Source organism: Oleisolibacter albus (assembly GCF_003336875.1).
Classification (GTDB): domain Bacteria; phylum Pseudomonadota; class Alphaproteobacteria; order Azospirillales; family Azospirillaceae; genus Niveispirillum; species Niveispirillum album.
Window position 1 is genome coordinate 1 of the sequence record NZ_QGNJ01000002.1, and the last position, 113,699, is coordinate 113,699.

Below are 113,699 nucleotides of genomic sequence, written 5' to 3' on the forward strand. Positions count from 1 at the left end.
CCATAGCGAGGGCCATTACACCCGATCCCATCCCGAACTCGGCCGTGAAATCCCTCCGCGCCTATGGTACTGCGTCTCAAGACGTGGGAGAGTCGGTCGCCGCCAGGTCCGCTCAGCGCACTGGAAACCCATCCTCCACACATCCTCACCCCTACCCTCTCCCGCGGGGTGGAGCAGCCCGGTAGCTCGTCAGGCTCATAACCTGAAGGCCGCAGGTTCAAATCCTGCCCCCGCAACCAAATACAAAAGCCCGCATGGCAGCTCTGCCATGCGGGCTTTTTGCTGCCCGCAAAGACCGCCCAAAACAGAACCCAGTGAACTGGCCCCGTTTGGCCGGACAGTAAGGCGCTTCCACGATAGGCCCTCATGAACCCGCGGGGCGGGCGCATTTTAAGGCCGGAATGTGGCCGCGGCCAGGACGGCGATGCCGGTTTCCTGCACCAGGGCGATGCTGTTCGCATGCCCGCTGCAAGGCGATGGCCAGCGCGGTCACGGCCCCGCTGAGCAGGATGACGCCCATGCCCAGACCGGCGGACAGGCCGGCAGGGAACAGCAGGGCGGCGAAGGCGATGCCGGCGCCGAGAGTGTCCAACCCGGCGATCAGCCCGACCAGGGCGGGGGCGAGCAGGCGCTTCATGCCCCGCCACCCCGGTATGCGCCGCGTAGATGCGCCCGGCTCCAGATCCTTGCACGCGAAGGCGGGTGTCCTGTCGATGTCATCGGGCGGGGTCCGGGGGAGGCCGATCAGAGCCGCGGGTGAGAAGCGCCAAGCCATAGCGTCCGCCCGCCCCTCCCGCTCGCCACCGGTGCAATGGGCGGCGGCCTGAACCCGCTGCCCCACGGGCGCTGCTTGTCTTTGTTCTTGACCTGTTCCCATGTGGGGCCGGCTCGGCTAGCATGCGCGCACCTGCCCGTCCCCCGGAGTGTGCCCCGTGGATACCCCCTTCGCTTTCGATCCCGCCTCGCTTCTGCTGGGTGCCGCCCTGGCGGCGGCGCTGGTCTTCGCGGCCATGCGCCAGGCCACCGCCCGCAGCCTGGGCGGGCTGGAGGCCGAGCGGGCCGCCCTGCTGGCGGAAAAGGAGTTCGCGCTGCACCAGCTGGAGGAGGCGCGGGGCGAGATGATCGAGCGCGACCAGCTATTGGCCGACCTCAACCGTCAGCTGGCCGATGCCCGCGCCGGCCGTGCCGCGGCGGAGACCACGGCGGCGCGCGTGCCCGAGCTGGAGCGCCGGCTGGAGTCGCTGCGCACGGCCCTGGCCACCGAGACGGCCCGCGTCGAGCGGCTGAGCGCCGACCAGGACGGGCTGCAGCAGCGGCTGACGGAGAACCGCGCGCTGCTGGCCCAGGCCGAAGCCCGCTTCCGCGAGGCGTTCCAGGCCCTGTCGGCCGATGCCCTGGCCGCCAACAACCGCAGTTTCCTGGCCCTGGCCCAGGCGCAGCTGGAGAAGTTCCAGGAGGCGGCCAAGGGCGATCTGGAGAAGCGGCAGCAGGCCATCGGCGAGATCGTGGCCCCGGTGCGCGACCGGCTGGAGCGCTTCGACCATGCGCTGCAGCAGATGGAGCAGGCCCGCGTCGGCGCCTATGTCGAGCTGAAGACCCAGGTGGCCGGGCTGATGGAGACGCAGAGCCAGCTGCGGGCCGAGACGGGCAATCTGGTCCGCGCCCTGCGCAGCCCCGCCGCCCGTGGCCGCTGGGGCGAGATCCAGCTGCGCCGGGTGGTGGAGATGGCCGGCATGCTGGACCATTGCGATTTCTTCGAGCAGGCCAGCCTGGATGGCGGCGAGCAAGGCCGGCTGCGGCCGGACCTGCTGGTGCGCCTGCCCGGCGGCAAGACCATCATCGTCGATGCCAAGGCGCCGCTGGAGGCCTTCCTTGACGCGGCCAATGCCAGCGACGATGCCGTGCGCCAGACCCAGATGGCCCGCCACGCCCGCCATGTGCGCGACCATATGAAGGGGCTGGGGGAGAAGCGCTATTGGAGCCAGTTCGAACAGGCGCCGGAATTCGTCGTCATGTTCCTGCCCGGCGAGAACTTCTTCTCCGCCGCGCTGGAGCAGGATCCGGCCCTGATCGAGGCCGGTATCGACCAGTCGGTGATCCCGGCCACGCCGACGACGCTGATCGCGCTGCTGCGCGCCGTCTCCTATGGCTGGCGGCAGGAGCGGCTGGCCCGCAACGCCCGTGAGATCAGCGATCTGGGCCGGGATCTGTATGAGCGGCTGGCGGTCATGGCCGACCATATGGCCCGGCTGGGCAAGGGGCTGGGCGGCGCCGTGGAGTGCTACAACCGGGCCGTGGCCAGCCTGGAAAGCCGGGTGCTGGTCACTGCCCGCAAATTCAAGGAGCTGAAGGCCGTGCCGGAGCAGGCCGAACTGGGCGAACTGGCGCCGCTGGAGCAGGTGCCGCGCAGCCTGCAGACGCCGGAGATCCAGCCCTGACGGCCCCTTCCCACCCGGCCCTGCCATGAGTGGCTTGACGCCGGCGCGGGCTGGCTCTATCTGCCAGCTATGATCTCCGGGCGCCGTCCGCCCCGGTCATTCCCCCGTGATTCTGCCGGAAGTCCGCCCGCATGTCGCTGTTGCCGATCCTGACCATCCCCGACACCCGCCTGAAGCAGACCTGTACGCCGCTGACCGGGGTGGATGGCCGCGTGGCGCAGCTGATGGATGACATGCTGGAGACCATGTACAAGGCGCCGGGCATCGGTCTGGCCGCGCCGCAGGTGGGCGTGCTGGAGCGGATCATCGTCGTCGACGTCACCGATCACAAGACCGAGACGCCGGCACCGCTGGCCATGGCCAATCCGGAGCTGGTCTGGAGCGGCGACGAGATGCAGGTGGTGCAGGAAGGCTGCCTGTCGATCCCGGAGATCTATGCCGACGTCACCCGGCCGCGTCAGATCCGCGTGCGCTATGTGGACCGCAACGGCGAGGTGCAGGAGATGGATGCCGAGGGGCTGCTGTCCACCTGCATCCAGCATGAGATCGACCATCTCAACGGCGTGCTGTTCATCGACCACCTGTCCAGCCTCAAGCGCAACATGCTGCTGCGCAAGTACAACAAGCAGCGCAAGGCGGGCTGAGCATGGCCCTGCGTCTGGCCTTCATGGGCACGCCGGACTTCTCGGTGCCCGTCCTGGATGCGCTGGTGGCGGCGGGCCATGACGTGGTCTGCGTCTACAGCCAGCCGCCGCGCCCGGCCGGGCGCGGCCACCAGCTGCAGGCCAGCCCGGTGCAGCGCCGGGCCGAGGCGCTGGGCATCCCCGTCCGTCACCCCAGGGGCCTGCGCAAACCGGAACCGCAGGCGGAGTTCGCTGCCCTCGATCTGGACTGCGCCGTGGTCGCGGCCTATGGGCTGATCCTGCCGAAGCCGATCCTGGAGGCACCGCGGCTGGGCTGCCTCAATGTCCATGCCTCGCTGCTGCCGCGCTGGCGCGGGGCGGCCCCCATCCAGCGGGCCATCCTGGCCGGCGACACCGAAAGCGGCGTCACCATCATGCAGATGGATGAGGGGCTGGACACCGGGGCCATGCTGCTGACCGGCACGGTGCCCATCGGTCCGCGCATGACCGCCAGCGACCTGCACGACGCGCTGTCGGCCCAGGGCGCCGAGCTGATCGTCCGCGCCCTGGCGGGGGTGGCCGCCGGCACGCTGCCCCCGCGGCCGCAGCCGCAGGAGGGCGTCACCTACGCCGCCAAGCTGACCAAGGAGGAGGGGCGGCTGGATTTCGGCCGCCCGGCGGTGGAGCTGGACCGGCAGGTGCGCGGGCTGACACCCTGGCCCGGCTGCTGGTTCGAGACGGCGGCGGGCGAGAAGATCAAGGTGCTGGCGGGCGCGCCGGTGGCGGGCACCGGTGCGCCCGGCACGCTGCTGGATGCGGATCTGACCCTGGGCTGCGGCAGTGGTGCCCTCCGGCTGCTGCGGGTGCAGCGGCCGGGCAAGGGGCCGGTCAGCGGCGCCGACTTCCTGCGCGGCTTCCCCCATACGCTCGGGGCGGCGCTGGCGGTGTAAGGGCCGCGGCCAGGCCGGCACGCGCATCACACCCGTGGTGACCGCGCCCGCAGCGGCGACCGGATACGGGCCTGGGCGCCCTGGTGCCTCACGGCCCGGATCCGCCGCGCAGAAGGGCGTCCGGCGTCAGGCCGGGTGACCCCCGGCCGGCGGCTTCGGCCGCCTTCACCGCGGCATGGACACGACGGTTGACCGGTGCCTCCAGCCCCGCGCGCCCGGCCAGATCCACCACGGCCCCCTGCAGCCAGTCCACCTCGGTCGGGCGGCGGAAATGCAGATCCTCCCACATGGATGAGCGCGCCTCGGGATCGATGCGCAGCATGCGCCCGGCCAGCAGGCGGAACAGCGGATCGGGCAGATCCAGCAGCCGGGGCAGCAGCGATGGGCGCACGGCCCCGATCCGGGCCGGGCGGATGCCGGCCGCCGCCAGGGCCGCCAGGGCTTCCCGCTGTTGCGCCGCCAGCAGCCGGCGCCAGCGCCGGTCGGCCAGTTCCGCGCGCAGGGGCAGGCCGCAGAGCGCATTCAGGGCGTTGTTGAGGTTCAGCAACAGCTTGCCCCACTGCACCGCCGGCATGTCCGCCGCCGCCGCCAGCGGCAGGCCCGGCACGGCCAGGATGTCGGTCAGACGATCCCCGGTCGCTTCCACCAGCACCGGCCCGCCGGTGGCGCGGTGGAACCGCCCCTGGCCGGCCTGGACCACGTTGAAGGGCACGGTGCCGGCCAGCACGCGGCGGCCCGGCAGGGCGCGGGCCAGAATGTCGGCGTTGCCGACGCCGTTCTGCAGGCTGAGGATGGTGGTGCCGGCCGGGCAATGGGCCGCCAGCAGGGCGGCCATGGCGGCGGTATCGCCGCTCTTCACCGTCACCAGCACCAGATCGGCGCCGCCCAGCACCGTGGCCGCGTCGGTGGACAGGGCCAGCGCCTCCGCCGGCAGGCGCCGGTCAGTGCCGTCGAGATCGGTGAGGTGCAGCCCGTGCCGGGTCAGCTCGTCGCACAGCCGTGGCCGCAGCAGGAACCGGACCTCGCGCCCGGCCAGGGCCAGACAGCCGCCGACATAACAGCCGATGCTGCCCGCACCGGCAATGGCGATGCGGCGGGCGGGCGACATCAGGGGGCCGGGCGGGAATGCAGGCGGGATCAGGCGCGGACGCCGCCGATGCCGCCGGCCACCAACCGGTCCACCTCGCCCTCCAGCTGCTTGCGCAGGCCCAGGGCGAAGAACAGTTCCGTGGTCAGGAACAGGGGCGCCACGAAGATCTGGAAGATGTTCTGCAGCAGGGCGGGCTTGTTGCCTTCGAACTTGTGGCCGAGAAGCTGGATGGCCCAGCCGATGACGAAGGCGGCGACACCGATGCCGACGGCCGTTCCCGTCTCCATCTGCGAGACCAGATCGGCCAGCCAGAGGAAGGGCAGGGTCAGCAGACCCACGGTGACGCCGATCAGCGCGTCCAGGCTGATGTAATAGACGGTCATCACGGCGACGAAGGCCATGGCCAGCGTCACAGGCTGGCCGGCCACCTCCATCCGCAGCGCGCTCATCGCCAGCAGCAGGCTGAACACGATGGTGGGGACACCAAAGAAGTGCGTCAGCTTGTTGTGCGGGTGACGGTGATAGGCGGCGTAGAAGGCCATGTGGCCGGCCAGCTTGCTCATGGGCGTTTCCTCGGTTCCCAGACAGATGGGCCTGCTCGGGCTCTGCGGCCCTCTTATAAACAGACCAATCGGTTTGTTTTTAGATTGGCCGGCGAATGATGGCAAGAGGTTTTCGTTTCATGCGGTACGATAGACACCGGCATCGGCCTGCCGAGAGCCGTCCGGGGTGTTCGGCGGCAGGCACCCGCCGGCGGCGCAGCCCAGAGTCGCGCCGGCCGGGTCGATGCGCGGCTTTAACCACGGGCGTCCCGGCTTCATTCTATGGGCATGAGGGGGACGGGGTCCCGCGGGGCGGTTCTGGACAGGGTCGGCCCGCGCGGCTAAGACACTCGGCTGGGATCAGCGGCGTTTCGGTTGTTGCGCCGGCTGCCCCCGTCCGGGCCATCTTCCGTTCCCGATCCGCCGGTTTCCCTGCCAGTTCAGGATGCAGCAATGACGACGCCTTCCGAGCCGTTCCGCCCCTATCCCGCCGCCGAGCCCAATCCGGACTTCCCCCGGATCGAGGAGGAGGTGCAGGAGACCTGGAAGCGCGAGCGGATCTTCGCGGAATCCGTCGACTTCCGCCCGGCGGACGCCCAGGGCCGGAGCAACGAATATGTCTTCTATGACGGCCCGCCCTTCGCCAACGGCCTGCCCCATTACGGGCATCTGGTCACCGGCTTCGTGAAGGATCTGGTGCCGCGCTACCAGACCATGCGTGGCCACAAGGTGCAGCGCCGCTTCGGCTGGGACTGCCATGGCCTGCCGGCCGAGCTGCAGTCGGAGAAGGAACTGGGCGTCAGCGGCCGCCACGACATCCTGGCCTACGGCATCGACAAGTTCAACGAGCACTGCAAGGTCTCGGTCCTGCGCTTCACCCACGAGTGGGAGTACTACGTCACCCGCCAGGGCCGCTGGGTCGATTTCCAGAACGACTACAAGACCATGGACCTCTCCTTCATGGAGAGCGTGATGTGGGCGTTCAAGCAGCTCTGGGACAAGGGGCTGGTCTATGAGGGCTACCGCGTGGTGCCCTACAGCTGGGCCGTGCAGTCGCCGCTGTCGAACTTCGAGACGCGGCTGGACAATTCCTACCGCGAGCGGCAGGACCCGGCGCTGACGGTGAAGTTCCGCCTGGACCCGCGCGACGGCGACCCCGGCCCGGTGGACATGCTGGCCTGGACCACCACGCCCTGGACGCTGCCCAGCAATCTGGCGCTGGCCGTGGGGCCGGAGATCGACTACGCCCTGGTTCGGCTGGGCGACAGCCATCTGATCCTGGCCGAGGCGGCGCTGGGCAAGTACGCCAAGGAGCTGGAGGGCCATGAGGTCGTCCGCACCCTGAAGGGCGCGGAGCTGGCCGGGCGCACCTATCAGCCGCTGTTCCCCTTCTTCGCCGACAAGGCCAAGGAGGGCGCCTTCCGCGTGCTGGCGGCCGATTTCGTCGCCACCGGCGACGGCGTGGGCATCGTCCATATGGCGCCGGGCTTCGGCGAGGACGACCTGAACACCTGCGTCGCCAACGACATCCCCGTGGTGGTGCCGGTGGATGTGGCCGGCAAGTTCACCAGCGAGGTGCCGCCCTATGAAGGCGTCAACGTCATCGAGGCCAATCCCCAGGTCATCAAGGATCTGAAGGCCCGGGGCGTGGTGCTGCGGCACGAGACCATCGTCCACAATTATCCGCATTGCTGGCGCACCGACACGCCGCTGATCTACAAGGCCGTCAACAGCTGGTATGTGGAGGTCAGCCGGTTCAAGGACCGGATGGTCGAGCTGAACAAGCAGATCAACTGGATCCCCGGCCATGTGAAGGACGGGCTGTTCGGCAACTGGCTGGAGAATGCCCGCGACTGGAACATCAGCCGCAACCGCTTCTGGGGTGCCCCCATCCCGGTGTGGAAGAGCGACGACCCGCGCTATCCCCGCCTGGACGTCTATGGCAGCCTGGAGGAGATCGAGCGCGACTTCGGCGTGAAGCCGGCCGATCTGCACCGCCCCGGCATCGACCAGCTGGTACGCCCGAACCCCGACGATCCCACCGGCAAGTCGATGATGCGCCGGGTGGAGGATGTGCTGGACTGCTGGTTCGAAAGCGGCTCCATGCCCTTCGCCCAGCTCCATTACCCCTTCGAGAACAAGGCCCGGTTCGAGCAGAACTTCCCGGCCGACTTCATCGTGGAGTATGTGGCCCAGACCCGCGGCTGGTTCTACACGCTGATGGTGCTGTCCACGGCGCTGTTCGACAGCATCCCGTTCAAGAACGTGATCTGCCACGGCGTGGTGCTGGACGAGCATAAGCAGAAGCTGTCCAAGCGCCTGCGCAACTATCCCGACCCGCAGGAGGTGCTGAACACCCAGGGGGCCGACGCGCTGCGCTGGTATCTGGTGTCGTCGCCGCTGATGGTGGGCGGTGACCTGGCCATGCCCAAGGACGCCCGCGGCATCGCCCAGGCGCTGCGCCAGGGCGTGCTGCCGCTGTGGAACGCCTACAGCTTCTTCACCCTCTACGCCAACATCGACGGCATCCGCGGCCGGATGCGGACCGAGTCCGCCGAGACCGCCTCGACCCGGGATCAGGCCGGCGTTCTGGACCGCTACATCCTGGCCAAGACGCGGGAACTGGTGGAGGGGCTGGCCGAACGGCTGGACGCCTACGACCTGCCCGGTGCCTACGCGCTGGTGCCCGGCTATTACGATGCGCTGAACAACTGGTACATCCGCCTGTGCCGCCCGCGCTTCTGGCGCGGGGCGGAGGGGGACGCCCAGGACAAGCGCAACGCCTATGACACGCTCTATACCTGTCTGGTCACGGTGGCCAAGGCGCTGGCGCCGCTGCTGCCGCATGTGACCGAGCGCATCCATGCGGCGCTGACCGGGGAGAAGAGCGTGCATCTGGCCGACTGGCCCGATGTGTCGGCCCTGCCCAGCGACCATACGCTGGTGGCGGAGATGGATCTGGTGCGCGAGATCTGCGCCGCCGGCCTGTCCATCCGCGAGTCCAAGAAGCTGCGCACCCGCCTGCCGCTGCGCGAGGTGACCATCATTCACCCCGATGCCGGTTTCCTCGACCCCTATCTGGGGCTGATCAAGCAGGAGCTGAACGTCAAGGGTTCGACCCTGACCACCGACATCGCCAAGGCCGGCACCCGCCAGCTGGCGGTCAATGCCGCCATTGTCGGCCCCAAGGTCGGCCCGGCCATGAAGGCGGTCATGGCCGCCTCGAAGCAGGGGCAATGGACCGACCGCGGCGATGGCACGGTGGAGGTGGCCGGCCAGATCCTGGGGCCGGGCGAGTTCGACATCCGCATCCAGACCAGGGAAGGGCTGAGCGCCGCCCGTTTCGCCGCCGGCAAGGGCGTGGTGGTGCTGGACACCCAGGTGGATGCCGAGCTGGAGAAGGAGGGCTGGGCCCGCGACTTCGTCCGCGCCGTGCAGCAGACCCGCAAGGATGCCGGCTTCCAGGTCACCGACCGCATCCGCATCGCCGCCACGGTGCCGGCGGAGGTGGCCGAGGCCCTGGCCGCCCATGCCGAGACGGTGAAGCGCGAGACGCTGGCCGTGGAGCTGGCGGTCAATGATGGCGGCCTGACCGGGGCCTGCACCCAGGTCGACCTGTCCGGCACCAGCATCCAGCTGGCCATCACCAAGGCCTGACGCAACCGGTCACCCGCCGCTCCGCATCCGGGGCGGCGGGGCGCGCCGGCCAAGGGCGCCGCCAGGCGCGGTGCCGGTCGCGGCACGGCCGGATATCCAAGGCCTGAAAAACAAGAAAGCCGGCCCAAAGGGCCGGCTTTTCTTTGCGGCGATCACGTCGGCGGAAGTGATCGGGACGGGATGGTGGGCGCGGGTGGAATCGAACCACCGACCTCTCGCTTATCAGGCGAGTGCTCTAACCCCTGAGCTACGCGCCCGTCCGTGGGGCGCTGAGATAGACAGGCTGGCGCGACCTGTCAAGCGCTTTCGTTGATTTTGTGATGATGCGGTTACAGACGGGGCGCCGGCGGCCGGTTCTTCCGGCCGGTCCGGGCACTCCGCCGCCCGTGTCCGGGCCGCCTTCGCCATTGGGGGAAGCTGGTCCGGCCCCGGCCCGGCCCCATATGCCGGAATGGGAACCATGCACCGGGGGAGGGGATCATGGGTTGGGCACGGGCCGTGGGGATGGCGGCGATGATCGGCGGGCTGTGGCTGGGCGGGTCGTCTGTGGCGTGGGCCGAACCGCAGCGCTTCGATGTCGATCCCGACCATGCCAGCATCGGCTTCCTGGTCAGCCATGCGGGCTTCGCCAGGGTGCTGGGCCAGTTCCTTGAGGTGGAAGGCGGCTTCACCTTCGACGAGCCGTCGGGGACCGTGTCCGATATCCGCATCGCGGTGGAGACCGACAGTGTCTTCACCGGGCACAAGGCCCGCGATGCCCATCTGCGCAAGAAGGACTTCCTCTGGGCCGATGAGCATCCGACCATGATCTTCGTCGGCCGCCGTGCCGAGCGGACCGGGGAGCGCACGGGGCGGATCGAGGGCGACCTGACCCTGCGCGGCGTCACCCGGCCGGTGACCTTGGATGTGACCCTGAACCGCACCGGCCCCTATCCCTTCGGCGATCGCCATTACGCCGTCGGTATCTCCGCCCGCGGCAGCATCCGCCGCAGCGATTTCGGCATGAATTATGGCGTGGCCGACGGTCTGGTGGGCGACGTGGTGGAGATCCTGGTGGAGATGGAAGGAAAGCGGCAGCCCTGACCCGGCAGGTCGGGTTCCTTTCGCCCATGCTCGATTGCGCCAGCGTCTTTCCGGGCAGGGCGTTTGCCACCCTGGCAGGAAGGGGGTATCAAGACACAATGGCGCAATCGGGCGGGTTTCCAGCATGTGTGGCGTAGCGGGCTTTCTGTCGAATCAGACCTGGCGGGATGCCGTGGATCTGTCCTGGCTGACGGCGGCCTGTGCCGCCGTTGAGCAGGTGTCCGCGACCGACCCGGCTGCCATGGCTGCGGCGCTGGACGCGCTGGCCGCCCGCTTCGGCGATCTGATGGCCTTCGGGACCCATGCGGCCCTGCTGGCCGATGCCGGCCTGCGCCAGCAGGTGACGGACGCAGCCACCGGGCTGGAGCGTCTGGAGCAGGCGGTGCGCCAGGGGCCGCAGGCCCGCGAGCCGGCACAGGAGCGTCTGGCCGAGCGGCTGCGCGACTATGCCTGGCAGCTGCGCCACGAGCTGGTGGACAATCTCGGCCGCTGCCAGGCCCTGCTGGCCGCTGTGGACGGCCCGGTGCGGCCGCAGCAGTTCGTGGCCTGGGGCATCGAGCAGGTGCTGGAGAATCTCGACCGGCTGGAGGTGCGGGGCCGCGACAGCGCCGGCATCGCCGTGCAGATCCATCTCGACCGGTTGGATGACACGGATGCCGCGGCCATCGGCGCGTGCATCGCCGCCGGCCGCGGCGGTTTCGACCGCGACGGTTCGGTGGTGCTGCACCGGCTGGCCGATGGCGGCGCCACCGTGCGTTTCGCCTACAAGACGGCCCAGCTGATCGGCCGGCTCGGCGACAATGGCGCCGCGATCCGGGCCCGCATCGCCGGTGACAGGCTGCTGTGGTCGGTTGCGGCCCAGGCGGCGGCGCTGACTGCCCTCGCCCATACGCGCTGGGCCAGCCATGGCGCCATCACCCTGCCCAACTGCCATCCGCTGAACGGGCGTCTGGCCGGCGACAATGCCCCGGCCCTGTCGGGCGATGCCGACACCATGGCCGTGCTCAATGGCGACGTGGACAATTACCGCGGCCTCAAGGAAGCCCTGGTGGAGGCGTCCGGGCAGGCCATCGAGGCCGAGGTGACCACCGACGCCAAGATCATCCCCGTGGTCTTCCGCCTGATCCCCGGCTCCGGCACGGCGGAGCGGGTGCTGTCGACCCTGCGCCGGCTGGAAGGCTCGGTCGCCATCGCCCTGATGCATCCGGAGGAGCCGGGACGCCTGCATCTGGGCCAGAAGGGGTCAGGACAGAGCCTGTTCGTGGCCACTGTGGCTGACGGTCTGATCCTGGCGTCGGAGAATTACGGGCTGGCGCCGCGCGCCCGCGCCTCGGTGCCGCTGGCCAAGGTGGAACAGGGCGGGCTGTCGGTGGTGCTGTCCACCCGTCCCGGCGAACCCGCCCTGTCGGCCCGCACCATCGATGATGGCGCTCCGGCCACGCTGAAGGCGGAGAGCATCGAGATCTTCAGCCGCGACATCTTCCGCGGCGCGTTCGAGCACTTCTTCGAGAAGGAGGTGCATGAAAGCGCCGACAGCGTGCGCAAGACACTGGTGGGCCGCTACCGCCGGCAGGGCCGGCGGGTGGACTTCCAGACGGCGGAGGCCGGCGAGGCGGGGCTGTGGGCCGCGCTGCGCGGCCGGCTGACCGATCCGGGCCGCCCGGCCGTCCGCCGCATCTATGTCACCGGGCAGGGGACGGCGGCCATCGCCGGCACCGGCATCGCCCATCTGCTGCGTCAGGCCCTGGCCGGCACCGCCATCCATGTGGAGGCCGCCAAGGCCTCGGAACTGTCCTCCGATCTGGAGGGGCGGCGCCTGGAGGACACGCTGGTCATCGCCATCAGCCAGTCCGGCACCACCACCGACACCAACCGCACGGTCGATCTGGCCCGCGCCGCCGGCGCCTGGATCCATGCCATCGTCAACCGGCGCAACAGCCCGCTGGTGCGCAAGGCCGACAGCCACCTGTTCACCAGCGACGGCCGCGACATCGAGATGGCCGTGGCCTCGACCAAGGCCTTCTACAGCCAGGTGGCGGCGGGCAAGCTGACGGCGCTGTGCATGGCCGATGTGCTGGGGACCCTGTCACCGGGGCAGATCCAGGAGGAGCTGGTGGCGCTGGAGGGGCTGCCGGCGCGCATCCGCGAGGTGCTGGCGGACGAGGCTTCCATCGCCGCCTGTGCCGAGCGCTACGCCCCGTGCAACCGCTACTGGGCCGTGGTCGGAAACGGCCCCAACAAGATCGCGGCGGAGGAGATCCGCATCAAACTGTCGGAGCTCTGCTACAAGTCGATCCCGGTGGACTATACCGAGGACAAGAAGCACATCGACCTGTCCACCGAGCCGCTGACCCTGGTGGTGGCCAACGACCTGCCGCCCGCCCTGGCCCAGGACACCGCCAAGGAAGTGGCCATCTTCAAGGCCCACGCCGGCAAGCCCATCGTCATCGCCGCCAAGGGCGAGACCTGCTTCGACAGCTATGCCGAGGCGGTGATCCGCGTGCCGTCCGCCGGAGCGGGGCTGGATTTCGTGCTGGCCACCGTGGCCGGTCATCTCTGGGGGTTCCACGCCGCCCGCGCCATCGACCGCCGCTCGGCCCCGTTCAAGGCGATGGGGGTGGCGCTGGAACAGATGCTCGTTGCCGCCGGCAAGGACGGCCCGGTCGATGGGCTGGTGGATTCTGCCGCCTGCGCCGGTCTGGCGGAACAGGTGGAGGCGGAACTGGTCCGCATCGCCGCGGGTGAGCTGGACGCGGCCCTGCCGCCCCGTGCCGTGGCCGGTCTGGCCCGGCTGGGGCAGGCCCTGCGTGGCGGTGGCAGCCTGACCCCGGCCAAGCAGAGGGAGCTGCTGACTGCCGGCCCCGGCCTGCTGCGGACCCTGTTCGAGGAGACCAGCCGCCCCATCGACACCATCCGCCATCAGGCCAAGACGGTGACGGTGGGCATTTCCCGGCCGGGCCGCGAGTTGAGCCCGCTGCTGCTGGCCGTCCTGGCCGATCTGGGGATCGCGCCGGCCGCCCTGGCCGAGCATGACCGGCAGACGCTGCTGGCCCTGTCGCCGGTGCTGACGGCGGTGCCGTCGGGCATGCTCTACCATGTCCGCGGCGATGGGGTGGAGACGTTGCTGCAGGCCGGGCCGCGGTCCGGACAGGCTGTGGGCGTGCCGTCGGGCTATGACCGGGCCAAGCCGGCGGCGGGCAGCAAGCGCCGCGCCCTGCGCCTGGGCCGGGCCGTGCTGTCCAGCGGTCCGCAGGGCCGGGAGAATCTGCTGCTGCTGCCGATCTTCGCCGGGGCCGACTGGACGCTGCAGGGGTTGGCGCTGCTGCATGTGGAGTTGCTGGCCCAGGCCAGCCTGCAGCAGAAGGCCGCCCTGCTGAAGGAGCTGCGGCTCTATGAGGATCTGGTGGACGCCTATAACGAGGCCGTCCATGGCGAGGCACGCGATGTCATGGCCTTCATCGCCGCGCAGTCCCCGCGCGACCTGGTCTTCGCGGCGCCGCAGGAGCTGCTGCGCGGGGTCCTGTGATCTCTCCTGCGTGACAAAACAGGCTGGAACGGCTTGATCGGGCGGGATCGTTAACCAGCCGGAAAGTTCCGGCGCCGCATGCTGTCCCCGGTTCCCGGAGGATGGTCATGCGGTCTGCCGTCATCGCCCTGCTGCTGTTCCTGCTGCCCCAGCCGGGCAGGGCCGATGAGCAGGCCGGTCCGGCGGCGCTGCCGGATCTGCCGTCGGCCAGCCTGACGGCCGGGCAGCAGGGCGACGCGGCGGTCCTGACCATCGATGGCATCATCACGCCGGAGCTGGCCCGGCGGTTCGATGCCGCCATGGCGGCACTGCCGCCGGGCCAGCCGCTGCTGCTGGATCTGTCCAGCCCCGGCGGCTACACCGAGGCCGGCTATGCCATGATCGACCGGCTGCTGGCGGAGCGGACGGCCGGCCGCCAGGTGGCCACCTTCGTGCGCGGCGGCCATGCCTGCGAGAGCATGTGCGTCGGCCTCTATATGGCGGGACAGACCCGCTATGCCGCGCCGGATGCCACTTTCATGGTCCATGCGCCACGCGGTCTGAACAGTGGCACCGTCACGGTGAAATCCACAGGCCGCATGATCGCCCGGCTGCTGGATCTGGGCGCGTCGGCCGCCTGGATCGACCGGGTGAAGCAGGACGGCGGCTTCAGTGGCCGCAAGGACTTCCGCGGCACGGCCGCGATGCTGGTGGCCGACGGCAGCAACGTGGTGACGGTGCTGCTGCCCTGAGCGGCGGCTTGCCGCCAGCCCACAGCCCTGACAGACTGTCATCGTTGTGTCTTTCAGCCTGTGGTGGCGGTGTGGATCTTCTGCTCCTCCAGGCCGGTCTGGATGCCGTATCGGACGGGGTTGCCCTGTTCGATCCCGATGCGCGTCTGGTGCTGGCCAATAGCCGGTTCTGCGCGCTTTTTCCCGGCAGCGCCGCATCCATCATGCCCGGCCAGACCTATGAGGTGCTGCTGCGGCGGGCGGTGGAGGCCGGTGACATCCTCTATCCCGTCGATCTGGACGCCGACGGTTATGTGCGGCAGCAGTTGGCAGGATTCCGCGCGCCGGGGCCACCGTTCGAATTCCGCCTGCGGGACGGCCGCATCATCCGCGGGCTGGACCGGCGCCAGTCCGATGGCAGCACCGTCTGTATCCGCAGCGATCTCAGCGCGCTGCGGCGCTGCGAACAGGGGCTGGCCGATTCCGATGCCCGCCACCGCCAGCTGCTGGAGCTGTCGCCGGGTGGCATCATCATCCATGACCAGCGCGGGATCGGCCGCTTCATCAACCGGGCCGGGCGGCGCATGCTGGGTCTGGACGAGGCGGACAATATCGGCCGCCTGACCCTGCTGCATTTCACCCCGCCGGAAACCCGCCCGCTGGTGGAGGCGTTGCTGCGGCGGGTGCTGACCGGGGAGGTGATCCGGCAGCGCCGGCTGCCCATGCGCCGCCGGGACGGAACCGTCATCACGCTGGAGCTGTCCTTCGTTCCCTTCTTCGCCGAAGGGGAGCGGCAGGTTCTGGTGCTGTTCCTGGACATCACGGCGGAGACGGCGGCCCATCTGCGCCTGCGTGAAAGCGAAGCCAGGGCCCGCAGCATCCTGGACACGGCGCTGGATTGCATCGTCAGCATCGATGCCGACGGGCTGATCCAGGAGTTCAACCCGGCGGCCGAGCGTATTCTAGGGTGGCGCCGGGTCGAGGCCGTGGGCCGGTCCCTGGTGGCCCTGATCGCGCCGCCGGGGCAGGCGGCGGACCATGTGCTGTCGCCGGAGCGGCTGCGGTCCGATGATACGGTCCTGGGCCGCCGGGTCGAGCTGGAGGTGATGCACCGGGACGGTCACCGGCTGCCGGTCGAGCTGGCCGTCACCGCCGTGCCGCTGGGGCCGGGGCGGCGCTACACCGCCTATCTGCGCGATCTCAGCGAGGCCAAGCGCATCCGCCGCGAGGTGGAGGACAAGACGCGCATCCTGGAAGCGATGATGGAGAGCGTCGGCATCGGGATCGAGGTCTATGACGCCGAGGGACAATTGCTGCTGGCCAACCGCCGTCTGGCGGAGCTGCTGGATCTTCCGCCCGACATGCTGCGGCCCGGCATGCGCGACATCGAGGTGCTGCGCTGGCTGGCCGAGCATGGCGAATATCCCGGCGAGACCGTGGAGGAAAGCCTGGCCGACTATGACCGGCTGAAGCGCGCCGGTGTCTGTTTTTCCGAGCGGCGCCGGCCCACCGGCCAATGGCTGCAGGTCCGGCATTTTCCCATGGCCGGGGGCGGCTATGTCGCCCTGTTCGCCGACGTCACCGAGCAGAAGGCGCTGGAGACCCAGTTGCAGCAATCCCAGAAGATGGAGGCGCTGGGGCAGCTGGCCGGGGGCATCGCCCATGATTTCAACAATCTGCTGTCCGTCATCGGCGGGTATGCCGGCATGGCCCGTCAGGCGGCGGGCGGTGACGGGCCGGTCCCCACCTATCTCGGCAAGATCCAGCGGGGGGTGGATCGGGCGGCGGCGCTGACCCGCGAATTGTTGGCCTTCTCGCGCCAGAAGGGGGGGCAGGCCCGGGTCGTCGATCTGGCCGCGGTGGTGCGCGACCAGGAATTCCTGCTGAAGCCGCTGCTGGGGGCCGGTATCCGCCTGACGGTGACCGTGCCCGCGCGGCCGGTCTGGGTGGCGGTCGATCCCGATCTGGCGGCACAGGCGCTGGTCAATCTGGCCATCAACGGCCGCGACGCCATGGCCGGGGATGGACCGCTGGCGGTGCGTCTGGAGATCGTCGGATCGGGGCCGCCGGGGCTGGAGGACCGCACCTGCGCCCTGTTGGCGGTGGAGGATCGCGGCTGCGGCATGGATGAGGTGGTCAAGGCCCGGATCTTCGATCCCTTCTTCACCACCAAACCACCGGGCCAGGGGACCGGGCTGGGGCTGTCCATGGTCTATGGCGTGCTGAAGCAGGCCAACGGTGCCGTGACCGTGGAGAGCGCGCCGGGCACGGGCGCCTGTTTCCGCTTGTGGTTCCCGCTGGCGGCGGAACCGGATGCCGACCCGGCCGGGATCGCGCCGGAATCCGCCGGGATCGATGGCGGCGGTGCCTGCCTTCTGGTGGCCGAGGATGAACCCGATCTGCTGGAGATCATCCGGACCTGCCTGGAAGCGGCCGGATACCGCGTCCGCTGCGCCACCGACGGGGTGGAGGCACTGGAACGGCTGGAGGAGGGCGGGGTCGATCTGCTGCTGAGCGATCTGGTCATGCCCAATCTGGGGGGCTTGCGCCTGACGCAACTGGTTCGGGAGCTCTATCCCGACCTGCCGGTGGTGCTGATGACGGGCTATGCCGGCCGGAGCGGTGGTGGCGGACCGATTGACCTCCCGCAAAACGTGCCGATGATCTATAAACCCTTCGAGCCTTCCCATCTGTCGGAGCTCATCGCCCGGACCCTGGCCGGGCAGACGCCGTGCCGGACGGAGCCGCTTGCATGACCCGCCTTTACATTCCCGAAGATCCGATCCGCAGCCTGCGGGTCCTGGTCGTCGAGGATCAGATGCAGACCCGGGGCTGGATCGTCGACATGCTGCGGGTCATGGGCATCCGCGAGGTGCTGGCCGCGGCCGATGGCGTCGATGCGCTGCGCCTGGTCAAGGAACAGGTGCGCATGATCGATCTCATCATCTGTGACTGGGCCATGCCGCGCATGACGGGCATCGATCTGCTGGCCGCGGTGCGTCAGATCGAGCCGGAGATGCCCTTCATCATGGAAACCGGACATGGCACCCGCGACCATGTCATGGCCGCGCGCCAGCACGGGGTGACCGCCTTCATCGTCAAGCCCTTCTCCGCCGCACAGCTGGAGGCGAAGGTCCGGATGGTGGCCAAGGGCCGCCCGCCGCGGATGATCGCCGGCTCCTACTGACCGGTGCATCTGCCGCAACAGTCCGTCGCCATATCGGCGGATTATCCTGTGCCTGCCCGTGTGGAACAGTGGTCCGTAGCGAAGCCGGCCTGTCAGGGCCGGCCGATCTGCCGAGGACCCGCCCGATGACCGCACTTCCCGCCCTGTTCCTGTCCCATGGTTCGCCGATGCTGGTGGTGGAGGACGGGCCGGCCCACCGTTTTCTTGGTCATCTGGGCGCCGCCTTGCCCCGGCCCCGCGCCATCCTGGCGGTGTCGGCCCATTGGAGCACGGCCCAGCCCGTGCTGTCCGCCGCGGCCCAGCCGGACACCATCCACGATTTCGGCGGCTTTCCGCCGCTGCTCTACCAGATGCGCTACCCGGCCCCGGGCGCACCGGATCTGGCCGTGGCCGTGGCGCAGCGTCTGACCGCCGCCGGGCTGCCGGCGGCCCTGCATGCCGATCGCGGCCTCGACCATGGAGCCTGGGTGCCGTTGACACTCATCTATCCCGGGGCCGACATCCCGGTGCTGCAACTGTCGATCCAGCGGCACCGCGATCCGGCCCATCATCTGGCCCTGGGTGAGGCCTTGCGGCCCCTGCGGGACGAGGGTGTGCTGATCCTGGCGTCCGGCGCCCTGACCCACAATCTGGGCGAGATCACCGGCCGTGGCGCGGTGGCGCCGGCCTGGGTGCAGTCCTTCGCCGACTGGATGGGGACAGCGTTGCTGGAGGGACGGCGGGCCGATCTGCTGGCGTACCGGGCGCGGGCGCCGCATGCCGCCCGCAACCATCCCACCGATGAGCATCTGCTGCCGCTGTTCACCGCGCTGGGCGCGGGAACGCCGGGCGTCCCGCCCCGCGTCCTGCATCGCAGCACCACCTATGGCGTGCTGGCCATGGACGCCTTCGCCTTCGCGTGAGGCCGATGCCGGTCAGTTGCCGGTGGGGACCCAGGGGATGCGGGCCACGGGCACGCCCTCGTCGCGCAGCCGCTCGGCCTCGTCGCTGCTGGTCTCACCATAGATGGCGCGGGCGTCCGTCTCGCCATAATGGATGCGCCGCGCTTCCTCGGCGAAGCGCTCGCCCACATAATCGGCGGACTCCTCGACCTTGCGGCGCAGTTCCCGCAGCTGCGTCAGGATCTCCGCCTGCTGTGCCTTGTCCCCGGCACCATCGCCGCCGCTGCCCGGGATGGCGGCCGCTGCCGGCTCGGGCCGGCCCTTGGCGATGCGCGGCGCCATCGGCGCCTTGTCGATGCCGCTGTCGCCGCAGACCGGGCAGGTGATGGCCTGCGCCGCCGCCTGGGCCTCATAGGCCGCGCCATTGCGGAACCAGCCCTCGAAGCGGTGGCCATGGCTGCATTTCAGTTCAAACAGGATCATCGTCGCGGTCCGCCGCCCGGGTCCTCGGAATCTCGGCAACAGAGGTGTCACATCCACTGCACAATGTGGTAGGGCAAAGCGGTTCAGCAAGCCGCATCCTTGCAGGGAAGCCGTGCCATGACGCCAGCCGTTCCACCCGCGGTCCCGCATCCGCTGGCCGGCCCGCCCGCGGCCTGGGTGGCGCGCTTCGCGCCGCTGCTGCGGCCGGGTGGGACGGTGCTGGACCTGGCCTGCGGCGCCGGGCGGCATCTGCGCCTGTTCCGCGACCGCGGCCATCCCGTCACCGGTGTGGATCGGGATCTGCGGGGCGTGGCGGACCTGCGCGATCAGCCGATGGTCACGCTGGTCGAGGCGGATCTGGAGAACGGCAATCCCTGGCCGCTGACCGGGCGGTTCGCCGGCATCGTGGTGACCAATTACCTGTACCGTCCCCTGTTCCCGGCCCTGCTGGACAGTCTGGAGCCGGGGGGCGTGCTGCTGTACGAGACCTTCGCCCAGGGCAACCAGCGCTTCGGCCGGCCGTCCAGCCCGGCCTTCCTGTTGCGCAGCGGCGAGTTGCTGGACCTGGTCCGTGGCCGGCTCCAGGTCGTGGCCTATGAGCATGGCGAGGTCGCCAGCCCCAAGGCCGCCGTGGTCCAGCGTCTGTGCGCCGTGCAGGACCGGACGGCAGTGCCCGATCTCGGCGGGGATCCCGAACCGCGGCCGCTGCCGGCGGTCTGAGCCTGTCGTTGGATTGTTATAGTCCATATGGTTTGTTCGCCAGAACCATAAGAATGCATATAAACTCCCTGCCCGCCGGATAGGCGCCGGGAGGACAGGGAGACATGGACGCTCTACGCTTCGTCATCGATCCGGCCCCCTTCATGCCGCATGGCATGTGCCTGCTGTGGGACCCGGTGCTGATCTGGCTGCATCTGCTGTCCGACGGTGCCATCGGGCTGGCCTATTTCTCCATTCCGGTGGCACTGGTGGTCTTCGCCCGCCGCCGCCGCGATCTGGCGTACAAATGGATGTTCCTGCTGTTCGGCGCCTTCATCTTCGCCTGCGGCACCACCCATTTCTTCGGGGCCTGGACCCTGTGGAACGCCAATTACGTGGCGGAGGGACTGGTGAAGGGCTTCACCGCCATCGTCTCCATCGCCACGGCCACCCTGCTGTGGCCGCTGATCCCCCGCGCCCTGGCGCTGCCCAGCCCGGCGGCCCTGCGCCAGGCCAATGCCGCCCTGTCGGCCCAGATCGCCGAACGCATCCGGGCCGAGGAGGATGTGCGCCACAGCAATGCCCGGCTGAACGAGGCCATCAAGGCGCTGCGGGCCAGCGAGGCGCGCTACGCCGGCATCGTCAACAATGCGGCCGACGCCATTTTCGTGCTGGCGGTGGAGCCGGACGGCAGTCTGCGCTATGCGGCGGCCAACCCGGTGCTGCTGCGGCTGCTGGAGCGCGGCGAAAGCGGGGTCATCGGGGCGGTCCCAGGCGATATCCTGTCGGCGGAAGCCAGCGCCATGCTGGAGCGGCAGGCCGGCGCCGCCATCCGCACCCGGGCGCCGGTGCAGTTCGAAACACAGGACGAGATATCGGGCCGGCGGCAGGTGTTCCAGACGCTGCTGGCCCCGGTGCTGGAGCCGGAAAGCGGTACCGTGGTGCAGATCATCGGCACCGTCCGCGATCTCACCGCCTATCGGGCGCTGCAGCAGGACCTGGCGCAGGCGGCCAAGCTGGCGACCCTGGGCACCATGGCCGCCGGTGTCGCCCACGAGGTGAGCCAGCCGCTGAACGCCATCCGCATCACCGCCACCGACTGCGTCGAGGTGCTGGCCGAGACGGCGCCCGACCTGGACTATGTCCGCGAGGGGCTGGTCACCATCCGCGACCAGTCGGCGCGCATGGGCGGCATCGTCGATCAGATGCGGCAGTTCGGCCGCCGCGAGACGCGCGAACCGGCCGCTTTCGACCCGGCGGAGCCGGTGCGCCGGGCGGTGTCCCTGCTGGAGCGTTCCTTTGCCAGCGAGGATGTGGCGCTGACGCTGGCCATGCCGGACAGCCTGCCCCCGGTGCAGGGTCAGCCCAACCGGCTGGAACAGGTGGTCATCAATCTGCTGACCAATGCCCGCGACGCCATTGGCGAGCGGCGGCAGGCCGATCCCGCCGCTCCCCCCGGACGCATCCATCTGTCCGCGGCGGCGGAGGGGGCGGCCGTGCGCATCCTGGTGGAAGACAACGGCACCGGACTGTCGCCGGAGGCGGCGGCCCATCTGTTCGATCCCTTTTTCACCACCAAGGATGGCGACAAGGGCATGGGGCTGGGTCTGTCGATCTGCGCCAGCATCATCGGCGGCATGGGGGGCCGGATCGAGGGCCACTCCCGGCCCGGCGGGGCCAGTTTCAGCATCACCCTGCCGCAGCGGCAGGACCCGGGAGGACATCCATGACGGAGGCGGCCATGACCGACACGGCACCCGTCCACCTGCTGCTGGTGGATGACGAAGCCATCAGCGCCCTGGCGCTCGAACGGTTCCTGAAGCGCCGGGGCTTCCGCGTCAGCCTGGCCCATGACGGGCTGCGGGCGCTGGAACTGGCCGAGGCCGATCCGCCGGCCCTGCTGGTCACCGACATGCGCATGCCCCGCCTTGGCGGCGCCGATCTGGTCCGCCGCCTGCGGACGGCCCGGCCCGACCTGCCCGTGGTGGTGGTCACCGGCTACATGTCCAGCGATCCCGAGGCGGAAGGATTGTCGGGACCAGGGACAACGGTCATGACCAAGCCCCTGGACCCCGAGGCGCTGCTGCGCACGGTGCGCGGCCTGCTGGGGATCGGTTGAGACAGTTCCCCCGGTCGGGAGCGCTCACTGTGACCCGGCGGCAAGGCGGTCGCGCATCATCGTTACCCACAGCCGGCGCAGGGCCCGGTGCTCTGTGGCGCTGCCGCCGCCGGTGGCGACCTCCTGGATGGACATGCCGCGCAGCAGATAGACGCTCATGGTCATCAGCTCGCCCAGGCGGGCCGGGGACAGGTCGGTCTGCCCCAGCGAGGCGCCCCAGCTTTCGCCGACGGCGGCGATGAAGGCGCGGAACACGGGGGCCAGCCGGGATTGCAGGTCGGCGTCGGTACGGCAGGCCAGCGCCACCTCGAACAGCACGTCGCGGTGGCGGCCCTGGTAGAAGCGCGACCAGGCCGCCTCCAGCAGCAGGTCCAGCCGGTCCTGGCCGGGGTCCGGCGCCATGGCCGCCACGCTGCGGGCGGCGGCGACGGACTGGAACAGCATGTCCTCCGCTGCCAGGGCCACCAGCTCGCCCTTGCTGGCGAAATGATGGGCCCAGGCCCCGCGGGACACGCCGGCCCGGCCCAGGATGTCGGAGAGGGAGGCCCCGGCATACCCGTTGGCCGACAGGCTGTCGAGGGTGGCCTCCACCAGCCGCCGGCGCATGTCGCGCCGCCGCTGGTCCTGGGATCGCCGCTGCGGCCGCCCGGCGGCCTCCGACGGGGAAGGAGGGGTCTCGACCATTCCTGTTGCTAGGCCGGCCCGGCCCGACGGGTCAAGGCCCGTCCGGCCCTTTCCGCTCACCCCCGGCGGGCGCGGGTCAGCTGGCCGACATCGCGCACCGCCCCGCGGGACGCGGAGGTGGTCAGGGCGGCATAGGCCTGCAGCGCCGCCGACACGTGCCGGTCGCGGCTGGCCGGCCGCCACGCGGCCTCGCCCCTGGCCTCCATGGCGGCGCGGCGCCTGGCCAGTTCCCCGTCATCGACGGCCAGCCGGATGCTGCGGGCGGGAATGTCGATCTCGATGCGGTCGCCCTCCTCCACCAGACCGATGGCGCCCCCCTCCGCCGCTTCGGGCGAGGCATGGCCGATGGACAGGCCGGAGGTGCCGCCGGAAAAGCGCCCGTCGGTGACCAGGGCGCAGGCCTTGCCCAGCCCCTTCGACTTCAGATAGCTGGTGGGATACAGCATCTCCTGCATGCCGGGGCCGCCCCTGGGGCCTTCATAGCGGATCACCACCACGTCGCCGGCCTCGACGCGGTTGCCCAGGATGGCGGAGACGGCATCCTCCTGGCTTTCGAACACGCGGGCGCGGCCGGTGAAGCGCAGGATGGACTGGTCCACCCCGGCCGTCTTCACGATGCAGCCCTCCTCGGCGATGTTGCCGAACAGCACAGCCAGACCGCCATCCTGGCTGAAGGCATGGGCCTTGTCGCGGATGACGCCGCCCGTGCGGTCCAGGTCCAGCTCCGCCCAGCGCGCCGACTGGCTGAACGCCTCCTGCGACGGCACGCCGCCGGGGCCGGCGCGGAAGAACCGGTGCACGTCGGGATCGCGGGTGCGGGCCACGTCCCAGCGGTCCAGCGCCGCGCCCAGGGTGGGGCTGTGGACCGTGCCGACATCGGTGTGCAGCAGCCCGGCCCGGTCCAGCTCGCCCAGGATCGACATGATGCCGCCGGCCCGGTGCACATCCTCGATATGCACATGGGAGACGGCGGGCGCCACCTTGCACAGGTTGGGCACGCGGCGGGACAGCCGGTCGATGTCGGCCATGGTGAAGGGTACGCCCCCCTCCTGCGCCGCGGCCAGCAGATGCAGCACCGTGTTGGTGGAGCCGCCCATGGCGATGTCCAGCGACATGGCGTTCTCGAACGCCTTGAAGCCGGCGATGGAGCGGGGCAGCACGCTTTCGTCGTCCTGCTCGTAATAGCGCCGGGCGATGCGCACGGCGGTGCGCGCCGCCTCCAGGAACAGCTCCCGGCGGTCGGCATGGGTGGCCACCACCGTGCCGTTGCCGGGTAGGGACAGGCCCAGCGCCTCGGTCAGGCAGTTCATGGAATTGGCGGTGAACATGCCGGAGCAGGAGCCGCAGGTGGGGCAGGCCGAGCGTTCGGTCCGCGCCACATCCTCGTCCGACACGCGGTCGTCGGCGGCCATGACCATGGCGTCGATCAGGTCCAGCGCCTTGGTCTGGCCGTCGCCCAGCACCACCTTGCCCGCCTCCATCGGCCCGCCGGAGACGAAGACCGCCGGGATGTTCAGCCGCATGGCCGCCATCAGCATGCCGGGCGTGATCTTGTCGCAATTGGAGATGCAGACCAGCGCATCGGCGCAGTGGGCATTGACCATGTACTCCACCGCATCGGCGATCAGCTCGCGCGAGGGCAGGCTGTACAGCATGCCGGCGTGGCCCATGGCGATGCCGTCATCCACGGCGATGGTGTTGAACTCCTTGGCCACGCCGCCGGCCGCCGCCACCTCCGCCGCCACCAGCTGACCCAGATCCTTCAGATGCACATGGCCGGGCACGAACTGGGTGAAGGAGTTGGCGATGGCGATGATGGGCTTGCCGAAATCGCCATCCTTCATCCCGGTGGCGCGCCAGAGGGCGCGGGCGCCGGCCATGTTGCGGCCATGGGTCGAGGTGCGGGAACGGAGCTGCGGCACGGTACGGGGCCTCGTGTAAGAAATGGCGGAAAAGAATGTGCAACTTGATAAGGATATTACATTTAGGCCGCTGCGGCGGGCATGACAATGCTGCAACGGCGTCCACCGTCCCGGTTCCGCCGCGGCAGACTGCCGCCGCCGGTCCGGGCAGCGTCCCCGCCCGCTGCCGGGCAGGGGTGACCCGCGGGTGTGCGCCCTTTCTCCCGGGCGGCATCCGCGCTACATCGGGGGAACCCGCCGCCCCTTTCCGCCCGACGACCGGAGTCCGCCATGACCGCCATCCCCCCCGCTTCCAGCCCCGCCAGCGCCGGGACCGGCCCGCTGACGCCGGGCGGCCGCGTCTTCGTCGCCCTGGACATGCCCGATGTGGAAGGGGCGCGGGCCATGGCGGCCAGGGTGGCCGGCCATGTCGGCGGGGTGAAGCTGGGGCTGGAGTTCTTCCTGGCCCAGGGGCCGGCCGGCATCCGCGCGGCCATGGCGGGCCTGGACCTGCCGCTGTTCCTGGACCTGAAGCTGCACGACATTCCCAATACCGTGGCCGGGGCCGTGCGTTCGGCCGCAGCGCTGGCCCCCCGCTTCCTGACCGTGCATGCCGCCGGCGGGCCGGCCATGCTGCGGGCGGCGGCCACGGCGGCGCGGGAGGAGGCGGCCCGTCTGGGCAAGCCGCGCATGCGCATCCTGGCCGTCACCGTGCTGACCAGCCTGGGGGACGAGGATCTGGCCGCCGTCGGTCAGGCCGCTCCCGCCGCGGCGCAGGTGCGCCGGCTGGCCCTGCTGGCCCGCGACAGCGGTGTGGACGGCATCGTCTGTTCCCCGGCGGAGGTGGCGGCGCTGCGGCCGGAGCTGGGACCCGACGTCGCCCTGATGGTGCCGGGCATCCGCCCGGCCTGGGCCGCGGCCAACGACCAGAAACGGGTGATGACGCCGCGCCAGGCGGTGGAGGCCGGGGCCGACCATCTGGTCATCGGCCGTCCCATCACCGGCGATGCCGATCCGGCCGCCGCCGCCGCCCGCATCGCCGCGGAGCTGGGGGCATGAGCGTCCAGGTCAAGATCTGCGGCATCACCGAACCGGTGGCCATGGCCGCCGCCGTCGAGGGCGGCGCCCGCTATGTCGGGCTGGTGTTCTATCCGCGCTCGCCCCGCTGCGTGACGGTGCCGACGGCGGCGGAGCTGGCGCGCATGGCCCCCACCGGCATGCGGCTGGTCGGCCTGTTCGTCGATCCCGACGACGCGCTGCTGCGGCAGGTGGTCGGCAGCGTGCCGCTGGACCTGATCCAGCTGCACGGGGAGGAGACGCCGGCGCGGGTCAAGGCCGTCCGCGACTCCTTCGCCATCGAGGTGATGAAGGCGGTCAAGGTGGCCGACGGCGCCGATCTGGACGCGGCCGCCGCCTATGAGGATGTGGCCGACCGGCTGCTGTTCGATGCCAAGCCGCCGAAGAACGTGGCCGCCCTGCCCGGCGGCAACGGCCTGTCCTTCGACTGGTCGCTGCTGGCCGGCCGTTCCTGGCGCCGGCCCTGGATGCTGTCGGGCGGGCTGACGCCGGAAACGGTGGCCGACGCCGTGCGGGCCACCGGCGCCCCGGCCGTGGATGTCTCCTCCGGTGTCGAGGACCGGCCCGGCCACAAGGACCCGGCGCGCATCCTGGCCTTCCTGCGGGCCGCCCGCGGAGCCACGCCCGGCTGAAGCCGCGATCGGCTGAGACCGCGATCGGCCCCCCCCCGGCGGGAACGTGCCCCCGGGCGGGAACGGGTCAGACCAGGATGTCCATGAACATGCCGCGGCGGTAGCGGGCCGGCAGGCGCAGGATGCCGTCCACCATCAGGGCCGCCAGTTCCAGCGGATTGGGCCAGCGGTTGCCGGCGCGGCCGGGGGCCGGCATGCGTCCCGCGGGCCGGGCCGGGGTGGTGCCGCGGCCTTCGCCGCTGCCGATGACGGGGCCGCCGCCGAAGGGGGCGCTGGGGCCGCCCGCCCCGGTCCGCCGTGTCTCAACCATGACCCCGCCTCATCTCTGCCGGTCCGCCGTCCTCTCCCCTTCTACAGCAGATGGCGGCGCGGCGCACGGGGCAAGGGTGGGGAGCGCCCCTGTCCATCCGGATGCAGGCCCAACCGCCGGGGCCGGCGGGGTGGTCCGCTTTTCCAGCGGCAGCGGCGCCGACAGTTCCACCGGGCGCCCGGGGGCGCTATACCGGGCGCCTGATCCCTTTCGCATCTGGTCCGGCCCCATGACCCCGCTCGATCTCGAATCCCGCCTGCTGCACCGTGACGGGCTGATGCTGATCCTGGACAAGCCGGCCGGTGTGGCCGTGCATGCCGGGCCGGGAGGCGGCGACAATCTGGAACGGCATTTCGAGGCGCTGCGCTTCGGCCTGCCACGGCCGCCGGCCCTGGCGCACCGGCTGGACCGCGACACCTCGGGCTGTCTGGTGCTGGGGCGGCATCCCAAGGCCCTGCGCAAGCTGGGCATCCTGTTCCAGGACGGGCGGGTGAAGAAGACCTACTGGGCCGCGGTGCTGGGCGGCCCCGCCGGCGATGGCGGCAGCGTCGATGCGGCCCTGGCCAAGCGCAGCGACGCCAGGCGCGGCTGGCGCATGATCGTGGCCGAGGACGGGCAGAAGGCGGTGACGGAGTGGCGGGTGCTGGGCCGCGCCAGCCTGCCGGGCATCGGTCCCATCGCCTTCCTGGAACTGAACCCGCTGACCGGGCGCACCCATCAGATCCGCGTCCACTGCCAACTGCTGGGCTGCCCGGTGCTGGGTGATCCCGTCTATGGCGGCAAGCCGCAGACGCCCGAAGGGCAGGCGCTGGCCCTGCACCTGCACAGCCGCAGCATCACCGTGCCGATCCAGGCCAGCAAGCCGCCGGTGACGGCGGTGGCCCCGGTGCCGCCGCACATGCGGGCGGCCCTGGCCGCCTGCGGCTGGGCGGGGGAAGCGGTGTCCACGGCCGATGCCCCGGCCGATGCCCCGGTCAGTCCTCCGGCCACGCCGGCCGCATCTCCAGCGCCCGGCGCGTGACGGTGCCGTCGGGCAGGCTGTCCAGCCAGTGTTTCCAGGCCTGGAAGTGCGGGCTGGCGAAATGGGCCTCCAGCGCCGCCGGGTCGCGGAACTCTTCCCACAGATAGAAGATGGCGGGACCGCCGGGCCGCTCCTCCTCGGGCGAGCGGCCGATACGGAACTGCACGCAGCCCGGCTCGGCGCGGCTGCCGGCCACATTGGTCCGTTGCCGGTCCAGGAAGCTCTCCAGAACCGGGGGCTGCACCTCCAGCCGGATCAGGCGGACGAGACGGGACATGGCACTCTCCTCGGGCAGGGGATCAGGGGGCGGCGATGGCCGGCGGGCCGAAATCCACGCGGCCGTCGCCATGGAAGAACACGCGCGTTGTGATCCGGGTCTCGCCCGCGCGCAGCAGCCGCTCGATCTCCGGCGCCTTGTCCTCCGGCAGGTACAGGCGGAAGGTCTGGCCGGGATCGCGCAGCGGATAGGGGCACCGGGCCAGGACCGCCGCGGCGCAGGACGGCAGCCGCCGCGGCAGGGGGCGCAGGGGATCGGCCCCGTCCGGGTCCAGGCAGACGCAGGCCGCGGCGCCGGCCGTGCCGCTGTCGGCCGCGCCACCGTCGCTCCCTTCGATCTCCGGCAGGTCCAGCCGGGCCGTCAGATAATGGCCGCGCAGCAGGTCGCGGGGATCGACGCCGCGCAGGGCGATGTCCAGGAACGGGCGGCTGTCCCGCGTCAGGGCCAGGGTCGCGGCCCAGCCGCCCAGGATCAGGGTCGGCAGCAGAAGCAGCAGGGCCGGCAGCGCGCGGCGCATTGTCTCAGCCCTCCCCGGTCCGGATGCGCTGGCGCCCCCAGGCCATGGCCCGGCGCGCCGCCGCCCCCAGCAGGATCAGCACGGCGCCCGCCAGGATCAGCCCCAGGCCCGTGGTCATCAGCCCCGCGGCGGCGTCCAGAAAGACGATGAAGACGCGCAGCGCCACCAGCGTCACCGCCAGCCGGTACAGGCCGGGCCGCTGTGCGTGCAGCGACAAAGCGGCCACGGTGATCCACAGCAGGCAGAACAGCATGGCCTGCGCCAGCCCGTGGCCCGGCAGCGCGATCAGCCCCGGCAGGGCGGCCAGGGCGGGGCACAGGCCCAGCAGCAGGGCCAGGGGCCAGCGCCGCCGCCGGTCCGCCGATCCCGTCGTCGGTCCCGCCGCCAGCTCCGCCGCCAGCAGCAGGATTCCGGCACCGGCCATGACCAGCAGCCCTTGGCCGGTGCCGTCCGGCAGGTCGTGGGGCGAGAAGCCGTCGGTCAGCAGCAGCAGGCTGGGCAGGGCCAGGGCGGACGCCCGGCCCAGGGCCGCGGCCTGGTCCGCCCAGCCGTGGTCCAGCCGGGCCAGGGGGATCCGGGCGGCCAGGACCACGGCCATGGGCAGCACCAGGGCAGCGCCGAACAGGTGGTGTGCCGCCAGTCGGTCGGCATGGTCCGACAGGGCGGACCCCAGGAACAGCAGCAGCCCCAGGGTCCACAGGCCCCGGTGCAGCCCATGCCGGGCCAGGGCCAGGGTGAAGGGGGTGACCAGCAGCAGCCAGCCGCCCAGAAGCCCGGTCGGGCCGCCCTGCAGATGGAAACTCTGGCCGATATGGCCGATCAGGGCCAGGGTGGAGGCGGACAGCAGCAGCAGCACGGCCTCCAGCCGCAGGCTGCCCTTCTGCTCGGCCCAGATCCAGGCGGCGGCGCCCAGTCCCAGATTGAGCAGCAGATGCGTGCCCAGCTTCAGCCAGACCGGGATGGCGTCCCAGTTCGCCGAAATGATGGCCACCAGCCCCAAGGCCATGGCGAAACTGCCCAGCACGGCCAGCCCGTGCGACAGGCCCGGCCGCGCCTGCCCGGCCTCGAAGGCGCGGATGCGCGCGGCCGTGGCGGCATCGATCAGCCCGGCCTCGGTCCAGGCCGTCAGGCGGCGATCCATTGTTCCGGCAACGTAAGGACGGTTGAGAAGAGCCATTCCCGGTCCTGGCACGCTTCGCGTTCGCGGCATCCTATCATGACGCGGACTATTGCGGAGGTGATGCGGGGCGTCAGGTTCCGCATTCCAGACGGAAGGCCTGGCGCAGATGCTGTTCCGCCTGCCCGGCGCCCAGATGGCCGATGCCGGCCAGCAACAGGCCAGCCAAGCCGTCATGCAGGGCGCCAAGGCGCTGGGCCGTCGCTTCCGCGTCGGGCAGCCGCCAATAACCAGATGTCATGCCCTGGCGCAACAGGGCGGTCAGGCCGGCGTCGAGGTCGGCCTGTGCCTGCGCCACCGCAGCCCGCATGGCGGGATCGCTGGTCGCCAGGTCCACCGCCTCGGTCCACAGCTTCCAATAGATGGCCGCGTCCGGGGCGAAGGCCTTGGCGAAGTACCGCTCCAGCGCGATGTCGGCCTCCGCGTCTGCTGGAAACTGCTCTGCCGTGACGGCGGCGAAGATCGCGGCCCAGGCGGCCGCCCGCAGATCCGGCCAGCGGTAATAATGGTTCAGCAGACCGGTGCCGACACCGGCCCGCTCGGTGACGGCACGGGTGGTCGTGGCCAGCCCCTGTTCCAGCATCAGGTCAATGGTGGCCGCCAGGATGCGGTCGCGCCGGCTGGTGGTTGTCATCTCCGCATCTCCCCGTTCCGGATCGCGCCCGCCCTGCCGCTATGCCGGGCAAGGGCGGCTTGACAATATTGAGCGTTTGCTCAAATGCTGTTTGAGCAAACGCTCAACACGAGTCATACCATGGCCGCCTCACATCGCAATGGCGCTGTTGATACCATCCGTACCCTGTCGCTGATCGGGATCTGTCTGGTGAACATGCCGTTCCTTGGCCTGTCGACGGAACAGGCGATGTCACCGCCACCGGCCCTGCTCGACCGCAGCGCCGCCTTCGCCGTCGAAGCCCTGTTCCAGATGAAGTTCTTCCTGCTGTTCTCCTTTCTGTTCGGCTGGGGCATGCATATCCAGGATCTTGCCGCGCAGAAAGCCGGGGTTGCCTTCGCCGGCCGCTATGGCCGCCGGTTGGCGGGGCTGGCCCTGCTGGGCATCCTGCACGGGGTGCTGGTGTTCACCGGCGACATCCTGCTGCTCTATGCCGTGGCCGGTCTGTTGATCTGGCCCGCACGCGGTCTTCCGCCACGGCGTCTGCTGCAGCTGGCGGCGGCGATGATTCCCCTGGCGGTGGTGCTGACCCTCGCCCTGCTGCTGATCCCGGCGGGGCCGGGCGGTGTGCCGCCGACGGCCGGGTTGGGGGACAGCTATTCCGCGGCCCTCGCCGTTCGCCTGCGGGATTGGCCGCCGACCGTGCTGATGCTGATGCTGCTCCAGGGGCCGCTCGTGTTGGCGGCATTCGCGGCCGGTCTGGCCGCGGCCCGGACGACGTTCCTGACCCCCGGCAGTGCCGGGCGCCAGCGGCTGGCGGCTGCCCAGCCCGTCCTGCTCGCCATCGGCGTACCGTTGAACCTGCTCTATGCCGCCACCACCAGCGGGATGGCGGCGGTGGCGGATGGCTGGCCGGCCCTGCTGGCCGTCACCTCCATCACGCTGGGGGCGCCAGCCCTGGCCGCCGTCTATCTGCACCTGATCCTGCGGCTGTCGGACCGGATGACGCTGCCGCCTCTCCTGGAGCGGGCCGGGCGCAATTCGCTTTCCGCCTATGTGCTTCAGGGCGTGCTGGCCGGCTTTGTCTTCGGGGGCTATGGGCTGGGCCTGTTCGGGCAGGTCGGACAGGCGGGGCTGGCCGTCATTGGCCTGCTGGTGGCGGTGGCCGCCATGCTGATCGTCGGCGTGCTGGCCGGCCGTCTTGGCCGGGGACCGCTGGAGATTCTCCTGCGCCGCATCACCTATGGTGCCGCCGGCTGACAGACATCACCGGCCGGGGGCCTTCTCCCGGGGAGGCCCGGAGCGCAAGGGGGGCCGTGGCCGCGACCGGGGGCAATCGGCACGGTTCCCGGTCCATCGCAACAATCGGGTCGTTCTGCCCGCGCCGATCCCGTATCTGCCCTTCCACCATCACGGAGGATTTTCGACCATGCAGATGACGGGCAAGACAATCATCGTGACCGGCGCCAGCAGCGGAATCGGCGAGGCCACCGCCAGGCTTCTGGCGCAGCAGGGGGCCAATGTGGTGCTGGGCGCGCGCCGCGCCGGGCTGCTCGACCAGCATGTGGCCCGCATCACGGCCGATGGCGGCACGGCTGTCGCCGTTGCCGGGGATGTCGAGCAGGAAGCCTATCACGCGACCCTGGTGCAACAGGCGCTCGACCGGTTCGGACGGCTTGATGGCGCCTTCAACAACGCCGGCATCACCGGGGACCTCGGCCCCATCCCCGAGATGGACAGCGCCACCTGGCACAAGGTGATCGGGGTCAACCTGACATCGGCCTTCTATGCGGCCAAGCATCAGATTCCGGCCATGCTCTCCGCGGGCGGCGGCTCGGTCGTGTTCACGTCCTCCTTCGTGGGCCATACGATCGGCCTGCCGGGCATGGGCGCCTATGCTGCGGCGAAGGCCGGACTCATCGGTCTTGTGCAGGTGCTGGCCGCCGAGCACGGGCCGGCGGGACTGCGCGCCAACGCCCTTCTGCCCGGCGGCACGCTGACGCCGATGGCCGGGGACGATCCCGGTTTCCACGCGGTCGTGCGGGCCATGCATGCCCTGAAGCGCATGGCCGCACCGGAAGAGATCGCCCGTGCCGCCCTGTTCCTGCTGTCCGACGCCGCCTCCTTCATCACGGGCACGGCGCTGCTGGCCGATGGCGGGAACTCGATCACCAAGCTCTAGCTGTGCCAATCAATGGGCCACTATCGGGCATTGCGCGCAGGGTCAGCGCAAGCTGCGGGGCGGAGCGCCGAACCAGCGCCGGACCGCCCGGCTCAGAATCGCCTGGTCGGCATAGCCGAGATGATAGGTGATGGCACCGAGGGACTGCCGTCCGTCCGCCAGAAGCGCCTTTGCCCGCTCCCGTCGCATATCGTCCAAAATCCGGGCGAAGCTCGTGCCTTCCGCAGTCAGCGCCCGCTGCAGGGAGCGTTGGGAAATCCCCAGATGCTTCGCGATCGTCGCCAGCGGCGGCGGTCCGCCCGCCAGATTGGCGTCCAGGACGGCGCGGACCCGGTCGCAGAGGCGGTCGCACGGCGGCAGGGCGGCGACATAGTGCGCGGCGGCACCTTCGAGATGCGAAAGCAGGCGTGTCTCCGGCGCCTTGTGCAGCCCTCGCAATGCCGCAATGGCGAAATGGAGTCCAGGCTGGGCCGCCTCGAAGTCGATCGAGGGGCCGAAGACCGGTTGCAGCATGGTCATGTCCGTGGGCGGACTGCCGGGCAGCGTGGCCCGCTCCGGGAGAACCCCGGTACCGAATAAGCGGCCGGGTAGAAGTGCGAGATGGGCGAGAGACCAGATGATGCCCGCCTCCAGCCCGGCCTGATCTGTGCCGGCCTGCAATCTGCCTTCGTAGGAAAGGCGCAAATGCCCGGCTGTGCGGGTCTGTCCGATGCGCGCACGCTGGTTCAGGAGCCGGCTGAACCGGGCCACCTGATCGAACGCCTCGGCCGGTGTTGCTGCATGGGAAATCACCTCGCCCAGCAGACCGAGTTTGTCGACGGGCACCTGCAGAGCCAGAATCGCCCCGATGTCACTGCCGCCATGACGCAGGGCAAGAAGCGACCAGAGGTGCAGCAGGACGCGCTCGTTGAGGCGGGCCGAAACGGGTTGATCGGCCAGCGCCCCGCTTATCGTCCGGACGTCGCTTCTGGAAACGAGGCCGGCCCGCAGCGCGGCTGCGGAAATGGTATCGAAAAGTTCGCGCGCGGCTGTCACGCCGGGACATAACGTCAGCATGGCGTCGAAAATCAAATGTTTGGCGCGGAAAATCAAATCCTTTGCCAGAAGTGCGCTAGGCTTCTGTCTCCGCAACCCACATCGCAGGAGGCCCGACCATGACGGATCTCGCGACCCCCGCTGCCGTCACCGGCACCCGTCGCCTGTTTGGCGACCAGACCTTTCATTTCCAGGCCTTGCGTGTTCTCAACGATGTCGCGGCCGGCGGGGCGGACGTGAACGAGGTGCTTGAGACCATCGCCCATATTCCCGAAGGGGATGCCGGTGCCTGGTATGATGCGTTCTCCGCCACGGCGCGGCGCAACGAAGACCGCGTGCGTGACAATCGTGATCCGATCAGCAGAGGACTCGGGCTGCAGCGTGCCCATACCTATTGGCGGACGGCCGAATTCCTGCTCCCGCCCGCCGATCCGCGCCGCGAGATTGCCTGGTCCGCCCAGATTGCCACCTTCGATGCCGGACTACAGGCGCTCGGCGTTCCCTTCGAGCGGTTCGAGGTTCCTTATGAAAATGGCCGCCTGCGTGCGATTTTCTATCCGGCCCCGGGTGGCGACCAGCAGCCCCTCATCCTCTTTGTCGGCGGGTATGACAGCACACTGGAAGAACTCTATTTCATGCTGGCGAAGGACGCCAATGACAGGGGCTACAATGTCCTGACCTATGAAGGCCCCGGCCAGGGTGCTGCGCTGCGTCGTCATGGGCTGTCCTTTACCCACGCATGGGAAAAGCCGAACGGCGCCGTTCTCGACCATTTCCTGGCCCACTATGCCAAGCCGCCGGGGATCGTTCTGGTCGGCATGAGCATGGGGGGCTATCTCGCACCGCGCGCGGCGGCGTTCGACGCGCGGATCGACGGTCTGGTCGCCTTTGACGTGCTGTTCGATTTCGGTGCGCTGTGCCAGGCCTATGGCGCACTGGCTGCGGACCCGGTCAAAGGCCGGCTTCCGGGTGTGAAATGGGCCATGGAGAACGGCTGCTGGACCTTCGGGGTCGGCAGCGTTGCGGACTTGCTGGCGGCGAGTTCGGCTTACACGCTGGCGCCCGTTGCCCACAGGATCGGGGCAGATGTTCTGGTTCTGGCCGGCGCCTCGGATCACTTCGTTCCCCTGTCGCAGGTCGATGCCTTCACCTCCGCGCTGAAACAGGCCCGTTCGGTCGAAATACAGGTCTACGATCAAGCCTCCGGCGGAGCCGAGCATTGCCAACTCGGGGCAACGACGCTGTGGCACGCCACGTTCTTCGACTGGATGCGCCGCCGTTTCGGTTCCTAATTGGTGCACGACATATTATGTGCAACAGGACTGACGGTCGGATCCACCCCGGCCCATGTCACGGTGCCGGGGGAGCACAGGTGCTCGCCCTTATGGAGGAGCGTCGCCGCCGCTTCCGTTCACAGGGGGCCGCTGGTTGATGCATGCGGCAGGGTGACCCGGCCGTTCGGGCCGTTCGATTCCGATGGAGACGCCCCACAGCGTCATGACGCCGTCCGGATCAGGTGTCGTCAATCTCCCCGGTCCGGTGCGAAAGTGCGAATCGTCGGTCTGCAATCGCTCCGCGATCACGCCCGCCCCGGTGCGCCGCCTCGCCGGCGTGACGCACCGGGGCGCCACCTGTCGGGGGAGACGGATGCGTGCGCACCGGCATTCGCAGGGAGAGCGGTTCCGCAAGCTGTCCACCGTTTCCGGAGGGAAATCGGCATCACCGCGATGCCCAGCTTGGGATTGAAATGGCGGAGGGGATGAGATTCGAACTCACGATACGGTTTTGCCGTATACCCGCTTTCCAGGCGAGCGCCTTCAACCACTCGGCCACCCCTCCGCTGGAACGGAGGCGGACCCTAATCAAGCCGCTCCGTCCGGTCAAGCGCAGAATTTCCACCCCGTACCCTTTGTGGAACCAGCCCCGGGTCGGCCCGGGAGTCAGCCCTCCGCCGGCTGAGTCTGGCGGGCGCCGAAGATGCTGGTGCCCACGCGCACATGGCTGGCGCCCAGGCGCACCGCCACCTCGTAGTCGCCGCTCATGCCCATGGACAGGCCGGGCACGAAATGGCGCCTGGCCAGATCGGCCAGCAGGGCGAAGTGCAGGGCCGCTTCCTCCTCGGCGGGGGGAATGCACATCAGGCCGCTGACGGGAATGCCGTAGTCGGCCTTGCAGGCCGCCAGGAAGGCGCCGACCTCCGCCGGGGGGATGCCGGCCTTCTGCGGCTCCTCGCCGGTATTGACCTCGACGAAGAATTGCGGCCAGCGGTTCTGCTTGCGGCATTCGGCCGCCAGGGCCTGGGCCAGCTTGGGCCGGTCCACCGTCTGGATCACGTCGAACAGGGCCACCGCCTCCTTGACCTTGTTGGTCTGCAGCGGGCCGATCAGATGCAGCTCGACATCGGGATAGTCGGCCTTGAGATCGGTCCATTTGGCCTTGGCCTCCTGCACCCGGTTCTCCCCGAACACGCGCTGGCCGGCGACCAGGGCGGCCCGCAGCTTTTCCACCGGCTGCACCTTGCTGACGGCCACCAGGGTCACGCCCCGCGGGTCGCGCCCCACCTGCTCCGCCGCCGTGCCGATGCGGGCGCGGACCTCGGCCAGATTGGCGGCGACATCATCGGAGGGGGGAAGGGGGCTGTGCGACATGGCGGGGCTTCCGGATCGGCTGAGGGTGGACAAAGTCGGCCGGGACGGCGACCTTTGCCATGGCCGGCGGCATGGGGGCTTGCCACCACCCCGCCGCCTGTGCCACAGCGCCCACCTAGTCCGTTTTCGCGTTCTCTTCAACTGCCGCCCGCGAGAGCCCATGCGCCGTTCCCCGCTGCCGACGCTTTCCCTGCTGCCGGCCCCCCTGGTTCCGGTCCTGCTGCTGGCCGTCCCGATCCTGATGCCGCGGCCGGCGCTGGCCGCCGAGCAGGACTTCACCTGGCAGGCCGTGGGCCAGCTGGGCGGAGTCTACACCACGGACCCGGCGCGCGGCGGCGACCGCTGGAGCGGCTATGCCGGCTATGGCGTGACCGGCGACTGGTCCATCACCACCGACAGCGGGCTGGTCTACGGCCTGTCGGGCACGCTGGGGTCCGGCGACTATGAGAAGAGCCTGGACCGGCCCGGCACCAATTCGAAATTCACCCTGAGCGAGGGGTATGTCTATGTGACCTCGGCCTGGGGACGGCTGAAGCTGGGTGACGAGGACGGGGCGGCCAAGCGCGCCGTGGACCTGCTGCCGACCCTGGTCGGCGGGGAGATGGACGGGTTCTGGACCCGGATCGCCGGCGCCGCGCCCCCCACCGGCCCACTGGGCCGCGACAGCGACGACGCCACCAAGATCCTGTATGAGACGCCGCGCCTGATGGGCCTGCGCGCCGGATTGTCCTGGTCCGGCGAGCGCAAGAGCCTGGTCGAGGAGATCCGCAAGGCCTCGGACCTGCCGGCGGAGGAGAATCTGTGGGAATTCGGCCTGAACTACCGCGGCGATGTGCGCGCCTGGTCCTATGAGCTGGCCGCCGGCTATGTGCTGGGCGACAGCCAGACGCCGGGGATCGAGGACACGCGCAGCCTGAAGCTGGCCGGTCTCGTCTATTATGGCGGCTTCTCGCTCGGCGCCGTCTGGAGCGATGACGGCGACAGCGCCCGGCTGGACGGGCATGACACCGACGGGCTGACGGTCCAGGGCACCTACGAGAACGGTCCCTATGGCCTGACCCTGTTCTGGAACGACAGCCGGACCCGGCGCGAGCTGGATTACACCGCCTATGGGCTGGGTCTGTCCTGGCGCGTGCGCGAGCATCTGACCCTGGGGGTCGACGGGGTGCGCTACGATGCCGACCGCAAGGATGGCGGTGCCGACGGCAAAAGCTGGGTCGGCAGCCTGGTGGCGGAAGTCCGCTACTGATCCGGCTCCGATCGGGCGCAGCGGGCGGGGGGATGCGGTGGCGGCAGAGCCGTCCCCCGCCGGATACCCGTTGCAACCATGTAAAATTCGCCCATCTCCGGGCCTTGACAATGCGGGGCGGCGGTTCCCAAAGTCCGAACCCCTGTATTCTTCTGCCGTATCGCGAGGAAAACCATCATGTCTTCGGCCGACGTGCCCGTTCTTGACGCCCAGGTTGCCATTACGCTGCCCGACGGCAGTGTGCGCACCGTGGCGCGGGGCACTACCGCGGCCGAGATCGCGGCCTCCATCAGCAAGAGCCTGGCCAAGGCGGCCATCGCCGCCCGGATCGACGGCCAGCTCCGTGATCTGGCCCTGCCCATCGAGCAGGATGCCAGGCTGGAGATCGTCACCGACAAGAACGAGGCGGACGCCCTGGAGCTCATCCGCCACGACGCCGCCCATGTGATGGCCGAGGCGGTGCAGGAGCTGTATCCCGGCACCCAGGTGACCATCGGTCCCGCCATCGCCACCGGCTTCTACTACGACTTCGCGCGGGACACGCCGTTCACGCCCGAGGATCTGGTGAAGATCGAAGAGAAGATGCACGAGATCGTGAACCGTAACACGCCCTTCACCCGCGAGGTGTGGGCGCGCGATGCGGCCATCGATCACTTCAAGTCGATCGGCGAGAACTACAAGGCCGAGATCATCGAGGATCTGCCGGCCGATCAGACCATCACCATCTATCGCCAGGGCAAATGGTACGATCTGTGCCGCGGCCCGCACCTGCCCAGCACGGGCCGGGTCGGCCATGCCTTCAAGCTGATGAAGGTGGCGGGGGCCTATTGGCGCGGCGACAGCCGCAACGCCATGCTCCAGCGCATCTACGGCACCGCCTGGCGCACCGAGAAGGAACTGGCCGAGCATCTGCACCAGATCGAGGAGGCGGAGAAGCGGGACCACCGCAAGCTCGGCCGCGAGATGGGGCTGTTCCACCTGCAGGAGGAAGCGGCCGGCAGCGTGTTCTGGCACCCGAAGGGCTGGGCGCTGTACCGCGCCCTGGAACGCTATATGCGCGCCAAGCTGGACGCCGCCGGCTATGTGGAGGTGCGCACGCCGCAGCTCTACGACAGCAGCCTGTTCCGGGCCTCCGGTCACTGGGACATGTATGGCGACAACATGTTCAAGATCCGGGAGTCGGTGGCCGAGGACGGGACCGAGAAGTATCTGGGCGTGAAGCCCATGAACTGCCCGGCCCATGTGCAGATCTTCCGTCAGGGGCTGAAGAGCTACCGCGACCTGCCGCTGCGCATCGCCGAATTCGGCAATTGCCACCGCAACGAACCCTCGGGCGCGCTGCACGGCATCCTGCGCGTGCGCAACTTCACCCAGGACGACGCCCACATCTTCTGCACCGAGGATCAGATCCCGACGGAGGCGGCGGAGTATTTCAAGCTGCAGCTGGGCGTGTACAAGGATCTGGGCTTCGATAAGATCGACGTGAAGCTGGCCCTGCGGCCGGATGTGCGGGCCGGGGCCGACTCCGTCTGGGACAAGGCGGAGCAGGGGCTGCGTGACGCGCTGCGCGCCAACGGTCTGGCGTTCGAGGAGCTGCCGGGCGAGGGCGCCTTCTATGGCCCCAAGGTGGAATTCCACCTGACCGACGCCATCGGCCGGTCCTGGCAGTGCGGCACCCTGCAGCTGGATTTCGTGCTGCCGGAACGGCTGGACGCCAGCTATGTCGGCCAGGACGGAGCCAAGCACCGGCCGGTGATGCTGCACCGGGCCATCCTGGGCAGCTTCGAGCGCTTCATCGGCATGATGATCGAGCATTATGCCGGCAAGTTCCCGCTGTGGCTGGCCCCGGTGCAGGTCGTGGTGGCCACCATCGTCTCCGACGCCGACGCCTATGCCGAGACGGTGGCGGCGGCTTGCCGCAAGGCAGGCCTGCGCGTCGAGGCCGATACCCGCAACGAGAAGATCAACCTCAAGGTCCGCGAACACAGCCTGTCCAAGGTGCCGGTCATGCTGGTGGTCGGGGCCCGCGAGGCCGAACAGGGCAGCGTGGCCATCCGCCGGCTGGGCTCGCAACAGCAGGAAGTGCTTGCCCTTGCCGACGCCATCGCTAAGTTGACGGCAGAGGCGCAGCCGCCGGCCGTGTCGCCGGTTGACGACTCGACCGATTCCGCGTTTTAGACTATATCAGACTGAGTGAAACTCTTTGCGTGAAACACTGGGCGCGCCGCCGCCCCGGCCAGGCCACGAGGCCCCCGGCGGCCGCCCCCATTCGAAGGAGAATGTTCCATAGCCAGGCCTACCCCTCAGGACCGCGAACCGCAACGCGACGGTCCCCGCATCAATCGTGAAATCAATGTCCGCGCCGTCCGTCTCGTCGATGCCAATGGCGAGATGGTGGGCGTCGTCAGTCTGCGCGATGCGCTCTACGCCGCCGAAGAGGCCGGCCTCGATCTGGTCGAGGTCAGCCCGAACGCGGACCCGCCTGTCTGCAAGATCCTCGACTATGGCAAGTACAAGTACGAGGCACAGAAAAAGGCCAACGAGGCCCGCAAGAAGCAGAAGGTCATCGAGGTCAAGGAAATCAAGCTCCGTCCCGGTATCGACGAGCATGACTACGAGATCAAGATGAAGGCCATGCGCCGCTTCCTGGAGGAGGGCGACAAGGTCAAGGTGACCATGCGCTTCCGCGGCCGCGAGATGGCGCACCAGGACATCGGCATGAATGTGCTGGTCAAGGTCCGCGATGCGCTGGAAGACCTGGGCAAGGTCGAACAGATGCCGCGCCTGGAAGGCAAGCAGATGATTATGGTGCTGGCGCCCCGCTGACGCGCCGCACCGGGCATCCGCACTGCCGCTGCCCTGCCGCCTGTGTTCATGGCGGCTGCAAAATCCCCGCCCGGGCGACCGCGGCGGGGATTTCGCGTTTCCGGCCCTTGCAGGCCGGGGGGACGGCGCCCACCTCAACGGGCCATGATCCGCCGCCGTCTGTTCCATCGCCTGTTCAGCCTGCTGACCGCCCTGGCCCTGCTGGCCGGAACGGCGGTGCCGGTGCTGGCGGCGGTGCATCCGGTCCGCCCGGCTGCCGCGGCGGCGGCCGCTCCGGCGGGTGTGTTCCCCGCCGGTCCCGACTGCCATGGCATGGCCGCTCCCGCGGCCGCATCCGCGGGACGGGATAAGGCCCGCCTGGTCGTCGAACCCGGCCACATGAATCCGGACCAGATGGATGTGGATTGCCTGCGCCTGTGTCTGGGGCAGGTGATCCCGCCTGTTCCAGCCCTGTCTGTGGCTGTGCCCGTTCCCGTCCGCCTGTCCTTCGCCCGTCCGGTCCAGGATCGTGCCGCCGGCCGTGCGCCGCAGCCGGCCCATCGCCCGCCCCGGTGCTCCCTTCGCCGCTGACCGCATCGCCGCCTGCCGTCTTCCTGTTCGCGAAGGTTAACCGGACCATGATGATCCGTTCCCCGATCCTGGCCGCGCCGCTGGCGCTCGTCCTCCTGTCGCTGCCCCTGGCAGCCGCCGCCCAGACCGCGGGCCATGGGCACCACCATCCCACCCCCGCCGCACCGGGCGGCACATCCGCTACCGCAACGGCACCCTATGCCGGCCAATGGGCCGAGGATATGGCCCGCATGCATGCCGACATGGACATCCGCCTGTCCGGACAGGCCGACCTGGATTTCCTGCTGGGCATGATCCCCCATCACCGCGGCGCCATCGCCATGGCGGAGCTGGCCCTGCGCCACGCCCGCGATCCCCAGGTCCGCGCCCTGGCCCAGAACATCCTCTGGGACCAGCAGCGGGAGATCCAGGATATGGAGGGGCTGGTGGTCTCACGCCATCTGGGGAACTGGCCCGGAGCCGCCCAGGCGGCGGCCAAGCCGGCCATGATGCTGCATGGGGGCGACCAGCATCATCACGCGGCCATGGATCACGTGGCCATGGATCATGCGTCGATGGATCATGGGGCCATGGATCAGGCATCCATGGGGCACGGCCCGGGGGTGCCCTATGCCGCGGCCTGGGCCACGGTCATGGCCGACATGCATGCGGGCATGGACGTGCCCCTGACCGGGAATGCGGATATCGACTTTCTGCGCGGCATGATCCCCCATCATGCCGGAGCCCTGGACATGGCCAGGCTGGACCTGGCCTACGGGCGGGATGTCTTCGTGCAGGATCTGGCGCGGGAGATCATCATCGCCCAGCAGGCGGAAATCGCGGCCATGCAGGCCATCCTGGCCCGTCTGGGCGGATGAGGGATCGCAGGCGTTTTACCGGCGGCTTTGACAATGGCTGCCGCCCGTGGCCCGGCGCCGATGACGTCCTGTGTCTCCTGCCCCCTCTCCGCTGCGGGAAAAGCGCGGTACGCGGACAGGATGGGAACCGCCCTATCGCGCGGCTGGGCGGTCGCGGACAAGCGCTTGTCCGCGACCTTTTGTGCCTTCGCCGGAGCGTGGCCGCTTGCCGCCGCCCCGGACCGGACCCGGCCCCGCCGGCGCCGTCATTGTCGGCGCCGGCAGCGGCGGTGCGGCCCCTCTCGTCCCGGACCGGACCGCGCGGCTGCCGGCCGGCCCCCCTCGTTCATCCCGCCTGGCAATCGCGCTTGGAAAGGGGAGGTCGATCATGTTCTTGGCGGTCTTGGCTCATGCGCCGTCTCAGGGGCGAGGCTGTGGATAGCCTGGCCGGTTCGCCAGGTGGCGGTGGTGTCGCTGCCATCATCGCCCGCATGGGAGCCTTGCCGTGGAAGACGGGGTTCGGACCGCTGCGGGCTGCGCGCCGGCCCGGGGCCAGCCCGCTCCGGCCATTCTATCCGGCCATCGGGGTTGACTCGCGCCTTCTCCCCCGTGCCTGTGGATAAGTCTGTGTAAATTCGCGGTCTGTTCCGGTGCGAGTCCAGGATTCTCGCCAGCGGCTACGGCTTGCCCAAATGTTGTGCAGCAGCGAAAGGGGTAGGGATTCCGCCACCGACTCGGGGAACCCGGATGTGGTGGCGGCGTTGCGGCCCTTCACGGCGGCACTGCCGGGAACCGGCGATGGTCAAAGCACCGCTCGGGTGACCTCGGTTCTCAGGCTGCGCAGCGCGGCCGTCACCTGAGTGACGTCACCGAAGCGATGTGTTTCCACCATCAAGGCCCTGGCCAGATGCAGGCACCGGGTCTCGCACAGGGCGCGGCGGTCGGGGTCGGCAATGGACTCCAGGTCCATGTTGTGGGAAATGCCCAGGATGCGGCGGGTGATCTTGGCGCCGGCGAAGCCCAGCGCATCGGCGAAAACCCGGTCGAGATAGGCCTGCCGCTCGGCTTCCAGCGCCTGGGTGCCCGTGCTGTCCACGAACAGGGCGGCGGGATAGGCGTCGCCCGTGCCGCCGCCGCGCCAGCGGGCCAGGAAGCGGGTGCGGAAGCCGGTCCAGATCTCCTCCGCCGCGGTCAGGACGGCCTCCCGGCTGGCGTCGCGGGACGCCCCGGGGCCGGCATGCCCGTCCTGGGCCAGGGCGTTGAGCCAGAGATTGCCCAGCAGGGCGCCGATATCGAAGCCTATGGGGCCGAACAGACAGAATTCCGGGTCTATGACCCGGGTATCCTCCGCCGTGACCATGATCGAGCCGGTGTGCAGGTCGCCATGCAGCAGCGCCTCCGGGCTGGCCAGGAATTTCAGCTTCAGCCGGCTGGCGGCCAGCTTCCAGTCCGTGTCGGCCCGCACGGCGGCGGCCACCCCATCCAGCTGGGGGCTGGTCCAGCGGTTATGCGGATGGACCATGTAGGGCTCGGTGAAGACAACGGTTTCGGTCAGGCCGCACATCTCCCAGTTCCCGGCGAAGAGGCCCAGCAGGTCCTTCTTCTCGCGCGCCGGCAGGGCCAGATCGCTGGTGCCGTACAGCGTCTCGGCCAGGAAGCGGCCCATCTGCGCCGCCAGGGCGGGATAGGTCAGCCCCTCGACCAGCCCGTAGCGCAGGATTCTGTGCGGGGTCAGTGCCTCCATGACGATGGCGAACAGCATCTCGTCATAATGGATCAGGTGCGGCAGCCGGTCGGGGGCGAAGCGCGCCTGTACGCGCAGGGCCATCTGTTCGAACCAGGCCCGCTTCAGGCCCAGCGGCCAGCCCTCGCCGACCACCCGCAGATAGGGCAGGGCCTGCTTGACACAGACCGAGCCGGCGGGGCCATGAACCAGGAACACCTGGTTCATGTTGCCGTCCCCCACCTCCCGCGCCCGCCAATCGTCGGGGCCGCCACCCAGCCGCTCCGCCACGGTGGGAATGCCCGCCAGGAAGGCCGGGACCTGGGCCTCGGTCAGGATGCGGTATCCATCGGGCATGGCGAGCGGCATGGTGGTCTTCCTCTTCGACAGGGCTTTGGCCCTACTCTACCGGCCAGCCGAACAGGAGAGGAAGGCAGGGAACCCGGATCAACCCCGGTTCCCGGTCACATCCGCGTGGGGTCCATCGGAAAGGGGGGGGCGGCAGGCCCTGCCGTTCCGGCGACATTTCCCCCAGGCTTATGCGATTTGAAAGCGAGCGAGGCCCGGCCCGGATGGAACAGGCCAACCGGTCAGTTGTCGACCTGTTCGTCCTTCTGCACGCCCCAGAACTCATCCCGTCGCAGCCAGCCCTGATAGCCCTGAAGCTCGACCAGGCACCAATCGTTGCGGCATTTCAGCAGCTTGCCCATGACCCCGGGTTCCGCCTGGGCCACAGCGGGGCTGCCGGCGGAATTGTCCTGCCGCAGGACGCGCATGGTCCCTGTCACCACCAGGGTGCGCCGACCGCTCAGCATGCTCTGATGCACCCAGCCCTGGGCGCCGTCCACATCGCGGATGCGGCGCCAGGTGTCGAACTCCGCCGTGATCTCCACCGGCATGCCGGGACGGGTGAACTTCCATTCGATGGGATAGGACTTGCCGGGACCGGTGCGGACATTGACCTCGCCCGAACGCAGCGAGACGAAGCGGGGCACGGGCAGGCCGCTGCGGATGATGGCGTCGGGTTTGGGGTCGGCCTCCTGCGGCTCCTCGGCCAGGGCGCCGGTCGCGGCCGAGAGGGCGCCCGCCAGCAGCAACAGGGCCACCCTCACCGTGCGAGCAGATCGAAACCGCTGCATGACCATTGTCGCCCAAGACCTTGTCCGGAAAGCACAGCGGCGCCTCACCCGGCGCCGTTTGTCTTTGTGCCGCCCCCCTGGCGGCCGGTCAAGGGCAGCGGTCCCGGCGGATTGTCCCCTGCGCGGCGGGCCGCCGTCTGGACAAGGCGCGTCCACCCTTGTTACTTCATGCAAAAGTCCCAGGGAGGATCACGGGCATGGCCGAACGCAAGAAGCCGCTGATCATCGTCACGCGCAAGCTGCCGGACATGATCGAGACCCGGATGATGGAGCTGTTCACGGCACGGCTGAACCTGGACGACCATCCCTTGTCACGGGACGAGCTGGTCCAGGCGGTGCAGACGGCCGACGTGCTGGTGCCGACGGTCACCGACCGCATTGACGAGGCGCTGATCCGCGCCGCCGGGCCGCAATTGAAGCTGATCGCCAATTTCGGCAACGGCGTCGACCATATCGACCTCAAGGTCGCGCGCGAACGCGGCATCGCCGTCACCAACACGCCCGGCGTGCTGACCGAGGACACCGCCGACATGACCATGGCCCTGATCCTGGCCACGGCGCGGCGACTGACCGAGGGCGAGCGGCTGGTCCGCTCCGGCCGCTGGACCGGCTGGGGGCCGACCACCATGCTGGGGTCGCGTCTGGGGGGCAAGCGGCTGGGCATCATCGGCATGGGCCGCATCGGTCAGGCCTTGGCGCGGCGGGCCAAGGGCTTCGGCCTGTCGATCCACTATCACAACCGCAAGCAACTGCATCCCGAGATCGAGGCGGAACTGGACGCCACCTATTGGGAAAGTCTGGACCAGATGCTGGCCCGGATGGACGTCATCTCCATCAACTGTCCGCGCACCCCGGCCACCTACCATCTGCTGAATGCCCGCCGGCTGCAGTTGCTGAAGCCCAGCGCCATCATCGTCAACACCAGCCGCGGCGAAGCCATCGACGAGGCCACCCTGGCCCGCATGCTCCAGCGCAAGGAGATCGCGGGGGCCGGGCTGGATGTGTTCGAGCAGGAGCCCTCGGTCGATCCCAAGCTGCTGAAGCTGGAAAACGTGGTCCTATTGCCGCACCTGGGCTCCGCCACCTACGAGAGCCGGGTGGAGATGGGCGAGAAGGTCATCATCAACATCAAAAGCTTCGTCGACGGTCACGCCCCGCCGGACCGCGTGCTGGACCTGCTGTTCTGACGGCGCGCCGGGCGCTTCAGGCTATCCGGGTTCCCCGCCGGAGCGGTGGGGATGGGCACGCCGCCATGACGGTTTGATGATGCGAACATGACAGAGCGTTAAGGAAGCCGCCATCAATCGGTCACGGATGGCGTGGTTGGCTGCCGGCCGATTCCGTTCGTGCCGTCAGGGAGTTCGTCATGCGGCGCCTCGCCCTTCTTCTCGCCCTGTCCTGCCTCGTCGCCCCTGCGGCCCTGGCGGCAGCCCCCACCACCGCCGGGTCCCGGCCCCACAATGTCATCCTGTTCGTGCCCGACGGGCTGCGTGCGGCCATCGTGCGGCCGGACACGGCGCCGGCCCTGGCCGATTTGCGTGACAGGGGCGTGAACCTGGCCAACAGCCACTCGCTCTATCCCACCTTCACCACGCCCAACGCCTCGGCCCTGGCCACCGGCCATTATCTCGGCGACACCGGCGATTTCGGCAACGCCCTCTATACCGGCGTGCCCATCGCTGCGGCCACCGGCAGCGTCACTCCCTTCATCGAGGATGACGCCGTGCTGGAGGAGCTGGACGAGAAGTATGGCGGCAATTTCCTGAACGAGAGCACGCTGCTGCATGCGGCCCGGCAGGCCGGCCTGTCCACCGCCGCCGTCGGCAAGCTGGGGCCGACCAAGATCCAGGATGTCTCCGAGCCGTCCACCGGCCGCACCACCCTGGTCTTCGACGACCAGACCGGCACCGACAAGGGCGTGGCGCTGCCGCCGGACGTGCTGGCGGCGTTGCAGGCAGCCGGGCTGCCGGCCAAGGCGCCGGGCCGGGGCGAGAACGGCAAGACCAATCCCGGAACCCAGGTGGCCAATGTGGAGCAGCAGCGCTGGTTCACCGATGTGGTCACCCAGGTGCTGCTGCCCCGCTTCCGTCAGGCGGACAAGCCCTTCTTCCTGGTCTACTGGTCGCGTGATCCCGACGGGACCCAGCACAATCAGGGTGACAGCCCCGGCAGCCTGACCCCCGGCATCAACGGCCCGACCTCGCTGGCGGCCATCCGCAATGCCGACGACAATCTGGCCCGTCTGCGTCAGGCGCTGAAGGCGCAGGGTCTGGAGGACAGCACCGACATCCTGGTGGCCGCCGACCACGGCTTCTCCACCATCGCCAAGGAGAGCGCCACCAGTCCGGCGGCCAAGGGCAGCTATCCCGATACGCCGGCCGGCCAGCTTCCGTCCGGCTTCCTGGCGCTGGATCTGGCCAAGGCGCTGAATCTGCCGCTGTTCGACCCGGACAAGGGCAATGCGCCGGTGCCGGCCGGCGGACATCCCTCGCGCGGCAACGGGCTGATCGGCCCCGATCCGGCCAAGCCGGTGCTGATCGTCGCCGCCAATGGCGGGTCCGACCTGCTGTATCTGCTGGACGATGCCACGGCCAAGCCGGCGGCCGAGACCGTGGTCACGGCGCTGCTGGCCCAGGACTATGTCAGCGGTGTCTTCGCCGATCAGGCGCGGCTGGGGGCCATCCCCGGCACCCTGCCGATCGAGGCCATCAATCTGGTGGGGTCGGCCAAGCTGCCGCGCCCGGCCCTGGCGGTCAGCTTCCGCAGCTGGAGCACCGGCTGCGACACGCCGGAGCTGTGCGCGGTGGAGATCGCCGACACCGGCCTGCAGCAGGGCCAGGGCATGCATGGCAGCTTCAGCCGGGCCGACACCCACAATTTCCAGGCCGCCATCGGCCCGGACTTCAAGGCCGGCTTCGTCGATGCCGCCCCCAGCAGCAACGCCGATATCGGCCGCACCATCGCCCATCTGCTGAAGCTCAAGATCGAGGACAAGGGGCATCTGGTCGGGCGGGTCCTGACCGAGGCCATGCCCGGCGGTGTGCTGCCGTCGGTGCAGAGCCACCGCATGATGGCCCGCCCCGGTGCTGACGGTCTGGCGACGGAGCTGCGCTGGCAGTCCGTCGGCGACACCCACTATTTCGATGCCGCCGGCTTCAAGGGGCGGACGGTCGGCCTTGAGTAAGGACTGACCGCCCTTTATTCCTGCATGGAAAACCTCCGCACGGGGCGGTGGGGGAAGGGGGCGGATCGGCATGGGCTGGTGGAACCGTTGGGCAATGGCCGGGCTGCTGGTGCCGTTGCTCGCTGCCGCGCCCGTGCGGGCGGATCAGGTCCTGCAGGTGGGCAATGGGGATGAACCGGGGACTCTGGACCCGCAGAAGTCCCTCGACGTTCCCGGCGGGCGCATCCTGTTCTCCCTGTGTGAGGGGCTGGTCGGCATGGATGCCGCCGGCCGCCCCATCCCTGGCGCCGCCGAACACTGGCACATCAGCGCCGATGGCCGCACCTGGGTCTTCACCCTGCGGGCCGGTGCGCGCTGGTCGGACGGGCGGGCCATGTCGGCGGAAGACTGGGTCTGGTCCTGGCGTCGGGCCGTGACGCCCGCAATCCGGGTAGGGCTGCCCGAGGTGCTGGCCCCGATCCGGCATGCCGAGGCCATCATGGCCGGACGCCTGCCTCCCGATATGCTGGGGGTCCGGGCGCTGGATGCGCGGACGCTGGAGGTGGAGCTGGAACGCAACAGCCCGGAATTCCTCTACAACATGTCGGAGCGGGCGGCCATGCCCGTGCCGCGGCATGTCATCGAGGTCAAGGGCGATGCCTGGACCCGGCCCGGAACCATGGTCTGCAACGGCCCCTTCACCCTGACCGAGCAGGTGCCGCATGCCTATGTGCGCGCCGTGCGCAACCCCTATTTCCATGATGCGGCGTCGGTTGCCCTGGACGCGGTGGTCTGGCACGCCAGCGAGGACAATCAGACCGAGCTGAAGCGGTTCCGCACCGGCGAGCTGCATGTGACCGATACGGTTCCCAGCGCACAGCTGGATTGGACGCGCGACCATCTGGCCCAGGCCCTGCGGGTCGCCCCCTATGCCGCCACCGTGTTCCTTGTGCCGAATCTGACGCGGGAACCCTGGGCGTCCAGCCCCGGGCTGCGCCGCGCCCTGGCGCTGGCCATTGATCGGGACATGCTGGTGTCGCGCATCACCCGGGCGGGGGAGCGGCCGGCCTACACGCTTGTGCCGCCGGGCCTGGGGGGGATCGCGGGGGGACCGGACTGGGCGGCATGGCCGCAGGAGCGCCGTGATGCCGAGGCGCGCCGGCTGATGCGGGACGCCGGCTATGGTCCGGAGCGGCCGCTGTCGCTGGAACTGACCTACAATGGCAACGACACCAACGACCGCATCGTCGTGGCCGTGGCTGCCATGTGGCAGGCCAAACTGGGGGTGCAGACCGTTTTCCGTGCCGAGGATCTGAAGCAGCAGGTCGCGCGGATGCGCAGCAGGAACTGGACCGACCTGATCCGCATCAGCTGGGCCTGGAACCGTGCCCGCGGCTATCTGGCTCCCATGCTGCCGGGCGCGTCGAACTGGAACGGCTATGACAGCCCAGCCTTCCGGACGGCCATGCTCCAGGCCGACATGGCCCGGGACGAGAAGGCCTATGCCGCCCTGCTGGGCACGGCCCAGCTGACGGCCCTGGCCGACATGCCGGTAATCCCCCTCTATCATCAGACCAGCCGCCATCTGGTCAGCCCCCGCGTGCGGGGCTGGACCGACAATGTCATCGACCTGCATCTGCCACGCTGGCTGTCGCTGGCCGATCAGTAGCGCCGCCCCGCAGGGCGTGCAGACCCCGCCTGTCACGGCAGCCTTTGACTCCGCGCCCATTCTGCCCCATCTAGCGGGCCATGGGTGCAGAACATCACAGCAAAGCCTTCGCGCCGGCGCCGCGGGCGGACGGGCGTATCAATCTGGTCGGTCTTTCCCGCGAGGAGCTGGAGGCCACGCTGACGGCTGCCGGGCTGGAGAAATTCCGGGCGCGGCAGGTCTGGCACTGGATCTATTACCGCGGCGTGACCGACTTCGCCGCCATGACCACGCTGGCCAAGCCGGCGCGGGAGAAGCTGGCCGAGCATTTCGTCGTCGACCGGCCTGTGGCGGTGAAGGATCTGCAGTCGGAGGACGGCACGCGCAAATGGCTGTGCCGCTTCCATGACGGGCAGGAGGTGGAGGCCGTCCATATCCCCGAGGAGGACCGCGGCACGCTCTGCGTCTCCTCGCAGGTGGGCTGCACCCTGACCTGCCGCTTCTGCCACACAGGAACCCAGCTGCTGGTGCGCAACCTGCGGGCCGACGAGATCGTCTCCCAGGTCATGCTGGCGCGCGATGCGCTGGGCGAATGGCCCAGCCCGCCCGAGGGGCGCATGCTGTCGAACATCGTGATGATGGGCATGGGCGAGCCGCTGTTCAATTACGACAATGTGGCCAAGGCTCTGAAGATCGTCATGGATGGCGAGGGCATCGCCATCTCCAAGCGGCGCATCACGCTGTCCACCTCGGGCGTGGTGCCGATGATGAAGCGCTGCGGCGCCGAGCTGGGTGTCAATCTGGCCGTGTCGCTGCATGCGGTGAACGACGAGCTGCGCAGCCGCATCGTCCCCATCAACCGCAAATACCCGCTGGCCGAACTGATGGAGGCCGTGCGCACCTATCCCGGCCTCAACAACGCCCGCCGCGTGACCTGGGAATATGTCATGCTGAAGGGCGTCAACGACAGCCTGGCCGATGCGCGCGAGCTGGTGCGGCTGATCCGCGGCATCCCGTCGAAGATCAACCTGATCCCGTTCAATCCCTGGCCCGGCGCCCCGTTCGAGTGCAGCGACTGGTCCCAGATCCAGCGCTTCTCCGACTTCGTCAACGAGGCCGGCTATGCCAGCCCGATCCGCACCCCGCGCGGCAAGGACATCCTGGCCGCCTGCGGCCAGCTGAAGAGCGAAAGCCAGCGGCCCACGGCGTCGCAGCGCGCCGCCCAGATGGAGGTCCACAAGGCCCTGGCCGCCGAATACGCCGCCCGCGTGGCCGAAAAGGAAGCGGCCCTGTCACTGGGATAGGCCAGGGGTCGGGCGACGTCCGTCGCCCTGATGCGCGCCGGCATGGGACGGCGTGCCGACAGGAGGCCGAAAAGACGGAAGGCGCAGGGTCACCCCTGCGCCTTCGTCCTATCCGTGGGAGGCGTGCGTGCTCAGAAGGCGGCCAGGAACACCTGTTCCAGATCCTCCTGGGTGGCGCGGCGCGGGTTGGTCAGGCCGCAGACATCCTTCATGGCGTTGGCGGCCAGGGTGGGGACGTCCTCCTTCTTGGCGCCCAGATCGCTCAGCCCGGCGGGGATGTTGACATCCTTGGCCAGGGCGCGGATGGCGGCGATGCAGGCTTCGGCGCCGGCGGCGTCATCCTTTCCGGTCACATCCAGACCCATGGCAGCCGCCACGTCCCGCAGGCGGGCGGCGGCGACCGGGGCGTTGAAGCTCTGCACATGCGGCAGCAGCACCGCGTTGCAGACACCGTGCGGCAGGTCGTAGAAACCGCCCAGCTGGTGCGCCATGGCATGGACATAGCCCAGCGAGGCGTTGTTGAAGGCCATGCCGGCCAGGAACTGCGCATAGGCCATGGCCTCGCGCGCGGCCACGTTCTTGCCGTCCTTCACCGCGGTGCGCAGGTTGCTGACGATCAGCGTCACCGCCTTCAGGGCGCAGGCATCGGTGATCGGGGTGGCGGCGGTGGAGACATAGGCCTCCACGGCGTGGGTCAGGGCGTCCATGCCGGTGGCGGCGGTCAGGGCCGGCGGCATGCCCAGCATCAGCTCGGGGTCGTTGACCGACAGCATCGGGGTGACATGGCGATCGACGATGGCCATCTTCACATGCCGCGCCTCGTCGGTGATGATGCTGAAGCGCGTCATCTCGCTGGCGGTGCCGGCCGTGGTGTTGATGGAGATCAGCGGCAGCTGCGGCTTGGCCGAGCGGTCCAGACCTTCGTAATCGCTGATATGGCCGCCATTGGTGGCGCAGAGCGCGATGCCCTTGGCGCAGTCGTGGGGCGAGCCGCCGCCCAGCGAGATCACGCAGTCGCAGCCGGCTTCGCGCAGCTTGGCCAGACCGGCTTCCACATTGCCGACGGTCGGGTTCGGCTTGGCCCCGTCATAGAGGGTGACCATGATGCCGCCCTCGTTCATCAGATCGATCACCTTCTGCGCCAGGCCGGATTTCGCCAGTCCGGCGTCGGTGACCAGCAGGGCATTGTTCAGCCCGCGGTCAGCGATGGCCTTGACCGCCTCGGACAGGCAGCCCGCGCCCATGATGTTGATGGCGGGGATAAAGAAGGTGCTGCTCATGGTACTCTCCCTTGGCGGAAGCGCGGCTTGCGGTGCCGCGACGTTTCAGTCGATCCGCACGCTAGGGCGTCATCTCCATCGGGACCTTGATCTGTGTCAGGCCTATCCGTTGGGATGGGCAATAGCTTCGGGCCGACGCTGTTCCATCGGCGTGGGACCGGCCGGCGTGGGGTCGGCCGGCAAGGGATTGGCCCGGCGGGGTGCGCCCGGCCCGCTGCGCCTCAATGCGCCTCGGCCCAGCTGCGGCCGGTGCCGGCCTCGGCCACCAGGGGGACGCCCAGGCTGGCAGACCCCTCCATGACCCGGCGGACCAGGGCCGCCGTCTCTTCGGCTTGATCCGCAGGCACTTCGAACAGCAGTTCGTCATGCACCTGCAGCAGCATGCGGGCGTCGAGCTTGGCCGCCGTCAGCGCGCCGGGCAGGCGGGCCATAGCGCGCTTGATGATGTCGGCGGCCGTGCCCTGCACGGGCGCGTTGATGGCCTGGCGCTCGGCATAGGCACGGCGGGCGGCGTTCTTCTCCTGGATGCCGGGGATCCAGCATTTGCGGCCCCACAGTGTCCGCACATAGCCGTGCGCGCGGGCGAAGGCCTTGGTCGTTTCCATGAAGCTCTGCAGCTCGGGGAAGCGCTCGAAATAGGCCTTGATGAAGGCGCCGGCCTCGCCGGGCATGATGCCCAGCTGGCGCGACAGGCCGAAGCTGCTGATGCCGTAGATGATGCCGAAATTGATGGCCTTGGCCCGGCGACGGATCTCCGGCGTCATCGCGGCCAGCGGCACGCCGAACACCTGGCTCGCCGTCATGGCGTGAATGTCGATGCCCTCGTTGAAGGCCTGCTTCAGGGCGGGGATGTCCGCCATCTCCGCCACCAGCCGCAGCTCGATCTGGCTGTAGTCCACCGACAGCAGCACATGGCCCGGCGCCGCCACGAAGGCGCGGCGGATCTTGCGCCCCTCCTCGGTGCGGATGGGGATGTTCTGCAGATTGGGGTCGGTGGAGGACAGCCGGCCGGTGGAGGTGATGGCCATGGCGAAGCTGGTATGGACCCGGCCGGTGCCGGCGTCGATCTGCTCGGCCAAGGCGTCGGTATAAGTGGATTTCAGCTTGGCGAACTGACGCCAGTCCAGCACCTTCTGGGCGATTTCCACCCCGCGCTCGGCCAGGTCCTCCAGCACGGCGCTGTCGGTGGACCAGGCCCCGGTCTTGCTGCTCTTCTTGCCGCCGGGCAGTGTCATCTCCTCGAACAGGATCTCGCCCAGCTGCTTGGGGCTGCCCACGTTGAAGCTGCGGCCGGCGGCGGCCTGGATCTCGGCCTCCATCACCGCCATGCGCTCGGCGAAGTCGCCGGACAGCTGGCGCAGCACGGCCCGGTCCACCAGCACACCGGCCATTTCCATATCGGCCACCACCCCGACCAGGGGCCGTTCGATGGTCTCATAGACCGTGACCATGCGGTCGGCCAGCAGGTCGTGCTTCAGCACATGCCACAGCCGCAGGGTGATATCGGCATCCTCCGCGGCATAGGCCGTGGCCTTGTCCAGCGGCACCCGGTCGAAGGTGATGCGGGCCTTGCCGGTGCCGGTGACGGCATCATAGCTGATGCAGCTGTGTCCCAGATGCAGCAGCGCCAGCTCGTCCATGCCGTGGCCGTGCTTGCCGCCGGCCAGCACATAGGACATCAGCATGGTGTCGTCGATGGGGGCGACGCGGATGCCGGCCTTGGCGAACATCTGCGCGTCGAACTTGATGTTGTGCCCGATCTTCAGCACGCCGGGATGTTCCAGCAGCGGCTTCAGCAGGGCCAGGGCCTGATCCACCGGGATCTGTGCCGGCGGCGGCGGCGCGGTGCCGAAATCCAGGCCGCCGGACGGCTCCTTGGGCGAGGCCGGGTCCACATGGCGCAGCGGGATGTAGCAGGCCCGGCCGGGGCGGGTGGCCAGCGAGATGCCGACCAGATTGGCCCGCACCGGGGTCAGCCCGTCGGTTTCCGTGTCGACGGCCACGGCGCCGGCCTCCAGCGCCTCCTCGATCCAGGCGGCGAGGTCCTCCGCCGAGGTCACACAGGCATAGTCCACGGTCTCCGGCCGCGGGATATGGGCATCGCCGCGCGCCATCGCGGCTTCCGCCGGGGCCTGTGGGGCATAGCTGCGGCTGTCCAGCCGTGTCCGTGTCTCGGCCCCCGCCGGCTCCCGCGCCGGGGCGTCGGGGCCGTCGATCAGCCGGCCGTCGCCGGCCATCTCGGCCTCCACCTTGTGGATGATGGAGCGGAAGCCCTGCTGCTTCAGCCAGCCGATCAGCTTGGCATGGTCGGGCTCGCGGACCTGTAGATCCTCCACCGGCACCGGCACCGGCACCTGCGGGTCCAGCGTCACCAGCCGCTTGGAGATGCGGGCCAGCTCGGCATTCTCCAGCAGCTTCTGCCGGCGGCCGGCCTGCTTGATCTCGCCGGCCCGCTCCAGCAGCGCCTCCAGCGAACCGTATTCGGTGATGAGCTGGGCCGCCGTCTTGACGCCGATGCCGGGCACGCCCGGCACATTGTCGACGCTGTCGCCGGCCAGCGCCTGGACATCCACCACCTTCTCCGGCGGGACGCCGAACTTCTCCGCCACCTCCTCCGGCCCGATCAGCTTGCCCTTCATCGGGTCCATCAGCCGCACGCCGTCCTGCACCAGTTGCATCAGATCCTTGTCGGAGCTGACGATGGTCACCGGGCGGCCCCGTTCCCGCGCCTGGCGGGCATAGGTGGCGATCAGGTCGTCGGCCTCGTACCCCTCCAGCTCCAGGCAGGGCAGGCAGAAGGCCTCCACCGCCTCGCGGATCAGGGCGAACTGCGGGCGCAGATCCTCCGGCGGCTCGGGCCGGTGGGCCTTGTAGTCCGGATAGAACTCGTTGCGGAAATTCAGGCGCTTGGCATCGAAGATGACGGCCACCGCCTCCGCTTTCAGCTCGGCCAGCAGCTTCATCAGCATGTTGGTGAAGCCCAGCACGGCGTTGACGGGGGTGCCGTCCGGCCGGTTCAGCGGCGGCAGGGCATGATAGGCCCGGAAGATGAAACCCGACCCGTCCACCAGATAGAGCGGGCTGCCCGCGGCGCCGGCCGGATCGGCGGCGGCAGGGGCGGGGGCGTCAGTGCTGGTGTCGCTGGTCATCGGGCGTGTCCGCTGTTCCGGAAGCGTTCGTGGCGGCGAACATGGCCCAGGACGGCGCGGGAGTCGAGGGGCTGCCCGGAGAACACAGGTCCCGTGCCGCCGGCCATAGTGCGCCGTGGCTGGCGGCCCGGCCTCGGTCGCGCCTATACTTCGCCTGTCCCTGTTCCCGCGCCCGGACGTCCCGTGACCGTCATCCCGTCCCGCTTCCGCCAACTGGGGACCGCCCTTCTGGGGCTTCTCCTGCTGCTGACCGCGCCGCCCCTGGCCGCCCCGGTCCTGGCCGCCGAAGGGGGGACGCTGCCCATGACCCTGCTGTTCGTCGCCCGCACCGGCGATCCCGAGGGGTGGGAGGGACAGGGCGGTCTGGCGCGCCTGGCCACGCTGCTGGCGCGGGAACGCTCCGGCAGCCGGCCCACCCTGCTGCTGCATGGCGGGGACGTGCTCAGTCAGGGGCCCCTGTCCGCCTTCGACCAGGGTGCGCACCAGATCGACCTGCTGAACCGGCTGCGTGTCGATGTCATGGGGGTGCAGGCGCTGGACTTCAACCATGGCGAGGACATCATCAGCCGCCGGGCGCAGGAGGCCGTGTTCGCCGTCGTCGCCAGCAATGTGCAGGATGCGCGCAGCAACCGGCCGCTGGACGGGCTGGAGCGGTCGGTGCTGCTGAAGGCCGGCGGCGTGGCCGTGGGCGTGGTGTCACTGCTGGGGCCGGAGGATCTGTCGCGGACCACGGCCCGGGACAGCCGGGTTCTGGACCCGCTGGAGGCGCTGCGGGTCCAGGCGGCGGCCCTGCGCGGCCGTGGCGCGCGGCTGGTGGTGGCGCTGACCAGCGACCGCGGTGATCTCGACCATGCCGTGGCCGCCAGCGGCCTGGCCGATATCGTCGCCACGGTCCAGCGCGCCAGCGAAAAACCGGGCAGCCGCCAGGACGGTGCCGTGCTGACCGTGGTTCCGGGGACGGCGGGCACCAGCGTCATCGCCGTCGATCTGGAGTTTCGCGCCGGGGATGCGGGGCCGGCACGCTCTGCCGTGCGCGTGCTGAGTACCGCCGGTCTGCCGCCCGATCCGGCCATGGCTGCGCTGGTCGATGCGTATGTCCAGCGCCTGGCACCCCGCCGCGCGGCGCCGGTGCTGGCCCTGACCGCCGCCGCCGATACCCGCGTCGGCCCCATCCGTCAGGCCGAGAACGGTCTGGGCAATCTGGTGGCGGATACGGTGCGGCGGACCGTGCGGGCCGATGTGGCCCTGATCAATGGCGGGTCCTTCCGCAGCTTCCGGACCTATGAGGCCGGCACGGTCCTGACCCGGCAGGACATCATGGAGCTGCTGCCCTTCCGCAACCGCATCCTGCTGCTGCGGGTCAGCGGTCAGCAGCTGCGCGCCGCGCTGGAGAACGGCGTCTCCACCCTGGGCCTCGCCGATCCGCCGGACGGACGCTTTCCCCATGTGTCCAATCTGCGGCTGCGGATTGACGCCACGCGCCCGCCGGGACAGCGTGTCCTGGCCGTCAGCATCGGCGGCGAAGCGCTGGAGAATGACCGCCTGTACCGTCTGGCCGTGCCCGATTTCCTGGCCGACGGTGGCGACGGCTACCGCATGCTGGCCGATGCGCCCCGGCTGCTGGGGCCGGCGGAAGCCGATCTGCTGTCCACCATCCTGATGGCGGAGTGGGGCAATCTCGGTCATGCCGCGCCCGAGATCGATGGCCGGCTGCAACTGGAACATGCTGTGCCGTGACCCTGGGCCGCCGATCATGCTAGTCTGAAAGGATGGTGGGCCGGTGCGGCCCCAGGATGACGTCCGGACAGCAGCATGCCCGCGGCAGCGCCGCCCCCTGATCCACGCTTCCCTCACCGACGCGTCTCCGGCCAACGCGTCTCCGGCCAACGCGTCTCCGGCCAACGCGTCCCCGGCCCGCGCCGCGCCTGTGCCGGGGCACGGATGGAGAGGCGGCGCTGATGGTCCGGAAGCCGCAGCGTCCGTCCGATGCCCGTGTCCCGCCGCCCCCCGGCATGCTGCCGCGTCCGCGGGCGGGGATCACGTCCCGGGTCACGGCGGCCCTGCTGATCATGGGCACCTTCGTGACGCTGACCGGCCTGTTCACCCTGGCCGTGCTGAACCGGTTCGACCGGGACCTGGGCCATCTGACCGGGGAGACCCTGCCCGGCGTCACCGCCAGCGCCGAGCTGGGCGGCGCCATCCGGGAAATGCTGATGCTGGTGCCGGCGCTGTCCTCGGCGCACAGCCAGGCGGAACGCCGCATCGCCCTGGCCGCCCTGGTCCGCCAGCAGGCGGCGGTGCAGAAGCGCTATGTCGTGTTGGCCGGGCGGCTGGAGCGCCGGCCCGACACCAGTGCCCGGCTGTTGGCCGAGGTGCGGGAGACGCTGGAGGGCATCAACGCCACGCTGGAGGAGCTGGACCGCGCGGTGGAGCGCCGGATCGAGGCGGAGACCCTCAGCGCCGCTGCCCTGGCCCGGGTCACGGATGTCCTGGCGTCCCGCTCATCCCATCCCCTGCCCGCCGCATCGCCTGCGGCCCTGGCCGCCCTGACCGACTGGGACCGGGAGGCCAGCCGGCTGCTGGCCCAGGTGGTCGATCTGGCGCTGGCCACCCGGCTGAACGCCGTCACGGCCAACCGGCAGGCGGCCGAGACCACCCTGGCCTCGCTGCGGACCGTGGCCGGACAGCTGCCGTCACCGCTGCGCCAGGAACCGTCTCAGGTGCTGCTGGTCATCGATGCCGCCCTGACCGGACCCGACGGGCTGTTCACGACGGTGCCCGAGCGGCTGCAGGCCGATGCCCAGGCCAGCGCCCTGCGCAATCAGGCCGGCGTTCTGGTCGAGGGCATGGACTACGCCACGCGCGAGCTGTTCACCCATGCCAACGAGTCGGCGGTCACCGCCTCCACCGCCATCAGCCAACTGCTGACCGATGGTGGCCGCGGCGTCCTGCTGGTGTTGCTGGTCACCCTGATGCTGGTGGTGGTGGTCCATGTCTATTTCCGCCGCATCATCACCTCGCGCCTGCGCGCCCTCAGCGATGCCGTGCTGGACCGGTTGCAGGGCCGCTCCACCCCGGTGCCGGCGGACGGCAGGGACGAGATCGCCGGCATCGGCGCGGCGCTGGGCTATCTGCTGACCGCCATCTCCCAGCGGGAGGAAGCGCTCCGGCAGAGCGAAGGGCGGTTCCGCGATCTGGTGGAGGGCGCCCGCGTCGGCATCTACATCCACCGGGATTTCCAGCTGCTGCTGTGCAACGACACCATCGGCCGGCTGCTGGGCCATGCATCGGGCGAAGCCATGCTGGCCATGGGGTCGCTGCTGCCCCATATCCCCGCCGATCAGCGCGAGCGGGCGCGCCAGCGCTGCCGCGCCCTTTTGGCCGGCGGCGCCAGCGGCGGCGGGCGCAACCGTGTCCGTGCCCTGCGCCTCGATGGCGGCAGCGCCTGGTTCGATCTGACCGAACAGGTCGTGGACTGGATGGGGGAGCCGGCCATCCAGTCCACCGTGATGGATGTGACGCGCGAAGTGCAGGCCGAGCGCGCCCTGGCCGAAACCTCGGCCCAGCTGACATCGGCCCTGGCAGCCATGCCGGCCGGCATCCTGGTGCTGGACCGGGATCTGACATTGCGGCTGGTCAACGACCGCTGCCGCGAACTGTGGGACGGACCGCCCGGTCTGCTGCAGGTGGGGCGCAACATCCTGGAGCTGGCGGCAGAGGATGCGCGCCGCGGCGGCGATCCGGAAGCGTTGGTGGCGCGGCGGATGCGGGCGCTGGTCAATCCGGCCGACCCGCATCCCCAGGTCAGTTTCGAGCGCAAGCTGGCCGGTAACCGCACCCTGCTGGTCCAGGGGCGGCGCGTTCCCTCCGGCGGGGCCGTGCTGGCGCTGACCGACGTGACGCCGCTGAAGCGAATCGAGGCTGAACTGCGTCAGGCGAAGGATCAGGCCGAGGCGGCGACGCGGGCCAAATCGCTGTTCCTGGCCACCATGAGCCACGAGATCCGCACGCCGATGAATGGCGTCGTCGCCATGGCGCAGCTGCTGGAACAGTCCAGCCTCAGCGCCGACCAGCGCACCATGGTGCGGGTTGTGCGCGACAGTGCCGAGTCGCTGCTGACCATCATCAACGACATCCTCGACTTCTCCAAGATCGAGGCGGAGCGCATGGATCTGGAGGCCGTGCCCGTCGATCTGGCCGATCTGGTCGACAGTGTCGGTGGCCTGATGGCGCAGAAGGCGGTGGAGAAGGGGCTGGCCCTCGATCTGTTCATCGATCCGGCCCTGCCCGACCGTGTCACAGCCGATCCGGTGCGGCTGCGGCAGGTGCTGATCAATCTGGTCGGCAACGCGGTGAAATTCACCGAGAGCGGGCGGGTGGACGTGACGGTGGAGCCGGAGCCGGATGGCCGGGCCCGGTTCAGCGTGCGCGATACCGGCCCCGGCCTGACCGTGGAGGAGTGCGACCGGCTGTTCCTGCCCTTCGTCCAGGCCGATACCAGCACGTCGCGCCGGTTCGGCGGCACCGGCCTGGGGCTGGCCATCAGCCGCCGGCTGGTCCGGCTGATGGGGGGGGACCTGGCGGTGGAGAGCACGCTCGGCGCCGGAGCCTGCTTCCATTTCAGCATCCCGTTGCCGGCCGTCGCCGCCCCGGAGCGTCCCGTTCCCGCCCTGGTCGGCCATCGCATCGGGCTGGCCCTGCCCGACGGGCCGCTGCGGCGCATCGCCAGCCGCTATCTGGCGGCGACCGGTGCCACGGTCCTGCCCGTATCCGCCGTGGACGCGATGCCGGCCGGACTGGATCTGCTCCTCAGGCCCGCCAGTCTGGCCCTGCCATCGGCGCAACCCGATCACCCGCCGGTCCTGCTGCTGGCCGATCAGCCGGTGCCGGAGGATCAGGCGGCACTGGGCCTGCCGCTGCGGCGCTCCGCCCTGTGGCGGGCGGCCGCGGTGGCCTTGGGTCTGCGCCCGCCGCCCATGCCGGAGGAACGGGCCTTGCCCGATTACCAGCCGCCGGACCGCGACACGGCCATCGCCGCCGGGACCCTGATCCTGGTGGCGGAGGACAATCCGACCAACCGGCTGGTCATCCACCGCCAGCTGCAACGGCTGGGGCACCTGGCCGACCTTGTGGACAATGGCGCCGAGGCCCTGGCCGCGCTGGAGGCCACACCCTACGGGCTGCTGCTGACCGACTGCCACATGCCGGTCATGGATGGCTATGAACTGGTGACGCGGCTGCGCGCGCGCGAGACGCTGCGCGGTCAGGGGCGCCTGCCGGTGCTGGCATTGACCGCGGATGCGGTGGCGGGGACCCGCCGCCGCTGCCTGGAGGCCGGCATGGACGAATGCCTGGTCAAGCCGGTCGACATTGCCGAGCTGGAGACTGCCCTGCGCCGCTGGCTGCCCCAGGCGGAGTCATTGCGCCTGCCGCTGCTGCCCGGCGGCCTGCCGCCGCTCTCCCCGGCGGAGCCAGCGGCCCCGGCCCCGGTGCTGGATCTGGCCTTGCTGCTGGATCTGTTCGGCGGCATGGACGGGCAGGTCGAGACCATGCTGGAGCTGTTCCGCACCTCGACCCTGGCCTATATCGCCGAGATCGATTCCGGGCTGGCCGGCGGCGATGCCACCCGGGTGCGCCGGGCCGCCCATTCGGCCAAGGGCGGGGCCCAGGGCATCGGTGCCGGCGAGACGGGCGGCCTGTTTGCCGCCATCGAACAGGCTGCGGCGGCGGAGGATCTGACCACCGCGGCCCGCTACCGGGCCGCGTTGACGGAAGCCTGGGTCCGTGTCGATGCCGCCATCCGGTCGGCCGTACCGGCAGGGGAACCGGCTTCCGCCGTGGCTTGAGCAGGGCCTGCCGTCCTGCGGACGAGGGTCTCCGGCTCTCTTCTGATGCGGCCGGATCAGCCCGTGCTTTGCCGCTCCACAAGGGTGAACCCGATATCGACGACCCGTTCGGGGGAGGGGGTGCCGCCCAGTTCCGCCAGGATGAGGTCGGCTGCAAGCTCGCCGATTTTCCGCCGGTCGAAGCTGATGGTGGACAGGGACGGGTGGATGTGGGGGCTGAACGAGAAATTGCCGAAGCCCATGACCGCCAGATCTCCCGGGACGTCCAGCCCGCGCACCTGTGCCTCGATAATGGCCCCCTGGGCCAGAGGATCGACCGTGCAGAACACGGAGTCCGGCTGAACCCCGCCGTTCAGCAGATCCGCGAGCGCCTCCCGACCGCGCTCCAGACTGCCGGGGGTCTCCGTCAGCCGCAGCGCAACGTCGGTTCTTCCCGTCTCGGCCAGATGTTTCAGGAACCCGTCGCGCCGCTGGAGCGCCCGCTTGTCGGAGGCCGAGATGACGGCGATGCGGTCGTACCCTTTTTCCAGAAAATGCTTCGCGGCGGCACGGCCGGCATTCTCATGGGAAAAGCCGATCGCGATATCGATGGGATTGGGCGTCAGGTCCCAGCTTTCGACAACGGGGATGCCGGCGGCCAGCAGCTGCTGGCGTGCGCGTGCCGAATGGTCGATGCCGGTAAGGAAGATCGCATCCGGTTTCCGGCTCAACACCGCCGACAGAATTCGGTCCTCACGCGATTGGGCAAAGCCGGACAGTCCGAGGAGAACCTCATATCCGGCGTCGCTCAGACGGTCCGTCAGCGCTTCGACGGCCTCGGCGAACATGGATGTTCCGATGCTGGGAACGATGGCCGCCACGAGCCGGCTTTGGCTCGACTTCAGGCCGCCGGCCAGCAGGTTCGGCACATAGCCCAGCTGCTCGATCGCCTTGCGGACAGAGGTCAAGGTCTCCTCTGAGACGACATCCGGCTGATTGATGGCGCGCGACACCGTGATGGCGGAAACACCTGCGAGGCGGGCGACATCCTTGAGCGTAACGGCACTGGCGTCCTTGCCGCGTTTTCGCCGCTGGTGCTGGGGGGGCGGGAGTATCTGGGGAGCCATCTGTCCATCCATGGGCCGACACTCTTCATCCCATCGCCCGTGTTGAATGAGCAAGCACCAAAAGCGACGGCTTGTCGCCCTTTGTCCGTTGAGGTCCGCACCTCCGCGATCACGAAATCTGCCGCGCCGCCGGCGACGGAGCACCGGTGCTGTCGGCTGGCCCCGCTGATTGTGGAATGGCCGCCACCCCCGCATCGGCTTCGGATGTAAATGGTATCGATACCATCATGGAGGGGTATGGGAGCGAATATGGGAAGTGTGTCTGGCAAAGGTCCGAATTCTCTGCATGTTTTCCAGCGGGTTACCGGAAAACGGACATGAATGTCGCATGGGGTCTCGCTGCGGAAATCGGCCTTGATAGCGCTATATGTTATCGATAACATATCCCCATCGGAGCCGCGGTGGATGCACCTGCCGCGGCCTGCGCAAGCGAAGGGGCTGTCGGCCGCGCGGGCAAGTTCCCCCGGCGTGGTTAACCGTCGGTCCAGTCTGTGAGGCGTTGCGGGCGTCGTGTCCGCCACCGTTCGCGGGCTGACCTGCTCTCGATTGAAGCGTCCTGACGCTTTTGCCAAACGGCGCGCCTCCGCGCCGTGAGGGGGAAGATCTGTCCGGCCTCCGCCATGGCCACCAACGCAAGATGCATCTGCACCGTATGCAGGGGCTGAGAAAGAAGCGGTTAACATAATAGTAAGAGGAGGAGCCCCAATGGCTCAAGCAAATGCCGTCATGGAGCGAACGCACGCGCGCTATGTAGTTCTGGCATTGATCTTCATTGTCACGACATTCAATTACGTGGACAGGGCAACGCTGTCCATTGCTGCGCCAGCAATGCGCAGTGAACTCGGATTTGATACAGTGACGATGGGTCTCGCCTTCTCCGCTTTCGGATGGGCCTATACGGCCATGCAGCTGCCGGGCGGCTGGGTGCTGGACAAATACGGCGCGCGCTTGATCTACGGCCTTGGGCTGATCCTGTGGTCGATCTTCACCTTCATGCAGGGTTTCGTCGGCTACTTCGCCTCGGCCTTCGCCGTGCTGTTCGCGCTCCGCTTTCTCATGGGCATCGCGGAATCACCGGCTTTTCCAGCCAACAGCCGGCTGACGGTGATGTGGTTCCCGAACCACGAACGCGGCTTCGCCACGGCCATCTTCCAGTCGGCGCAGTATTTCGCCCTGGCCGCCTTCACGCCGCTGATGACGTGGATTCTGCACGCCCATAGCTGGCATTACATCTTCTTCTGGACCGGCGGCATCGGCGTGGTTCTGGGGATCTTCTGGCTGCTGTATGTGCGTGAACCGCGCCAGCATCCCGGCGTCAACCAGGCGGAACTCGACTATATCGAGGCGGGTGGCGGGCTGCCGAACATGGGCGCCGAAAAGGCCGCGGTCGCATGGTCCGACGTCAAGGCGCTGGTGTCCAACCGCATGCTGGTCGGCATCTATATCGGCCAGTTCTGCCTCACCACGATCACCTGGTTCTTTCTCACCTGGTTCCCGACATACCTGCTTGAAGCCAAGGGCATGTCGATCCTCAAGGTCGGCTTCGTTGCCGCCATCCCGGCGCTCGCCGGTTTCGTCGGCGGCATGGTGGGTGGTCTGTGGTCCGACTGGCTGATCAAGCGTGGTCACAGCCTGACCATGGCGCGCAAGCTGCCGATCGTCACCGGGCTTCTGTTCTCCAGCACGATCATTCTGGCCAACTATTTCCAGTCGGATGTTCTCGTCATCGCCGTCATGAGCATCGCCTTTTTCGCCAAGGGCGTCGGCAATCTCGGCTGGTGCATCGTCGGTGACGTGTCGCCCAAGCAGATCATGGGCATCAGCGGCGGCATCTTCAATTTCTGCGGCAACATTGCCGGCATCGTCACCCCGATCGCCATCGGCATCATCGTCAAGGAAATGGGGGCGTTCGACCTGGCGCTCGTCTATGTCGGTTCGCTCGCCCTGCTGGGGGCTTTCTCCTACCTGGTGATCGTTGGCCCGCTGAAGCGCCTGGAACTTGGCGGGAGCCGGACCCGCGCGAACTGACCGCCGGTCTCTGCCGCATCCGATACACCATCGCTGCCAATCAAGGACTGACACCATGTCTTCCCAGAAAGAAACCATCAGCTGGATCAAGCTGCAGTCGACCTTCCTGCCTCTGAAGAACCCGATCAGCGATGCCAAAGTCCTGACCGGCAGGCAGAAGCCGATGACGGAAATCGCCATCCTGTTCTGCGAGGTCGAAACCACCGAAGGGCACCGCGGCCTGGGGTTCAGCTACTCCAAGCGCGCCGGCGGTCCGGGACAGTTTGCCCATGCCAAGGAGATCGCGCCGGCGCTGCTGGGGGAGGATCCGAACGACATCGCCAAGGCTTGGGACAAGCTGTGCTGGGCCGGTGCATCGGTCGGGCGCACCGGTCTGGCCGCGCAGGCCATCGGCGCCTTCGACGTCGCGCTGTGGGATCTCAAGGCCAAGCGCGCCGGCCTGTCCCTTGCCAAGCTCCTGGGCGCCCAGCGCGATTCCGTGCGCTGCTACAACACGTCGGGCGGCTTCCTCCACACGCCGCTGGAGGAGTTGCTGGTCAATACCGACATCTCGCGCGAGAAGGGCATCGGCGGCATCAAGCTCAAGGTGGGGCAGCCGAACTGGGCGCTGGATATCGAGCGCGTCTCCAAGGTTCGGGCGCATCTTGGTGATGCCTTCCCGCTGATGGTCGATGCGAACCAGCAGTGGGACCGGCCGACCGCCATGCGCATGGGGCGCATCTTCGAGCAGTTCAACCTGATCTGGATCGAGGAGCCGCTGGATTGCTACGATGCGGCCGGCCATGCCGCCCTGGCGGCACAGCTCGACACGCCGATCGCCACCGGCGAGATGCTGACGAGCGTGCTGGAACACTGGGATTTCATCCGGCAGTCCGGCGCCGACTTCCTGATGCCCGATGGTCCCCGCGTGGGCGGTATCACCCCGTTCATGAAGGTGGCGACCCTGGCGGAGTTCGCCGGTCTCCAGATCGCGCCGCACTTCTCGATGGAGTTGCATATCCATCTGGCGGCGGCCATGCAGCGAGAGCCCTGGGTGGAACATTTCGAGTGGCTGGAGCCGCTGTTCAATGAGCGCCTGGAGGTGAAGGACGGTCGCATGATCGTTCCGACCCGCCCCGGTCTCGGTGTGAGCCTCAGCGACAATGTCGCCGCCTGGACGCGCGAAACAGCCGAATTCGGCAAACGGGCCTGACGCGAGGGACTGGGCCCGTCTTGGGGGGTCTGTCTGGTTTTCGCAAGAAAATCAGACAGATCTCAAGACCTTCCGCCGGGGGGCATCCCATATCGGCGGCCCGGGGGCAGCCCTCATGCCGCGGGTTGTCAGGTGCCGCTGGCGGCTTTCTCGATGCTGTTGATATGGTCCAGGCCCGGCTGGATCTCGCTGCGGATGAACTCCACCCGCTTCTGCGGGCCGCCGCCGCCGCGGGGGAAGCGCTCGCGCCACAGGGACATCTTCACCGCCAGTCCGCACAGCACGCCGCCGATGGTGACATGGTGCGCCTCGATCTGCTGGCGCACGGCGCGGAAACTGTCGGCGCTGATATCGTTCCAGAAATCCTTGCTGCGCCGGTCGAAGGCCTCGAACCGGCCGGTGATGGAGGTGGTGATGGAGGTCAGCTTGGCCTCGACATCGTTCAGCATCTTCACGAGATTGCGGTCGCGGCTGATCATCTCGCTGTCGGCCGCATCCTTGCCCCACTTCATGAAGGTCTGGACGTCGGGCACGATCTCGTCCAGACAGCTGCGGAAATAGGCCAGCGACAGGAAGACATCGCCGTAATCCTCCAGGAAGTCCGGGATGTCTTGCAACTTCACCTTCAGCTTGTCGGACAGGAGCTTGAGGTTGCGCAGGGCCTCCTCCTTGTCGGGATTGGCCAGCATGGCCAGGATTTCCGACACGTCGGTAATCTTGCGCTCCTCCCCGCCATAGACCTGCTGCAGCAGCGGCCGGGTGAAGTCGGTCATGTAGCCGGTCAGCTCGCCGCGCTTCTGGTTGGACAGCTTCAGATGCCGGGTGTCGTTGACGTCGATGCCCACCCGCCGCAGTTCCTTGCGCAGGCTGTAGACATCGAAGCTGTTGATGCGGACCAGCTTCTGGATCTGCGCCATGTCCGCCCGCAGTTCCTTGCCGTGGGACGGGAACATGCTGCCGAGATGGTCGGGGTTGACCTGGCCGCTGCCGGTCTGGCGGTCGTGGAACACCTCCACCACCGTCTCCAGCCGGGCGTTCTTGATCAACCGGGCCCGGCGCAGGCCCGGCGTGTTGATCGGCAGCATCCCCAGCGGCAGGATGTGCAGGGCATCGCGGGAGGCGTCGTCGAACAGCAGGACGTCGTCCTCGACGGCGGCCTCGGCTGCGGGATTGTCTTCGATCTTGGTTTCAGCAGACATGACGGGCACAACCTAGCACGACCAGCCGCCTGTGGTAGCACGCATCGGGTTAGGACGCAGGGGGTGGTGGTTGCGGCCTTTCCGGCGCCGCGGCTCCGGGCGGCAGAGCCGGGGTGCCGGCCGTGTCGAAGGCGTCCAGCGGCAGCGACAGGATAACGCGGGTGCCGTTGCCGCCATCGATCGCCAGCGTGCCCCGCAGCTGCGATGTCAGGGCCTGGACCAGACGCATGCCCAGACCGTTGCGGCCGGGGCCGGACTGGCCGACGCCGTCATCGCCCACTTCCAGCCGCACATGGTCTGTTCTCTGGTGCAGCCCGACCCGGATATGGCCTTTGCGGCCCGGCGGAAAGGCATGCTCCATGCTGTTGCTGATCAGCTCGTTGACGATCAGCCCGATGGGGATGGCGGTCTCCAGATCGCAGGTCAGGCGGTCCGCGGTCACGGTGATGCTCACATCCTGATGCGCGTGCAGGTCGGTCAGCGTCGTGCCCAGGCTGCGGATATGCTGGCCGATATCGACCCGGGCCAGATTGTCGGCCCCATAGAGCTGCTGGTGGATCTGGCCCAGCACGCTGATGCGCCGAGCCACCGTTTCCATGCGTTCGCGCACGGCGGGATCGGGGATGTCATGGGCTTCCAGCCGGATCAGGCTCCAGATGACCTGGAGGTTGTTCTTCACCCGGTGATGCACCTCGCGCAACAGGATCTCCTTCTCGTGCAGCAGCGACTGCGCCTCGTGCAGCGCCTGGGTCAGGGCCTGCTGCTGCCGGTCGCGCTCGCTGAGATCCTGGACCAGCGCGTGATAGAGACGCTGGCCCCGGCCCTGGTGCAACTGCAAGGTCACCGCGACGGGATAGGTGCTGCCGTCGCGGCGCTGCTGCACCGTTTCATAGGTGACCTGGGGGACAAGACCCAATGTCAGCGGGCGGCTCAGCCCGTCGAAATGCGACCGCTGGATCTGCGGCTGCAGGTCCAGCAGCGACAGGCGGACCAACTCCTCCGCAGGGCGGTCCAGGTTGGCCGCGGCCCCGCGGTTGGCCTGCACCACCCGCAGGTCGTCGGCATCCAGCACATACATCTCGGTCGAGGCCTCGTCGATCAGCCGGCCGAGCCGGGCATTCTGTGCTTCCGCCCGGCGCAGGCCGAAGCCACTCCGCAGGGCGGCGAACCCCAGCAGGCTGAACAGCGTCCCCACGGCCAGGAACCCTCCGGGCAGCCAGCGCTCCGGGCCATCATCCATTCCCGGCAAGGCGGAGAATTCCGCCGTCCAGACCTGCCCCGGCAGGGCCGTCCGGACGAGCGCATGCAGGTCCAGATGGGCCGGGGCCGGCCAGGGCAAGCCGGCATGGCTGTCGTACAGCAGGGAATCCGGGTCGGCACGGTCGCCGCTGTACAGGCGCAGCCGCATGGCGCGCAGCACCGTCGTCTGGATCGGAACCATGAAGTCGTTGATGCGGAACGGGGCATAGACGAAGCCGTGCAGGGCCGCCCGCCGCTCCTCCATGTCTGTGGGGATGCGGGTGCCATAATGGGGCAGATACATCAGGAACCCCGCCTGGACGTCCTGGCTGTCCTCCTGCACCAGCCGCACCCGGCCGGTGATGGCGGCCGTCCCGCTGTCGCGGGCCCGGGCCATGGCGGCCCGCCGCACCTCTTCCGACCACATGTCATAGCCGATGGCCCGCCGGTTCCGGCTGTCCTCGGGCTCCAGGAACACGATCGTGGTGTAATCGGTGCGCATCCCCTGCGGCCAGACCGTGAAGTCGGGAAAACCCGTCCGACGGAGGTTCGCCTCGACCCGCGGAACGTCCGCCGGCCGCAGCCACAGCGCATAGCCCACCCCCTGGATGCCGGGGTAGCTCTGCCGCAGATTCAGGCTGTCCACATAGGTCCGCCATTCCGTGCGGGTGACCTGGGTCGAGGCATTCAGCAGACCCAGCGCGCCCTGCAGTGTCTGCTGATAGGCGGCCAGGCGGTCGCGCAGGGCATGCAGCACCTCCGTCTGGCGGAAGGCGAAGCGCTGCTGCATCGCTTCCCGTTGCAGGTCGCGGGCGATCCAGAAGGCTCCGGCGACCAGCGCCAGGGCCAGTCCCAGGGCCACCCAGGCGAGGAGATGACCCGAGTCCCCCTCCGATGCGGAGCCGGAACGGCTCCGTTTCCAGATGCCCATGGTCCAGACTGTGTGATGGGGCAGAACGACGCTGCATCGTTAGCGCTTCCGGACGGGCCGGGAAAACCCGGCAGACGGGGTAAAAATCCGGAGACCGGAACGAACAGGCTAATCCCGATGATGCCGCGCCTGGCCGATGGGACAGCGGCACGGGCCGCCATGTGCTCCCGGCCGCTTCGGCCCGCTGGGTGGCCGGGCCATCCTCTTGCCATCATACCGGTCCGTGGATGCCCCGGGCGATTGTTGTGGCGACAGTTCCTGCCCCCTTGGCGGTACCTCCATTTTTGACCTAGAGTGCCGTCCTGGTCGTGGCGGCGTTGGCAAGGGTAGGAACTGAATGCGGACGGCGCTGCTGGGCGCATTGATGCTGCTGGCGGCACTGCCGGTGGTGCGGACGGCCATGAATGTGGAGGCCGCCTGGCAGGATTACCGCCGCGCCGGTCAGTCCGTGACCCTAAAGCAGCGGGAAAAGCTGCTGTTGGAGGCGGCCCGCGACATGGTCCTGGATCAGGGGCTGTCGGCGTTGGCCCTGGCGCGGCCCGCGCTGGCTTCCCCCGGCCTCCTGGATCAGCTGAAGCGTCATCGTAGTCAGGCGGCCGACAATCTGGCCGCGGCCCTGGCCGGTCCGGCGCCAGAGGGGACGGCGGCGGCCATCGCCTCGGTGCAGGCCAGCAATGCCGCCCTCGTCGCCCTGCATCCACTGATGGATTCCCTGTTTTCCGGCTCGCCGCCGGCTCCCGATCTGCCCGACCGCTGGGATCGCGCGGGGGAGCGGCGTCTGGCCGATGTGATCGGCCTGTCGCGGGATCTGGTGCGGGTGGCGCTGGTCGAGGGCCACAGCGATCCGGCGGCCGAACTGCTGCTGCTGTCCGTGCTTGATCTGCGCCAGCAGGCCGGAAGCGGGATCGATATCCTGCCGGACGGACGCGGCGATCTGGAGTCGATGCGCCAGCGGGTCCAGCTGCTGGAACGCCGCATGGAGGTGGCCTGGGATATCGTGCGGGACCGCGCCGCATCCCTGCCCGAGGCGACATCGGCGCTGCGCAATGCCGAGGCGGCCTGGTTCCAGCGTTTCCTGCCGATCCAGGCGGCCTGGTTGCAGGCCGATGCGGGGGAGGTGCCGTCATCGGAATCGCTGCGCTCCGGCCTCAGCGCCCTGATGGCCATCCAGGATCTGGCCGGCGTCGCCATCCAGTCCGGTCTGGCAATGACCGAGCGGCAGGAAGGGGAGGCCCGCTCCGCACTGGCCTGGACCGTGGTCCGCTTCATTCTGGCGGCGGTGCTGGCCACCACGCTGATCCTGCTGGTCCGGCATCGCCTGCTGCTGCCGCTGGAATCCCTGACCCGGGCCATGGCGGCCCTGGCACAGGGCGATCTGCGCACGCCGCTCGCCATGCCGCGCAATACGCCGGAATTTGCCGACGCCTGGCAGGCGTTGCAGACCTTCAAGGCCACGGCCGAACGTCTGGCCGCGGAGCTGGATGACCGCCACCGGGTCGAACATCAGCTGACCATCGAGCGTGGCGTGCTGGAAATGGCGGCCTCCCAGATGGAACTGGGGCCGGTTCTGGAGGCGCTGTGCCGCGGTGTCGAGGCGATGGTGCCGGACAGCCGCTGCTCCATCCTGCTGCTGGACGATGACGGGGTGCATATGCGCATCGGCGCCGCCCCGAATCTGCCGCCCGACTACAGCGTCATGCTCGATGGTCTGGCCATCGGGCCGGAGGTGGGGGCGTGCGGCTCGGCCCTGTACCGCAAGATGCCGGTGATTTCCGCCGATATTGCCAGCGACCGCCGTTGGACCCTTTTCCGGGACAGGGTGCTGGCCGTAGGCCTGCGGGCCTGCTGGTCGATGCCGGTTCTGGGAGGGGACGGCACCCCGCTGGGAGCGTTCGCCGTTTACCGGACCTATGCCTGCGAGCCTGCCCCGGCCGAGATGGATCTGCTGCACCGCGTCTCGCATCTGGCGTCGCTGGTGATCGCCAGCAGCCGGGCCGCGGATCAGCTGCGGCTGGCCAAGGCCGAGGCCGAGATGGGCAGCCGCACCAAGTCGGAGTTCCTGGCCAATATGAGCCATGAGCTGCGGACGCCGCTGAACGCCATCATCGGTTTCGCCGAGGTGCTGGAGGCGGAGCTGACCCAGGCCGCCAATGGTGCCTCCGCCGCCTATGCCGGGGATATCATCGCCTCCGGGCGGCATCTGCTGACCCTGATCAACGACATTCTCGATGTGTCGAAGATGGAAGCCGGGCGGGTGGAGCTGCGCGAGCGCATCTGCGGCATTGCCGATCTGTTGCATGGCTGCGAGCGTATCGTCCGTGCCCGTGCACTGGAGCGCCGGCTGCTGCTGAGCGTGGACATCCCCGAAGGTCTGCCGCCGCTGCTGGTGGATGACGTCAAGTTCAAGCAGATCATCCTCAACCTGCTGTCCAACGCCATCAAGTTCACGGCTCCCGGCGGCAGTGTGCGGGTGTCCGCCACGCTGGACCCGGCCCGCGGCCTGTCGGTGGCTGTCACTGACACCGGCGTCGGCATCCGGCCCGAGGATATCCCGCAGGTCTTCATTCCCTTCCACCAGGTGGACAATGTCTATGCCCGGACCAATCCGGGCACCGGGTTGGGGCTGACCCTGGCCAAGGGCATGGCCGAGCTGCATGGTGGCCGGCTGACATTGGAAAGCGAGTTCGGCGTCGGCACCACGGCCACGCTGCATATCCCGGTTTCGAGGGTGCTGTGGGTGGAATCGGGTGGCCTGTCCTTCCCGGAAGCCCGGCCCTGAGAGGTCCGGCCGCGGAGGCCGGCCCACGCCCCGGACGATGACACCTGTGACATCCCCTCGCATTTCCCGTGCAAATCAGTAGGATGTGTGGCGCGGGCCGCATCCTGGCCCGAGTCACTGCTCCGGACCGATGGTCTATCTCGAACTTGGTGCCGTCCTTCTCCTGATCCTGCTGAACGGCTTTTTCGCCATGTCCGAGCTTGCGATGGTATCCGCCCGCAAGCTGCGGCTGCAGCAATTGGCCGAGGACGGCAAGCGCGGCGCCCGCATCGCCCTGGAGATGCAGGAGGACCCGTCGCGGTTCCTGTCCAGCGTCCAGATCGGCATCACCCTGATCGGCATCATCAACGGTGCCGTCGGCGGCGCCACCATCGCCGGGCGCCTGGGGGTCTGGCTGGAGACATTCCCGGTCCTGGCCGCCTATGGCAGCACCATCGCCATCGCCGTGGTCGTGGTCGCCATCACCTATCTGTCGCTGATCGTCGGGGAGCTGGTGCCCAAGCGCGTGGCGCTGAACAACGCCGAGCGCATCGCCGTCTTCGCCGCCCCCATCATGCGCGGCCTGTCCAAGGCCACCGCCCCCTTCGTCTGGCTGCTGGGCGCCTCGACCGAGGCCATGCTGCGGCTTCTGCGCGTGCCGGAGAAGGCCGAGCATGTGGTCACGGAAGAGGAGGTGAAGAACATGATCGCCGAGGGCACGGCCTCGGGCGTGTTCGAGCCGGAGGAGAAGCGGCTGATCGAGGGCGTCATGCGCCTGGCCGACCGCACCGTGCGTTCGGTCATGACCCCGCGGCTGGAGGTGATGTGGCTCGACATCGATGATGATGCCGAAACCATCAAGCGCGAGATCCGCGAGAGCGGCCATTCCCGCCTGCCGGTGTGCCGCGGCGAATTCGACGATGTCATCGGCATCGTTCACACCAAACAGCTGCTGCACGGGCTGATGCAGGGCGAGCCGTTCGATCTGCGGCCGGCGGTCAAGGATGCGCTGGTGGTGCATGACGGGGCTGAGGTGCTGCGCCTGCTGGAGCTGTTCAAGCAGTCGGGCGAGCAGATGGCCGTGGTGGTGGACGAGTACGGCACGGTGGAGGGCATCGTCACCCTGACCGATGTGCTGGAGGCCATCGCCGGCGAACTGCCCGAGGCCGGGGAGGACGGGGATGCCGATGTGGTGCGCCGTCCCGACGGGTCCTTCCTCATCGACGGCATGCTGGCGGTGGAGGAGGTGGAGGCGCTGCTGGGGCTGAAGAGCCTGCGTGACGAGGATAGCGGCTACCACACCCTGGCCGGCTTCCTGCTGTTCAAGTTCGGCCACATCCCCACGGCCGGGGAGTGGGTCGAGCACGACGGCTACCGCTTCGAGGTCGTCGATATGGACGGCCGCCGTATCGACAAGGTGCTGGTCAGTCTGGTGACCCCGACGGAACCCTGAACCGGGGGCTTAGGGCGCCAGGGGCTTGCGGCTGACCCGCTGCGCGTCGATGCGCTCGGCATAGGGGGACAGGCGTTCGAGCATGACCCGGATCATGGGCGTGTTCTCGCCATTGGTCTCATAGACGGCCAGATGGTCGGGGCCATAGGCGGCCGCCTGCAGCCGTACCACCTCCCACAGGCCGCGGATCAGCCAGCCGGCCCGGCGCAGGCTCGGCAGCACATAGCCCAGCGTGTAGTGGATGCCGTCGAAATCCTGACCCGGCTCGCCCAGCACCCAGCCGGCGACCGCCCCGTGGCGGCGGATCAGGATCGATACGCGCGGGTCGGCCGGCCGCACCAGCCAGTCCGCCGGACGGAGGCGCGGCTCCACCCGGTCGCTGGCGCACAGGGCCTGGACGGCCGCCTCGTCCGCGGGCGTCCGTTCGGCATAGAGGGAATGGGAATAGCCCTGCGCTTCCACACGGCGCAGGAAGGGCCGCCAGTCCGGCTCGGCCCGGGCGGGGAAGGACGCCCGGCCGAACAGCCGGACCTCGTGGGTCTGCGGCGGCGACCAGGCGGCGGCGGCCAGAAGGGCTTCCAGGGCCGGACGGCCCTTCAGGCCGTCATTGTAATAGGCCGTCAGCAGGTCCAGGCCGCGATGGGCGGCGGCGGTTTCGATGGCGGCCAGCAGCCGCCGGCCCAGCCCCTGCCGGCGCCAGGGCGCGGCCACCAGGATCGACAGCAGCCGCCCCTCCCGCGGGGCGGTCCGTGCCGCCAGGGCCAGCCCCAGCGGTCGGCCCTGCCCGTCCGCCGCGGTGACGGCGAAACAGGCATCCGCCTGGGGCAGGGTGTGGTCCGGAACGGTCCCGGGACCCAGCAAGGGCCGGTAACGGGGATAGGTGAAGGCGGCATAGGCCGCCAGCCCGTCCAGGGCGGCCGGTACGGCCAGCACGGCCGCCGGGGCGGGTGCTCTGGTCATGACGCCCCGGCTGCCCTGTCCGCGCCCATGCCGGATCAGCGTCCGTAGGTCACGCTGTTATCCGGCGTGTGGGTCGGCATCTTGCTCTCGACCCGCGGCGGGAAGCCGGCGGCCACCTTCTCCAGGTCGGCGTCGTCCAGCTCGTCATTGGCCGGGAAGGGCAGGCTGTAGGCGTCCAGTGCCGTGGCGATCTGGGCCGGGTCCAGCCCCAGCCCTGCGGCCTTGGCCTCGGCGGCGATCAGGGTCACCACCTCTGCCCGGTCGGTGGCCCGGCCCAGTCTGGCCACCAGGTCGGGGTTCTGGCGGATGGCGGTCTCCAGCTGCTGCAACTGGGCCTGAGTGGCGGCATCGGTCATGGAAATATCTCCCGTCTTCATCGTGTGGGGAACGGATGATCCCACCCTAGGGAGCCTGTGCCGCCGCGGCCAGCGCTCCGGTCTATGCGGCGTGGTGCCCGCACTATGCCGCGGCCGTGGCCGGAAGCGCCCCCCCGGCGCCGCGATGCCGCCGCTTTCTTCCGGAACGTTTTCCGCTGCCGTCGGGGGTGGCAGGCGCCGGGGTCGGAGGGCATAGTCCTGACGGGTGTTCGGGGCAGCCCCCGTCCGCCGTCGCTTCCCCCCGCCCGGTGCCAGCCTTATGGTGGCCCCGTCGTCGGCATCGCCCGTCTGTTCATTCCCGGTCCGTCTGTTGAGCACCCTCCGCGCCCCGCCCCGTGCCCCGACATCGGGCAATCCGCCTCCCCGCCGCCGGCCGCCCTCGGACCAGCCGCCGCGCCCGCGCCTGCGCATCGGTCGCCTGCGCATCGGCCGCCTGCTGGGCCAGTCGCTGGCGCTGTTGATGATCTGGGGCGGTCTGGCCCTGCTGTTCGTGCTGGCCTGGTACGGGCATGACCTGCCCGACGTGGACAAGGCCGTGCAGGTGGAGCGCCGGCCGGCGGTGACGCTGGTGGCCGCCGATGGCACGCCCTTCCATCGTTTCGGTGATCTTCGCGGTGCCACGGTACGGGTGGAGGATCTGCCGCCGCATCTGGTCAATGCCCTGATCGCCACCGAGGACAGCCGCTTCTATTATCATTTCGGGATCGATCCGATCGGCATCGCCCGTGCGATGTACATCAATTGGCGGGCCGGGCGCTATGTGCAGGGCGGCTCCACCCTGACACAGCAGCTGGTGAAGAACCTGTTCCTGACGCCGGAACAGACGCTGAAGCGCAAGATCCAGGAGGCCATGCTGGCGGTCTGGCTGGAGCGGCGCTACAGCAAGAACCAGATCCTCACCGCCTATCTCAACCGGGTCTATCTCGGCGCCGGCACCTTCGGCGTCGATGCCGCCGCCCGCACCTATTTCGACAAGCCGGCCACCGCGCTGAACCTGCGGGAATCCGCCATCATCGTCGGTCTGCTGAAGGCACCGTCGCGCTATGCGCCCACGGCCAGCGAGGACCGGGCCATGCAGCGTGCCGCCGTGGTGCTGTCGGAGATGCTGGAGCAGGGCTACATCACCCAGGCCGAGGCCCGGGCGGCGCTGCAGGCCCCCCCGGCGCGGGAGAAGTCCGGCAGCGAGGGCGACGGGCGCTATTTCGCCGCCTGGGTCGCCGACCAGGTGGCGTCCTTCATCGGCCCGGACCATGGCGATCTGGTCGTCTACACCACCTTCGACCGCGCCACGCAGCAGGCGGCGGAGACCCGGATCAAGGAGATGCTGGCCGCCAACGGCGAGAAATCCCATGTCAGCCAGGCGGCGGCCGTGCTGATGAGCCCGGACGGGGCGGTCAAGGCCCTGGTCGGCGGCCGCGATTACGACAGCAGCCAGTTCAACCGGGCCACCCAGGCCCTGCGCCAGCCCGGGTCGTCCTTCAAGCCGATCCTTTATCTGGCGGCGCTGGAGGCGGGCTGGACCGCGGACAGCCATATCCTCGACGCGCCCTACCGCAAGGGCAAATGGGAGCCGGGCAATTACGAGGGGCGCTACCGCGGCGAGGTCACGCTGCGCGACGCCCTGGCCTTCTCCATCAACACGGCGGCGGTCCGCCTGCTGGAGAGCATCGGTGTGGACCGGGCCCGCGGCATGGCCAAGCGGCTGGGCATCACCTCGCCCATGCGCCGCGACCTGTCGCTGGCGCTGGGCACCAGCGAGGCGACGCTGCTGGAGATGACGGGGGCCTATGCCACCCTGGCCAATGCCGGGCGCTCGGTCATTCCCTATGCCATCCTGGAAATCCGCGATGCCAACGGGCAGCCGCTGTACCAGCGCCGCGGCTCGGCCGCCGGCTATGCCGTGTCGGGGCCGGATGTGCAGGCCATGACCCGGCTGCTGCTGGGGCCTGTGACCTATGGCAGCGGCAAGGCGGCCCAGCTGGACCGCATGGTGGCCGGCAAGACCGGCACCACCCAGGACTACAAGGATGCCTGGTTCATCGGCTTCACCGCCGATCTGGTCGGCGGCGTCTGGATGGGCAATGACGACAACAGCCCGATGAAGAAGGTCACCGGCGGCGGCCTGCCGGCCCATCTGTGGCACGACATCATGGCCGACGCCCATCAGGGGCTGCCGCCGCGCGACCTGCCCGGCCTGTCCAGCCAGCCCGACCAGGTGCCGATGGTGGCCCAGAACAGCACCCAGCCGGCCACGCCGACACAGGAGCCGGTCCCCACCCAGGAGGGCGACCCCATCGCCGACCTGCTGCGCAAGCTGCAGGCCGGCGGCGAATAGTCCGGTAAGGGCGTCAGCCCCGGGCCACGGCCCGGTCGCCGCAGAAGGGATTGCCCTGCCGCTCCTGGCCGAAGGTGGAGGGATTGCCATGTCCCGGCAGGAAGGCGACGTCGTCACCCAGGGGAAACAGCTTTTCGCGGATGCTGCGGATCAGCGTGGCATGGTTGCCGCCGGGGAAGTCGGTGCGGCCGATGGAGCCCTGGAAAATCACGTCGCCGACCACGGCGAACCGGCTTTCCGGGTGGAAGAACACCACATGGCCCGGCGAGTGGCCGGGGCAGTGCAGCACCTCCAGTGTCAGCGTACCCACCTGCACCCGGTCCCCGTCCTCCAGCCAGCGGTCGGGCGTGAAGGCCTTGGCATAGGCCATGCCATAGTCGCGCCCGCGGGCCGGCAGGTCGGCCAGCCAGAAATCGTCGCCCCGGTGCGGTCCTTCCACCGGCACCGGCAGTTCCGCTTTCAGATCCACCACGCCGGCGGCGTGGTCCACATGGCCGTGGGTGATGAGGATGCGCTCGGCCGTCAGCCCGTGCTGCGCCAGCGCCGCCGTGATCTGCGCGACACCGCCGCCCGGATCGATGATGGCGGCCCGTTTCGTCGCCGTACACCACAGGATCGAACAGTTCTGCTGGAACGGGGTGACCGGGATGATCAGCGCCTGCAGGGGCGGCGGTGGGGTGGGCGGCATCGGGTCTGCGGCGGGCATGCTGGCTCCGGCTGTCTCTGTCGGGAATTGCGCGCACGATAGCCGGGGCCGCCCGCAGGGCCAAGGCTTCACAGGAACGGCCCCGGGACCGGCGGCGCTGCCGGCAGCCGGGGGACAGCCGGAGGCGGGGCGTCGGGGCCTCCGGCGGACGCCGGGCAGCCAGACGCCGATTCCGCTTCCCTGCCGGCGAAAACAGGACTATATACGCCACCAGGAAATCCCATACGGACCGGCCAGCAAGCCTCGCTGGCGCGGCTGGTCTGCTTTGCGGGTGGGCCTTTGGCCCGCCTTTTTGTTTATCTGGGCCTGTCTTTCCCGCGTCTTTCCCGCGATGAGGGGCGGGTCGGCCGCCGGGGGTGTGCTCCGGGGGCGGGGCGGGCGTCAGAGGAGTTGAAGCCGCATGGACATTCTGGAACGCGTCAGTCAGATCGTCGGACCTTCGGTCGAGGCCATGGGCTACGAGCTGGTGCGCGTGCAGGTTTCCGGCGGCATGCGTCCGACATTGCAGCTGATGGCCGAGCGCGCCGACGGCGCCGCCATGACCGTGGACGATTGCGCCGACATCAGCCGGGCCGTTTCGGCCCTGCTGGATGTGGAGGATCCCATCGCCTCGGCCTATGTGCTGGAGGTCAGCTCCCCCGGCATCGACCGCCCGCTGACCCGGCTGAAGGATTTCGAGCGCTTCAAGGGCTTCGAGGCCCGGATCGAGACCACGGTCGTGCTGGAGGGGCGCAAGCGCTTCAAGGGCGTGCTCTACGGTGTCGAGGGCGAGAATGTCCTGGTCGTGCTGGAGCAGCCGTCCAAGGCGGCCAAGCCGGCGAAGAAGGGCAAGGCCGCACCGGCCCCTGCGCCTGTCGATCCGGATATGGTCGCCTCCGGCCTGGTCGAGGTGGCGGAGATCCCCTTCGCCCTGGTGCAGAAGGCCAAGCTGGAACTGACCGACGCCCTGCTGGCGGCGGCTGCCGCCGGTGAGGCCGCCAGCGCCGGGACCGAGGGCGGCGCCATGGATGTGGACGAGGATGCCAAGCCCGTCCGCGGCCATGCGAAGGCTGCCTGGGCACCGAAGCCCAAGGCGGAGAAGAAGAAGGGCCCCGGCCGGTTCGCCAAGACCCGGGCGGAGGATGAGACCGAAACCACCGATGATCCCTCCCGCACCGAGTCGGCTCCGGCCGGCGCGGCGCAGGATTGATCCAGAGACAGAGCAGACAAGGCAGGGTTCGCCAGGATGGAACTGCTTCAGGTAGCCGACGCGGTCGCCCGCGAGAAGAACATCGACAAGGAGCACGTCCTTGAGGCCATGGAAGAGGCCATCAAGAAGGCGGGGCGCTCCAAGTACGGGCATGAGCACGACATCCGCGCCCGGATCGACCGCAAGACCGGCGAGATCCTGCTGACCCGCTATATGGAAGTGGTCGAGGAGGTCGAGAACGAGGCGACCCAGATCGATCTGGCCAAGGCCAAGCGCAAGAACCCGGCGGCCAAAGTCGGCGACTTCCTGGTCGATCCGCTGCCGCCCATCGATTTCGGCCGCATCGCCGCCCAGACGGCCAAGCAGGTCATCGTGCAGAAGGTGCGCGAGGCCGAGCGCGAGCGCCAGTTCAACGAGTACAAGGACCGCAAGGGCGAGATCGTCAACGGTCTGGTCAAGCGCGTCGAGTATGGCAACGTTACCGTGGATCTCGGCCGGGCCGAGGCCATCCTGCGCCGTGACGAGTGCCTGCCGCGCGAGCATTTCAAGACCGGCGACCGCGTGCGCGCCCTGATCATGGATGTGCGCAGCGAGCCCCGCGGTCCGCAGATCTTCCTGTCGCGCACCCATGGCGACTTCATGAAGGGTCTGTTCCGCCAGGAAGTGCCGGAGATCTATGATGGCATCATCGAGATCATGGCCGTGGCCCGTGACCCGGGTTCGCGCGCCAAGATCGCGGTCATCAGCAAGGACAGCGGCATCGATCCGGTCGGCGCCTGCGTCGGCATGCGCGGCAGCCGTGTCCAGGCCGTGGTTGGCGAACTGCAGGGCGAGAAGATCGACATCATCCCCTGGAACCGCGACCCGGCCACCTTCGTCGTCAATGCCCTTGCCCCCGCCGAGGTGGCCAAGGTGGTGCTGGACGAGGATGCCAACCGCATCGACGTGGTGGTGCCCGACGACCAGCTGAGCCTGGCCATCGGTCGCCGCGGCCAGAATGTGCGTCTGGCCTCGATGCTGACCGGCTGGACCATCGACATCATGACCGAGGCCGAGGAGCGCGAGCGGCGGCAGGCGGATTTCGCCACCCGGTCGCAGCTGTTCATGGAAGCCCTGGACGTGGACGACATGATCGCCCATCTGCTGGTCAATGAGGGCTTCACCTCGGTGGAGGAGATCGCCTTCGTCGACCTCAACGAGCTGACGGCGATCGAGGCCTTCGACGAGGATGTGGCGGCGGAGTTGCAGGCCCGCGCCGCCGCGTTCCTGGAGGAACAGAACGCCAAACTGGAAGAGAAGCGCAAGGGGATGGGTGTCACCGACGAGGTGGCCGCCATCGATGCGCTGACTCCGGCCATGCTGGTGAAGCTGGGTGACAAGGGCGTGAAGACGCTCGACGATCTGGCCGATCTGGCGGGTGATGAACTGATCGAGATCGTCGGCAAGGATGCCATGACGCTGGATGAGGCCAATGAGATCATCATGGCCGCGCGTGCGCACTGGTTTGCCGATGGTGACGAGGCTGGTGCGGGTGCCCAGGCTTAAGGCCGGCGGATCGGAGGCGGTCTGATGCAGCCCGCCACGGAAACGCCGGCCCCGCCCGGGGTGCCGGAGGTTCTGCCTCCGGAGGCCCAGGCGGATGAGCCGGAAGCGGTCGGCGGACGCAAGAGTCCGCTGCGCCGCTGCATCGCCTCCGGGCGGGTGCAGGCGAAGGATCACATGATCCGTTTCGTCCTGGGTCCGGACGGAACGGTGGTGCCCGACCTGGAGGAAACCCTGCCCGGACGTGGGCTGTGGTTGACGGCGGACCCCGCCCTGGTTGAAAAGGCCTTGTCAAAGGGTCTGTTCGCCAAGGCGGCGCGTCGCGCGGTGAAGGTTCAACCGGATTTGCCGGCGCTTGTGCGTCAGCTGGTCCGGCGTCGGGCCCTGGATCTCGTCGGCCTCGCCCGCAAGGGCGGGGGCGCCGTGGCGGGGTTCGAGAAGGTGCAGGCGGCGCTGCGCACCGGCCGGTTTGGTCGTGGCGTGGCGGTCGGTCTGTGGCTGGAGGCACGGGACGGGTCGGATGACGGCCGGTCCAAGCTGCGTCCGCTGGCCCAGGCCCTGTCGGTGCCGCTGGTCGATCTGTTCGACCGGGCGGAACTGGGGGCGGCCCTGGGGCGGGACGAGGCAGTGCATGCGGTGCTGGCGGCGGGTCCGCTGGCGGCGCGGCTGCTGCGTGAGGTCGACCGCGTCAAGGCGCTGGGCGGCTGAAGGTGGCATTCCGGCCCGTGCAAGGGAATTGAGCGCCGGCACGGTTGAGTTTGGGTCCCTTGGCGCAGGACCCGCGCAGAATGATCGGCCCCGAGTGGACCGGACGGACTGCGGGTGGCGGATCAACGACTTACCTGTCGGATTTGGGATGAGCGATACGAACGACCAGAACCGCGACACGAAAGTACAGGGCCCGGGTGCCCGCCCCAAGCTGTCGCTGGGCGGGGGCACGAAGGCGGCCGGCCAGCCCCCCGCCGGGGGTGGGCAGGGCGTCGTGCGTCAACAGTTCTCGCACGGCCGGGGCAAGGATGTGGCGGTCGAGGTCAAGCCGGCCAAGCGCATCATCAATAAGGCCGCCGTGCCCGGCGTGGCCGATGGCGGTGCCGCGGCCCGCCATGCGGCCCAGGGCCTGCGCGGCCAGCCGGGCCGTGGCGGCCTGGCCGGACGGCAGCTGAGCGATGCGGAGCGCGACACCCGTTTGCGCGCCGTCGCCCTGGCCGAGGAGGAGCGCAAGCGCCGCGAAGCCGAGCAGGTCGAGCAGGCCCGTCAGCGCGCCGAGGCCGAGGCCCAGGCGGCACTCGTTGCTGCCTCGGCGCCCGAGCCGGAGCCCGTGGCCGCCGAGCCGCTGGACGACGAGACCATCCGCCGTCGCGAGCTGGAAGAGCTGAAGCGCATCCAGGAGGCCGAAAAGGCCGCCGTGGAGGAGGCCGAGCGCCGCCGCCAGGAAGAGGAAGCCCGCCGGAAGGAGGAGGAGGCCAAGAAGGCCGCCGCCCGCACCGACGAGCGCGGCCCGTCCCGGACCGGTACGGCTGGCGCGGCGACCCGTCCGGCCTCGGCCGATACGGCCCGCCCCGCTCCCGGTGGCGCCTTGGCTCCCCGCGGCCCGGTCACCGGCCGTGCGGAGGAGGAGGACGAGGACAGCCCTCGCCGCAAGGTCGGTGGCAACACCAAGGGGCCGGCTGCCAAGGTTCCTGCCCCGGCTTCCAAGGTCAAGGGCGGCGACAAGCGCCGCTCGGGCAAGCTGACCATCTCCCAGGCGCTGACCGAGGACGAGGGCCAGCGCGGTCGCTCGCTGGCTGCCGCCCGCCGTGCCCGTGAGCGCGAGCGTCTGCGCCAGTTCGGCCGTCAGGAAACCCAGAAAGTGACCCGTGACGTCACCATCCCCGAGGTCATCACGGTCGGCGACCTGGCCAACCGTATGGCCGAGCGCGGCGCCGACGTCATCAAGACGCTGATGCGCATGGGGGTGATGGCCACCATCACCCAGACCATCGATGCCGATACGGCTGAGCTGGTGGTGCAGGAGCTGGGCCATCGTCCCATCCGCGTGTCGGAGGCGGACGTGGAGATCGGCATCGGCGGCGGCCAGGACGAGGCGGCGGATCTGCTGCCCCGCGCGCCGGTCGTCACCGTCATGGGCCATGTCGACCACGGCAAGACCTCGCTGCTGGACGCCCTGCGCAAGACCGACGTGGCGGCCCGTGAGGCCGGCGGCATCACCCAGCATATCGGCGCCTATCAGGTGCAGCTGCAGTCCGGTTCGAAGATCACCTTCATCGACACGCCGGGCCACGCCGCCTTCACCGAGATGCGTGCCCGTGGTGCCAACGTCACCGACGTGGTGGTGCTGGTGGTTGCTGCCGACGACGGCGTCATGCCGCAGACGGCGGAGGCCATCCGTCATGCCAAGGCGGCCAAGGTTCCCATCATCGTCGCCATCAACAAGTGCGACCTGCCGGCGGCCAAGCCGGAGCGGGTGCGCAACGAGTTGCTGCAGCACGAGCTGGTGGTCGAGGCCATGGGCGGCGACGTGCTGGACGTGGAGGTCTCGGCCAAGACCGGGCTGAATCTGGACAAGCTGGAAGAGGCCATCCTGCTTCAGGCGGAAATCCTGGAGCTGAAGGCCAATCCCAACCGCGCCGCCGAGGGCGTGGTGGTCGAGGCCAAGCTGGACAAGGGCCGCGGCCCCGTGGCCACTGTGCTGGTGAAGCGCGGCACGCTGACGGTGGGCGACATCGTCGTCACCGGCAGCGAGTGGGGCCGTGTCCGCGCCCTGGTCAACGACCGCGGCCAGAACGTTGCCGATGCCGGCCCTGCCGCACCGGTGGAGGTTCTGGGTCTCAACGGCGTGCCGCTGGCCGGTGAGGACATGGTGGTGGTGGAGAGCGAGGGCCGTGCCCGCGAGATCACCGAATACCGTGCCCGCAAGAAGCGCGAGGCCGAGGCTGCCAAGTCCGGCCGCGGTTCGCTGGAGCAGATGTTCAAGCAGATCCAGGCCGGCGAGGCCAAGGAACTGCCGATCGTCATCAAGGGCGACGTGCAGGGCTCGGTCGAAGCCATTGCCGGCGCGCTGGAAAAGCTGACGGCCGAGAACACCGAGGTGAAGGTACGCGTGCTGATGTCGGGCGTCGGTGCCATCACCGAGAGCGACATCACCCTGGCCAACGCCTCCAAGGGGCTGGTGGTGGGCTTCAACGTCCGCGCCAACCCGCAGGCGCGCGACATGGCCAAGCGCGATGGCGTGGAGATCCGGTACTACTCGATCATCTACGACATCATCGACGACGTGAAGCAGATGCTGACCGGGATGCTGTCGCCGACGCTGCGGGAGAAGTTCCTGGGCAACGCGCAGATCCTGCAGGTGTTCAACATCACCAAGGTCGGCAAGGTCGCGGGCTGCCGCGTCTCCGAAGGCATCGTCAAGCGCGGCGCCAAGGTCCGCCTGCTGCGCGACAACGTGGTGATCCACGAAGGCACGCTGAAGACCCTGAAGCGCATGAAGGACGAGGTCAAGGAAGTGCGCGAAGGCTTCGAATGCGGTATGGCCTTCGAGAATTACGACGACATCCGCGAAGGCGACATCATCGAAGCCTTCGAGATGGAGGAGATCGCCCGCGCCCTGTAAGCGCCGGCAGTTTCCCCCCGGTTCCAAGGCCGGTGTCCACCCCTCCGGGGGCAGGGCGCCGGCCTTTTTCTTTGCCGCCACACCGGCGGCGGTCTATCGTTCCGTCATGGCCGGTCCTGGTTGGACGCAGGGGGCCGACATGCCGAGGGGCCGCTGACTGAACCGCCCGCCAGGGAGACGCCGACGCCCGGGCATATTGATCGCGACAGGACGTGCGTTGCCCTGCAGGATGCCAACAACCTGCCGGAACTGGTCGCGCGTGCCCGCCGTGGCGAGCAGATCCTGATCCCCGATGGCGGGCAGGTGGTGGCCAGGATCGTGGCCGTGGACCCGTCCCGGGAGGGTGCTGTCCAGGGAGGCGAGGCAATTCCCGAGGGGCTCGCTGCCCGGCGCCGCTCCCTGTTCGGGATGCTGGTGGGGCAGATCGATGTGGATGCCCTGCAGCAACCGTTGCCGGCTGATGTCCTTGACGCCATGCGCGATCCTCAGATCATTCCCGAATGAGCGATAGGGCATGTCCTTGGGCCTGCTGCTGGAGTCCCATGCTGCTCTGTGGCGGATCGCAGCGCCTGACCGCCTGTCAGGCCCGGCGCGGCGCGCTCTTGCCGAGCCGCGAACCCGATTGCATGTCAGTGTGGTGACGGCATGGGAATTGGAAATGAAGGCTGCTCGGGGCAAGCTGCCGCTGCCGCCCACCCTGTGGGGGCGAATGGTCGAAGCGGGGATCACATTCCTTCCGGTTTCAATGGCACACGCCCTGTTGGCCGCCCGCCTGCCTCTTCATCATCGCGATCCCATTGATCGGATGATTGTGGCCCAAGCCATGACGGAAGGGCTGACCCTGGTCACAAAGGATCCGGCCGCTGTGGCCTACGGCCTGCCGGTTCTCTGGTAGGCGGCCATTTTCGCGATTCTTCCCGGTGCGTTCCGCCGGCATTTGTGCTACCTCACCGCCCTTCCAAACGCCGCGTGGCACTGTTCCTGGTGGCGGGGTCCCAGTCCCCGGCCAGGGTGAAGGATATTGGACGATGACGCGCAAACATTCCGGCGGCAGCACCGCCAAAGGCCCGAGCCAGCGGCAGCTGCGCGTGGGCGAGGAGATCCGGCATGCCCTGGCGGACATTTTCCGCCGCGGCGAGTTCCGCGATCCGGCCCTGCAGGATCTGAACATCACCGTGACCGAGGTCCGCATCAGCCCCGACCTGAAGAACGCCACGGCCTTCATCATGCCGCTGGGCGGCGGCCATGCCGAGCTGATCCCGGCCCTGAACCGGGCCTCGGCCTTCCTGCGCAGCCAGGTGGCACAGGAGGTGCGCCTGCCCTATGCGCCGCGCGTCAGCTTCCAGATGGACACCAGTTTCGACTATGCCAGCAAGATCGACCGCATCCTGCACGATCCCCAGGTGGCCCGCGATCTGGATGCCGAAGGCATGGCACTGAACCGGGATGCGCTGCTGCCGGCCGACGATGCCGATGGGGCCGATGCCGATGCGGCCGACGCTGCCGGGGAGGCCGCCGGGGAGGATGAGGGCGACCGGGACGACAGCCGGGACGGGGGCCGTCATGGCGCGTAAGCGCAAGGGCAATCCGCTGCATGGCTGGCTGGTGCTGGACAAGCCGGGCACATTGACCTCGACCCAGGCCATGGCCAAGTGCCGCTGGCTCTGCCAGGGGGAGAAGGCCGGGCATGGCGGCACCCTGGACCCCATTGCCACCGGCGTGCTGCCCATCGCCTTCGGCGAGGCGACCAAGACCGTCCAGTACGCCATGGACGGGACCAAGACCTATCGCTTCCTGCTGAAGTTCGGCGAGGCCACCGACACCGACGACCGTGCCGGCCGTGTCATCGCCAGCAGCGACGTGCGGCCGACGGACGAGGCCATCGAGGCGGCGCTGGAGCGCTTCCACGGCTGGATCGAGCAGATCCCGCCGCAATATTCCGCCATCAAGGTGGAGGGCGAGCGCGCCTATGATCTGGCGCGCGAGGGCGAGACGGTGGCGCTGAAATCCCGGCAGGTGCGGGTGGACAGCTTCCTGCTGACCGGCCGTCCGGACCGCGACCATGCCTGGTTCGAGGTGGAATGCGGCAAGGGCACCTATATGCGCTCGCTGGCCCGCGATCTGGCCATGGCCCTGGGCACGGTCGGCCATATCGGTGAACTGCGCCGCCTGTCGGTGGGGCGCTTCACCCTGGACCATGCCCTGACGCTGGAGCAGCTGGAGCAGGCGGTGGCCGAGGGCGATCCGCAGCGTCTGTTGCTGCCCATCGAAACGGCGCTGGACCAGCTGCCCGAGCTGTCGCTGACCGGGGACGAGGCACAGAAGCTGCGCCAGGGCCAGAGCGTGCTGTTGCTGAAGCGCACCGATCTGACCCGGCTGGATGCGGTGCGTGCCAGCGTGGGCGAGGATGGGGACGCCATGGCCCTGGCCAGCAGCGGCGGGCGCCCCGTGGCCCTTGTCCGGGTCGAGGGGGCGGAGATCAAACCGGTTCGCATCCTGCACGTCTGACGCCGGGGATCGACGGGCCGGCCCGTTGGCTTGGGACCGGCCCTTTCCTTCCTGTCAGCGCGTGGCGGTCTTCACCGGCCGGGTCGCCGTCTCGATCAGCGTGCGGGCCTGGGCGATGGCGTCCGCCGTCTGAACCGTGCCGGCATTGATGCCGTCGGCCAGATCCATCAGCTTCGGCCCGGTGACGGCGCCGTTCTCCGCCTCCTCCTCCACATGGATGCCGCCGTCGCGCGCGGCCACCATGTCCCAGGCCCGGCGCACGGCGGCCCAATAGGTGGCCGTCTTCTCCATATAGGCGTCGGCGGCGGCCACGGGGTACTGGTCGAACTTCGTATAGGTGTTCAGCACCACCTCGTGGACGATGGTGACGGATTTCCCGTCGCGCTCGCCCAGCTTGGCATTGTCCTGTTCGTGCACCCAGCCCGTGGGCGTCAGGGCATGCCGGTTGACGGCAAGATAGCGGTTGTAGGGCGGCTTGCGCACGGCGTCACGCCGGGCCAGGGGGCGCAGCCCCTGACCGCTGGTCCAGCGCGGGACGCCCAGATCATGCTCCCAGCGGCCGACACCGCCATACCGGGGGCTGTCGTCGGTCTGCCAGACGGTCTGGCTCCAGGCGCCGCTGCGGCTGGCGGCGTCCACCGGGGTCAGGCGCCACTGGCCGCCCCGTTCATAGGTCAGCACCGTCTCCGGCTCCCAGGTCCAGTCCTGGCGCCAATGCTTGATCACCACCGGCTTTTCGTCCTCGTCCTCCACCACCAGCAGATGCTGCAGGCGGATGGTGGTGCCGCTGTCCTCGATCACGCGCACGACCTCGTGCCCGCCGCTGCGCTTGGGCTCGATCGGGGTGTAGTCGGCGACGAAGGGAACGGTCTCGCGGAAGTCGAACCGGACCCGGTAGTCGCCCGCCATGGCCAGAATGGCCTGGCGGTCCTGCTGGAAGCTGGCGCAGCGTTGCGGCGCCACGGCGGCGGGGCAGGCGGCGGCGGCCATGCCCTCCGCCGCCAGGGCCGGCAGGGTGGCGCCCAGCAGGGGGGTGGAAAGAAGGGCGGCCCGCAGCCAGGACACCCGCGGCCAGGACAAGCGTGTCATCATCGATCTCCTGTCATCAGGATCGGAACCGCCCGCCGACCGGCCGTGTGGACGGCCTGCGGGCGCGGAGTGCCGGGTGCGCTCAGAACCGGACGGTCAGCGAGACGCTGGCGTTGCGGCCGGGCTGGCTGTAGGCGTCGACGAAGCTGCTGCTGGCGCCCAGGCCGCGCACATCGCTCCACCACCAGTACTTCTCGTCGAACAGGTTGAAGAGACCGGCCCGCAGCGTGACCATCTCGGATACCGTCCAATAGCCGGTCAGATCGACCACGGTGAAGGGGCCGGGGGTGAAGGGAATGGTGGCGCAGCCCGAGCCGCAGGAGGTGCGGGACTGAGCCTTGCCGGCCGAGCGGGTGACGGAGAGCTGGCCGCCGAAGCGGTCCTGCGGGTCCTGATAGGTCAGGCCGGCGACCAGCTTCACCGGATCGATGCTGTCCAGCGCCGTCTTGACCCCGTCCTGCTTGCTGTGGCCCCGGGCATAGGCGGCGGTGGCGATGCCGCCGAAGCCCGATTCCGACCGGTACTGGACCTTGGCCTCGCCGCCGGTGATCTTGACCTTGTTCAGATTGACATACTGGAACACGCCGGGATTGCCGGGTGTCAGATTGCCGGACACCTGCACCTGCTCGATGAAGTCGTCGTACCAGCCGGCGAAGCCGGTGGCGCTGGCGCTCCAGCCATTCCGGCGGAAGCGCAGCCCGCCCTCGATGGTCTCGCTGGTTTCCGGCTTCAGGTCCGGATTGGGCTCGGACCGGTAATTGAAGATGACGTTCTCGAATCCGTTATTGACCTGGGACGGGCTGGGCGCCTTGTAGCCCCAGGCATAGTTGGCGAACAGTCCGACCGCCGGCGTGACCCAGTAGACGCCGCCGATCTTCGGCGACACATGCCAGTCGCTGGCCTTGGCCGTCTCATAGGGGTAGAGCGGATCGTTGTCGTCCGGGTCGAGCCGGTAATAATCCAGCCGGACGGCGGGATAGAGCGACAGCGCCCCGTCCAGGGCGGTGATCTCGTCCTGCAGGTACAGACCGCCCAGCATGTAGTCGGTGTCGGGGAAGGCCTTGGTCGGGAAGCGCTCCCCCACCGGGGCGGTCACGCCGTCGCGCAGGCCCGTCTGGCGGGTCAGCGAGATGTCGCCGCCATAGCTGAGGCGGTGGGTGAGGGTCTTGCCCAGCGTCTGGCTGTTGGCCTCGACCGACAGGCCGCCGACCTTGTTCTTGAACAGGCTGTCGCGGGTGCGGTCGGCGGCGGTGGTGCGGTCCTCGGCCGAGAACTGCCGGACCTTGCCGTCCTGGTAATAGCCGGTCCAGTGCAGCGCCTCCAGCGCCACGGTGCCGGCACTGTAGAGGTGATCCAGGCTGACGCGGCTGCGGCGGGTATCGTCCTTGGCCGTCAGGTTGGCCACGGTGCCGGAACGGCCGCTCAGCACGTCCGTATCGGTGTCATGGTCCAGATAATCCACGGTCAGCCGGAAACGGTGGGCCTCGTTGGCATGGAACACCAGCTTGCCCAGCACGGAGTCCGAATTGATCTCCTGCGGGTTGGCCTTGGTGCGGTTGACAGTGGCGCTGTCGTTGCTGCCCTTGGTCTTCTGCTCTTCGCCGTCGCGGTGAGTGTAGGCCAGCAGCATCTCCCAGCGGCCGGCGCGGGCGGCGCTGAGCGCACCCATGCTCCAGCTGCTGTCGGCACCGGAATAGCCGACCCGCGCCTCGCCGTGCAGGGCCTCGCCGGTCTTCAGATAGTCGGCCGGGTCCTTGGTGACGAAGCTGACGGCGCCGGCCACGCCGTCGCTGCCATACAGGGCGGAGGTCGGGCCGCGCAGGATCTCGACCGATTTCACCAGATCCAGATCGGTGAAATCGCCGCGGCCGGTGGCCTGCGGGCCGAAGCTGAAGGCGTCCGGCGTGCGGATGCCGTCCACCTGGATCAGCACCCGGTTGCCTTCCAGGCCACGGATGGTGAAGCCGCTGTTGCCGTCGCGGCCGGTGGAGGCGCCGGCAGCACTGAAGCGGGCCGGGCTGTTGCGCACCGACACGCCGGGCTCATAGCGGACCAGATCCTTGATGTCGGTGACCAGATTGTCCTGGATTTCCCGCGCGTCGATGACGCTGACCGTGGCTGGTGCCTCGATCACCAGCTTTTCGCTGCGGGTGGCGGTGACTGTCACCTCCTCCAGCGACATCGCCGCCACCTGGGTCGGCGCCGGCGCGCCGGGGGGCGTCTGTTGGGCGGCGGCGGTCAGTCCCGTGACCAGAGGCCCTGTGAACACCAGCGGGAGCGTCGCCCGCAGCAGCTTTGCCTTCATCTCTGTCTACCCATTCTCGTTCCCGGTCCCCTTTCACCGAGGGGCTCAGCCCATTACGCGGAACAGCAAATGAGAGTCAATCTCATTTGCAATTGCAGGTCGGGACCGGTGGACGTCTCCGCCCGTCGGCCGGACCTGGGTCCCGGGTCCGGCCCAGCGGCTCTGCACCGGATGCAGGGGGCGGCTGTTGCGGCGTGAATCCCCTTGACCCGGACCCCGCCATGCCGCATTTGTCCGCCACCGATCGACGTCTGCAACCGTTCGGAACCGTGCTGGACGACATCCCGGCCCGGCCCCGCGGCGTGCGGACGCGTACCCGTTTCGGCCCCTGGTGGGCCGCGGCGCCCGTCGAGGGGGCAATTTCCGCCCGGTCCGCCTGTTGAAACCATCTGAAGACGGAGACATCCGATGTCGATCACGCCGGAGCGCAAGCAGACGCTCATCGAAGAGTACAAGACCAAGGACGGCGACACCGGTTCGCCCGAGGTCCAGGTTGCCATCCTGTCGGAGCGCATCAGCAATCTGACCGAGCACCTGAAGGCGCATGCCAAGGATTTCCACTCCCGCCGCGGTCTGCTGGTCATGGTCGGTCAGCGCCGTCGTCTGCTGGACTATCTCAAGGCCAAGGACCAGGGTCGCTATGACACCCTGATCCAGCGCCTGGGCCTGCGTCGCTGACGCCACACGCCGAAAGGGTGCCATCCTCCGTGACGTTCGACCTGTCCCCTCCCGTCCATACGGCCCCGGCTCCGCCGGGTGGGGACATGTTGTCGCCGGCGGGGCACCCGCGGCGGGCCGGAACCGGCCGGTAGCGGTCATGCGGCCGGACGGCCCGCCGGGACCCCCCCCGGCTGGCCGCTTCGCATTTCAGGAGGGGACTAACAGGCGGGGCGGCCGATCGAGCCCCGGCCCGGCGCCCAATCCGGGGTGTCTCGGGTTTCGGATGGAAGGAACGACGACATGTTCAAGGTTTTCCGCAAGGAGATGATGTGGGGCGGGCGCAAGCTCATCCTGGAGACCGGCAAGGTGGCCCGTCAGGCCGACGGCGCCGTGATCGCCACCTACGGTGACACCGTGGTGCTCTGCACTGCCGTGGCCGCCAAGGCTCCGAAGCCCGGCGTGGATTTCTTCCCGCTGACGGTGAACTACCAGGAGAAGGCCTTCGCCGCGGGCAAGATCCCCGGTGGCTTCTTCAAGCGCGAGGGGCGCCCGACCGAGAAGGAGGTGCTGACCTCCCGCCTTATCGACCGTCCCATCCGTCCGCTGTTCGCCGATGGCTACCGCAACGAGACGCAGGTCGTCTGCACCGTGTTGAGCCATGATCTGGAGAACGATCCCGACATCGTCTCCATGATCGGCACCTCGGCCGCTCTGACCATTTCCGGCGTGCCCTTCCTCGGCCCCATCGGCGCTGCCCGCGTCGGCTACAAGAACGGCCAGTACATCCTCAACCCGACCCTGGAACAGCTCGACGACACCGATCTGGAGCTGGTGGTCGCCGGCACGCAGGAAGGCGTGCTGATGGTGGAGTCCGAGGCGAAGGAGCTGTCCGAAGAGGTCATGCTCGGCGCCGTGATGTTCGGCCACAAGGAATTCCAGCCGGTGATCGACCTGATCATCGACCTGGCTGAGATGTGCGCCAAGGAACCCATGGACGTTCCGCCGCCGGCCTATGACCGCGCCGCGGTCAAGGCCCGCCTGAAGGACGTGGTCGGCGCCGACGTCAAGGCCGCCTACGCCATCACCGTGAAGCAGGAGCGGTACGCCGCCGTCGGCGCCGCCAAGAGCAAGGCTCTGGAGGCGCTGGTGGCCGAGGGCTTCGCCCCCGAGGCGGTCGCCACCGAGTTCAAGGAGTTGGAGAGCGACATCCTGCGCGGCTCGGTGATCGAGACCGGCAAGCGCATCGACGGACGCACCACCGTGGACATCCGCCCGATCGTGGCCGAGGTCGGCGTGCTGCCGCGCAGCCATGGGTCGTCCCTGTTCACCCGCGGCGAGACCCAGGCCCTGGTGGTTGCCACCCTGGGCACCGCCCAGGACGAGCAGATCGTGGACGCGCTGGAAGGCGAGTACCGCGAGAACTTCATGCTGCACTACAACTTCCCCCCGTACTCCGTGGGTGAAGCCGGCCGCATGGGCTCTCCGGGCCGCCGCGAGATCGGCCATGGCAAGCTGGCCTGGCGCGCCATCCATCCGCTGCTGCCGGCCAAGGAGCAGTTCCCCTACACCCTGCGCGTGGTGTCGGAGATCACGGAGTCCAACGGCTCCTCCTCCATGGCCACCGTCTGCGGCACCTCGCTGTCGCTGATGGATGCCGGCGTGCCGCTGCCCCGCCCGGTGGCGGGCATCGCCATGGGCCTGATCAAGGAAGGCGACAAGTTCGCCGTCCTGTCGGACATCCTGGGCGACGAGGATCACCTCGGCGACATGGACTTCAAGGTGGCCGGCACCGAGAAGGGCGTGACCGCGCTGCAGATGGACATCAAGATCACCTCGATCACCGAGGAGATCATGAAGATCGCCCTGGAGCAGGCCGCCAAGGGCCGCATCCACATCCTGGGCGAGATGGCCAAGGGCCTGTCCGGCGCCCGCGAGGCGGTGAACCAGAACGCCCCGCGCATCACCGTGATCAACATCCCCAAGGACAAGATCCGCGACGTGATCGGCTCCGGCGGCAAGGTGATCCGCGAGATCGTGGAGCAGACCGGCGCCAAGATCGACATCGAGGATGACGGCACCGTCAAGGTGGCGGCGGTCGACGGCAAGGCCGCCGAAGCCGCCATCAAGTGGATCAAGGGCATCGTGGCCGAGCCCGAGGTGGGCGAGATCTACGAGGGCAAGGTCGTCAAGGTCATGGACTTCGGCGCCTTCGTGAACTTCCTCGGCTCCCGCGACGGCCTGGTCCACATCTCCGAGCTGAAGAACGAGCGCGTGGCCAAGGTCACCGACGTGGTCAAGCAGGGCGACAGCGTGAAGGTGAAGGTCCTGGGCTTCGACGACCGCGGCAAGGTGAAGCTGTCCATGAAGGTGGTCGATCAGGCCACCGGCGAGGACCTGTCGAAGAAGAAGGACGAGGCGGCCGAGGGCTGATCCCCCGGACCGGATCATCCCGTCGCCGGGGTGATCTGGTCATCGCCGAGCCAACGACCCGCCGGTTGCGACCGGCGGGTTTTTCTTTGGCCGTTGGCCACGGCGCGCGGCCCCATGCGGTCGCGGCATGGCACCTGCGCCTATGCCGACGGATAGGATGTGACGGACTCCACACGGTCCGCCCCTTTTCTGCCCTATATAAGTCACATCCTCATGGCCGGTCGGTTCCCCGCCGGCACCACAACGATCCTCCCCCCATGTCCCCGCGTCTCCTTGCGGCGGCTCTGTCCGCTGTGTTCCTGTCCTTTTCCGCCGTTGCGGCGCCGCAGGACAGCCGTACCCTGCTGATCCTGTCCCGTGACGGGGCCTTCGCCGGCAATCTGGCCGCCCTGGCCGGTCGCCCTGTCCTTGTCGATGGCCGCGACAGCCAGGCCGACGCCTTGCTGCTGCGCCTGACCGAGGCCCATGGCTGGAGCCGGGACGACCGGGCCGGCTGGCGTACCGATGCCGATCTGGCCGCCGCTGCGCGGGCGGTCTGTGACGACAGGGCTGCCGCCCTGGTCGTCCTGGCGCAGCCGGGCGATGACGGGCTGGAGCAGGCCCTGACTACCTGTTCCTTCCGGGTCATCGATCTGGGCGATGCCGTCAGCCGCGGCTTCGTCGATACCAGCCCCGACCTCCGCCCCGCCGCCGTGGCCGATGACAGCTTCGGCACGCTGGTTCTGGGCGCGGCCACGCTGCGGCAGTTGCCGCAGCCCCAGATGGCGGCCCGCCGCGACTGAGCGGTGGCCCGCCCGCCGCGGGACCCTTGCCGTATCCGGCCCGTTGTGTCACCCCGAAGCTCTGATCCAGACGGGAGGGTGCCGATGAGTCTCGCCGCGCATGTCCGGGCCATGGCCCGCAACAACGCCGCCTCCAACCACCGGCTGCTGACCGCCTGCTGCGCCCTTGATCCGGCGGCCGTCGCCGCCCGGCGCACCAGCTTCTTCCCCTCGATCCGCGCCACCCTCAACCATATCCTCACGGTGGACTGGTACTATCTCGATGCGCTCACTGCCGGCGGCCGGGGCCTGTCCTGCTTCGAGCCGGAGGAGCCGTTCGCCGAGGTCGCCGCCCTGGCCGCGGCCCAGCGGGCCAGCGACCGGGACCTGGTGGCGTTCTGTGACAGTCTCACCGATGCCGCGCTGGAACGGCCGGTGCGCCTCGACCGAGGCCGCCGCGGCATCGAGCTGGAAACGGTGGGCACCGTGTTGCCGCATCTGTTCGTGCATCAGATCCATCATCGCGGCCAGGTCCATGCCATGCTGGCCGGGACCGAGGTGCGCCCGCCGCAGTTGGACGAGTTCTTCCTGTCCGCCGATGCCGGGTTGCGGGCCGCCGACTTGGCCGCCCTCGGGCTTGATGCGTGATGGGCTGCCCTTTGGGGGCGGGACGGGTTTCTTCAACCGCCTATTCCATTCATGGCTCGCAGCCGCGTCATGAAAGTGAAACATGACTTCTGTGACGAGCCGCACAGTTCCGCCGGGCCGGGGGGCGTAAGAAGGTTCCTGTCAGCCGGACGATGCCTCGACTTTAAGTCGAACCGACGGACTGACAAATACAGCCGTAGACTACAATCGGCTTTGGGGTGCGCATGTATGCGCCACAGCGTCGTGCACCCTTTAGGGAACCTGATTAGGAGAAACGTTATGTCCCGGATTGCTTCCGCTTTGTTCGGCGCTACGGCTCTGGTCGCCCTCTCTGCGACGCCGTCTCTGGCCGCGAGCGTGTTCGATGGCCCGTATGTCGGCGTTTACACCGGCTACAGCGATGCCGGCCTGGATGCCAAGACCACTGCCGGCAACTCCGACAAGTCCGTTGATGGCTGGGCTTTCGGCGGCTACGCCGGTTACGGCCGTACCTTCGACCGCTTCTACTTCGGCGGTGAGGGCGAGGTCGGCTACAACGACACCAACGGCAAGCTGAACACCGCCGGCATCAATGGCAAGATTGACGGCGATGTGACCTATGGCCTGTCGGCCCGTGCCGGTTACCTGGTGAGCGACACCCTGCTGGCCTATGGCCGCGTGGGCTGGGAGCGCAGCAAGTTCGAGCTGAAGGGCACCGCCGGTGGTGTCACCGGCAAGGACAATGTGGATCTGGACGGCATCCGCTTCGGCGGTGGCGTCGAGGCCGCGGTTCTGCCGAACGTGCTGGTGCGCGCCGAGTACACCTACACCAACTATGAGAACAAGGACTTCACCCTCGGCACCATCGCCGGCGAAGCCAAGCCGGACGAGAGCGCCCTGCGCGTGGGTGTGGCCTACCGCTTCTGATCCAGAGCGGTTCAGCTTTCCCTGCCGGTCCCATCCCCTCCCCGCCGGACCGGCAGGGATCAAAGCCCCGGTGCGCCCCCCGCGCCGGGGCTTTTTCTTTCCATGCGCGCGGGCCGCTCAGCCCTCGTTTCCCAGTTCCAGCGGCCGGTCGGCATGGCAGTCGCGGGCGGCGACCCGGTCCTGGATATAGCGCAGCAGCGCCATGCGGGCCGCCGCACGGTCCTTCACCTGCAGGATACCGTCCTTGGCCGGCCGTCCCTTGTCGTCATGGAAGGTCAGGCCGTTGCCGGCGGCGGATCCGGCCAGGCGGTGATCCTGACGCTGCTGGGGCGACTGGCATTCCACCAGCGCCAGCCGGGGCGCCTCGGTCCCCGACCGGACCAGGGCCACGAAGCCGTAGATGTAAAGCTCGTCTGCGCCGGCATCCGCCGGGGGCAGCTTCAGCGGACGGCCATCGACCGTCAGCGTGTGCGCCAGCGTCTCCACATCGGCCCGGTTCAGGCGGAGTTGGGCCAGATACAGGGCGCGGGCCTCGCCTTCCTCCACCCGCAGCCTGTCCAGCGGCGCGTCGCGCACGGTCTGTACCGCCACGCTGCCCACCCGCCCGGACGGTGTGGACAGCACATAGCGCACACCGCCCCGCAGTGCCTCCTCGCGGATGAAGACCATGTCGCCGGTGCCGCTGGGCACCTCGCGCTTCACCGCCATGGGGGGCAGGCGGTCGCCGGCGCCGATCAGGGGCACGGTGGTTTCCGCCACCGGGCCGGTGCAGGCGCCAAGCCCCATCATCCCCGCCACCCCGGCCACCAGCCCGGCTCGCTTCATGCCCTTCCGGCCCATGCCCCGACTCCCGCAGATCCCGCTCGTGCTTGCCGCGGAAAGCTACAACCCATCGGGGCGGCATTGCGACGGCTTTTCCAGAAGGGGGGCCGCCCGCGTCAGCGCGTCTTCCAGGTCCGGACCGGGCCGGTGTCGATGTGGGTGTGGCCGGTGGTGGGATAATAGGCGGCGCCGCCGCGCTGCATGGTCTTGGCGATCTCGGCCAGGGCGGCGCCGGGCAGGATCGGCACCTTGAAGTCGATGGCCTTGCCCTGCATGTGGAAGCTCTCGCGCGCGGCATTGCCGTTCTGCGACACCAGCTTGGCATTGGTCTGCGGCGAGCGGTAGCCGGAAGAGATCAGCACCTCGGTGCTGCTGGGCAGGCCGGTGCGGTACAGCAGATCGAACACGAAATCCATCAGCAGCGGGTCGGTGCGCGTGGTTTCGCCGGTGCTGCGGTCGCGCAGCAGCAGGTCGATCGTCTCCATGGCCCGGGGGTCGTATCCGCCATTGTGGTAATAGACCACGTCGGCCCGTTCCTTGCTCTGCGGGTGCACCAGCACCACACGGCGCACATCGGGCAGGGGCGGCAGCTCCGGGGCTTCCGGTGGCTGGGGCGCCCGGCTGGCGCAGGCGGACAGGAACAGGCAGGCGATCAGGACGAACAGACCGAGGCGCGGCACGGGCGGCGTCTCCCCCAGGATGCAGGCCGGACTCGGCCAGGGAACGGACCGGCCGAGACTACCACGAAGGGGGTGGGGCGTGGCAAAGCGGCCGGATGGGCCGCATGTCTGTCACCCCGGAACCGGGGGTCAGATCAGGGTGACGGTGCTGCCTTCCACCGCCACCAGGGTGCCGGGGCGGCGTGCCGCGGCCGCGGCACCGATGGCATCCAGATCGCCGTCACTGCGGCCGGGATCGTGGTGGAACAGATAGACCTGCCCCACCCCGGCGGCATCGGCCAGGCGCAACGCCTCCTGCCAGGTGGAATGGCCCCAGCCGATGCGGCGGCCATATTCCTCATCGGTGTAGGTGGCGTCGTAGATCATGACGTCGGCACCGCGCACCAGCGCCAGCACCCGCGGGTCCCGGCCCTCGGCCGGGTGCTCGGTGTCGGTGATGATGCAGAGGGAGCGGCCGCCATACTCGATGCGGTAGCCGGTGGCGTTGTTGGGATGGTTCAGCGGGGCCGTGCGCACGGTGACGCCGGGACGCGGGGTCAGCGTGTCGCCCGCCTGGAACTTGCTGAAGCGCAGATTGCTTTCGATGATGTTCAGCGGCACCGGGAACAGCGGCGCCGACATGAACTCGCGCAGCGCCTCCTCCAGCGGCATGTCCGGCCCCAGATGCCCTTCCCACAGGGTGAAGCGGTTGCAGCCCTGATAGGCCGGGGCGAAGAAGGGCAGGCCGACGATATGGTCGTAATGGGTATGGGTCAGCAGGATGTCGGCATCCAGCGGCTGCTCCTTCAGCAACTCGTCCCCGAAGGCGCGCAGGCCGGTGCCGGCATCGACGATCAGCAGATGCGGACCACAGCGCACTTCCAGGCAGGGGGTGTTGCCGCCATAGCGGGCCGTATCCGGACCCGGCGCCGCGATGCTGCCGCGGACCCCGCGGAACCGCAGGTAAAACCCCCCATCAGCCACCAGCCCATCCCCCCTTTTCGTGTCTGGCGCCGGCAGCGTGGCCCCAAGGGCCGCGCCTTGTCGAGCCTTTGTTGATCTGAACGGTGGAACGGGCGCTATGGCGGCATGGCGGCCGGACCGGGCCGCGGGCGCCCGGTTCCCGCCCGGAACCGGCGGGTTGCGGTCATTCCCCGCCGGGGCGGAGCGGACGACGGTGCGGCCACCGGCGGAAACCGGGTGATGGGGGAATGCTGCGGCGGGGTCTGCCGCCGGGACCGGGCAAAGGCGCCCCCGGTCGAGGGGGATGCGGCATGGGGCGACACCGCAGACTCGACCGGGGGCGTGGGCTCCCTTGCCGCTCGGATCTGCCATGGGGTAGGTGGGCTGCAGATCCGGACCGCACTTCGGTTGGGCTCCCGTGCGGCCAGCGACATGCCTTTTACGCCGCACCAATGGAATCCCTGTCGCGCTCGCCCGAACTTTTTTCCATCCCCCCGTGCGGCATGGTCAGTGGCTCAGCACCTGGCTCAGGAACAGCCGGGTGCGCTCGTTGCGCGGATCGGCGAACAGCTGCTCCGGCGGGGCCACCTCAACGATCTCGCCCCGGTCCATGAAGACGATGCGGTCGGCCACCCGGCGGGCGAAGCCCATCTCGTGGGTGACGCAGAGCATGGTCATGCCGCCCTCGGCCAGATCCACCATCACGTCCAGCACCTCCTTGACCATCTCGGGATCGAGTGCGCTGGTGGGTTCGTCGAACAGCATGATCGACGGGTTCATGCACAGCGCGCGGGCGATGGCCACGCGCTGCTGCTGGCCGCCGGACAGCTGGCCCGGATATTTGTCGGCCTGTTCGGGGATGCGCACCCGCTCCAGGAACCTGCGGGCCAGGGCCTCGGCCTCGCTTTTCGGCATCTTCTTCACCCAGACCGGGGCCAGGGTGCAGTTCTCCAGCACCGTCAGGTGGGGGAACAGGTTGAAGCTCTGGAACACCATGCCGACATCGCGGCGGATGGCGTCGATATGCTTGATGTCGTTGTCCAGCGGCACGCCATGCACGCGGATGCTGCCGGCCTGATGCTCCTCCAGCCGGTTGATGCAGCGGATCAGCGTGGATTTACCGGAGCCGGAGGGACCGCAGATGACGATCTTCTCCCCCTTGGCTACGGACAGGCTGACATCGCGCAGCACATGGAAGGCGCCATACCATTTGTTGACGCCGTCCAGCTCGATGATGGGCTCGCCCGGATGGGCCTCGCGCGCAGGCATGCTCACCGCCGTCTCCCCTTGGACAGTTGCGCCTCCAGATGCCGGCTGTACCGGGACAGGGCGTAGCAGAAGATGAAATAGATCACGGCCACGAACAGATAGGCCTCGCGGTAGAAACCGCGCCAGGCCGGGTCGGTCAGGGCCGATTTGGCCGCGCCCAGCAGGTCCAGCAGGCCGATGATGACCACCAGGCTGGTATCCTTGAAGAAGCCGATGAAGGTGTTGACCAGCGGCGGGATCACCAGGGCCAGGGCCTGGGGCAGCACGATCATGCGCGTGCGCTGCCAATAGCTCAGCCCCAGGGCGCTGGCCGCTTCCACCTGACCCTTGGGAATGGCCTGCAATCCGCCGCGCACCACCTCGGCCAGATAGGCGGCGGCGAACAGCACCAGCCCGATCTGGGCCCGCAGCAGCTTGTCCACCGTCACATCCTGCGGCAGGAACAGCGGGATCATGACGCTGGCCATGAACAGGATGCTGATCAGCGGCACTCCGCGGACCAGCTCGATATAGACGGTGCACAGCGCCCGGAACACCGGCATCGCGCTGGTGCGGCCCAGGGCCAGCAGCACGCCCAGCGGAAAGGCCAGCCCCAGGCCGACCACGGACAGGCCCAGCGTCAGCGGCAGCCCGCCCCAGAGATAGGTGGGCACCGTCTCCAGCCCCAGCACGCCGCCCTGCATCAGCAGGCCGGCCAGCAGCAGGACCACGGGCCACAGCAGCAGCAGCGGCCGGCCCCAGAGCCGGCGGTCGGCGCTGCCCAGCAGCAGGCCCACCACCAGCAGCATGGCCAGGGTCGGGCGCCAATGCTGCTCCACGGGATAGGTGCCGAACAGGCTGAAGCGCCATTTCTCCGCCACGAAGGCCCAGCAGGCCCCGGCGCCCTCGGCCCGGCAGGCGGCGGCATCGCCGCTCCACACCGCATGGCCCACCAGCCAAGCCGCCAGCCCCGGGACCAGGGTCCAGGCGGCAGCGAGGATCAGCAGCGTCAGCAGGCTGTTGTACCAGGTGGAGAACAGGTTGCGCCGGACCCAGTGCAGCGGGCTGGACCGCAGAGCGGCGGGGGGCGGCAGGGCGGGGCGGTCCATGCTCAGCGCTCCACCAGCTTGATGCGGGCATTGTACCAGTTCAGCAGCGCCGACAGGGCCAGGCTGATGCTGAGATAGACGATCATGATGGCGGCCACGCCCTCCACCGCCTGACCCGTCTGGTTCAGGGTGGTGTTGGCCACCGAGACGAAATCGGGATAGCCGATGGCCACTGCCAGCGAGCTGTTCTTGGTCAGGTTTAGGAACTGGCTGGTGACCGGCGGGATGATGACCCGCAGCGCCTGGGGCAGCACCACCAGCCGCAAGGTCTGGCCGCCGGACAGGCCCAGCGCGTGGGCCGCCTCGGTCTGTCCCCGCGCCACGGCCAGGATGCCGCTGCGCACGGTCTCGGCGATGAAGGCGGCGGTATAGGTGACCAGACCGAACAGCAGGGCGGCGAATTCCGGCGTCAGGGTTACGCCGCCGGTGAAGTTGAAGCCCTGCAGCCGCGGCGTATCCAGCCCGGCTCCGCCGAAGGCCAGCAGCACCAGCAGCGGCAGCCCGAGGATCAGGCCCAGGCCGATGGGCAGCATGGGCAGGCGGCGGCCGGTGCTGGCCTGCCGTCCGCGGCTTACGGCCGACAGAACCAGCGTGACCACGATGCCCAGGGCGAAGGCTGCGGCCATCCAGGACCAGGCCGGATCATCGGCCGGGGCCGGCAGCTTCAGCCCGCGGTTCGACAGGAATACGTCCGGCAGCAGGGTCAAGGCCTGCCGCGGCCCCGGCAGCCCTTCGGTGATGATGGCGTACCAGAAGAACAGCTGCAGCAGCAGCGGCACGTTGCGCAGCGACTCCACATAGGCGCCACACAGCCGGGACACCAGCCAGTTGCCGGACAGGCGGCCGATGCCGATCAGTGTGCCCAGCAGCGTGGCCAGCACGATGCCGAGGGCGGACACCTTCAGTGTGTTCAGCAGGCCGACCAGATAGGCGCGGGCATAGGTGTTGGTCGGGCCATACTCGATCATCCGTTCTTCGATGGCGAAGCCGGATTCGCGGCCGAGATAGCCGAAGCCCGAGGCGATGCCCAGCCGGCCCATGTTCTGCAGCGTATTGTGCAGCAGGGTCCAGCCGGCCAACAGCACCAGCGCCCCCACCAGCAGCTGCCAGAGCAGGGCCCGCAACCCCGGATCGTTCAGCGACAGCGGCCGGGACCGGGGCGGGGCCAGGAGTGTGGATCGAGGGCCGGATTGGGGCGGCGTCATCGACGTCATGTTTCCCCTTCAACGTGCGGCGGTTCGGGCGGATCCGTCTGAACCGACCGCACGGAAACGAACAGGCCGGGCCGTCCGGTGTTGCGATGGGGACGGCCCCTCGGTGCCGGTTGGCGCCTCAGCGGATCGGCGGGGCGTACATCAGACCGCCATTGGTCCACTGGGCGTTCAATCCGCGCTCCAGCTTCAACGGCGAACCCTTGCCCACATTGCGCTCGAACATCTCGCCATAATTGCCGACGGCCTTGATGGCGCGCAGGGCCCACTGGTTGTCCAGCCCCAGCATCTTGCCCATGTCACCGGTCACGCCCAGCAGGCGCTGGACATTGGGGTCGGTGTTCTTGGTTTGCTGGTCCACATTGGCGGCGGTGATGCCCCGCTCCTCCGCTTCCAGCAGGGCATACAGCGTCCAGGTGGCAATGTCCTTCCACTGGTCGTCGCCATGGCGCACCACCGGGGCCAGCGGCTCCTTGGAGATCCGCTCGGGCAGGATCACGTAATCGTCGGGCTTCGGCGCCACCGAGGCGCGCACGCCCGCCATCTGCGACTCGTCCGAGGTGAAGGCGTCGCAGCGGCCGGCGAAGAAGGCGGCCAGCAGCTCGTCCAGCTGCTCGATGACCACGCCCTTGAATTTCAGATTGTTGGCGCGGAACCAGTCGGCCAGGTTCAGTTCGGTGGTGGTGCCGGTCTGCACGCAGATGGTGGCGCCGTCCAGCTGCTTGGCGCTGGTCACGCCCAGCGCCTTGTTCACCATGAAGCCCTGGCCGTCATAATAGACCGGCGGCAGGAAATTCAGGCCCTGGGCATCGCGGGTCAGGGTCCAGGTGGTGTTGCGCGACAGGATGTCGATCTCGCCCGATTGCAGCGCGGTCAGGCGCTGCTGCGCCGTCAGCGGCACATAGCGGACCTTGTTGGCATCGCCCAGCACGGCGGCGGCCACGGCCTTGCACACATCCACGTCCAGCCCGGTCCACTTGCCCTGGCTGTCGGGGTTGCTGAATCCGGCAAGACCGGTGTTGACGCCGCAGAGCAACTGGCCGCGGCCCTTCACGGTGTCCAGCGTCGTCGCGGCGGAGGCGGTGCCGGACAGGCCGGCGGTGGTCAGCAGAAACAGGCAGACTCCTGCCCGGCGCGCCCAATGGCGAAGTGTCATGGTCCCGGCTTCCCTGTTGCGCCGCATCGGCCGCGGCGTCGCACGTTTCATCCCGGCCGTTGACCGACCGTCGATTTCTGCCGGCCAGTAAATCACCAGCCGCCGGGCAGGGACAACCCCGAATCCCCATAACTGCCGGGGCTGTCTCGCCAAATCCGGCCTCAGCGGATGCCCAGACGGGCCAGGAATTCTCCCGATTCGTAATAGGCCGGCACCTCGAACCAGCGGCCGGTGCGACGAATGAACAGGGGGCCATGCCCGGACAGGGCGGCGTCCTCGTCGCCGCCCTCCGCATACCAGGCGGACTGGTAGGGGAACAGCCAGCCCTCCTCGAACGTCACCACCTGCTGTTCCAGCAGCAGCAACGGCCCCGTGGTCTCGCTCTGGCGTTCGGCGATCAGGCGCAGGGCCAGGGCGCGGGCGGCGGTGAAATCCAGCATGGCACTCCGTTCCTTCAGGCGGCCCTGGTGCGGGTGATCCAGGCGTCCACGGTCTCCTCCAGCACCGAGAGCGGCAGGGCGCCGCCCCGCAGCACCACGTCGTGGAAGGCGCGCAGGTCGAAGCGGCCGCCCAGCGCCGTTTTCGCCTTCTGCCGCAGCTCCAGGATCTTCAGCATGCCGACATAATAGCTGGTGGCCTGGCCGGGGCTGACGATGTAGCGGTCGACCTCGCGTTCGGCCAGATCGCGGCCCAGCGGGGTGTTCGTGGTCATGTAGTCGATGGCCTGCTGCCGGGTCCAGCGCTTGGCATGCAGGCCGGTGTCCACCACCAGCCGGGCGGCCCGCCAGATCTGGGCGTTCAGCCGGCCGAAATCGGCATAGGGGTCCTGATAGAACCCGACTTCCTTCGGCAACCGCTCGGCATAAAGGCCCCAGCCTTCGATATAGGCGCCGAAGAAGCTGAATTTGCGGAAGCTGGGCACATCCTCCAGTTCCTGGGCGATGGCGATCTGCATGTGATGGCCGGGGATGCCCTCATGATAGACCACGGCATCCACCGCCCATTTCGGCACCTCGCGCATGTTGCTGAGGGCGGCGTAGAAGATGCCCGGGCGCGAGCCGTCCAGGGCCGGCTGGTTGTAGAAGGCCGGCGGCGCCGATTTCTCGCGGTAGGCCTCGACCCGCTTCACCACCAGCGGCGCCTTGGGCTTGGTCAGGAACAACTCGTCCAGCTTGGGCCGGAAGGCGTCGACGACGGCGTTGCACTGCTGGATATAGGCGGCCCGGCCCTCGATGGTGTCGGGATAGAAGAAGCGCTCGTCGGTGCGGACGAACTGGAAGAAGGCCTGCAGATCGCCCTGGAAGCCGACCTTGGCCATGATGCCGCGCATCTCGGTCTGCAACAGCGCCACATGCTCCAGCCCCAGCGCATGCACCGCCTCGGGCGCCAGCTCCGTGGTGGTGGCCTGGCGCACCTTGTCCCGGTAATAGGCCGCGCCGTCCGGCAGCTTCCAGACGCCGTCCTCGTCCGTGGCCTTGGCCTGCAGGTCCGCCGCCAGCGCCCCGAGCCGCTCATAGGCCGGCTTCACGGTCCCGGTCAGGATGCGGCGGGCCTGGGCGATCAGGTCGCCCTTCTGCGGGGCGGGAATGTCCAGGGGGGCGATCTTGGCCTTGAAATCGGCCAACAGGCTGCTGTCGGGCCCGTCATCGAACGGGGCGCCGGTGACCACGGCGCGGATGTCCGGGATCAGCTTGGCGAAGCTGAATTTCGGCGGGATCACGCCCAGGGCGGCGCTGGCCCGGGCATTGTCCATCACCTGGTCCAGCACGGCGGCGATGCCGGCCAGCCGGGCCAGATAGGCACGGGCGTCGTCCAGCGACTGCACCTTGTGCACATTGATGAGATAGGTGGGCAGGCCGGTATGCTCACCGCCCAGATGGTTCAGCGGATAATCGTGCCGGCGCCATTTCTCCGCCTCCAGCTGGCGCTCGGCCTGCTGCTCGAACACGCGCACATTCAGCCGGGCCGCCTCGGGCAGGCGGGCGGGGTCCCAGTTGGCGCGCAGATAGGCCAGGGCGGCGCGGGTCCGCGCCAGCCGGGCGTCGTCGGCCGCGTCGGACTGGTCATCCCACTTGTCCATGTTGGTCTTGCGGCCGAGCTGGCCCTGGAACTGCGGGCTGGCCTGGACACCGGCCTCGAACACCTCCTCGAAGAAGGCGTGCAGGGCGGCGGTATCGCCCTTGTCCTTGGGCTGGGCCGCGTCGCTGGGCGTCAGCGGACCCGGCAGCGGCAGGAATTGGGCCAGGGCCGGCTTGGTCTGGCCCAGACCGGTCAGGGCCAGCCCGGCCAGGGCGGTGGAACAGGCCAGCATCTGCCGGCGGCTGAAAGCATGCATCGGTTTTTCCCTGTTCTGTTTGTTCTTATCTGCGCGGCCGCTGTGGGCGCGGCTCGCCATTCCGGATCAGGCCTTCCTCTGCCGGATCCATCCCTCCACCGTCTCCTCCAGGACCGGCAGCGGTACGGAGCCGTGGCGCAGCAGGGTATCGTGGAAACCCCGGATGTCGAACCGGGGACCCAGGGCCGTGCGGGCGTGCTCGCGCAGCTCCAGGATCTTCAACAGGCCCAGACGGTAGGCGCAGGCCTGGCCGGGGAAGACGATGTAGCGGTCCACCTCCCGCTCCGCCACCTCGGCGGTGAAGGCGGAATTGGCGGTGAAATAGTCGATGGCCTGCTGCCGGGTCCAGCGCTTGACATGGATGCCGGTGTCCACCACCAGCCGGATGGCCCGCCACAGCTCGAAGGTCAGGCGGCCATAGTCGGCATAGGGATCGGTGTAGAAGCCCAGCTCCTTGGGCAGGCGCTCGCTGTAGAGCGCCCAGCCCTCGATATAGGCGTTGTGGCCGTCGAAGCGGCGGAAGGCCGGCAGGTCCGTCATCTCCTGGGCCAGGGCCATCTGCAGATGGTGGCCGGGGATGCCCTCGTGGAAGGCCAGCACCTCCATTTGCCATTTCGGCATTTCCCGCAGGCGGGAGAGGTTGATGAAATAGATGCCGGGGCGCGAGCCGTCGGCGGCCGGCGGGCTGTAGCGGGCCAGGGTCTCGCTGGCTTCGCGGTACAGCTCGAAGCGGCGGGCCACCAGATCCGTCTTCGGCAGCAACCCGAACTGGCTGCCCAGCACGGCCTTGACCCCGGCCAGGATGCGCTCGGCCCCGGCCAGATAGGCGGCCCGGCCCTCATCCGTGTCGGGGAAATAGAAGCGCGGGTCCTCCTTCAGGAAGGCGTGGAACTCGCGGACCGTGCCCGTGAACCCGGTGGAGTCCTGGATGGCCTGCATCTCCTTCTGCAACGCGGCCACATGGGCCAGCCCCAACGCATGCAGGGCCTCCGGCTCCAGATCCAGGGTGGTGTGGCGCTTCAGGCAGGAGCGGTAATAGGCCAGCCCGTCCGGCAGTTTCCAGATGCCGTCATCGTCGCTGGTGCGCTGGCGCAGACTGTCGAAACAGGCGGCCAGCCGCTGCCAGGCCGGGGCGAAATCGCGGGCCAGGGCGGTCCCCGCTTCGGCGACCAGGGCCGTCCTCTCCGCCTCCGGCAGGTCCAGCGCCTTGACCCGGCGGGTGAATCCAGCCAGCAGGGCGCTGTCCTCCGGCCCATCGCCGAAGGGGCGGCCGGTCAGCACGGCGCGCGTGGCCTCCAGCGTCTTGTCCACGGAGAATCGGGGCGGGATGACGCCGCGGGCGGCCCGGATCTCCAGCGCCTCCATCAGCTGGTCCACGGCAGCGGGCACGCCGCGCACGCGGGCGATCCAGGCGCGGGCCAGATCGGGGCTGCTGGCGGGATGCACGCTGGACAGCATGTCGACGATGCTGCCGTGGCGGCCGTTGAAATGCTCGGCCGGATAGCTGTTCAGGCTCCAGCGGAAGCCGTCCAGACGGTCCAGCGCCCGGTATTCGAACAGGTGCCGGTTCAACCGTCCGGCCGGCGACAGACGGGCCGGGTCGAAGGCGCGGATCTGGCCCAGATGCGCCTCGGTCATGCGGGCCTCTTCGGCCTCGGCGCGGGGGGAGATGTCGTCCCAGGCATCATGCGGGCCGGGCAGTCCCAGCCAGGTCCGGGTTTCAGGGTGGCGTGCCACCTCCTGCTCGAAGGCGGCCTGGACGAAATCCAGCAGCCGCTTGTCTTCCGCCGTGCTGGCGGCGAAGGCCGGCCATCCGGCCAGGGCCGCGGCCCCCAGCCCGCCGCTGCCGGCCAGGAATCCCCGCCGCGAAATGGACCCGGACATGATCTGCCCCTTTTCCTGTTCCATGCTCGGTTCGCCGCCTGTTCCGGCAGCTGTTCTGGGGGGAAGCCTAAGCCCCCACCGGGCGGCGGGGCAAGCCGCCCGGGACGGGCGTGCGTCCGGACGGCATAGAACCGCATCCGGCCGGCACCATCCGCCCGGCTTTACAGCGGCGCCGGTGCCGCCTATCGAAAAGCTCTCCGCAACAGAGGCGTCCCCGGCGCCGTGTGCGCATGTCCGTCACCCCCGCCACCCTTTCGTTCCCACCCCTGCCGCCGCAGCGTCCGCCTGCCGCCACTCCGTGCGGCGTCCGCATCCGCCCGGTCCGGGACGGGACGCCCGACCTCCAGGCCCTGACCTTTCCCCGTTTCCGTCCGTTGCTGGAGCCCGGCAAGGTGCTGCCCGACACGGCCCTGATGCTGGTGGCGGAGCGGGCGGAACAGGAGAATGGTGCTGGGGAGGGGCCGCTCGGGCTGGTCTATGTCCACCGCCCGGCCCGGCAGGACCAGGCGGCCCATCTGATGTCGCTGGCGGTGCGGCCGTCCCGCCGCCGCCTCGGCATCGGCCGGGCCCTGCTGGCGGCGGCGGAGCAGGCGGTGGCCGCCCATCCGGCGCTGATCACCGGCTATTCCGATGATCTGCGGGCGCGGGCGGCGTTCGAGTCCTTGCTGGACGGGCAGGGGTGGGCGCCGCCGACCCTGTACCGGGTGCGCCTGCGCGGCATCGCCGGCTGGGCCGATGCCGCCGCCGCGGACTGGCAGCCGCTGCTGGCGCGGCTGGCCCAGGGGGGGCTGGCCCTGGAGGATTGGAGCCATGTCGGCCCGGCGGACCGGGAGGCGATGCAGGCCCTGCTGGACAGCGGCGCTGTCCGCGCCGATTTCAGCCCTTTCCCCCTGGAAGCCTGGCATATCCCGGCCCTCACCCTGGTCATCCGCCAGCAGGGGCGGGTGGTGGGATGGGTCCAGGGCCTGCCGGGGGAGGACCCGGCCAGCGTCTGCTATGTCAACGGGGCCATCCATCCCGGTCTGGCCCGCAGCGGCGCCCTGATCGCGGCCATCGTCGATGTCTGTCGCCGGCAGGCGGCCAGCCTGGGGCCGCACTCCGTCTGCGTCTGGCAGACCGATGCCGACAATATGGCCATGCAGCGCTTCATGGAGCGGCATCTGGCGCCGCGCCGCACCCACCTGCTGAAACATGACCGCTTCTATGAACGGCGGAAGCGGCTGGACGGCAGCGCCGAAGCCCGGTGACCGCTCACGATCACCGGGAGCGGGGATCAGAACCCGGCATAGACCCGGTCGAGATCGGCATCGTCGAAGGCGTAGGTCGTGTTGCAGAACTCGCAGGAGACCTTGACCTTGCCGTCCTCGCGCAGATCGTCCAGCTCGGTCCGCTCGATGGAGCGCAGCGCCGTGCTGACCCGCTCGCGTGAGCAGCGGCAGCCCGGGCGCAGTTCCCGGCGCTCATGCACCCGCGGCGCTTCTTCATGGAACAGGCGGTAGAGCAGCGTGTTGGCCGGCAGGGCCGGGTCCAGCAGCTCGGCCTCCGCCACCGTGTTCAGCAGGATGCCGGCGCGGTTCCAGTCCTCCTCGCTGTTGCCGGGCCGGTAATCCGCGAACAGGCCGGCATCCTCCGGCGGCAGGGTCTGCAGCATGACGGCGCCGCCCACCCATTTGCCGTCCGCGTCCTTGCCCACGGCCGAGCGGATGGCCGAGGCCAGCTGCTCCGACTGGCGGAAATAATGGCGCACGGCGGCGGACAGGTCGGCGCCGCGCAGCTCCACGATGCCCTGATAGCGCTCGGTGTTCTCGCCCTGGTCCACGGTGAAGGCCAGATAGCCGCTGCCCAGCAGCGACCCCAGGTCGGCCTGGAAGCCCTTGTGCGACTGCTGCTCGGTCAGCCGGTCCTGGTCGAAGCGGGCATAGCCGCGCAGATCGCCGACGCTGGTGACATCGGCCACGGTATAGGCCACCGGGCCGTCGCCCTTGGTCTGCAACGTGAAGATGCCGTCATATTTCAGTGCCGCCGCCAGGGTGGCGGCCAGCAGGATGGTCTCCGCCAGCAGGCGGGCCACCGGCTCGGGATAGGCGTGCCGGGTCAGGATCTCGTCCAGGGCCGGACCCAGCCGGACCAGCCGGCCGCGCAGGGCCGACCGTTCCAGCAGGAAGGGCTGGACGATGTCGGTATCGGAAGTCACGGGATCGGTGTCGCGGCGGGGCTTGCCCGCCGCTCCGCTGAGGTCGGTCATGGGGTGAGGCACCAGTTGAGAATGCCCTTCTGGGCGTGCATGCGGTTCTCCGCCTCGTCCCAGATGACCGATTGCGGCCCATCCATGACGGCGGCGGACACCTCCTCGCCGCGGTGGGCGGGCAGGCAGTGCATGAATATGGCGTCGGAACTCGCCAATCCCATCAACCGTTCGTTGATCTGATAGGGTTTCAGCAGGGCGTGCCGGCGTTCGGCATCCTTGTTGTGCATGCTGACCCAGGTATCGGTGACCATGGCGTGGGCGCCGGCCGCCGCTGCGTCCGGGTCGCGGGTGACATGCACGCGCCCGCCTTCGGCGGCGACCCAGGCCATGGTCTTGGCCGAGGGTTCCAGCTCCTGCGGACAGGCGATGCGCAGCTCGAAATCGAAGCGCACGGCGGCGTGGATCCAGCTCTGGCAGACATTGTTGGCGTCGCCGGTCCAGCACACGGTCTTGCCCTGGATCGGGCCGCGATGTTCCTCGAAGGTCAGGATGTCGGCCATGATCTGGCAGGGATGGCTGACATCGGTCAGGCCGTTGATGACCGGGACCGTTGCCGCCTCGGCCAGCTCATGCACCTTGGCCTCGTCGTTGGTGCGCAGCATGATGATGTCGACGAAGCGCGACAGCACGCGGCCGGTATCGGCGATGGTCTCGCCATGGCCCAGCTGGATCTCCTTGCCGGTCAGGGTGATGACCTCGCCGCCCAGCTGGCGCATGCCCACCTCGAAGCTGACGCGGGTGCGCGTGCTGGGCTTTTCGAAGATCAGGGCCAGGGTCTTGCCGCGATAGGGCTGGGGGTGGTCCTTGGCGTGCTTCAGGGTCAGGGCACGATCCAGGATGGCACGCAGCGTGGCCGTGTCGTACTGGTGGATGTCCAGGAAATGCCGGACGGGGCTGGCCGCGCTCATTGGCTGAACTCCTTGCAGGTCTTCTCGAGGATGGCCAGGGCGGCCTCGACTTCCTCCGTTCCGATGATCAGCGGCGGCAGGATGCGGATGACATTGTCGGCGGCGCCGACGACCAGCAGGCCGTTGGCGCGCAGGCGGTTCACCATCTCCGTGTTGGGAACCACGCATTTCAGGCCCAGAAGCAGGCCCTTGCCGCGGGTTTCGGCCAGAACGCCGGGATAGCGGGCGACCAGATCGTCCAGCCGCCCCTTCAGCACGGCGCCGATCTCCTGCACATGCTCCAGGAAGCCGGGCCGGGTCACCACGTCCAGCACGGCATTGCCCATGGCCATGGCCAGGGGATTGCCGCCGAAGGTGCTGCCATGGGTGCCGGGCACCATGCCGATGGCGGCCTTCTCGGTGGCCAGGCAGGCCCCCATGGGGAAGCCGCCGCCGATGCCCTTGGCGATGCACATGATGTCCGGGGTGATGCCGGCCCATTCATGGGCGAACAGCTTGCCGGTGCGGCCCACGCCGGTCTGGATCTCGTCGAAGATCAGCAGCAGGCCGAACTCGTCGGCGGTGGCACGCAGGCCGCGCAGATAGTCCTCGCTGCCGGCGCGGATGCCCCCCTCGCCCTGGATCGGCTCGACCAGGATGGCGGCGGTCTTGTCGGTGATGGCCCGGCGCAGCTCATTGAGGTTGCCGAAGGCCACCTGGTCGAAGGTGTCCAGCAGCGGACCGAAGCCGCCCACCATCTTCTCGGTCGGGGCGGCGGCGATGGCCGTGGTGGTGCGGCCATGGAAGGCGCCGCTGGCGACGATGAAGCGGGTCTTCTCGGGATGGCCGGTGTCATGCTGGTACTTGCGTGCCACCTTGACCGCCAGCTCCCACGCCTCCACGCCCGAATTGGTGAAGAACATGGTGTCGGCGAAGGTCAGATCGGTCAGCCGGGCGGCCAGCGTCTCCTGACCGGCCACCCGGAACAGGTTCGACACATGCCAGAGTTTCTGCGCCTGCTCGGTCAGCGCCTGCACCAGAGAGGGATGGGCATGCCCCAGGGCGTTGACGGCGATGCCGCTGGTGAAGTCCAGATATCGTCGGCCCGTGACATCCCAGAGCCAGGCGCCTTCGCCCCGCTCGAACACCACGTCGACGCGGGAATAGGTGGGCATCACGACTGGGATCACGGAACCACTCCTTCAATGGTCCTGCACGGGAGGGAAAGCCAGGGACTCCCGCGGGAAAAGAGGCGACTATTGTGCGCTGCCGCGACCCTGTCAACGCAGGCCGGCGCATGCCACCATCAAGCCGCAGCGGGGCGGGGGAAGAAGCGTTGCGGTTTTACCCCGTTCGGCTTATCAATGAGCGCGAAACGACCGGCCCGCGCGGGGGGCGGAACGGGCTGCCGGGGATCGTTGCGGCAACGCAACCATGCCGGTGCCGGACTGCCGTTGCCAGCGCGTTCGCCGCCCGAGCGGAGAGCATGCTGCGATGAACGACATTCTTGACCCGCGCTCCTTCCAGCGCCCCGGCCTGAACAGCGTGGCCGAGCCTGTGGTCAGCGATCCCTCCACGGGCGGTATCACCACCATTTCCGCCGAGGCCCGGATCGAAGGGGCCAAGATCTCCCATTGCCACACGCTGCATGTGGCCGGCCGTCTGGTCGACGTCACCCTGACCGAGATCAAGGTGCTGGAGATCGCCGAAGGCGGCCATGTGGAAGGAACGGCCAAGGTGGAGAGCATGCGCGTCTCCGGCCGGGCCACCGGCACCCTGGAAATCACCGGCACCCTGTCGGTGGGGGAAACGGGCGTGGTCGACGGCACCATCCGCTATGGCCGCATCGCCATCGCCGATGGCGGCAGCGTCACCGGCACCCTGCAGACCGGCGCCGCGCCGCAGTAATTCATCTTGCCGTAATCCTGCCGCCGTCAATCCGGTCGCGGTAATCGGCGCGTCTTGACCGCGCCGCCCGGAAACGCCGGGGGCCGGAGGGTCCGCCACCTGGCTGCGCAGGCCACGGGGGCGCGGGACAAGGCAGGACGGCCCGCATCGGCGGGCCGTCTTTTTTGCTGTGTGGATGTGCCTGTATGGGCCGTCCTGTATGGGGCCGTCAGCGCCCCAGCATGCCGCTTTCGATCACCCCGTCGATGACGAACTGGCAGGCCAGCGCCGTCAGCAGGATGCCCAGCACGCGGTTGATGACGTTGATGCCGGTGACGCCCAGCAGCCGGCTGACCTCGCCGGCGAACAGCAGCGTCAGCAGCGTGCCCAGCAGCACGGCCGCCAGCACGCCCAGCACGATCACCTCCGACAGCAGGTCGCCGTTGGCCCGTCCCATCAGCAGCACGGTGGAGGTCATGGCGCCCGGACCGGCGATCAGCGGGATGGCCAGGGGGAAGACGGAGATGTCGGCCCGGTGCCGGGCTTCCTGCTTCTCGTCCTCGGTGGCGGTGCGCAGGCCGCTTTCGCGGGCGAACACCATGTCGATGGCCACCAGCAGCAGCAGGATGCCGCCGGCGATGCGGAAGGCGCCGACGCCGATGCCCAGGGCCCGCAGCAGGATATCGCCGACAAAGGCGAACCCGAACAGCAGCCCGGCGCCGATCAGCACGCCCTTGATGGCGGTGCGGCGGCGATAGGCCGGGTCCATGCCCGCCGTCAGCCCGGCGAACATCGGACCCAGCCCGATCGGATCGATGGTGACGAAGAAGGCGATGGCGGTGGTCAGGATCAGGTCGGTCATGTAGGCAACTACCCCTTGATAGGGCGCCTACCTAACCCACGCCTCCCGTCACGGCAATCTGACCGTGCGGTTGGCGGCCCTGCCATGTCCGCCGCGCACACGGCACCATCAGGGAGGCGCCGCCCGGGCGGGCGGAACCGGCCCGGCGCCGGGCGCCCGTCAGCCCGCCTTCTTCTCCTGGAACTGGTCGAAGGCCTCCACCGCCTGGGCGGCGTACATGACCGAGGGGCCGGCGCCCATATAGACAGCCATGCCCATGGTCTCCATCACCTCGTCACGGCTGGCGCCCTGCTCGACCGCCGCCTTGGCATGGAAGGCGATGCAGCCGTCGCAGCGGGTGGCCACGGCGATGGCCAGCGCGATCAGCTCCTTGGTCTTGGTATCCAGCGCATTGGGCTTCAGGGCGGCCTGGGCCAGGGCGCTGAAGCCCTTCATCACGTCGCCGGCCCCGCCGCGCAGTTCGCGCATGGCGCCGGACAGTTCGGTGGTGATGGCGGGCCAGTTCTTATGCATGGGGTGTTCCTCGGATCAAAGGGATGCGCATTATATGCATATATTCAGAGAAACGCATATATGAATTTCCTGCGGCACAGCCGCGCAAACCCCGCCACCTGAACGGCTGTTCATCTTTATCGGGCGCCGGCCCGTCCGACCGATTGACAGGATGTCGCAGGCCCCGGTAAGACCTGGAAAACCGCACAATCAGGAGGACGCCGTCAGGCACGCCCATGAGCAAGAAGGTCTATGCGGACGCCGTCGAAGCGCTGGCCGGGATCCTGCGCGACGACATGACCATCATGGCCGGCGGCTTCGGCCTGTGCGGCATTCCGGAAAATCTGATCGCGGCGGTCAAGCTGTCGGGCGTCAAGGGCCTGACCGTGATCTCCAACAATGCCGGCGTGGACGGGTTCGGTCTGGGCCAGCTGCTGGAGACCAGGCAGATATCCCGCATGGTCAGCTCCTATGTCGGGGAGAACAAGCTGTTCGCCCAGCAGTACCTGTCGGGCGAGCTGGAGCTGGAATTCAATCCCCAGGGCACGCTGGCCGAGCGCATCCGCGCCGGCGGCGCCGGCATCCCCGCCTTCTTCACCAAGACCGGCGTCGGCACGCTGGTGGCCGAGGGCAAGGAGCTGCGGGAGTTCGATGGCGAGACCTATGTGATGGAGCGGTCCTTGCGCGCCGACCTCGCCATCGTCAAGGCCTGGAAGGGGGATACCGAGGGCAACCTGATCTACCGGAAGACGGCGCGGAACTTCAATCCGATGATGGCCATGGCCGGTGCGGTCACCGTGGCGGAGGTGGAGCAGCTGGTGCAGCCCGGCCAGATCGACCCGGACCATGTGCATACGCCGGGCATCTTCGTGCAGCGCATCATCCAGGGCGAGCATGAGAAGCGCATCGAACAGCGCACCACCCGCAAGCGCTTCTGACCTCGACGCCTGAAGGCGCATTCTAGACGGAGACCGACAGCATGGCTTGGACCCGTGATGAAATGGCCGCTCGCGCCGCCAAGGAACTGCGCGACGGCTTCTATGTGAATCTCGGCATCGGCATCCCGACGCTGGTGGCCAACTACATCCCCGACGGCATGCAGGTGACGCTGCAGAGCGAGAACGGCATGCTGGGCATGGGACCCTTCCCCTTCGAGGGGGAGGAGGATCCGGACCTGATCAATGCCGGCAAGCAGACCATCACCGA

Annotated in this window: 93 protein-coding genes, 3 tRNA genes and 1 rRNA gene (1 of these 97 running past the window's edge); 55 read left to right on the forward strand and 42 right to left on the reverse strand. The window is 69.0% G+C overall.

The genetic code is table 11. The annotated features are described in order from the left end of the window. A 5S ribosomal RNA gene (rrf, locus tag DK368_RS03035) occupies positions 1 to 108 on the forward strand; the annotation flags it as partial. Positions 109 to 162: 54 nt separating this feature from the next. Beyond that, positions 163 to 239 (forward strand) — tRNA-Met (locus DK368_RS03040). A 125-nt stretch (positions 240 to 364) separates the two neighbouring features. On the opposite strand, the gene DK368_RS21230 is transcribed toward DK368_RS03040, so the two are convergent. Next, on the reverse strand, positions 365 to 637 hold the full coding sequence (locus DK368_RS21230; protein ID WP_155524455.1) for a hypothetical protein: 273 nt from the start codon (positions 635 to 637) through the stop codon (positions 365 to 367). Positions 638 to 932: 295 nt separating this feature from the next. Here DK368_RS21230 and DK368_RS03050 point away from each other — a divergent pair, with 295 nt between their 5' ends. The 3 genes from DK368_RS03050 (at position 933) to fmt (ending at position 4,011) form a co-directional block, all read left to right on the forward strand. Continuing rightward, positions 933 to 2,438: a DNA recombination protein RmuC gene (locus DK368_RS03050; RefSeq protein ID WP_240002316.1), complete on the forward strand. Its 1,506-nt coding sequence runs from the start codon at positions 933 to 935 to the stop codon at positions 2,436 to 2,438. A gap of 131 nt (positions 2,439 to 2,569) precedes the next feature. Further along, entirely contained in the window at positions 2,570 to 3,082 is a 513-nt protein-coding gene (def, locus tag DK368_RS03055) for a peptide deformylase (protein WP_114392103.1), read from the forward strand. A gap of 2 nt (positions 3,083 to 3,084) precedes the next feature. Beyond that, positions 3,085 to 4,011 (forward strand): methionyl-tRNA formyltransferase, encoded by a 927-nt coding sequence (gene fmt, locus DK368_RS03060; RefSeq protein WP_114392104.1) that lies wholly within the window; start codon positions 3,085 to 3,087, stop codon positions 4,009 to 4,011. 88 nt (positions 4,012 to 4,099) lie between these two features. Here the strand turns inward: fmt and DK368_RS03065 are convergent, their stop codons facing one another. Together DK368_RS03065 and DK368_RS03070 are read right to left on the reverse strand one after the other, a co-directional pair. Further along, positions 4,100 to 5,119 (reverse strand): 2-dehydropantoate 2-reductase, encoded by a 1,020-nt coding sequence (locus tag DK368_RS03065; protein ID WP_114392105.1) that lies wholly within the window; start codon positions 5,117 to 5,119, stop codon positions 4,100 to 4,102. Between the two features lie 29 nt (positions 5,120 to 5,148). Beyond that, positions 5,149 to 5,664, reverse strand: a complete 516-nt coding sequence (locus DK368_RS03070) for an Mpo1 family 2-hydroxy fatty acid dioxygenase (protein ID WP_114392106.1) — start codon at positions 5,662 to 5,664, stop codon at positions 5,149 to 5,151. Between the two features lie 432 nt (positions 5,665 to 6,096). Here DK368_RS03070 and ileS point away from each other — a divergent pair, with 432 nt between their 5' ends. Further along, on the forward strand, positions 6,097 to 9,300 hold the full coding sequence (gene ileS / locus DK368_RS03075) for an isoleucine--tRNA ligase (protein ID WP_114392107.1): 3,204 nt from the start codon (positions 6,097 to 6,099) through the stop codon (positions 9,298 to 9,300). Between the two features lie 181 nt (positions 9,301 to 9,481). Here ileS and DK368_RS03080 read toward each other — a convergent pair. After that, positions 9,482 to 9,557, reverse strand: a tRNA-Ile gene (locus tag DK368_RS03080). A 223-nt stretch (positions 9,558 to 9,780) separates the two neighbouring features. Between DK368_RS03080 and DK368_RS03085 the strand changes: the two genes are divergently transcribed. The 6 genes from DK368_RS03085 to DK368_RS03110 all read left to right on the forward strand — a co-directional run bounded on the left by DK368_RS03085 (position 9,781) and on the right by DK368_RS03110 (position 18,708). Beyond that, on the forward strand, positions 9,781 to 10,383 hold the full coding sequence (locus tag DK368_RS03085) for a YceI family protein (protein WP_114392108.1): 603 nt from the start codon (positions 9,781 to 9,783) through the stop codon (positions 10,381 to 10,383). A 124-nt stretch (positions 10,384 to 10,507) separates the two neighbouring features. Continuing rightward, positions 10,508 to 13,909: an SIS domain-containing protein gene (locus DK368_RS03090; protein ID WP_114392109.1), complete on the forward strand. Its 3,402-nt coding sequence runs from the start codon at positions 10,508 to 10,510 to the stop codon at positions 13,907 to 13,909. Positions 13,910 to 14,016: 107 nt separating this feature from the next. Further along, positions 14,017 to 14,640 (forward strand): ATP-dependent Clp protease proteolytic subunit, encoded by a 624-nt coding sequence (locus DK368_RS03095; protein ID WP_114392558.1) that lies wholly within the window; start codon positions 14,017 to 14,019, stop codon positions 14,638 to 14,640. Positions 14,641 to 14,711: 71 nt separating this feature from the next. Then, positions 14,712 to 17,375, forward strand: a complete 2,664-nt coding sequence (locus DK368_RS03100) for a PAS domain-containing hybrid sensor histidine kinase/response regulator (protein WP_162305838.1) — start codon at positions 14,712 to 14,714, stop codon at positions 17,373 to 17,375. Next, positions 17,372 to 17,806: a response regulator gene (locus DK368_RS03105; protein WP_114392111.1), complete on the forward strand. Its 435-nt coding sequence runs from the start codon at positions 17,372 to 17,374 to the stop codon at positions 17,804 to 17,806. Before DK368_RS03100 ends, DK368_RS03105 begins: the two co-directional genes overlap by 4 nt. Positions 17,807 to 17,931: 125 nt before the next feature. Continuing rightward, positions 17,932 to 18,708 carry a dioxygenase family protein gene (locus DK368_RS03110; RefSeq protein ID WP_114392112.1) on the forward strand — a complete coding sequence of 259 codons (777 nt, stop codon included), beginning with the start codon at positions 17,932 to 17,934 and terminating at the stop codon, positions 18,706 to 18,708. Positions 18,709 to 18,720: 12 nt separating this feature from the next. Here DK368_RS03110 and DK368_RS03115 read toward each other — a convergent pair whose 3' ends face one another. After that, entirely contained in the window at positions 18,721 to 19,170 is a 450-nt protein-coding gene (locus DK368_RS03115) for a DUF1178 family protein (protein ID WP_114392113.1), read from the reverse strand. 117 nt (positions 19,171 to 19,287) lie between these two features. Between DK368_RS03115 and DK368_RS03120 the strand changes: the two genes are divergently transcribed. The 3 genes from DK368_RS03120 to DK368_RS03130 all read left to right on the forward strand — a co-directional run bounded on the left by DK368_RS03120 (position 19,288) and on the right by DK368_RS03130 (position 21,988). Further along, complete coding sequence (locus DK368_RS03120; RefSeq protein WP_114392114.1) at positions 19,288 to 19,890, forward strand: class I SAM-dependent methyltransferase; 603 nt, start codon at positions 19,288 to 19,290, stop codon at positions 19,888 to 19,890. Positions 19,891 to 19,994: 104 nt separating this feature from the next. Further along, the gene (locus DK368_RS03125; RefSeq protein WP_114392115.1) at positions 19,995 to 21,599 is read left to right on the forward strand and encodes a sensor histidine kinase; all 1,605 of its coding nucleotides are present in this window, start codon (positions 19,995 to 19,997) and stop codon (positions 21,597 to 21,599) included. Beyond that, the gene (locus tag DK368_RS03130; RefSeq protein WP_114392116.1) at positions 21,596 to 21,988 is read left to right on the forward strand and encodes a response regulator; all 393 of its coding nucleotides are present in this window, start codon (positions 21,596 to 21,598) and stop codon (positions 21,986 to 21,988) included. The genes DK368_RS03125 and DK368_RS03130 overlap by 4 nt, the downstream gene beginning before the upstream one ends. A gap of 24 nt (positions 21,989 to 22,012) precedes the next feature. Here the strand turns inward: DK368_RS03130 and DK368_RS03135 are convergent, their stop codons facing one another. Both DK368_RS03135 and ilvD read right to left on the reverse strand, forming a co-directional pair. After that, entirely contained in the window at positions 22,013 to 22,672 is a 660-nt protein-coding gene (locus tag DK368_RS03135; protein ID WP_114392117.1) for a TetR/AcrR family transcriptional regulator, read from the reverse strand. A 56-nt stretch (positions 22,673 to 22,728) separates the two neighbouring features. Further along, positions 22,729 to 24,594, reverse strand: a complete 1,866-nt coding sequence (ilvD, locus tag DK368_RS03140) for a dihydroxy-acid dehydratase (protein WP_114392118.1) — start codon at positions 24,592 to 24,594, stop codon at positions 22,729 to 22,731. Positions 24,595 to 24,864: 270 nt separating this feature from the next. Between ilvD and pyrF the strand changes: the two genes are divergently transcribed. Both pyrF and DK368_RS03150 read left to right on the forward strand, forming a co-directional pair. Then, positions 24,865 to 25,632 carry an orotidine-5'-phosphate decarboxylase gene (gene pyrF / locus DK368_RS03145; RefSeq protein ID WP_114392119.1) on the forward strand — a complete coding sequence of 256 codons (768 nt, stop codon included), beginning with the start codon at positions 24,865 to 24,867 and terminating at the stop codon, positions 25,630 to 25,632. Further along, complete coding sequence (locus DK368_RS03150; protein WP_114392120.1) at positions 25,629 to 26,282, forward strand: phosphoribosylanthranilate isomerase; 654 nt, start codon at positions 25,629 to 25,631, stop codon at positions 26,280 to 26,282. The genes pyrF and DK368_RS03150 overlap by 4 nt, the downstream gene beginning before the upstream one ends. Positions 26,283 to 26,349: 67 nt before the next feature. Here the strand turns inward: DK368_RS03150 and DK368_RS03155 are convergent, their stop codons facing one another. Beyond that, entirely contained in the window at positions 26,350 to 26,592 is a 243-nt protein-coding gene (locus DK368_RS03155) for a hypothetical protein (RefSeq protein ID WP_114392121.1), read from the reverse strand. 229 nt (positions 26,593 to 26,821) lie between these two features. On the opposite strand from DK368_RS03155, the gene DK368_RS03160 reads away from it, so the two are divergent. Then, entirely contained in the window at positions 26,822 to 27,613 is a 792-nt protein-coding gene (locus DK368_RS03160) for an RluA family pseudouridine synthase (RefSeq protein WP_114392122.1), read from the forward strand. On the opposite strand, the gene DK368_RS03165 is transcribed toward DK368_RS03160, so the two are convergent. From DK368_RS03165 to DK368_RS03180, 4 genes are all read right to left on the reverse strand, one after another. Next, positions 27,567 to 27,890, reverse strand: coding sequence for a putative quinol monooxygenase (locus tag DK368_RS03165; RefSeq protein ID WP_162305839.1), 324 nt, complete (start codon positions 27,888 to 27,890; stop codon positions 27,567 to 27,569). The genes DK368_RS03160 and DK368_RS03165 overlap by 47 nt on opposite strands. Positions 27,891 to 27,912: 22 nt before the next feature. After that, positions 27,913 to 28,407: a GDYXXLXY domain-containing protein gene (locus tag DK368_RS03170; protein WP_114392124.1), complete on the reverse strand. Its 495-nt coding sequence runs from the start codon at positions 28,405 to 28,407 to the stop codon at positions 27,913 to 27,915. Between the two features lie 4 nt (positions 28,408 to 28,411). After that, positions 28,412 to 29,548: a DUF2157 domain-containing protein gene (locus DK368_RS03175; RefSeq protein WP_162305840.1), complete on the reverse strand. Its 1,137-nt coding sequence runs from the start codon at positions 29,546 to 29,548 to the stop codon at positions 28,412 to 28,414. A gap of 109 nt (positions 29,549 to 29,657) precedes the next feature. Beyond that, positions 29,658 to 30,218 (reverse strand): TetR family transcriptional regulator C-terminal domain-containing protein, encoded by a 561-nt coding sequence (locus tag DK368_RS03180; RefSeq protein ID WP_114392126.1) that lies wholly within the window; start codon positions 30,216 to 30,218, stop codon positions 29,658 to 29,660. Positions 30,219 to 30,338: 120 nt separating this feature from the next. On the opposite strand from DK368_RS03180, the gene DK368_RS03185 reads away from it, so the two are divergent. Beyond that, positions 30,339 to 31,457 (forward strand): DUF418 domain-containing protein, encoded by a 1,119-nt coding sequence (locus DK368_RS03185; RefSeq protein ID WP_155524456.1) that lies wholly within the window; start codon positions 30,339 to 30,341, stop codon positions 31,455 to 31,457. Between the two features lie 169 nt (positions 31,458 to 31,626). Then, entirely contained in the window at positions 31,627 to 32,379 is a 753-nt protein-coding gene (locus DK368_RS03190; protein ID WP_114392128.1) for an SDR family oxidoreductase, read from the forward strand. A gap of 42 nt (positions 32,380 to 32,421) precedes the next feature. Here the strand turns inward: DK368_RS03190 and DK368_RS03195 are convergent, their stop codons facing one another. After that, positions 32,422 to 33,471 carry a helix-turn-helix transcriptional regulator gene (locus tag DK368_RS03195; protein WP_114392129.1) on the reverse strand — a complete coding sequence of 350 codons (1,050 nt, stop codon included), beginning with the start codon at positions 33,469 to 33,471 and terminating at the stop codon, positions 32,422 to 32,424. Positions 33,472 to 33,533: 62 nt separating this feature from the next. Here DK368_RS03195 and DK368_RS03200 point away from each other — a divergent pair, with 62 nt between their 5' ends. Continuing rightward, entirely contained in the window at positions 33,534 to 34,706 is a 1,173-nt protein-coding gene (locus DK368_RS03200) for an alpha/beta hydrolase family protein (protein WP_114392130.1), read from the forward strand. Positions 34,707 to 35,162: 456 nt separating this feature from the next. Here the strand turns inward: DK368_RS03200 and DK368_RS03205 are convergent. Both DK368_RS03205 and DK368_RS03210 read right to left on the reverse strand, forming a co-directional pair. Then, a tRNA-Ser gene (locus DK368_RS03205) sits at positions 35,163 to 35,253 on the reverse strand. 101 nt (positions 35,254 to 35,354) lie between these two features. Next, entirely contained in the window at positions 35,355 to 36,062 is a 708-nt protein-coding gene (locus tag DK368_RS03210; RefSeq protein WP_114392131.1) for a YggS family pyridoxal phosphate-dependent enzyme, read from the reverse strand. 160 nt (positions 36,063 to 36,222) lie between these two features. On the opposite strand from DK368_RS03210, the gene DK368_RS03215 reads away from it, so the two are divergent. The 5 genes from DK368_RS03215 to DK368_RS03235 all read left to right on the forward strand — a co-directional run bounded on the left by DK368_RS03215 (position 36,223) and on the right by DK368_RS03235 (position 41,564). Continuing rightward, the gene (locus tag DK368_RS03215; RefSeq protein WP_162305841.1) at positions 36,223 to 37,311 is read left to right on the forward strand and encodes a porin; all 1,089 of its coding nucleotides are present in this window, start codon (positions 36,223 to 36,225) and stop codon (positions 37,309 to 37,311) included. Between the two features lie 177 nt (positions 37,312 to 37,488). Next, complete coding sequence (gene thrS, locus DK368_RS03220; protein ID WP_114392133.1) at positions 37,489 to 39,489, forward strand: threonine--tRNA ligase; 2,001 nt, start codon at positions 37,489 to 37,491, stop codon at positions 39,487 to 39,489. 108 nt (positions 39,490 to 39,597) lie between these two features. Continuing rightward, complete coding sequence (gene infC / locus DK368_RS03225) at positions 39,598 to 40,137, forward strand: translation initiation factor IF-3 (RefSeq protein WP_114392134.1); 540 nt, start codon at positions 39,598 to 39,600, stop codon at positions 40,135 to 40,137. A 144-nt stretch (positions 40,138 to 40,281) separates the two neighbouring features. Then, entirely contained in the window at positions 40,282 to 40,707 is a 426-nt protein-coding gene (locus DK368_RS03230) for a hypothetical protein (RefSeq protein WP_114392135.1), read from the forward strand. Positions 40,708 to 40,754: 47 nt separating this feature from the next. Beyond that, positions 40,755 to 41,564 carry a DUF305 domain-containing protein gene (locus tag DK368_RS03235; protein WP_114392136.1) on the forward strand — a complete coding sequence of 270 codons (810 nt, stop codon included), beginning with the start codon at positions 40,755 to 40,757 and terminating at the stop codon, positions 41,562 to 41,564. 781 nt (positions 41,565 to 42,345) lie between these two features. On the opposite strand, the gene mtnK is transcribed toward DK368_RS03235, so the two are convergent. Together mtnK and DK368_RS03250 are read right to left on the reverse strand one after the other, a co-directional pair. After that, positions 42,346 to 43,635 carry an S-methyl-5-thioribose kinase gene (mtnK, locus tag DK368_RS03240; RefSeq protein WP_114392137.1) on the reverse strand — a complete coding sequence of 430 codons (1,290 nt, stop codon included), beginning with the start codon at positions 43,633 to 43,635 and terminating at the stop codon, positions 42,346 to 42,348. Positions 43,636 to 43,856: 221 nt separating this feature from the next. After that, a complete protein-coding gene (locus DK368_RS03250) occupies positions 43,857 to 44,372 on the reverse strand; it encodes an SH3 domain-containing protein (RefSeq protein ID WP_240002317.1) in 516 nt (171 codons plus the stop codon). 230 nt (positions 44,373 to 44,602) lie between these two features. Here DK368_RS03250 and DK368_RS03255 point away from each other — a divergent pair, with 230 nt between their 5' ends. The 4 genes from DK368_RS03255 to rlmN all read left to right on the forward strand — a co-directional run bounded on the left by DK368_RS03255 (position 44,603) and on the right by rlmN (position 50,520). After that, complete coding sequence (locus DK368_RS03255; protein WP_114392140.1) at positions 44,603 to 45,592, forward strand: 2-hydroxyacid dehydrogenase; 990 nt, start codon at positions 44,603 to 44,605, stop codon at positions 45,590 to 45,592. Positions 45,593 to 45,771: 179 nt separating this feature from the next. Continuing rightward, the gene (locus DK368_RS03260) at positions 45,772 to 47,589 is read left to right on the forward strand and encodes an alkaline phosphatase family protein (protein WP_114392141.1); all 1,818 of its coding nucleotides are present in this window, start codon (positions 45,772 to 45,774) and stop codon (positions 47,587 to 47,589) included. A 94-nt stretch (positions 47,590 to 47,683) separates the two neighbouring features. Beyond that, complete coding sequence (locus DK368_RS03265) at positions 47,684 to 49,237, forward strand: peptide ABC transporter substrate-binding protein (RefSeq protein WP_162305842.1); 1,554 nt, start codon at positions 47,684 to 47,686, stop codon at positions 49,235 to 49,237. 80 nt (positions 49,238 to 49,317) lie between these two features. After that, positions 49,318 to 50,520, forward strand: coding sequence for a dual-specificity RNA methyltransferase RlmN (rlmN, locus tag DK368_RS03270; protein WP_114392143.1), 1,203 nt, complete (start codon positions 49,318 to 49,320; stop codon positions 50,518 to 50,520). A gap of 131 nt (positions 50,521 to 50,651) precedes the next feature. Here the strand turns inward: rlmN and yiaY are convergent, their stop codons facing one another. Together yiaY and polA are read right to left on the reverse strand one after the other, a co-directional pair. Next, positions 50,652 to 51,800: an L-threonine dehydrogenase gene (yiaY, locus tag DK368_RS03275; RefSeq protein ID WP_114392144.1), complete on the reverse strand. Its 1,149-nt coding sequence runs from the start codon at positions 51,798 to 51,800 to the stop codon at positions 50,652 to 50,654. A 221-nt stretch (positions 51,801 to 52,021) separates the two neighbouring features. Beyond that, positions 52,022 to 54,949 (reverse strand): DNA polymerase I, encoded by a 2,928-nt coding sequence (gene polA, locus DK368_RS03280; RefSeq protein ID WP_114392145.1) that lies wholly within the window; start codon positions 54,947 to 54,949, stop codon positions 52,022 to 52,024. Between the two features lie 183 nt (positions 54,950 to 55,132). On the opposite strand from polA, the gene DK368_RS03285 reads away from it, so the two are divergent. Next, positions 55,133 to 56,686, forward strand: a complete 1,554-nt coding sequence (locus DK368_RS03285; protein WP_114392146.1) for a bifunctional metallophosphatase/5'-nucleotidase — start codon at positions 55,133 to 55,135, stop codon at positions 56,684 to 56,686. 221 nt (positions 56,687 to 56,907) lie between these two features. Next, entirely contained in the window at positions 56,908 to 60,795 is a 3,888-nt protein-coding gene (locus tag DK368_RS03290; protein ID WP_114392147.1) for an ATP-binding protein, read from the forward strand. A gap of 56 nt (positions 60,796 to 60,851) precedes the next feature. Here the strand turns inward: DK368_RS03290 and DK368_RS03295 are convergent, their stop codons facing one another. Continuing rightward, positions 60,852 to 61,913, reverse strand: a complete 1,062-nt coding sequence (locus DK368_RS03295) for a LacI family DNA-binding transcriptional regulator (RefSeq protein ID WP_114392148.1) — start codon at positions 61,911 to 61,913, stop codon at positions 60,852 to 60,854. Between the two features lie 693 nt (positions 61,914 to 62,606). Here DK368_RS03295 and DK368_RS03300 point away from each other — a divergent pair. Together DK368_RS03300 and DK368_RS21900 are read left to right on the forward strand one after the other, a co-directional pair. After that, positions 62,607 to 63,929 carry an MFS transporter gene (locus DK368_RS03300; protein WP_114392149.1) on the forward strand — a complete coding sequence of 441 codons (1,323 nt, stop codon included), beginning with the start codon at positions 62,607 to 62,609 and terminating at the stop codon, positions 63,927 to 63,929. Between the two features lie 55 nt (positions 63,930 to 63,984). Next, complete coding sequence (locus DK368_RS21900) at positions 63,985 to 65,121, forward strand: L-talarate/galactarate dehydratase (protein WP_114392150.1); 1,137 nt, start codon at positions 63,985 to 63,987, stop codon at positions 65,119 to 65,121. Between the two features lie 128 nt (positions 65,122 to 65,249). Here DK368_RS21900 and DK368_RS03310 read toward each other — a convergent pair whose 3' ends face one another. Then, positions 65,250 to 66,320 carry a hypothetical protein gene (locus DK368_RS03310; RefSeq protein WP_240002318.1) on the reverse strand — a complete coding sequence of 357 codons (1,071 nt, stop codon included), beginning with the start codon at positions 66,318 to 66,320 and terminating at the stop codon, positions 65,250 to 65,252. A 49-nt stretch (positions 66,321 to 66,369) separates the two neighbouring features. Further along, positions 66,370 to 68,490, reverse strand: coding sequence for a CHASE domain-containing protein (locus DK368_RS03315; RefSeq protein ID WP_114392151.1), 2,121 nt, complete (start codon positions 68,488 to 68,490; stop codon positions 66,370 to 66,372). A gap of 337 nt (positions 68,491 to 68,827) precedes the next feature. On the opposite strand from DK368_RS03315, the gene DK368_RS03320 reads away from it, so the two are divergent. Both DK368_RS03320 and DK368_RS03325 read left to right on the forward strand, forming a co-directional pair. Continuing rightward, positions 68,828 to 71,269, forward strand: coding sequence for a sensor histidine kinase (locus DK368_RS03320; protein WP_114392152.1), 2,442 nt, complete (start codon positions 68,828 to 68,830; stop codon positions 71,267 to 71,269). Between the two features lie 130 nt (positions 71,270 to 71,399). Continuing rightward, entirely contained in the window at positions 71,400 to 72,701 is a 1,302-nt protein-coding gene (locus DK368_RS03325) for a hemolysin family protein (protein ID WP_114392153.1), read from the forward strand. A 9-nt stretch (positions 72,702 to 72,710) separates the two neighbouring features. Here the strand turns inward: DK368_RS03325 and DK368_RS03330 are convergent, their stop codons facing one another. Next, entirely contained in the window at positions 72,711 to 73,661 is a 951-nt protein-coding gene (locus DK368_RS03330) for a GNAT family N-acetyltransferase (protein ID WP_114392154.1), read from the reverse strand. A gap of 35 nt (positions 73,662 to 73,696) precedes the next feature. Continuing rightward, positions 73,697 to 74,017: a hypothetical protein gene (locus tag DK368_RS03335; protein ID WP_114392155.1), complete on the reverse strand. Its 321-nt coding sequence runs from the start codon at positions 74,015 to 74,017 to the stop codon at positions 73,697 to 73,699. A gap of 331 nt (positions 74,018 to 74,348) precedes the next feature. On the opposite strand from DK368_RS03335, the gene DK368_RS03340 reads away from it, so the two are divergent. Further along, positions 74,349 to 76,373, forward strand: coding sequence for a transglycosylase domain-containing protein (locus tag DK368_RS03340; protein ID WP_240002319.1), 2,025 nt, complete (start codon positions 74,349 to 74,351; stop codon positions 76,371 to 76,373). Between the two features lie 13 nt (positions 76,374 to 76,386). Here the strand turns inward: DK368_RS03340 and DK368_RS03345 are convergent, their stop codons facing one another. Next, a complete protein-coding gene (locus DK368_RS03345; protein ID WP_275668464.1) occupies positions 76,387 to 77,079 on the reverse strand; it encodes an MBL fold metallo-hydrolase in 693 nt (230 codons plus the stop codon). Between the two features lie 400 nt (positions 77,080 to 77,479). On the opposite strand from DK368_RS03345, the gene rimP reads away from it, so the two are divergent. The 8 genes from rimP (at position 77,480) to truB (ending at position 85,931) form a co-directional block, all read left to right on the forward strand. Continuing rightward, on the forward strand, positions 77,480 to 78,268 hold the full coding sequence (rimP, locus tag DK368_RS22355; RefSeq protein ID WP_114392158.1) for a ribosome maturation factor RimP: 789 nt from the start codon (positions 77,480 to 77,482) through the stop codon (positions 78,266 to 78,268). Between the two features lie 36 nt (positions 78,269 to 78,304). Beyond that, a complete protein-coding gene (nusA, locus tag DK368_RS03355) occupies positions 78,305 to 79,813 on the forward strand; it encodes a transcription termination factor NusA (protein ID WP_114392159.1) in 1,509 nt (502 codons plus the stop codon). Between the two features lie 24 nt (positions 79,814 to 79,837). Then, a complete protein-coding gene (locus tag DK368_RS03360; protein ID WP_114392160.1) occupies positions 79,838 to 80,518 on the forward strand; it encodes an RNA-binding protein in 681 nt (226 codons plus the stop codon). A 148-nt stretch (positions 80,519 to 80,666) separates the two neighbouring features. Continuing rightward, entirely contained in the window at positions 80,667 to 83,423 is a 2,757-nt protein-coding gene (infB, locus tag DK368_RS03365; RefSeq protein ID WP_114392161.1) for a translation initiation factor IF-2, read from the forward strand. 120 nt (positions 83,424 to 83,543) lie between these two features. Continuing rightward, on the forward strand, positions 83,544 to 83,927 hold the full coding sequence (locus tag DK368_RS03370; protein ID WP_114392162.1) for a type II toxin-antitoxin system Phd/YefM family antitoxin: 384 nt from the start codon (positions 83,544 to 83,546) through the stop codon (positions 83,925 to 83,927). Positions 83,928 to 83,937: 10 nt separating this feature from the next. Then, complete coding sequence (locus tag DK368_RS03375; protein WP_205028018.1) at positions 83,938 to 84,318, forward strand: type II toxin-antitoxin system VapC family toxin; 381 nt, start codon at positions 83,938 to 83,940, stop codon at positions 84,316 to 84,318. Positions 84,319 to 84,451: 133 nt separating this feature from the next. After that, positions 84,452 to 84,997 (forward strand): 30S ribosome-binding factor RbfA, encoded by a 546-nt coding sequence (gene rbfA / locus DK368_RS03380; protein ID WP_114392163.1) that lies wholly within the window; start codon positions 84,452 to 84,454, stop codon positions 84,995 to 84,997. After that, a complete protein-coding gene (gene truB, locus DK368_RS03385) occupies positions 84,987 to 85,931 on the forward strand; it encodes a tRNA pseudouridine(55) synthase TruB (RefSeq protein WP_114392164.1) in 945 nt (314 codons plus the stop codon). The genes rbfA and truB overlap by 11 nt, the downstream gene beginning before the upstream one ends. A gap of 54 nt (positions 85,932 to 85,985) precedes the next feature. On the opposite strand, the gene DK368_RS03390 is transcribed toward truB, so the two are convergent. Together DK368_RS03390 and DK368_RS03395 are read right to left on the reverse strand one after the other, a co-directional pair. Continuing rightward, entirely contained in the window at positions 85,986 to 87,020 is a 1,035-nt protein-coding gene (locus tag DK368_RS03390; protein WP_114392564.1) for a DUF6607 family protein, read from the reverse strand. Between the two features lie 82 nt (positions 87,021 to 87,102). Then, a complete protein-coding gene (locus DK368_RS03395) occupies positions 87,103 to 89,325 on the reverse strand; it encodes a TonB-dependent hemoglobin/transferrin/lactoferrin family receptor (RefSeq protein WP_205028020.1) in 2,223 nt (740 codons plus the stop codon). Positions 89,326 to 89,546: 221 nt separating this feature from the next. Between DK368_RS03395 and DK368_RS21235 the strand changes: the two genes are divergently transcribed. The 6 genes from DK368_RS21235 to DK368_RS03420 all read left to right on the forward strand — a co-directional run bounded on the left by DK368_RS21235 (position 89,547) and on the right by DK368_RS03420 (position 94,730). After that, entirely contained in the window at positions 89,547 to 89,708 is a 162-nt protein-coding gene (locus tag DK368_RS21235) for a hypothetical protein (protein ID WP_155524458.1), read from the forward strand. Positions 89,709 to 89,733: 25 nt separating this feature from the next. Then, positions 89,734 to 90,003 carry a 30S ribosomal protein S15 gene (rpsO, locus tag DK368_RS03400; RefSeq protein ID WP_114392165.1) on the forward strand — a complete coding sequence of 90 codons (270 nt, stop codon included), beginning with the start codon at positions 89,734 to 89,736 and terminating at the stop codon, positions 90,001 to 90,003. 282 nt (positions 90,004 to 90,285) lie between these two features. Continuing rightward, positions 90,286 to 92,415 carry a polyribonucleotide nucleotidyltransferase gene (pnp, locus tag DK368_RS03405; protein WP_114392166.1) on the forward strand — a complete coding sequence of 710 codons (2,130 nt, stop codon included), beginning with the start codon at positions 90,286 to 90,288 and terminating at the stop codon, positions 92,413 to 92,415. 257 nt (positions 92,416 to 92,672) lie between these two features. Beyond that, a complete protein-coding gene (locus tag DK368_RS03410) occupies positions 92,673 to 93,197 on the forward strand; it encodes a type 2 periplasmic-binding domain-containing protein (RefSeq protein ID WP_114392167.1) in 525 nt (174 codons plus the stop codon). Positions 93,198 to 93,281: 84 nt separating this feature from the next. Further along, positions 93,282 to 93,824 (forward strand): DinB family protein, encoded by a 543-nt coding sequence (locus tag DK368_RS03415; protein ID WP_114392168.1) that lies wholly within the window; start codon positions 93,282 to 93,284, stop codon positions 93,822 to 93,824. A 279-nt stretch (positions 93,825 to 94,103) separates the two neighbouring features. Then, entirely contained in the window at positions 94,104 to 94,730 is a 627-nt protein-coding gene (locus DK368_RS03420; RefSeq protein ID WP_162305843.1) for an outer membrane protein, read from the forward strand. Positions 94,731 to 94,847: 117 nt separating this feature from the next. Here the strand turns inward: DK368_RS03420 and DK368_RS03425 are convergent, their stop codons facing one another. From DK368_RS03425 to DK368_RS03470, 10 genes are all read right to left on the reverse strand, one after another. Then, positions 94,848 to 95,570 carry a hypothetical protein gene (locus DK368_RS03425; protein WP_114392170.1) on the reverse strand — a complete coding sequence of 241 codons (723 nt, stop codon included), beginning with the start codon at positions 95,568 to 95,570 and terminating at the stop codon, positions 94,848 to 94,850. A 98-nt stretch (positions 95,571 to 95,668) separates the two neighbouring features. Further along, positions 95,669 to 96,232, reverse strand: coding sequence for a YcbK family protein (locus DK368_RS03430; RefSeq protein WP_162305844.1), 564 nt, complete (start codon positions 96,230 to 96,232; stop codon positions 95,669 to 95,671). 129 nt (positions 96,233 to 96,361) lie between these two features. Further along, entirely contained in the window at positions 96,362 to 97,195 is an 834-nt protein-coding gene (locus DK368_RS03435) for an MBL fold metallo-hydrolase (RefSeq protein WP_240002320.1), read from the reverse strand. Between the two features lie 486 nt (positions 97,196 to 97,681). Then, the gene (locus DK368_RS03440) at positions 97,682 to 98,443 is read right to left on the reverse strand and encodes an amino acid ABC transporter ATP-binding protein (RefSeq protein ID WP_114392173.1); all 762 of its coding nucleotides are present in this window, start codon (positions 98,441 to 98,443) and stop codon (positions 97,682 to 97,684) included. A 2-nt stretch (positions 98,444 to 98,445) separates the two neighbouring features. Further along, on the reverse strand, positions 98,446 to 99,531 hold the full coding sequence (locus tag DK368_RS03445; protein WP_114392174.1) for an amino acid ABC transporter permease: 1,086 nt from the start codon (positions 99,529 to 99,531) through the stop codon (positions 98,446 to 98,448). Positions 99,532 to 99,533: 2 nt separating this feature from the next. Next, entirely contained in the window at positions 99,534 to 100,745 is a 1,212-nt protein-coding gene (locus DK368_RS03450) for an amino acid ABC transporter permease (RefSeq protein ID WP_205028022.1), read from the reverse strand. Between the two features lie 118 nt (positions 100,746 to 100,863). Next, positions 100,864 to 101,898 (reverse strand): amino acid ABC transporter substrate-binding protein, encoded by a 1,035-nt coding sequence (locus DK368_RS03455; protein ID WP_114392176.1) that lies wholly within the window; start codon positions 101,896 to 101,898, stop codon positions 100,864 to 100,866. A 161-nt stretch (positions 101,899 to 102,059) separates the two neighbouring features. Beyond that, positions 102,060 to 102,338, reverse strand: coding sequence for a YrhB domain-containing protein (locus DK368_RS03460; protein WP_114392177.1), 279 nt, complete (start codon positions 102,336 to 102,338; stop codon positions 102,060 to 102,062). 14 nt (positions 102,339 to 102,352) lie between these two features. Continuing rightward, positions 102,353 to 104,233, reverse strand: coding sequence for a DUF885 domain-containing protein (locus DK368_RS03465; RefSeq protein WP_162305845.1), 1,881 nt, complete (start codon positions 104,231 to 104,233; stop codon positions 102,353 to 102,355). Positions 104,234 to 104,299: 66 nt separating this feature from the next. Then, on the reverse strand, positions 104,300 to 106,117 hold the full coding sequence (locus DK368_RS03470; RefSeq protein ID WP_162305846.1) for a DUF885 domain-containing protein: 1,818 nt from the start codon (positions 106,115 to 106,117) through the stop codon (positions 104,300 to 104,302). A 230-nt stretch (positions 106,118 to 106,347) separates the two neighbouring features. Here DK368_RS03470 and DK368_RS21810 point away from each other — a divergent pair, with 230 nt between their 5' ends. Further along, positions 106,348 to 107,364, forward strand: a complete 1,017-nt coding sequence (locus DK368_RS21810) for a GNAT family N-acetyltransferase (protein ID WP_205028024.1) — start codon at positions 106,348 to 106,350, stop codon at positions 107,362 to 107,364. 26 nt (positions 107,365 to 107,390) lie between these two features. Here DK368_RS21810 and hslO read toward each other — a convergent pair whose 3' ends face one another. Genes hslO through DK368_RS03490 form a run of 3 tightly spaced genes read right to left on the reverse strand, consistent with a single transcriptional unit; the run spans position 107,391 to position 110,442 of the window. Beyond that, the gene (gene hslO, locus DK368_RS03480; protein ID WP_114392180.1) at positions 107,391 to 108,362 is read right to left on the reverse strand and encodes an Hsp33 family molecular chaperone HslO; all 972 of its coding nucleotides are present in this window, start codon (positions 108,360 to 108,362) and stop codon (positions 107,391 to 107,393) included. Further along, positions 108,359 to 109,273, reverse strand: coding sequence for an ornithine carbamoyltransferase (gene argF / locus DK368_RS03485; protein WP_114392181.1), 915 nt, complete (start codon positions 109,271 to 109,273; stop codon positions 108,359 to 108,361). The genes hslO and argF overlap by 4 nt, the downstream gene beginning before the upstream one ends. Then, positions 109,270 to 110,442, reverse strand: coding sequence for an aspartate aminotransferase family protein (locus DK368_RS03490; protein WP_114392182.1), 1,173 nt, complete (start codon positions 110,440 to 110,442; stop codon positions 109,270 to 109,272). The genes argF and DK368_RS03490 overlap by 4 nt, the downstream gene beginning before the upstream one ends. Before the next feature lie 304 nt (positions 110,443 to 110,746). On the opposite strand from DK368_RS03490, the gene DK368_RS03495 reads away from it, so the two are divergent. Further along, positions 110,747 to 111,160, forward strand: a complete 414-nt coding sequence (locus DK368_RS03495) for a bactofilin family protein (RefSeq protein WP_162305847.1) — start codon at positions 110,747 to 110,749, stop codon at positions 111,158 to 111,160. 208 nt (positions 111,161 to 111,368) lie between these two features. Here DK368_RS03495 and DK368_RS03500 read toward each other — a convergent pair whose 3' ends face one another. Both DK368_RS03500 and DK368_RS03505 read right to left on the reverse strand, forming a co-directional pair. Further along, on the reverse strand, positions 111,369 to 112,001 hold the full coding sequence (locus tag DK368_RS03500) for a MarC family protein (RefSeq protein WP_114392184.1): 633 nt from the start codon (positions 111,999 to 112,001) through the stop codon (positions 111,369 to 111,371). A gap of 159 nt (positions 112,002 to 112,160) precedes the next feature. Further along, the gene (locus DK368_RS03505) at positions 112,161 to 112,514 is read right to left on the reverse strand and encodes a carboxymuconolactone decarboxylase family protein (RefSeq protein ID WP_114392185.1); all 354 of its coding nucleotides are present in this window, start codon (positions 112,512 to 112,514) and stop codon (positions 112,161 to 112,163) included. Positions 112,515 to 112,729: 215 nt separating this feature from the next. Here DK368_RS03505 and DK368_RS03510 point away from each other — a divergent pair, with 215 nt between their 5' ends. Together DK368_RS03510 and DK368_RS03515 are read left to right on the forward strand one after the other, a co-directional pair. Continuing rightward, a complete protein-coding gene (locus tag DK368_RS03510; protein ID WP_114392186.1) occupies positions 112,730 to 113,431 on the forward strand; it encodes a CoA transferase subunit A in 702 nt (233 codons plus the stop codon). A gap of 41 nt (positions 113,432 to 113,472) precedes the next feature. Then, a protein-coding gene (locus DK368_RS03515) for a 3-oxoacid CoA-transferase subunit B (RefSeq protein ID WP_114392187.1) crosses the window boundary here: on the forward strand, positions 113,473 to 113,699 show its 5' end (the start). 442 nt of this gene lie beyond the right edge of the window; the window shows 227 of its 669 coding nt (coding positions 1–227); the start codon lies at positions 113,473 to 113,475; the stop codon falls past the right edge of the window.

What these genes read in the sequence shown, in the direction of transcription:
- DK368_RS21230 (WP_155524455.1), bottom strand. Translation starts at nt 637, where the DNA reads ATGAAGCGCCTGCTCGCCCCCGCCCTGGTCGGGCTGATCGCCGGGTTG.
- def (WP_114392103.1), top strand. Translation starts at nt 2,570, where the DNA reads ATGTCGCTGTTGCCGATCCTGACCATCCCCGACACCCGCCTGAAGCAG.
- fmt (WP_114392104.1), top strand. Translation starts at nt 3,085, where the DNA reads ATGGCCCTGCGTCTGGCCTTCATGGGCACGCCGGACTTCTCGGTGCCC.
- DK368_RS03065 (WP_114392105.1), bottom strand. Translation starts at nt 5,119, where the DNA reads ATGTCGCCCGCCCGCCGCATCGCCATTGCCGGTGCGGGCAGCATCGGC.
- DK368_RS03070 (WP_114392106.1), bottom strand. Translation starts at nt 5,664, where the DNA reads ATGAGCAAGCTGGCCGGCCACATGGCCTTCTACGCCGCCTATCACCGT.
- ileS (WP_114392107.1), top strand. Translation starts at nt 6,097, where the DNA reads ATGACGACGCCTTCCGAGCCGTTCCGCCCCTATCCCGCCGCCGAGCCC.
- DK368_RS03085 (WP_114392108.1), top strand. Translation starts at nt 9,781, where the DNA reads ATGGGTTGGGCACGGGCCGTGGGGATGGCGGCGATGATCGGCGGGCTG.
- DK368_RS03090 (WP_114392109.1), top strand. Translation starts at nt 10,508, where the DNA reads ATGTGTGGCGTAGCGGGCTTTCTGTCGAATCAGACCTGGCGGGATGCC.
- DK368_RS03095 (WP_114392558.1), top strand. Translation starts at nt 14,017, where the DNA reads ATGCGGTCTGCCGTCATCGCCCTGCTGCTGTTCCTGCTGCCCCAGCCG.
- DK368_RS03105 (WP_114392111.1), top strand. Translation starts at nt 17,372, where the DNA reads ATGACCCGCCTTTACATTCCCGAAGATCCGATCCGCAGCCTGCGGGTC.
- DK368_RS03110 (WP_114392112.1), top strand. Translation starts at nt 17,932, where the DNA reads ATGACCGCACTTCCCGCCCTGTTCCTGTCCCATGGTTCGCCGATGCTG.
- DK368_RS03115 (WP_114392113.1), bottom strand. Translation starts at nt 19,170, where the DNA reads ATGATCCTGTTTGAACTGAAATGCAGCCATGGCCACCGCTTCGAGGGC.
- DK368_RS03120 (WP_114392114.1), top strand. Translation starts at nt 19,288, where the DNA reads ATGACGCCAGCCGTTCCACCCGCGGTCCCGCATCCGCTGGCCGGCCCG.
- DK368_RS03125 (WP_114392115.1), top strand. Translation starts at nt 19,995, where the DNA reads ATGGACGCTCTACGCTTCGTCATCGATCCGGCCCCCTTCATGCCGCAT.
- DK368_RS03130 (WP_114392116.1), top strand. Translation starts at nt 21,596, where the DNA reads ATGACGGAGGCGGCCATGACCGACACGGCACCCGTCCACCTGCTGCTG.
- DK368_RS03135 (WP_114392117.1), bottom strand. Translation starts at nt 22,672, where the DNA reads ATGGTCGAGACCCCTCCTTCCCCGTCGGAGGCCGCCGGGCGGCCGCAG.
- pyrF (WP_114392119.1), top strand. Translation starts at nt 24,865, where the DNA reads ATGACCGCCATCCCCCCCGCTTCCAGCCCCGCCAGCGCCGGGACCGGC.
- DK368_RS03150 (WP_114392120.1), top strand. Translation starts at nt 25,629, where the DNA reads ATGAGCGTCCAGGTCAAGATCTGCGGCATCACCGAACCGGTGGCCATG.
- DK368_RS03155 (WP_114392121.1), bottom strand. Translation starts at nt 26,592, where the DNA reads ATGGTTGAGACACGGCGGACCGGGGCGGGCGGCCCCAGCGCCCCCTTC.
- DK368_RS03160 (WP_114392122.1), top strand. Translation starts at nt 26,822, where the DNA reads ATGACCCCGCTCGATCTCGAATCCCGCCTGCTGCACCGTGACGGGCTG.
- DK368_RS03165 (WP_162305839.1), bottom strand. Translation starts at nt 27,890, where the DNA reads ATGTCCCGTCTCGTCCGCCTGATCCGGCTGGAGGTGCAGCCCCCGGTT.
- DK368_RS03170 (WP_114392124.1), bottom strand. Translation starts at nt 28,407, where the DNA reads ATGCGCCGCGCGCTGCCGGCCCTGCTGCTTCTGCTGCCGACCCTGATC.
- DK368_RS03175 (WP_162305840.1), bottom strand. Translation starts at nt 29,548, where the DNA reads ATGGATCGCCGCCTGACGGCCTGGACCGAGGCCGGGCTGATCGATGCC.
- DK368_RS03180 (WP_114392126.1), bottom strand. Translation starts at nt 30,218, where the DNA reads ATGACAACCACCAGCCGGCGCGACCGCATCCTGGCGGCCACCATTGAC.
- DK368_RS03185 (WP_155524456.1), top strand. Translation starts at nt 30,339, where the DNA reads ATGGCCGCCTCACATCGCAATGGCGCTGTTGATACCATCCGTACCCTG.
- DK368_RS03190 (WP_114392128.1), top strand. Translation starts at nt 31,627, where the DNA reads ATGCAGATGACGGGCAAGACAATCATCGTGACCGGCGCCAGCAGCGGA.
- DK368_RS03200 (WP_114392130.1), top strand. Translation starts at nt 33,534, where the DNA reads ATGACGGATCTCGCGACCCCCGCTGCCGTCACCGGCACCCGTCGCCTG.
- DK368_RS03210 (WP_114392131.1), bottom strand. Translation starts at nt 36,062, where the DNA reads ATGTCGCACAGCCCCCTTCCCCCCTCCGATGATGTCGCCGCCAATCTG.
- DK368_RS03215 (WP_162305841.1), top strand. Translation starts at nt 36,223, where the DNA reads ATGCGCCGTTCCCCGCTGCCGACGCTTTCCCTGCTGCCGGCCCCCCTG.
- thrS (WP_114392133.1), top strand. Translation starts at nt 37,489, where the DNA reads ATGTCTTCGGCCGACGTGCCCGTTCTTGACGCCCAGGTTGCCATTACG.
- DK368_RS03230 (WP_114392135.1), top strand. Translation starts at nt 40,282, where the DNA reads ATGATCCGCCGCCGTCTGTTCCATCGCCTGTTCAGCCTGCTGACCGCC.
- DK368_RS03235 (WP_114392136.1), top strand. Translation starts at nt 40,755, where the DNA reads ATGATGATCCGTTCCCCGATCCTGGCCGCGCCGCTGGCGCTCGTCCTC.
- mtnK (WP_114392137.1), bottom strand. Translation starts at nt 43,635, where the DNA reads ATGCCGCTCGCCATGCCCGATGGATACCGCATCCTGACCGAGGCCCAG.
- DK368_RS03255 (WP_114392140.1), top strand. Translation starts at nt 44,603, where the DNA reads ATGGCCGAACGCAAGAAGCCGCTGATCATCGTCACGCGCAAGCTGCCG.
- DK368_RS03260 (WP_114392141.1), top strand. Translation starts at nt 45,772, where the DNA reads ATGCGGCGCCTCGCCCTTCTTCTCGCCCTGTCCTGCCTCGTCGCCCCT.
- DK368_RS03265 (WP_162305842.1), top strand. Translation starts at nt 47,684, where the DNA reads ATGGCCGGGCTGCTGGTGCCGTTGCTCGCTGCCGCGCCCGTGCGGGCG.
- rlmN (WP_114392143.1), top strand. Translation starts at nt 49,318, where the DNA reads ATGGGTGCAGAACATCACAGCAAAGCCTTCGCGCCGGCGCCGCGGGCG.
- yiaY (WP_114392144.1), bottom strand. Translation starts at nt 51,800, where the DNA reads ATGAGCAGCACCTTCTTTATCCCCGCCATCAACATCATGGGCGCGGGC.
- polA (WP_114392145.1), bottom strand. Translation starts at nt 54,949, where the DNA reads ATGACCAGCGACACCAGCACTGACGCCCCCGCCCCTGCCGCCGCCGAT.
- DK368_RS03290 (WP_114392147.1), top strand. Translation starts at nt 56,908, where the DNA reads ATGGTCCGGAAGCCGCAGCGTCCGTCCGATGCCCGTGTCCCGCCGCCC.
- DK368_RS03295 (WP_114392148.1), bottom strand. Translation starts at nt 61,913, where the DNA reads ATGGATGGACAGATGGCTCCCCAGATACTCCCGCCCCCCCAGCACCAG.
- DK368_RS03300 (WP_114392149.1), top strand. Translation starts at nt 62,607, where the DNA reads ATGGCTCAAGCAAATGCCGTCATGGAGCGAACGCACGCGCGCTATGTA.
- DK368_RS21900 (WP_114392150.1), top strand. Translation starts at nt 63,985, where the DNA reads ATGTCTTCCCAGAAAGAAACCATCAGCTGGATCAAGCTGCAGTCGACC.
- DK368_RS03310 (WP_240002318.1), bottom strand. Translation starts at nt 66,320, where the DNA reads ATGTCTGCTGAAACCAAGATCGAAGACAATCCCGCAGCCGAGGCCGCC.
- DK368_RS03315 (WP_114392151.1), bottom strand. Translation starts at nt 68,490, where the DNA reads ATGGGCATCTGGAAACGGAGCCGTTCCGGCTCCGCATCGGAGGGGGAC.
- DK368_RS03320 (WP_114392152.1), top strand. Translation starts at nt 68,828, where the DNA reads ATGCGGACGGCGCTGCTGGGCGCATTGATGCTGCTGGCGGCACTGCCG.
- DK368_RS03325 (WP_114392153.1), top strand. Translation starts at nt 71,400, where the DNA reads ATGGTCTATCTCGAACTTGGTGCCGTCCTTCTCCTGATCCTGCTGAAC.
- DK368_RS03330 (WP_114392154.1), bottom strand. Translation starts at nt 73,661, where the DNA reads ATGACCAGAGCACCCGCCCCGGCGGCCGTGCTGGCCGTACCGGCCGCC.
- DK368_RS03335 (WP_114392155.1), bottom strand. Translation starts at nt 74,017, where the DNA reads ATGACCGATGCCGCCACTCAGGCCCAGTTGCAGCAGCTGGAGACCGCC.
- DK368_RS03345 (WP_275668464.1), bottom strand. Translation starts at nt 77,079, where the DNA reads ATGCCCGCCGCAGACCCGATGCCGCCCACCCCACCGCCGCCCCTGCAG.
- rimP (WP_114392158.1), top strand. Translation starts at nt 77,480, where the DNA reads ATGGACATTCTGGAACGCGTCAGTCAGATCGTCGGACCTTCGGTCGAG.
- nusA (WP_114392159.1), top strand. Translation starts at nt 78,305, where the DNA reads ATGGAACTGCTTCAGGTAGCCGACGCGGTCGCCCGCGAGAAGAACATC.
- DK368_RS03360 (WP_114392160.1), top strand. Translation starts at nt 79,838, where the DNA reads ATGCAGCCCGCCACGGAAACGCCGGCCCCGCCCGGGGTGCCGGAGGTT.
- infB (WP_114392161.1), top strand. Translation starts at nt 80,667, where the DNA reads ATGAGCGATACGAACGACCAGAACCGCGACACGAAAGTACAGGGCCCG.
- DK368_RS03375 (WP_205028018.1), top strand. Translation starts at nt 83,938, where the DNA reads ATGTCCTTGGGCCTGCTGCTGGAGTCCCATGCTGCTCTGTGGCGGATC.
- rbfA (WP_114392163.1), top strand. Translation starts at nt 84,452, where the DNA reads ATGACGCGCAAACATTCCGGCGGCAGCACCGCCAAAGGCCCGAGCCAG.
- truB (WP_114392164.1), top strand. Translation starts at nt 84,987, where the DNA reads ATGGCGCGTAAGCGCAAGGGCAATCCGCTGCATGGCTGGCTGGTGCTG.
- DK368_RS03390 (WP_114392564.1), bottom strand. Translation starts at nt 87,020, where the DNA reads ATGACACGCTTGTCCTGGCCGCGGGTGTCCTGGCTGCGGGCCGCCCTT.
- DK368_RS03395 (WP_205028020.1), bottom strand. Translation starts at nt 89,325, where the DNA reads ATGAAGGCAAAGCTGCTGCGGGCGACGCTCCCGCTGGTGTTCACAGGG.
- DK368_RS21235 (WP_155524458.1), top strand. Translation starts at nt 89,547, where the DNA reads ATGCCGCATTTGTCCGCCACCGATCGACGTCTGCAACCGTTCGGAACC.
- rpsO (WP_114392165.1), top strand. Translation starts at nt 89,734, where the DNA reads ATGTCGATCACGCCGGAGCGCAAGCAGACGCTCATCGAAGAGTACAAG.
- pnp (WP_114392166.1), top strand. Translation starts at nt 90,286, where the DNA reads ATGTTCAAGGTTTTCCGCAAGGAGATGATGTGGGGCGGGCGCAAGCTC.
- DK368_RS03410 (WP_114392167.1), top strand. Translation starts at nt 92,673, where the DNA reads ATGTCCCCGCGTCTCCTTGCGGCGGCTCTGTCCGCTGTGTTCCTGTCC.
- DK368_RS03415 (WP_114392168.1), top strand. Translation starts at nt 93,282, where the DNA reads ATGAGTCTCGCCGCGCATGTCCGGGCCATGGCCCGCAACAACGCCGCC.
- DK368_RS03420 (WP_162305843.1), top strand. Translation starts at nt 94,104, where the DNA reads ATGTCCCGGATTGCTTCCGCTTTGTTCGGCGCTACGGCTCTGGTCGCC.
- DK368_RS03425 (WP_114392170.1), bottom strand. Translation starts at nt 95,570, where the DNA reads ATGGGCCGGAAGGGCATGAAGCGAGCCGGGCTGGTGGCCGGGGTGGCG.
- DK368_RS03440 (WP_114392173.1), bottom strand. Translation starts at nt 98,443, where the DNA reads ATGCCTGCGCGCGAGGCCCATCCGGGCGAGCCCATCATCGAGCTGGAC.
- DK368_RS03445 (WP_114392174.1), bottom strand. Translation starts at nt 99,531, where the DNA reads ATGGACCGCCCCGCCCTGCCGCCCCCCGCCGCTCTGCGGTCCAGCCCG.
- DK368_RS03450 (WP_205028022.1), bottom strand. Translation starts at nt 100,745, where the DNA reads ATGACGTCGATGACGCCGCCCCAATCCGGCCCTCGATCCACACTCCTG.
- DK368_RS03455 (WP_114392176.1), bottom strand. Translation starts at nt 101,898, where the DNA reads ATGACACTTCGCCATTGGGCGCGCCGGGCAGGAGTCTGCCTGTTTCTG.
- DK368_RS03460 (WP_114392177.1), bottom strand. Translation starts at nt 102,338, where the DNA reads ATGCTGGATTTCACCGCCGCCCGCGCCCTGGCCCTGCGCCTGATCGCC.
- DK368_RS03465 (WP_162305845.1), bottom strand. Translation starts at nt 104,233, where the DNA reads ATGCATGCTTTCAGCCGCCGGCAGATGCTGGCCTGTTCCACCGCCCTG.
- DK368_RS03470 (WP_162305846.1), bottom strand. Translation starts at nt 106,117, where the DNA reads ATGTCCGGGTCCATTTCGCGGCGGGGATTCCTGGCCGGCAGCGGCGGG.
- DK368_RS21810 (WP_205028024.1), top strand. Translation starts at nt 106,348, where the DNA reads ATGTCCGTCACCCCCGCCACCCTTTCGTTCCCACCCCTGCCGCCGCAG.
- hslO (WP_114392180.1), bottom strand. Translation starts at nt 108,362, where the DNA reads ATGACCGACCTCAGCGGAGCGGCGGGCAAGCCCCGCCGCGACACCGAT.
- argF (WP_114392181.1), bottom strand. Translation starts at nt 109,273, where the DNA reads ATGAGCGCGGCCAGCCCCGTCCGGCATTTCCTGGACATCCACCAGTAC.
- DK368_RS03495 (WP_162305847.1), top strand. Translation starts at nt 110,747, where the DNA reads ATGAACGACATTCTTGACCCGCGCTCCTTCCAGCGCCCCGGCCTGAAC.
- DK368_RS03500 (WP_114392184.1), bottom strand. Translation starts at nt 112,001, where the DNA reads ATGACCGACCTGATCCTGACCACCGCCATCGCCTTCTTCGTCACCATC.
- DK368_RS03505 (WP_114392185.1), bottom strand. Translation starts at nt 112,514, where the DNA reads ATGCATAAGAACTGGCCCGCCATCACCACCGAACTGTCCGGCGCCATG.
- DK368_RS03510 (WP_114392186.1), top strand. Translation starts at nt 112,730, where the DNA reads ATGAGCAAGAAGGTCTATGCGGACGCCGTCGAAGCGCTGGCCGGGATC.